General features: G+C 72.3%; 97 protein-coding genes and 1 riboswitch (2 of these 98 only partly in view). Of the genes, 30 read left to right on the forward strand and 67 right to left on the reverse strand.

The window, feature by feature from the left end:
* On the forward strand, window positions 1-621 hold the 3' portion of the coding sequence (locus tag JK359_RS05320; RefSeq protein ID WP_201832118.1) for a hypothetical protein. 285 nt of this gene lie to the left of the window's left edge; 621 of the gene's 906 nt are visible here — the last part of the coding sequence; its start codon lies off the left edge, out of view; it ends in the stop codon at window positions 619-621.
* A gap of 232 nt (window positions 622-853) precedes the next feature.
* Here JK359_RS05320 and JK359_RS05325 read toward each other — a convergent pair whose 3' ends face one another.
* The 4 genes from JK359_RS05325 to purN all read right to left on the reverse strand — a co-directional run bounded on the left by JK359_RS05325 (window position 854) and on the right by purN (window position 5,486).
* A complete protein-coding gene (locus tag JK359_RS05325) occupies window positions 854-1,498 on the reverse strand; it encodes a LuxR C-terminal-related transcriptional regulator (RefSeq protein ID WP_201832120.1) in 645 nt (214 codons plus the stop codon).
* Window positions 1,462-2,856: a sensor histidine kinase gene (locus JK359_RS05330; protein ID WP_236677316.1), complete on the reverse strand. Its 1,395-nt coding sequence runs from the start codon at window positions 2,854-2,856 to the stop codon at window positions 1,462-1,464. The genes JK359_RS05325 and JK359_RS05330 overlap by 37 nt, the downstream gene beginning before the upstream one ends.
* A 378-nt stretch (window positions 2,857-3,234) precedes the next feature.
* A complete protein-coding gene (gene purH / locus JK359_RS05335) occupies window positions 3,235-4,821 on the reverse strand; it encodes a bifunctional phosphoribosylaminoimidazolecarboxamide formyltransferase/IMP cyclohydrolase (protein ID WP_201832122.1) in 1,587 nt (528 codons plus the stop codon).
* On the reverse strand, window positions 4,818-5,486 hold the full coding sequence (purN, locus tag JK359_RS05340) for a phosphoribosylglycinamide formyltransferase (RefSeq protein ID WP_201832124.1): 669 nt from the start codon (window positions 5,484-5,486) through the stop codon (window positions 4,818-4,820). Before purN ends, purH begins: the two co-directional genes overlap by 4 nt.
* Before the next feature lie 458 nt (window positions 5,487-5,944).
* Here purN and JK359_RS05345 point away from each other — a divergent pair, with 458 nt between their 5' ends.
* A complete protein-coding gene (locus tag JK359_RS05345) occupies window positions 5,945-6,976 on the forward strand; it encodes a hypothetical protein (RefSeq protein WP_372445351.1) in 1,032 nt (343 codons plus the stop codon).
* Window positions 6,977-7,073: 97 nt separating this feature from the next.
* Here JK359_RS05345 and JK359_RS40530 read toward each other — a convergent pair whose 3' ends face one another.
* On the reverse strand, window positions 7,074-9,341 hold the full coding sequence (locus tag JK359_RS40530; protein ID WP_443729074.1) for a cell division protein PerM: 2,268 nt from the start codon (window positions 9,339-9,341) through the stop codon (window positions 7,074-7,076).
* 114 nt (window positions 9,342-9,455) lie between these two features.
* On the opposite strand from JK359_RS40530, the gene JK359_RS05355 reads away from it, so the two are divergent.
* The gene (locus JK359_RS05355; RefSeq protein ID WP_201832126.1) at window positions 9,456-10,418 is read left to right on the forward strand and encodes an RNA polymerase sigma factor; all 963 of its coding nucleotides are present in this window, start codon (window positions 9,456-9,458) and stop codon (window positions 10,416-10,418) included.
* Window positions 10,419-10,510: 92 nt separating this feature from the next.
* Here JK359_RS05355 and sucD read toward each other — a convergent pair whose 3' ends face one another.
* From sucD to JK359_RS05380, 5 genes are all read right to left on the reverse strand, one after another.
* Window positions 10,511-11,395 (reverse strand): succinate--CoA ligase subunit alpha, encoded by an 885-nt coding sequence (gene sucD, locus JK359_RS05360; protein ID WP_201832127.1) that lies wholly within the window; start codon window positions 11,393-11,395, stop codon window positions 10,511-10,513.
* Between the two features lie 27 nt (window positions 11,396-11,422).
* Window positions 11,423-12,604 carry an ADP-forming succinate--CoA ligase subunit beta gene (gene sucC, locus JK359_RS05365; RefSeq protein ID WP_201832128.1) on the reverse strand — a complete coding sequence of 394 codons (1,182 nt, stop codon included), beginning with the start codon at window positions 12,602-12,604 and terminating at the stop codon, window positions 11,423-11,425.
* Between the two features lie 762 nt (window positions 12,605-13,366).
* Window positions 13,367-14,554: a VWA domain-containing protein gene (locus JK359_RS05370; protein ID WP_201832135.1), complete on the reverse strand. Its 1,188-nt coding sequence runs from the start codon at window positions 14,552-14,554 to the stop codon at window positions 13,367-13,369.
* Window positions 14,551-17,133: a DUF5682 family protein gene (locus JK359_RS05375; protein WP_201832137.1), complete on the reverse strand. Its 2,583-nt coding sequence runs from the start codon at window positions 17,131-17,133 to the stop codon at window positions 14,551-14,553. Before JK359_RS05375 ends, JK359_RS05370 begins: the two co-directional genes overlap by 4 nt.
* Window positions 17,130-18,260 carry an ATP-binding protein gene (locus JK359_RS05380; RefSeq protein WP_201832140.1) on the reverse strand — a complete coding sequence of 377 codons (1,131 nt, stop codon included), beginning with the start codon at window positions 18,258-18,260 and terminating at the stop codon, window positions 17,130-17,132. The genes JK359_RS05375 and JK359_RS05380 overlap by 4 nt, the downstream gene beginning before the upstream one ends.
* A 132-nt stretch (window positions 18,261-18,392) precedes the next feature.
* On the opposite strand from JK359_RS05380, the gene JK359_RS05385 reads away from it, so the two are divergent.
* Window positions 18,393-19,748 (forward strand): SWIM zinc finger family protein, encoded by a 1,356-nt coding sequence (locus JK359_RS05385; protein WP_201832142.1) that lies wholly within the window; start codon window positions 18,393-18,395, stop codon window positions 19,746-19,748.
* 55 nt (window positions 19,749-19,803) lie between these two features.
* Window positions 19,804-21,453 carry a DUF5691 domain-containing protein gene (locus JK359_RS05390; RefSeq protein WP_201832144.1) on the forward strand — a complete coding sequence of 550 codons (1,650 nt, stop codon included), beginning with the start codon at window positions 19,804-19,806 and terminating at the stop codon, window positions 21,451-21,453.
* Window positions 21,454-21,632: 179 nt separating this feature from the next.
* On the opposite strand, the gene icmB is transcribed toward JK359_RS05390, so the two are convergent.
* Window positions 21,633-22,055, reverse strand: coding sequence for a coenzyme B12-dependent isobutyryl CoA mutase small subunit (gene icmB / locus JK359_RS05395; RefSeq protein WP_201832146.1), 423 nt, complete (start codon window positions 22,053-22,055; stop codon window positions 21,633-21,635).
* Window positions 22,056-22,279: 224 nt separating this feature from the next.
* Here icmB and JK359_RS05400 point away from each other — a divergent pair, with 224 nt between their 5' ends.
* Both JK359_RS05400 and JK359_RS05405 read left to right on the forward strand, forming a co-directional pair.
* Window positions 22,280-23,131 carry an esterase/lipase family protein gene (locus JK359_RS05400; RefSeq protein WP_201832152.1) on the forward strand — a complete coding sequence of 284 codons (852 nt, stop codon included), beginning with the start codon at window positions 22,280-22,282 and terminating at the stop codon, window positions 23,129-23,131.
* 232 nt (window positions 23,132-23,363) lie between these two features.
* Window positions 23,364-24,926, forward strand: coding sequence for a M23 family metallopeptidase (locus JK359_RS05405; RefSeq protein ID WP_307787977.1), 1,563 nt, complete (start codon window positions 23,364-23,366; stop codon window positions 24,924-24,926).
* 134 nt (window positions 24,927-25,060) lie between these two features.
* Here JK359_RS05405 and pcrA read toward each other — a convergent pair whose 3' ends face one another.
* Window positions 25,061-27,541 (reverse strand): DNA helicase PcrA, encoded by a 2,481-nt coding sequence (gene pcrA / locus JK359_RS05410; RefSeq protein ID WP_201832162.1) that lies wholly within the window; start codon window positions 27,539-27,541, stop codon window positions 25,061-25,063.
* A gap of 276 nt (window positions 27,542-27,817) precedes the next feature.
* Window positions 27,818-27,971: riboswitch (cyclic di-AMP (ydaO/yuaA leader) on the forward strand.
* Between the two features lie 8 nt (window positions 27,972-27,979).
* Here pcrA and JK359_RS05415 point away from each other — a divergent pair.
* Window positions 27,980-29,281, forward strand: a complete 1,302-nt coding sequence (locus tag JK359_RS05415; protein ID WP_236677317.1) for a C40 family peptidase — start codon at window positions 27,980-27,982, stop codon at window positions 29,279-29,281.
* A gap of 130 nt (window positions 29,282-29,411) precedes the next feature.
* Here the strand turns inward: JK359_RS05415 and JK359_RS05420 are convergent, their stop codons facing one another.
* Window positions 29,412-29,765 carry a hypothetical protein gene (locus JK359_RS05420; RefSeq protein ID WP_201832164.1) on the reverse strand — a complete coding sequence of 118 codons (354 nt, stop codon included), beginning with the start codon at window positions 29,763-29,765 and terminating at the stop codon, window positions 29,412-29,414.
* A gap of 576 nt (window positions 29,766-30,341) precedes the next feature.
* On the opposite strand from JK359_RS05420, the gene JK359_RS05425 reads away from it, so the two are divergent.
* Window positions 30,342-31,406, forward strand: coding sequence for a C40 family peptidase (locus tag JK359_RS05425; protein ID WP_201832773.1), 1,065 nt, complete (start codon window positions 30,342-30,344; stop codon window positions 31,404-31,406).
* Window positions 31,407-31,482: 76 nt separating this feature from the next.
* On the opposite strand, the gene JK359_RS05430 is transcribed toward JK359_RS05425, so the two are convergent.
* Window positions 31,483-32,229 carry a LuxR C-terminal-related transcriptional regulator gene (locus JK359_RS05430; RefSeq protein WP_201832165.1) on the reverse strand — a complete coding sequence of 249 codons (747 nt, stop codon included), beginning with the start codon at window positions 32,227-32,229 and terminating at the stop codon, window positions 31,483-31,485.
* Window positions 32,226-33,515, reverse strand: a complete 1,290-nt coding sequence (locus JK359_RS05435; protein ID WP_201832167.1) for an ATP-binding protein — start codon at window positions 33,513-33,515, stop codon at window positions 32,226-32,228. The genes JK359_RS05430 and JK359_RS05435 overlap by 4 nt, the downstream gene beginning before the upstream one ends.
* 210 nt (window positions 33,516-33,725) lie before the next feature.
* Between JK359_RS05435 and JK359_RS05440 the strand changes: the two genes are divergently transcribed.
* Both JK359_RS05440 and JK359_RS05445 read left to right on the forward strand, forming a co-directional pair.
* A complete protein-coding gene (locus tag JK359_RS05440) occupies window positions 33,726-35,237 on the forward strand; it encodes a PspC domain-containing protein (protein ID WP_201832169.1) in 1,512 nt (503 codons plus the stop codon).
* Complete coding sequence (locus tag JK359_RS05445) at window positions 35,224-35,433, forward strand: hypothetical protein (RefSeq protein ID WP_201832170.1); 210 nt, start codon at window positions 35,224-35,226, stop codon at window positions 35,431-35,433. The genes JK359_RS05440 and JK359_RS05445 overlap by 14 nt, the downstream gene beginning before the upstream one ends.
* Here the strand turns inward: JK359_RS05445 and JK359_RS05450 are convergent.
* Window positions 35,430-35,957: a DoxX family membrane protein gene (locus JK359_RS05450; protein WP_201832172.1), complete on the reverse strand. Its 528-nt coding sequence runs from the start codon at window positions 35,955-35,957 to the stop codon at window positions 35,430-35,432. The genes JK359_RS05445 and JK359_RS05450 overlap by 4 nt on opposite strands.
* A gap of 222 nt (window positions 35,958-36,179) precedes the next feature.
* Complete coding sequence (locus tag JK359_RS05455; protein WP_201832174.1) at window positions 36,180-37,460, reverse strand: hypothetical protein; 1,281 nt, start codon at window positions 37,458-37,460, stop codon at window positions 36,180-36,182.
* A gap of 185 nt (window positions 37,461-37,645) precedes the next feature.
* On the opposite strand from JK359_RS05455, the gene JK359_RS05460 reads away from it, so the two are divergent.
* Entirely contained in the window at window positions 37,646-38,533 is an 888-nt protein-coding gene (locus JK359_RS05460; RefSeq protein WP_201832176.1) for a DUF4429 domain-containing protein, read from the forward strand.
* On the opposite strand, the gene JK359_RS05465 is transcribed toward JK359_RS05460, so the two are convergent.
* Complete coding sequence (locus tag JK359_RS05465) at window positions 38,526-39,320, reverse strand: class II aldolase/adducin family protein (protein ID WP_201832178.1); 795 nt, start codon at window positions 39,318-39,320, stop codon at window positions 38,526-38,528. The two genes, JK359_RS05460 and JK359_RS05465, sit on opposite strands and share 8 nt — an antisense overlap.
* A 153-nt stretch (window positions 39,321-39,473) precedes the next feature.
* Between JK359_RS05465 and JK359_RS05470 the strand changes: the two genes are divergently transcribed.
* Window positions 39,474-39,941, forward strand: coding sequence for a pyridoxamine 5'-phosphate oxidase family protein (locus JK359_RS05470; RefSeq protein WP_201832179.1), 468 nt, complete (start codon window positions 39,474-39,476; stop codon window positions 39,939-39,941).
* A gap of 6 nt (window positions 39,942-39,947) precedes the next feature.
* Here JK359_RS05470 and guaA read toward each other — a convergent pair whose 3' ends face one another.
* Window positions 39,948-41,528 carry a glutamine-hydrolyzing GMP synthase gene (gene guaA / locus JK359_RS05475; protein ID WP_201832182.1) on the reverse strand — a complete coding sequence of 527 codons (1,581 nt, stop codon included), beginning with the start codon at window positions 41,526-41,528 and terminating at the stop codon, window positions 39,948-39,950.
* Window positions 41,529-41,820: 292 nt separating this feature from the next.
* Between guaA and JK359_RS05480 the strand changes: the two genes are divergently transcribed.
* On the forward strand, window positions 41,821-42,186 hold the full coding sequence (locus JK359_RS05480; RefSeq protein ID WP_201832189.1) for a chorismate mutase: 366 nt from the start codon (window positions 41,821-41,823) through the stop codon (window positions 42,184-42,186).
* 661 nt (window positions 42,187-42,847) lie between these two features.
* Here JK359_RS05480 and JK359_RS05485 read toward each other — a convergent pair.
* The 8 genes from JK359_RS05485 to JK359_RS05520 all read right to left on the reverse strand — a co-directional run bounded on the left by JK359_RS05485 (window position 42,848) and on the right by JK359_RS05520 (window position 57,850).
* A complete protein-coding gene (locus tag JK359_RS05485) occupies window positions 42,848-44,653 on the reverse strand; it encodes a GMC family oxidoreductase N-terminal domain-containing protein (protein WP_201832190.1) in 1,806 nt (601 codons plus the stop codon).
* A gap of 28 nt (window positions 44,654-44,681) precedes the next feature.
* Window positions 44,682-46,295, reverse strand: a complete 1,614-nt coding sequence (locus JK359_RS05490) for a succinic semialdehyde dehydrogenase (RefSeq protein WP_201832191.1) — start codon at window positions 46,293-46,295, stop codon at window positions 44,682-44,684.
* A gap of 126 nt (window positions 46,296-46,421) precedes the next feature.
* Window positions 46,422-47,657 (reverse strand): serine/threonine-protein kinase, encoded by a 1,236-nt coding sequence (locus JK359_RS05495; RefSeq protein WP_236677318.1) that lies wholly within the window; start codon window positions 47,655-47,657, stop codon window positions 46,422-46,424.
* Window positions 47,658-47,708: 51 nt separating this feature from the next.
* The gene (locus tag JK359_RS05500; protein ID WP_201832192.1) at window positions 47,709-49,415 is read right to left on the reverse strand and encodes a serine/threonine-protein kinase; all 1,707 of its coding nucleotides are present in this window, start codon (window positions 49,413-49,415) and stop codon (window positions 47,709-47,711) included.
* 77 nt (window positions 49,416-49,492) lie between these two features.
* Window positions 49,493-51,232: a serine/threonine-protein kinase gene (locus JK359_RS05505; RefSeq protein WP_201832193.1), complete on the reverse strand. Its 1,740-nt coding sequence runs from the start codon at window positions 51,230-51,232 to the stop codon at window positions 49,493-49,495.
* A gap of 56 nt (window positions 51,233-51,288) precedes the next feature.
* Window positions 51,289-52,974 (reverse strand): serine/threonine-protein kinase, encoded by a 1,686-nt coding sequence (locus JK359_RS05510; protein WP_201832194.1) that lies wholly within the window; start codon window positions 52,972-52,974, stop codon window positions 51,289-51,291.
* 162 nt (window positions 52,975-53,136) lie between these two features.
* Window positions 53,137-55,632: a serine/threonine kinase C-terminal domain-containing protein gene (locus tag JK359_RS05515; RefSeq protein ID WP_201832196.1), complete on the reverse strand. Its 2,496-nt coding sequence runs from the start codon at window positions 55,630-55,632 to the stop codon at window positions 53,137-53,139.
* Between the two features lie 163 nt (window positions 55,633-55,795).
* Window positions 55,796-57,850 (reverse strand): serine/threonine-protein kinase, encoded by a 2,055-nt coding sequence (locus JK359_RS05520; protein ID WP_201832198.1) that lies wholly within the window; start codon window positions 57,848-57,850, stop codon window positions 55,796-55,798.
* A gap of 169 nt (window positions 57,851-58,019) precedes the next feature.
* On the opposite strand from JK359_RS05520, the gene JK359_RS05525 reads away from it, so the two are divergent.
* Entirely contained in the window at window positions 58,020-59,117 is a 1,098-nt protein-coding gene (locus JK359_RS05525) for a serine hydrolase domain-containing protein (RefSeq protein ID WP_201832199.1), read from the forward strand.
* 101 nt (window positions 59,118-59,218) lie between these two features.
* Here the strand turns inward: JK359_RS05525 and JK359_RS05530 are convergent, their stop codons facing one another.
* Window positions 59,219-60,925 carry a glycerol-3-phosphate dehydrogenase/oxidase gene (locus JK359_RS05530; protein WP_201832200.1) on the reverse strand — a complete coding sequence of 569 codons (1,707 nt, stop codon included), beginning with the start codon at window positions 60,923-60,925 and terminating at the stop codon, window positions 59,219-59,221.
* Window positions 60,926-61,206: 281 nt separating this feature from the next.
* On the opposite strand from JK359_RS05530, the gene JK359_RS05535 reads away from it, so the two are divergent.
* Together JK359_RS05535 and JK359_RS05540 are read left to right on the forward strand one after the other, a co-directional pair.
* Window positions 61,207-62,415 (forward strand): nucleotide sugar dehydrogenase, encoded by a 1,209-nt coding sequence (locus JK359_RS05535; RefSeq protein WP_201832202.1) that lies wholly within the window; start codon window positions 61,207-61,209, stop codon window positions 62,413-62,415.
* A 267-nt stretch (window positions 62,416-62,682) separates the two neighbouring features.
* Window positions 62,683-63,237 (forward strand): hypothetical protein, encoded by a 555-nt coding sequence (locus tag JK359_RS05540; RefSeq protein WP_201832204.1) that lies wholly within the window; start codon window positions 62,683-62,685, stop codon window positions 63,235-63,237.
* A gap of 66 nt (window positions 63,238-63,303) precedes the next feature.
* Here the strand turns inward: JK359_RS05540 and JK359_RS05545 are convergent, their stop codons facing one another.
* The 4 genes from JK359_RS05545 to JK359_RS05560 form a co-directional block, all read right to left on the reverse strand.
* Window positions 63,304-64,428: a GuaB3 family IMP dehydrogenase-related protein gene (locus tag JK359_RS05545; RefSeq protein ID WP_201832207.1), complete on the reverse strand. Its 1,125-nt coding sequence runs from the start codon at window positions 64,426-64,428 to the stop codon at window positions 63,304-63,306.
* A 116-nt stretch (window positions 64,429-64,544) separates the two neighbouring features.
* Complete coding sequence (guaB, locus tag JK359_RS05550) at window positions 64,545-66,047, reverse strand: IMP dehydrogenase (protein ID WP_201832212.1); 1,503 nt, start codon at window positions 66,045-66,047, stop codon at window positions 64,545-64,547.
* A gap of 163 nt (window positions 66,048-66,210) precedes the next feature.
* Window positions 66,211-66,798, reverse strand: coding sequence for a sigma-70 family RNA polymerase sigma factor (locus JK359_RS05555; RefSeq protein WP_067119558.1), 588 nt, complete (start codon window positions 66,796-66,798; stop codon window positions 66,211-66,213).
* A 755-nt stretch (window positions 66,799-67,553) separates the two neighbouring features.
* Window positions 67,554-68,165, reverse strand: a complete 612-nt coding sequence (locus tag JK359_RS05560; RefSeq protein WP_003948568.1) for a response regulator transcription factor — start codon at window positions 68,163-68,165, stop codon at window positions 67,554-67,556.
* Window positions 68,166-68,546: 381 nt separating this feature from the next.
* Here JK359_RS05560 and JK359_RS05565 point away from each other — a divergent pair, with 381 nt between their 5' ends.
* Window positions 68,547-68,876 (forward strand): WhiB family transcriptional regulator, encoded by a 330-nt coding sequence (locus tag JK359_RS05565; protein WP_201832214.1) that lies wholly within the window; start codon window positions 68,547-68,549, stop codon window positions 68,874-68,876.
* Between the two features lie 264 nt (window positions 68,877-69,140).
* Here the strand turns inward: JK359_RS05565 and JK359_RS05570 are convergent, their stop codons facing one another.
* Window positions 69,141-70,040, reverse strand: a complete 900-nt coding sequence (locus JK359_RS05570; RefSeq protein ID WP_201832216.1) for a LysR family transcriptional regulator — start codon at window positions 70,038-70,040, stop codon at window positions 69,141-69,143.
* Window positions 70,041-70,119: 79 nt separating this feature from the next.
* On the opposite strand from JK359_RS05570, the gene JK359_RS05575 reads away from it, so the two are divergent.
* Together JK359_RS05575 and JK359_RS05580 are read left to right on the forward strand one after the other, a co-directional pair.
* Window positions 70,120-70,788, forward strand: coding sequence for an MOSC domain-containing protein (locus JK359_RS05575; protein ID WP_201832218.1), 669 nt, complete (start codon window positions 70,120-70,122; stop codon window positions 70,786-70,788).
* Window positions 70,789-70,864: 76 nt separating this feature from the next.
* On the forward strand, window positions 70,865-71,638 hold the full coding sequence (locus JK359_RS05580; protein WP_201832219.1) for an SDR family NAD(P)-dependent oxidoreductase: 774 nt from the start codon (window positions 70,865-70,867) through the stop codon (window positions 71,636-71,638).
* Here the strand turns inward: JK359_RS05580 and JK359_RS05585 are convergent.
* Entirely contained in the window at window positions 71,601-75,299 is a 3,699-nt protein-coding gene (locus tag JK359_RS05585) for a hypothetical protein (RefSeq protein WP_201832222.1), read from the reverse strand. The two genes, JK359_RS05580 and JK359_RS05585, sit on opposite strands and share 38 nt — an antisense overlap.
* Between JK359_RS05585 and JK359_RS05590 the strand changes: the two genes are divergently transcribed.
* Both JK359_RS05590 and JK359_RS05595 read left to right on the forward strand, forming a co-directional pair.
* On the forward strand, window positions 75,292-75,441 hold the full coding sequence (locus tag JK359_RS05590) for a hypothetical protein (protein ID WP_201832225.1): 150 nt from the start codon (window positions 75,292-75,294) through the stop codon (window positions 75,439-75,441). The genes JK359_RS05585 and JK359_RS05590 overlap by 8 nt on opposite strands.
* A 58-nt stretch (window positions 75,442-75,499) precedes the next feature.
* Window positions 75,500-76,207: an ester cyclase gene (locus tag JK359_RS05595; protein WP_201832227.1), complete on the forward strand. Its 708-nt coding sequence runs from the start codon at window positions 75,500-75,502 to the stop codon at window positions 76,205-76,207.
* A 57-nt stretch (window positions 76,208-76,264) separates the two neighbouring features.
* Here the strand turns inward: JK359_RS05595 and groL are convergent, their stop codons facing one another.
* The 4 genes from groL to JK359_RS05615 all read right to left on the reverse strand — a co-directional run bounded on the left by groL (window position 76,265) and on the right by JK359_RS05615 (window position 80,479).
* Window positions 76,265-77,893, reverse strand: coding sequence for a chaperonin GroEL (gene groL, locus JK359_RS05600; protein WP_201832229.1), 1,629 nt, complete (start codon window positions 77,891-77,893; stop codon window positions 76,265-76,267).
* A gap of 119 nt (window positions 77,894-78,012) precedes the next feature.
* On the reverse strand, window positions 78,013-78,321 hold the full coding sequence (gene groES, locus JK359_RS05605) for a co-chaperone GroES (RefSeq protein WP_004955293.1): 309 nt from the start codon (window positions 78,319-78,321) through the stop codon (window positions 78,013-78,015).
* 443 nt (window positions 78,322-78,764) lie between these two features.
* Window positions 78,765-79,577: a polysaccharide deacetylase family protein gene (locus JK359_RS05610; protein ID WP_307787978.1), complete on the reverse strand. Its 813-nt coding sequence runs from the start codon at window positions 79,575-79,577 to the stop codon at window positions 78,765-78,767.
* Window positions 79,574-80,479, reverse strand: coding sequence for a polysaccharide deacetylase family protein (locus JK359_RS05615; RefSeq protein ID WP_201832232.1), 906 nt, complete (start codon window positions 80,477-80,479; stop codon window positions 79,574-79,576). The genes JK359_RS05610 and JK359_RS05615 overlap by 4 nt, the downstream gene beginning before the upstream one ends.
* 90 nt (window positions 80,480-80,569) lie before the next feature.
* Between JK359_RS05615 and JK359_RS05620 the strand changes: the two genes are divergently transcribed.
* Window positions 80,570-81,817 carry a THUMP-like domain-containing protein gene (locus tag JK359_RS05620; RefSeq protein ID WP_201832234.1) on the forward strand — a complete coding sequence of 416 codons (1,248 nt, stop codon included), beginning with the start codon at window positions 80,570-80,572 and terminating at the stop codon, window positions 81,815-81,817.
* 85 nt (window positions 81,818-81,902) lie between these two features.
* On the opposite strand, the gene JK359_RS05625 is transcribed toward JK359_RS05620, so the two are convergent.
* Window positions 81,903-83,276 carry an FG-GAP-like repeat-containing protein gene (locus tag JK359_RS05625; RefSeq protein WP_201832239.1) on the reverse strand — a complete coding sequence of 458 codons (1,374 nt, stop codon included), beginning with the start codon at window positions 83,274-83,276 and terminating at the stop codon, window positions 81,903-81,905.
* 144 nt (window positions 83,277-83,420) lie between these two features.
* Between JK359_RS05625 and JK359_RS05630 the strand changes: the two genes are divergently transcribed.
* Window positions 83,421-84,020 (forward strand): hypothetical protein, encoded by a 600-nt coding sequence (locus JK359_RS05630; protein WP_201832243.1) that lies wholly within the window; start codon window positions 83,421-83,423, stop codon window positions 84,018-84,020.
* 377 nt (window positions 84,021-84,397) lie between these two features.
* On the opposite strand, the gene JK359_RS05635 is transcribed toward JK359_RS05630, so the two are convergent.
* Genes JK359_RS05635 through tsaB form a run of 4 tightly spaced genes read right to left on the reverse strand, consistent with a single transcriptional unit; the run spans window position 84,398 to window position 86,928 of the window.
* Complete coding sequence (locus JK359_RS05635; protein WP_201832245.1) at window positions 84,398-84,655, reverse strand: hypothetical protein; 258 nt, start codon at window positions 84,653-84,655, stop codon at window positions 84,398-84,400.
* Entirely contained in the window at window positions 84,652-85,752 is a 1,101-nt protein-coding gene (gene tsaD, locus JK359_RS05640) for a tRNA (adenosine(37)-N6)-threonylcarbamoyltransferase complex transferase subunit TsaD (protein WP_201832249.1), read from the reverse strand. The genes JK359_RS05635 and tsaD overlap by 4 nt, the downstream gene beginning before the upstream one ends.
* Window positions 85,745-86,242, reverse strand: coding sequence for a ribosomal protein S18-alanine N-acetyltransferase (gene rimI / locus JK359_RS05645; protein ID WP_201832789.1), 498 nt, complete (start codon window positions 86,240-86,242; stop codon window positions 85,745-85,747). Before rimI ends, tsaD begins: the two co-directional genes overlap by 8 nt.
* 29 nt (window positions 86,243-86,271) lie before the next feature.
* Complete coding sequence (tsaB, locus tag JK359_RS05650; RefSeq protein ID WP_201832264.1) at window positions 86,272-86,928, reverse strand: tRNA (adenosine(37)-N6)-threonylcarbamoyltransferase complex dimerization subunit type 1 TsaB; 657 nt, start codon at window positions 86,926-86,928, stop codon at window positions 86,272-86,274.
* Window positions 86,929-87,041: 113 nt separating this feature from the next.
* Between tsaB and JK359_RS05655 the strand changes: the two genes are divergently transcribed.
* On the forward strand, window positions 87,042-87,602 hold the full coding sequence (locus tag JK359_RS05655; protein ID WP_201832266.1) for a hypothetical protein: 561 nt from the start codon (window positions 87,042-87,044) through the stop codon (window positions 87,600-87,602).
* A 39-nt stretch (window positions 87,603-87,641) separates the two neighbouring features.
* Here JK359_RS05655 and JK359_RS05660 read toward each other — a convergent pair whose 3' ends face one another.
* The 7 genes from JK359_RS05660 to JK359_RS05690 form a co-directional block, all read right to left on the reverse strand.
* Entirely contained in the window at window positions 87,642-87,809 is a 168-nt protein-coding gene (locus JK359_RS05660; RefSeq protein WP_201832269.1) for a hypothetical protein, read from the reverse strand.
* 144 nt (window positions 87,810-87,953) lie between these two features.
* Window positions 87,954-88,475, reverse strand: a complete 522-nt coding sequence (gene tsaE, locus JK359_RS05665) for a tRNA (adenosine(37)-N6)-threonylcarbamoyltransferase complex ATPase subunit type 1 TsaE (RefSeq protein WP_201832270.1) — start codon at window positions 88,473-88,475, stop codon at window positions 87,954-87,956.
* Window positions 88,432-89,700: an alpha/beta fold hydrolase gene (locus JK359_RS05670; protein ID WP_201832272.1), complete on the reverse strand. Its 1,269-nt coding sequence runs from the start codon at window positions 89,698-89,700 to the stop codon at window positions 88,432-88,434. The genes tsaE and JK359_RS05670 overlap by 44 nt, the downstream gene beginning before the upstream one ends.
* Before the next feature lie 133 nt (window positions 89,701-89,833).
* The gene (gene alr / locus JK359_RS05675) at window positions 89,834-91,003 is read right to left on the reverse strand and encodes an alanine racemase (protein WP_201832274.1); all 1,170 of its coding nucleotides are present in this window, start codon (window positions 91,001-91,003) and stop codon (window positions 89,834-89,836) included.
* A gap of 59 nt (window positions 91,004-91,062) precedes the next feature.
* On the reverse strand, window positions 91,063-91,989 hold the full coding sequence (locus tag JK359_RS05680) for a L,D-transpeptidase (protein ID WP_201832276.1): 927 nt from the start codon (window positions 91,987-91,989) through the stop codon (window positions 91,063-91,065).
* A gap of 382 nt (window positions 91,990-92,371) precedes the next feature.
* A complete protein-coding gene (locus tag JK359_RS05685) occupies window positions 92,372-93,814 on the reverse strand; it encodes an NAD(P)H-hydrate dehydratase (RefSeq protein WP_201832278.1) in 1,443 nt (480 codons plus the stop codon).
* A gap of 54 nt (window positions 93,815-93,868) precedes the next feature.
* Complete coding sequence (locus JK359_RS05690; protein ID WP_201832280.1) at window positions 93,869-94,240, reverse strand: holo-ACP synthase; 372 nt, start codon at window positions 94,238-94,240, stop codon at window positions 93,869-93,871.
* A gap of 64 nt (window positions 94,241-94,304) precedes the next feature.
* On the opposite strand from JK359_RS05690, the gene JK359_RS05695 reads away from it, so the two are divergent.
* Complete coding sequence (locus JK359_RS05695; protein WP_201832282.1) at window positions 94,305-95,087, forward strand: SDR family NAD(P)-dependent oxidoreductase; 783 nt, start codon at window positions 94,305-94,307, stop codon at window positions 95,085-95,087.
* 118 nt (window positions 95,088-95,205) lie between these two features.
* Window positions 95,206-95,556: a hypothetical protein gene (locus tag JK359_RS05700; RefSeq protein WP_201832284.1), complete on the forward strand. Its 351-nt coding sequence runs from the start codon at window positions 95,206-95,208 to the stop codon at window positions 95,554-95,556.
* A gap of 54 nt (window positions 95,557-95,610) precedes the next feature.
* Here JK359_RS05700 and glmS read toward each other — a convergent pair whose 3' ends face one another.
* Complete coding sequence (glmS, locus tag JK359_RS05705) at window positions 95,611-97,458, reverse strand: glutamine--fructose-6-phosphate transaminase (isomerizing) (RefSeq protein WP_201832289.1); 1,848 nt, start codon at window positions 97,456-97,458, stop codon at window positions 95,611-95,613.
* 178 nt (window positions 97,459-97,636) lie between these two features.
* Between glmS and coaA the strand changes: the two genes are divergently transcribed.
* On the forward strand, window positions 97,637-98,605 hold the full coding sequence (gene coaA / locus JK359_RS05710; RefSeq protein WP_201832791.1) for a type I pantothenate kinase: 969 nt from the start codon (window positions 97,637-97,639) through the stop codon (window positions 98,603-98,605).
* A 22-nt stretch (window positions 98,606-98,627) separates the two neighbouring features.
* Entirely contained in the window at window positions 98,628-99,560 is a 933-nt protein-coding gene (locus tag JK359_RS05715; protein ID WP_201832291.1) for a DUF389 domain-containing protein, read from the forward strand.
* A 96-nt stretch (window positions 99,561-99,656) separates the two neighbouring features.
* Here the strand turns inward: JK359_RS05715 and glmM are convergent, their stop codons facing one another.
* The 3 genes from glmM to rplM all read right to left on the reverse strand — a co-directional run bounded on the left by glmM (window position 99,657) and on the right by rplM (window position 102,231).
* Window positions 99,657-101,015 carry a phosphoglucosamine mutase gene (glmM, locus tag JK359_RS05720; RefSeq protein ID WP_201832293.1) on the reverse strand — a complete coding sequence of 453 codons (1,359 nt, stop codon included), beginning with the start codon at window positions 101,013-101,015 and terminating at the stop codon, window positions 99,657-99,659.
* 217 nt (window positions 101,016-101,232) lie between these two features.
* Window positions 101,233-101,745: a 30S ribosomal protein S9 gene (rpsI, locus tag JK359_RS05725; RefSeq protein ID WP_103812805.1), complete on the reverse strand. Its 513-nt coding sequence runs from the start codon at window positions 101,743-101,745 to the stop codon at window positions 101,233-101,235.
* A 42-nt stretch (window positions 101,746-101,787) separates the two neighbouring features.
* Window positions 101,788-102,231 (reverse strand): 50S ribosomal protein L13, encoded by a 444-nt coding sequence (gene rplM, locus JK359_RS05730; protein ID WP_014674395.1) that lies wholly within the window; start codon window positions 102,229-102,231, stop codon window positions 101,788-101,790.
* A 267-nt stretch (window positions 102,232-102,498) separates the two neighbouring features.
* Between rplM and JK359_RS05735 the strand changes: the two genes are divergently transcribed.
* Window positions 102,499-103,377: a hypothetical protein gene (locus JK359_RS05735; RefSeq protein ID WP_201832295.1), complete on the forward strand. Its 879-nt coding sequence runs from the start codon at window positions 102,499-102,501 to the stop codon at window positions 103,375-103,377.
* Window positions 103,378-103,382: 5 nt separating this feature from the next.
* Here the strand turns inward: JK359_RS05735 and JK359_RS05740 are convergent, their stop codons facing one another.
* From JK359_RS05740 to map, 13 genes are all read right to left on the reverse strand, one after another.
* On the reverse strand, window positions 103,383-104,135 hold the full coding sequence (locus JK359_RS05740) for a polyprenol monophosphomannose synthase (protein WP_201832296.1): 753 nt from the start codon (window positions 104,133-104,135) through the stop codon (window positions 103,383-103,385).
* Window positions 104,135-105,439: a UDP-glucose dehydrogenase family protein gene (locus JK359_RS05745; RefSeq protein ID WP_201832297.1), complete on the reverse strand. Its 1,305-nt coding sequence runs from the start codon at window positions 105,437-105,439 to the stop codon at window positions 104,135-104,137. Before JK359_RS05745 ends, JK359_RS05740 begins: the two co-directional genes overlap by 1 nt.
* Before the next feature lie 19 nt (window positions 105,440-105,458).
* On the reverse strand, window positions 105,459-107,312 hold the full coding sequence (locus JK359_RS05750) for a glycosyltransferase family 39 protein (protein ID WP_201832298.1): 1,854 nt from the start codon (window positions 107,310-107,312) through the stop codon (window positions 105,459-105,461).
* Complete coding sequence (locus tag JK359_RS05755; RefSeq protein ID WP_201832299.1) at window positions 107,309-108,334, reverse strand: glycoside hydrolase family 26 protein; 1,026 nt, start codon at window positions 108,332-108,334, stop codon at window positions 107,309-107,311. The genes JK359_RS05750 and JK359_RS05755 overlap by 4 nt, the downstream gene beginning before the upstream one ends.
* The gene (locus tag JK359_RS05760) at window positions 108,334-109,752 is read right to left on the reverse strand and encodes a glycosyltransferase family 2 protein (protein ID WP_201832793.1); all 1,419 of its coding nucleotides are present in this window, start codon (window positions 109,750-109,752) and stop codon (window positions 108,334-108,336) included. Before JK359_RS05760 ends, JK359_RS05755 begins: the two co-directional genes overlap by 1 nt.
* Before the next feature lie 383 nt (window positions 109,753-110,135).
* Entirely contained in the window at window positions 110,136-110,999 is an 864-nt protein-coding gene (gene truA / locus JK359_RS05765) for a tRNA pseudouridine(38-40) synthase TruA (RefSeq protein ID WP_201832304.1), read from the reverse strand.
* A 140-nt stretch (window positions 111,000-111,139) separates the two neighbouring features.
* Complete coding sequence (rplQ, locus tag JK359_RS05770; RefSeq protein WP_201832306.1) at window positions 111,140-111,634, reverse strand: 50S ribosomal protein L17; 495 nt, start codon at window positions 111,632-111,634, stop codon at window positions 111,140-111,142.
* A 163-nt stretch (window positions 111,635-111,797) separates the two neighbouring features.
* A complete protein-coding gene (locus JK359_RS05775) occupies window positions 111,798-112,820 on the reverse strand; it encodes a DNA-directed RNA polymerase subunit alpha (RefSeq protein ID WP_003966937.1) in 1,023 nt (340 codons plus the stop codon).
* Window positions 112,821-113,002: 182 nt separating this feature from the next.
* The gene (rpsK, locus tag JK359_RS05780; protein WP_201832311.1) at window positions 113,003-113,407 is read right to left on the reverse strand and encodes a 30S ribosomal protein S11; all 405 of its coding nucleotides are present in this window, start codon (window positions 113,405-113,407) and stop codon (window positions 113,003-113,005) included.
* Between the two features lie 65 nt (window positions 113,408-113,472).
* On the reverse strand, window positions 113,473-113,853 hold the full coding sequence (rpsM, locus tag JK359_RS05785) for a 30S ribosomal protein S13 (protein WP_009300593.1): 381 nt from the start codon (window positions 113,851-113,853) through the stop codon (window positions 113,473-113,475).
* A 191-nt stretch (window positions 113,854-114,044) separates the two neighbouring features.
* Window positions 114,045-114,158: a 50S ribosomal protein L36 gene (gene rpmJ / locus JK359_RS05790; RefSeq protein ID WP_003998809.1), complete on the reverse strand. Its 114-nt coding sequence runs from the start codon at window positions 114,156-114,158 to the stop codon at window positions 114,045-114,047.
* A gap of 60 nt (window positions 114,159-114,218) precedes the next feature.
* Complete coding sequence (gene infA / locus JK359_RS05795; protein ID WP_003948620.1) at window positions 114,219-114,440, reverse strand: translation initiation factor IF-1; 222 nt, start codon at window positions 114,438-114,440, stop codon at window positions 114,219-114,221.
* A 233-nt stretch (window positions 114,441-114,673) separates the two neighbouring features.
* A protein-coding gene (gene map / locus JK359_RS05800; protein ID WP_201832313.1) for a type I methionyl aminopeptidase crosses the window boundary here: on the reverse strand, window positions 114,674-115,343 show its 3' portion. 167 nt of this gene lie beyond the right edge of the window; 670 of the gene's 837 nt are visible here — the last part of the coding sequence; the start codon falls outside the window, past its right edge — the gene reads right to left on this strand; it ends in the stop codon at window positions 114,674-114,676.

Genomic DNA, 115,343 nt, shown 5'->3' on the forward strand with positions numbered 1-115,343 from the left:
GGCACCGTCGTCTACGCGAACGCGGCCCGGTCGACCGACATCGCGGTGCAGCCGATCGCGGACGGCGGAGCACGCGCCCTCGTCGCGCTCAAGGACAGCACCGCTCCGGGCGAGTACCGCTTCGACCTGGACCTGCCTTCCGGCACCGAACTCATCGCGGACGGCCAGGGCGGGTACCTGATCACCAAGGAGGGGAGCCAGGGCGCGACCGTACTGGGTTCCATAGCCGCGCCCTGGGCGAAGGACGCCGACGGAAAGGCGGTCCCGACCGCCTACCGGATCGAGGGCCGTTCGATCGTGCAGACGGTGACGACCACCGACAGCACGGCCTTCCCCGTGGTCGCCGACCCGACGGTCAGCTACGGCTGGAACATCTACATCAAGTTCAACAAGAACGAGGTCAAGCGCCTCAACAACAAGGTGCAGTACGCCGACTCCGCGGTAGTGCTTTGTGGTCTGCTCATCAACCCGGTGGCCGCTGTCGGCTGCGCCGGGATCAGCGGCGCGGTCATCAAGAGGATCCAGCGCGTGTGGCAGTACGCCGCAGACCACAAGCGCTGCGTGGAACTCTCGATCACGTACACCGGTTTCTTCAACGACATCAAGCACTACAAGTGCTGAGGCCCGCCTCGGCTGCACCGGATCCTTCGCGGCCCGACCCGCACCGCCCACGGTACTGAGCCGGCAACTCACCGTATCTCTCAGGGCCGTGTGCCGTCCGCCCGGACGGGACACGGCCCGGTGTGTTTTCGGGGGCGGATCTGGGTGGGGCGGATCACCGGTCAGGTCACCGGTACTGGCCGGTCACCGGTACTGGTCGGTCACCGGTCGCACCGGTCGCCGCACCCGTCACTCACTGGTCCAAGTACGCCAGCACCGCGAGGACGCGGCGGTTGTCGCCGTCCGTCGGGACGAGGCCCAGCTTGGTGAAGATGTTGCCGATGTGTTTGGCGACGGCCTTCTCGGTGACGAACAGGGCCTGGGCGATACCGGCGTTGGAGCGGCCCTGGGCGACGAGCTCCAGCACCTCGCGTTCGCGTCCGGAGAGACTGCCGACGGACTCGTCGCGCTCCTTGCGGACCAGCAGCCGGGAGACGACCTCAGGGTCCATGACCGTGCCGCCCGCGGCCACCCGCGCGATGGAGTCCAGGAACTGGGCGCCGTCGGTGACGCGGTCCTTGAGCATGTAGCCGACGCCCCGGCCACCGCCGGCGAGCAGCTCACGGGCGTAGAGGGGTTCGACGTACTGGGAGAGCAGGAGGACCGGCAGGTCCGGGTTCTCGCGGCGCGCGGCCAGGACGGCGCGCAGGCCCTCGTCGGTGAAGCCCGGCGGGAGCCGGACGTCGACGACGGCGACGTCCGGCTGTTCCCGGTCCAGCGCTTCACGCAGCCCGGTGCCGTTGTCCACGGCCGCCACCACGTCGTGGCCGTAGGCCCCGAGCAGCCGGATCAGCCCGTCTCTCAGGAGGAAGTGGTCTTCGGCGAGGACAATGCGCACGGGATCTCCATCGTCACCTTCGTGGGTCCGCCCACCGGACTGCTCACGGCCAGCACGCCGTCGAAGGTGGCGAGCCGGCGCTCGATGCCCCGCAGGCCGGTGCCGCGGGAGGCGTCGGCGCCGCCCTGCCCGTCGTCGGTGACGGTGATGCGGAGCGCGCCGCGATCGTAACCAAGGTCGATCCGGGCCCGGTCGGCGCCCGCATGCTTGGCGACGTTGGTGAGGATCTCGGAGACCGCGAAGTAGGCGGCGGACTCGACGGGCATACCGGGCCGGCCCGGCAGGCCGGCCCGGACCTCGGTGCGCACCGGGCAGGTCATGGCCAACGCCCGTACGGCGTCGGCGAGTCCGCGGTCGGCGAGGACCGGCGGGTGGATGCCGCGGACCAGGTCACGCAGTTCCCGCAGGGCGGCGGAGGAGGACTGGCGGGCCTCGATCAGCAGGGCGCGTACGGCCTCGGGGTCGGTCTCCAGCAGGTGCTCGGCCGCGTTCAGGGTCATCCCCATGGCGACCAGGCGGGCCTGTGCGCCGTCGTGCAGGTCCCGCTCGATCCGGCGTATCTCGGCCATCTGCGTGTCCACCGCGTCGGAACGGGTCGCGGCCAGGTGCCGGATCCGGCCGGCCATCAGCTCGCTGTCGCCCGGCGCGAGCATCGCCCTGGTGTACAGGGCGTGCCGGCGCACCAGGCGCGGGGCCGCCCACAGGGCCAGCGGCAGCTGCAGCAGGCCCAGTACACCCGCGAGCACGGCCGTGACCTGCCCCTCGATCGGGATGAACTGATACCACAGGCCGTCCCATTCGGTGGACAGCGCGACCCCGAAGAACGCGAGGAAGACGCCCCAGACACCGCTGAGGACCAGCGCGAGCGGGAGGAAGGCGAGGAGCCCGCCGGCGACCGGGTCCGTCAGCACCCAGACGTACTCCCGCCGGGTCTGCGGGTCGCTCATGATCCAGCGGTACCGGGCGACGGCACCGGAGGCCTTCGCGGGCGCCGGCGGCAGCGGTCCGGGCGGGCCGGGGATCTCCACCCCCGCCCAGCGGCGGGCGAGTTCCCGCTGCCGCGCGGCCAGGCCGCGTACGCCCTCCATGGCCCGCGGCACCATGCCGAGGCCAGGACCGACCAGGCCGATCGCACCGGACACGGCCAGGGAACGGCCGAAGGCCGCCGCCGACATCCCGCACAGCGTCACGGCCCGGCGCAGGCCGGTCAGTCCGGCGGACACCGAGAATCCTCTGATCGCGTCGATCTCGTCGGTCACGTCGATCGCGTCGGTCACGTCGATCGCGTCGATCGCGTCGATCGCGTCGATCGCGTCCGGCGGGCGGATCCCGCCGAGCCCCGTCCCACGGTCGTCCATACGGCTCGTTCCCCCTCCTGGCCCCGCTCCGCCTCGCGCGGCGCCGGCGCCCCACCTCTGCCCGGGCCGATCGGCCCGCCCCTCATTGTGGCTGGTCAGGGGCGGCGAAAGCGGTAGTGAAAACTCCCCTCTTGGACGCGGGGAGCGGGGAACTTCCGGGAGGCGGGGGCGTGTTCGGCCGGGCGGCCGGAGCGGACAGTCGAGAGCCGTACGGATACACGTACTCCCACCCGTCCGCCGAAACGCGTGGCCCCGGCCGTCTCCTGACACACGTGGTCCCGGCCGTCCACACAAGCGCGTGGTCCCGGCCGTCCACACAAGCGCGTGGTCCCGGCCGTCTGTCGACGGGCGGGACCACGGGGGCGGCGGTTCGGCCGGTCAGTGGAAGAAGTGGCGCGTGCCGGTGAAGTACATCGTCACGCCCGCCTTGGTGGCGGCCTCCACGACCTGCTCGTCCCGGATCGAACCGCCCGGCTGGACGATCGCCCGGACACCGGCGGCGATGAGGATCTCGGGTCCGTCGGGGAAGGGGAAGAAGGCGTCCGAGGCCGCGTAGGAGCCACGGGCCCGCTCCTCACCGGCCCGCTCGACGGCGAGCTTGCAGGAGTCGACGCGGTTGACCTGGCCCATGCCGACACCGACCGAGGCGCCGTCCTTGGCGAGCAGGATCGCGTTGGACTTCACCGCCCGGCACGCCTTCCAGGCGAAGGCCAGCTCCCGCAGTTCCTCGGCGGAGAGCGCCTCACCGCTCGCGAGCGTCCAGTTGGCCGGGTCGTCGCCCTCGGCCTGGAGCCGGTCGGCGGCCTGGAGCAGCGCACCGCCGTCGATCGGCTTGACCTCGACCGGGTGGGCCGGGGCGTCGGGGCAGCGCAGCACGCGGATGTTCTTCTTCTTGGTGAGGGCCTCCAGCGCGCCCTCCTCGTAGTCCGGCGCCACGATGACCTCGGTGAAGATCTCCGCGACCTGCTCGGCCATCTCCTTGCTCACCGGCCGGTTCACGGCGATCACACCGCCGTACGCGGAGACCGGGTCGCACGCGTGCGCCTTGCGGTGCGCCTCGGCGACGTCCGCTCCGATCGCGACGCCGCAGGGGTTGGCGTGCTTGATGATCGCGACGCAGGGCTCGTCGTGGTCGTACGCGGCACGGCGGGCGGCGTCCGTGTCCGTGTAGTTGTTGTACGACATCTCCTTGCCGTGCAGCTGCTCCGCCGCCGCGAGCCCGCCCTCGCCCGAGGTGTAGAGGGCGGCGGGCTGGTGCGGGTTCTCGCCGTAGCGCAGGGTGTGCGCGCGCTCCAGGGTGGTGCCGATGAACTCCGGGAACGCGCCCGCGGCGGAGCCGCTGTCGGACGCGGCGTCCGCCGGGGCGTACGCGGACGCGAACCAGGAGGCGACCGCGACGTCGTACTCGGCGGTGTGCCGGAACGCCTCGGCCGCCAGGCGCTTGCGGGCCGCGAGGTCGAAGCCGCCGTCCTTCACCGCGGCGAGGACGTCGGCGTACCGCCCGGGGCTGGTGACCACGGCGACGGACGGGTGGTTCTTGGCGGCGGCGCGGACCATCGAGGGACCGCCGATGTCGATCTGCTCCACGCACTCGTCGGGCGAGGCGCCGGAGGCGACGGTCTCCCGGAACGGGTAGAGGTTGACGACGACCAGGTCGAACGGCTCCACGCCCAGCTCGGTGAGCTGCTCGCGGTGGCTGTCCAGGCGCAGGTCGGCGAGGATGCCGGCGTGCACCCGCGGGTGCAGGGTCTTGACCCGGCCGTCCAGGCACTCGGGGAAGCCGGTCAGCTCCTCGACCTTGGTCACGGGAACCCCGGCGGCGGCGATCCGGCCGGCCGTGGACCCGGTGGAGACCAGCTCCACACCGGCCTCGTGCAGCCCGCGGGCCAGCTCCTCCAGGCCGGTCTTGTCGTAGACGCTGACGAGCGCGCGACGGATGGCCCGCTTGTTGCTCTCGGCGGTCACTGGATAACTACCTTTCGTCCCTCAATGCGATAGCCGTTGCGGGCGAGCCGCCCCACGACCTCGACGAGCAGCCTTCGCTCGACTTCCTTGATGCGCTCGTGCAGCGCGCTCTCGTCGTCCTCGTCCCGGACCTCGACCACGCCCTGAGCGATGATCGGCCCGGTGTCGACACCGTCGTCGACGAAGTGGACGGTGCAGCCGGTGACTCTGGCGCCGTACGCGAGCGCGTCACGGACGCCGTGGGCGCCGGGAAAACTGGGCAGCAGGGCCGGGTGGGTGTTGACGAACCGCCCGCCGAACCGCGCGAGGAACTCCTTGCCCACGATCTTCATGAAACCGGCGGAGACGACGAGGTCGGGCTCGTACCCGGCCACGGCCTCGGCGAGGGCGGCGTCCCACTCCTCGCGGGTGCCGAAGTCCTTCACCTTGCACACGAAGGTCGGCAGCCCGGCCCGCTCGGCACGGGCGAGACCCTCGATGCCGGCTCGGTCGGCCCCGACGGCCACGATGCGGGCGCCGTACGACTCGGCTCCGGTGCGCTCGATCTCGTCCAGGAGCGCCTGCAGGTTGGTGCCGGATCCGGAGACCAGCACGACGAGGCGCTTGACCGCTGGGCCAGGGGTGGTGGCGGCCACGGTGGGGCCCTTTCTCGGGTGGCGATCCATGTACGGCCGGTCCGTGCATCCGTACTGTGCATTCGTACGAATGCTTCGTGCTCCCGGATACGGGGAAGTCTACGAAGCGGGCGACCGCCAGCAACGATACCGGCACTCGGGAAGGGCCCCTCGGGACGGGTCGCGGGGCGGACGGTAGCGTTCGCAAGGAGTCACGAAGGAGCAGCCTCGGGAACGCGGTGGTCGTGCGGTGCGTTCAGAGGGTGGAAGCTCACGTCGACTGCCGTAGTCACCTAGGGGAAGACGCTTTTTTCATGCCCGATCGCAGCCTGCGACTCCTCACGTTCCCGCAGCACCCGGCCCAGGGAGGCGAGCGTGGCTCCGCACTGCTGCGGGAGCGTCCGACCTCACCTCCGGCACAGACTTCGCAGGGCGGCTCGGGCAGTTCGGGAGGCCCAGGCGATTCGGGTGGCTCGGGAGCGGGCGGCGCAGGGCAGGGCGGCCCGGGCGTGCCGGATGGCTCCGGTCGTGACGGGCTCGGTCAGGGTGGGTCCGGGCACGGTGGGTCCGGGCACGGTGGGTCCGGGCACGGTGGGTCCGGGCACGGTGGGTCCGGGCACGGTGGCCCGGGGCAGGACGGTTCCGGCGGCCAGGGTGGTGAGCGGCAGGACGACAATCCGTTCGCGCCGCCGCCGGAGGGCGCTCCGGACCGGCCGTGGCAGCCGCGCCATCCGGGGGGCGCTACCGGTCCCGGGTACGGCGCGGATCCGGGGCAGGGCCACGGTCCCGGTCAGGGCCACGGTCCCGGTTGGGGCCACGGTCCCGGTTGGGGCCAGGGTCCCGGTTGGGGCCAGGGACATGGCCAGGGCCAGGGCCAAGGGCAGGGTCCTCAGGGGCCGGGGCACGGTCCGGGTCCGGTGAACGGCCCCGGTCCGGCGCACGGCCCCGGGCAAGGTCCGGGTACGGATCCGGCGCAGGGGCAAGGTCCGGAGCAGGGCCCGGGTCCGGGTGGCTACTCCCCCTGGGGCAATCAGTGGAGCGACCGGCAGCCCGGCCGCTCCCCCGGCGGCTTCGGTGAGCGGCCCGGCAGCGGGCCCCAGGGCCCCGGCGGCCCGGCCGGCCCCGGCATGCGCTGGGACCCGACGGACCCGGCCCAGCGCCGCGCGCGCTACGCCCTGCTCTCCGGCATGTGGTCCGTCTTCTTCGTCCTGTTCAGCTGGCCGTACGTGGCCTTGCTGCTGGGCGCGCTGGCCCTGTACTGGGGGGTGAGCGCGCTGCGTGCCAAGCCGCGCCCTTCGTCGCCGGACGCCCCGTCAGCGCCCACGGCCCCCACCGGCCGGCCCCAGACCACGGCGGCCGTCGGCGGCCTGATCACGGCCTCCCTGGCCCTGGTCCTGGTGGCCTCGACGTTCACCGTTCAGCTGGTCTACCGCGACTACTACACCTGCGTCGGGGACGCCCTGACGCACGAGGCCAAGCAGTCCTGCGAGACCTTGCTGCCGAAGGAGCTGCGGGGCGTACTGGGCGCGCAGAACAGCTGAGGCCGACCGCGGCGCCGGTTCCACGCGCGGAACGCATTCGCCGGCCGCGCTGGACCGGGTGCCGCACACGCCCTCGCCTGCGCGCCGAAGCGATGTCTCACTCGGGAGCGTCCGGCCGGGGGCGGGGGCGGAGACCTCGTGGGGTCTCGGGCCGTGGGCCCTGCTGCCGCTCCGGGTGGTCCGAAGGGCCAGGTGGGAGGGGCGGCCAGGGGATGGGGTCGACGTCGGCGGGGCCGGGGCCGGCTGCGTGGGCGGGGCCGGGGTCGGCTGCGTGGGCAGGGCCGGGGTCGGCTGGGTCGGTGTCGCCGGGACCGCCGGCCTCCGCGTCGGCGGTGTTCCGGGCCGCGGCGGCCTCCTTCAGGGCGGCCCAGCGGGAGGCGCGGGCGACGTCGTTGTGCCAGTCCGTGGGGTACGGCTCGGTGAAGGGGGTCGGGAACGGGTCCTCGGCGGGGAGGAAGTCGTACAGGTCCTCCTCGCCCGCTTCGGTCGTACGGGGGATGCCCCGCCCCCGCTCGGACGGCTTCGCCCCGCGCGTGCCCTTCGCCCGCCGCGGGCCCTCGGCCCGCTGTGCTCCCTTCCCCCTCTGCGCCCCGTCGGTCCGCACCGCCGGATCGGCCACGGTCGCTTCCGGTGCCGGGACCGCTTCCTCTGCCTTCACCGTCTCCCCCACCGACTCCCCCGCCGTCCCCGCACCCCAACCCCTCACCCCGCCGGTCAGCGCATCGCTCATCGCACCGGTGAGCGCATCGGCCACCGTCCCCGCACCCGACAGGTGCCCGGCATCCGTGCCGCCCGGCTCCACATCCCCGTCCCGCCCAGCGTCCCTGCCAACCGGCTCCACACCCCCCGCCCCGGCAGCCGAACCACCGGTGGCCGCACCCGCCGCCCCGGCAGCCGAACCACCGGTGTCCGAACCACCGGTGGCCGCGCCCACCGCCCGCCCGGCAACCGGACTGCCGTTCACCGCACCCGCCGCCCGCCCGGCGCCCGTACCGCCCGTACCGCCCGTCACCGCCACGGCCCCCGTTTCCCCGCCCTGCGCCGGGATCCCGCCGCCGCGCCGGCGACGGCTGCGGAGTCGCCAGGCCCGCGCCGTGAGCGCGACCGGTGTCGCGAACAGCAGGGTCCAGGCCCCGGCCGCCGCTCCGGTCTGCCACCACACCGGGCCGAAGCGGGCCAGCGCGGCCAAGCCCAGGGGGCCGCCCGACAGTTCGGCGAGCAGGGCGAGGACGGCCGCGCACACCAGTGCCGTCAGCACGACCACTCCGGCGGTCCGGGCGGCCGACCAGCCGGCCGGGGCCGGTTCCCCGGCCGCCGGCCGTCGCACGGCCGACCGCGCCACGAACCAGCCCGCCGTCATCCCGGCCACCGCCGGGACCGCACCCGCCGCCCAGTTCTGCGGCGTCCCGGCGCCCGGGTCCGGCACCGCTGCCAGCAGCGGGAACGGGGGCAACAGCGGGGCGGGGTCGGAGAGGAAGGGGTGGACCAGGTGGCCGGTGCCGAGCAGGAACCCGGGGCCGAGGGCGTAGGACACGGCCCACACCGCCGCGTTGGGGATCAGGGCGACCCCGAGGAGCAGTACCGCGAACCGCCCCGTCCAGCCCTCCGTCAGCTGCAGGAAGGACGCCCGCGCCGCGTCGCCGTGCCAGACGAGCGAGACTCCGACCAGCAGTGCCCCGCCTCCGAAGGACACCGCCGTCGCGGCACCGGCGGCGCGTGCGGCCGCCCCCAGCCGGGCCCGCGCGTCCGTGCCGAACGCCAGCCGCCGCACCGGCCCCGGCAGCACCACGAGCACGCTCAGCACCGGGCCGCGCGGGCAGCCGTACGCCGACCAGACCCCGGCACCCGCGGCGCTCGCCGCGACCAGCGGCAGACACACCGTCACCCAGGTCCACTCGGGGCGCAGTTCCCCACCGGAGCAGTACAGCGTCGCGGCGGCGCCGACGCCCAGATAGCCGAGGACCACCCCGGTCCATGCGGTGTGTGCCGGGACCGGTGGCGGGCCGTCCGGCTCCGCGGACGCGTCGGTGGCGTCCCGCGCCGCCTGGAACAGCCGCCACACCGGCAGCGCGAGCAGCAACAACGGGGTGACACCGACGGGCAGGGGCGCACCGGAGAGCGTGTCCGTGCGGACCAGTTCCACACCGTGCGCCAACAGCCACAGCGCGGCGGCGACGTGCAGTGCGCCGCCCGGTCCGCTGTCGGGGTAGGGCGAGCTGACCCACAGCGCCATCACGAGCACGGCGAAGACACCGAGCCCGAGTCCGGCCGCGACGGCGCCCCCGAGCAGGCTGGCGGCCAGACCGGGCGAGCGGTCGCGCATCCGGGAGAGCAGGGGCGACAACGACGAGCGGCGAGCGGACATCTGGATCACGCACGCCATGCTCCCAACGACACGCGCTTTCCCGTCGTAACAGGCGAACCCCCGAAGTGTCGCTCAATATATGTTTATGTTCTTTATCGCACGAAAGGGTGCACGGTGACGACGCAGAGCCCCGCCAGCCCACTGCCACCGCCGAACGAACGCCGACGCCTGCGCCGCTTCCGGCCGCTGACGCCGGCTCAGCTCGCCACGGCACCGGAGGCTTCCGGAAAAGTGACCCCGCAGAAGAACACCGCATCACCCCGCACGCCCGAGCCCCAGCCCCTGACGCCCGCTCAGACCTTCGACGCGCTGTACGCCTTCTGCTCCCCCGCCCTCGTCCGCCAGACCTATCTGCTCACCGGCCGCCGGGAACTGGCCCGCGAGGCCGTGGAACGCGCCTTCCAGCTGGCCTGGCAGCGCTGGCCCGAGGTGGCCCGGGACCGGGACCCGGCCGGCTGGGTGCGTGCGGTGGCGTACGACTGTGCGCTCTCCCCGTGGCACCGCTTCCGTCCCCGTTACCGGAACCCGGAGCCCCCGCCGGCCGACCCCGCCGACCGCGAGCTGCTGCACGCCCTGCTCCGGCTGCCGCCGACGTACCGGCGCACGCTCGTCCTCTACGACGGTGTCGGCCTCGACCTGCCGGAGACGGCGGCGGAGACGGAGGCGAGCACCCCGGCCGCGGCCAGCAGGCTGACCCACGCCCGCGAGGCGCTGGTCGCCCAGTTGCCCGAACTGGCCGATCCCGCCCGGCTCCACCAGCGGCTGCTCGAACTGGCCTCGACGGAACGCCTGGGCGCGGGCAAGCCGACGGTGGTCCGCACCGGCGGCGAACGCCGGAACGTGTTCTGGACCCGGGCGGCCATCGCCTTCACCGTGACGATCATCGGCGCGACGGCGCTCACGCTGCAGACGGCGCCGACGCGCTACGAGGCGCCCGTGGCCCCGGCCCAGGCGGTGCAAGGAGTCCCCCCGCCGGCGGCCATGGGCCCCCTGTCCCAGGAGGAACAGGCCCTGCGGGCCAAGCTCCGGCGCGCCGAGACGAGCGGCCCGGAGCGACTGTCACCGGAAACGAGGTGAGCACGGCGGCATCCACCGGAAATGGCGAGCACAGACGCCGGTAGGCCCGCCCCGGGCGACGGGACGGGCCTACCGACGTACGGTCAGGAAACTCAGGCGCTCAGGATCTCGCGCGCCAGCTTCGCCGTCTCGGTCGGGGTCTTGCCGACCTTGACGCCCGCGGCCTCGAGGGCCTCCTTCTTCGCCTGGGCGGTGCCGGACGAACCGGAGACGATGGCGCCGGCGTGGCCCATGGTCTTGCCCTCGGGCGCGGTGAAGCCCGCGACGTAGCCGACGACCGGCTTGGTCACGTTCTCCTTGATGAACGCCGCGGCACGCTCCTCGGCGTCGCCGCCGATCTCACCGATCATCACGATCAGGTCGGTGTCGGGGTCGTCCTGGAACGCGGCCAGCGCGTCGATGTGCGTGGTGCCGATGATCGGGTCACCACCGATGCCGACGGCCGTCGAGAAGCCGATGTCCCGCAGCTCGTACATCATCTGGTACGTCAGCGTGCCGGACTTCGAGACCAGGCCGATGCGGCCCGGCTTCGTGATGTCGCCCGGGATGATGCCGACGTTCGACTGGCCCGGGGTGATGATGCCGGGGCAGTTCGGGCCGATGATGCGGGTCTTGTTGCCCTTCTTGCCGGCGTACGACCAGAAGGCGGCCGTGTCGTGCACGGCGATGCCCTCGGTGATCACGACGGCCAGCGGGATCTCGGCGTCGATGGCCTCGACGACCGCGTCCTTGGTGAACTTCTCCGGCACGAAGATGACGGAGACGTTGGCGCCGGTGGCCTCGATGGCCTCCTTGACGGTGCCGAAGACGGGTACCTCGGTGCCGTCGAAGTCCACGGTCTGACCCGCCTTGCGCGGGTTCACGCCGCCCACGACGTTGGTGCCGTCACCGAGCATGAGCTTGGTGTGCTTCATGCCGGTGGCACCGGTCATGCCCTGGACGATGACCTTGCTGTCCTTGTTGAGCCAGATAGCCATGGTGTTTGGTGTCCTCGTCCTGAGTGCTTACTTGGCGGCGTGGGCCAGCTCGGCGGCCTTGTCGGCCGCGCCGTCCATGGTGTCGACGCGCTGCACCAGCGGGTGGTTGGCGTCGGTGAGGATCTGCCGGCCCAGCTCGGCGTTGTTGCCGTCGAGGCGGACGACGAGCGGCTTGGTGACGTTCTCGCCACGGTCCTCGAGGAGCTTCAGGGCCTGCACGATGCCGTTGGCGACCTCGTCACAGGCGGTGATGCCACCGAAGACGTTCACGAACACGGACTTGACGTCCGGGTCGCCCAGGATGATCTCCAGGCCGTTCGCCATGACCTGGGCGGAGGCGCCACCGCCGATGTCCAGGAAGTTGGCGGGCTTGACGTTGCCGTGGTTCTCACCGGCGTACGCGACGACGTCCAGGGTGCTCATGACGAGACCCGCGCCGTTGCCGATGATGCCGACCTCACCGTCGAGCTTGACGTAGTTGAGGTTCTTCTCCTTGGCGGCGGCCTCGAGCGGGTTGGCCGCGGCCTTGTCGTGGAGCTCCTCGTACTCGGGGTGGCGGAACTCGGCGTTGTCGTCGAGCGACACCTTGCCGTCGAGGGCGATGACCTCGCCGGAGGCGACCTTCGCGAGCGGGTTGACCTCGACGAGGAGGGCGTCCGACTTGATGAAGGTGTCCCACAGCTTGACGAGGACGTTCACGACCTTGTCGGCGACCTCGGCCGGGAACTTGGCGGCCTCGACGATCTCGCGGGCCTTGGCCTCGTCCACACCGTCGATCGGGTCGATCGGCGTCTTGGCGACGGCCTCCGGACGGGTGGCCGCCACCTCCTCGATCTCCATGCCGCCCTCGACGGAGGCGATGGAGAGGAAGGTGCGGTTGGCCCGGTCGAGGAGGAAGGAGACGTAGTACTCCTCGAGGATCTCCGGAGCGGTCTCGGCGATCATGACCTTGTGGACCGTGTGGCCCTTGATGTCCATGCCGAGGATGTCCGTCGCGCGGGCGACGGCCTCGTCCGCGGAGGCGGCCAGCTTGACGCCGCCGGCCTTGCCGCGACCACCGACCTTCACCTGAGCCTTGACGACGGACTTGCCGCCCAGCCGCTCGGTGATCTCGCGCGCCGCCTCAGGCGTGTCGATGACTTCACCGGCCAGCACCGGTACATCGTGCTTGGCGAAGAGGTCCCTCGCCTGGTACTCGAACAGGTCCACGCGCTTCCGTCCCTATCAGTGATCTCGCGGTTCGTTGGATGCGTGGGCGTGCCGCGAAGGGCAACGTGACGTCCGCTTGTCACTAGGGGGGCGCACACGGTGTCCGAGCGCGCGGCATGTCCGTCTCGCAGGTTATCGCCGCTTGCGTGGGGTCCCTAAATCGAGGGTCACACCCGAGCGGTGATACCTGTCACATGATGCCGGATTCCATGGCACGCCGTGCCGCCAGTGGGATGCGGACGGGGATGCGGCACGGGCGGCCTGCGAGGCCTCACCGGGCTGGGGTTGACCCGGTGAGGCCCCGGGCGGCCCCGGTCGACCGGGGCCGGAGCGCTTGATCCCCACCCCAATGGGGACCACCCGCCCCCTCCGTGAGGCCCCGCCCGGACGGGCCGACGGCATTCGGCCGCCCGGGTGCGTCACCCCGCGGAGCTGTCGGGAGCTGTCCAGGACACCCACCCCCCCCGGGCGGATGCCCCGCGACACGCCGGGTACGCCATGGACGCGGCCGACACCCCGGGCTCCGGGCCCCTGGCGCCTGGCGCCTGGCGCCTGGCGCAGCCACGGGACGCCGGGCCTCGGGCGCCGCGGGGCGCCGGCACCGGACGCCGGGTCCCGGGCGCAGGGTCCTGGGGCGCAGGTCCTGGGCGCAGGGTCCTGGGCTCAGCAGGGCGCTGATCCTCGCCGCCCGCCGTGAGCTGCGCAAGTCCCCTGTTACCGATTGGTAGGCATGTCCTCTTCCTGTCCCTTTCCGGCCCGGCGTCACGCCGTGTCCGGTATCGGCAGCGGCCGCTTCTCCAGGGCGGCGGCCATCACCTCGGGAAACAGGTCGGGCGTGCAGGCGAAGGCGGGCGCGCCGAGCGCGGCGAGCGCCGCCGCGTGCTCGCGGTCGTACGCGGGCGCTCCTTCGTCCGACAGGGCGAGCAGCGCCACGAACTGCACGCCGGACGCCTTCATCGCGGCGACCCGCTTGAGCATCTCCTCGCGAATGCCGCCCTCGTAGAGATCACTGATCAGGACCACCACGGTCTCGGCCGGCCGGGTGATCCGGGACTGGCAGTGGGCGAGCGCCCGGTTGATGTCCGTACCGCCGCCGAGCTGGGTGCCGAAGAGCACGTCGACCGGGTCGTCCAGCTGGTCGGTGAGGTCCACGACGGCCGTGTCGAAGACGACCAGACGGGTGCTGATCGACCGCATGGAGGCGAGGACCGCCCCGAACACCGACGCGTAGACCACGGACGCCGCCATCGACCCGGACTGGTCGATGCAGAGCACGACCTCCTTCTTCACCGACCGCGCGGCCCGCCCGTGGCCCACGAGCCGTTCCGGTACGACCGTGCGGTGCTCGGGCAGGTAGTGCTTGAGATTGGCCGCGACGGTGCGGTTCCAGTCGATGTCGCGGTGACGTGGGCGGTGGACGCGCGCGCTGCGGTCCAGAGCGCCGGTGAGTGCGGCCCGGGTGTGGGTCGCCAGCCGCTTCTCCAGGTCCTCGACCACCTTGCGCACGACCGCACGGGCCGTCTCCCTGGTCGTCTCCGGCATCGCCGCGTTGAGCGAGAGCAGCGTGCCGACCAGGTGGACGTCGGCCTCCACCGCCTCCAGCATCTCCGGCTCCAGCAGCAGCGAGGCGAGGCCGAGCCGGTCGATGGCGTCGCGCTGCATGACCTGGACGACGGAGGACGGGAAGTAGGTGCGGATGTCCCCGAGCCAGCGGGCCACGGACGGCGCCGAGGCGCCGAGCCCGGCCGAACGGTCCCGTCCGGTCTGCGGTCTGTCGCTCCTGCCGTAGAGCGCGGCCAGCGTGCCGTCCATCGCCGCGTCCCGGCCGGACAGCGCGTGTCCGGTGCCGTCGGCCTGGTCCCCGCCGAGCACCAGCCGCCAGCGCCGCAGCCGCTCCCGCGCCGGGTCGGACGCCTCGCCCGCCGCCGGTCCGTCCGTCCGGTTCGTCATGCCCCCACCCCCGCAAGGCTGTCGTCGTGCGTCGTGTCGCGGCCCGGGTCCAGGCCGAGCAGCAGCCGCAGCACCGGAAGCACGGCGTCTGCGCGCCCCGTGTCCGGTTCGGCCGCGAAGCCGGGGATCACGGCTCCCCGGGCGGCGGTCCCGCCGGGCCGGTCTCCCGGGCCGCGCCGGACCAGTTCGCCGAGCGTTCTGCGCACACCCGGCTCGTACGCCGCGAAGGTGCGGCGCAGCAGCGGCAGTACGTCCGTGAAGGCATCCGCCGGCACCCCGGTCAGCCAGGTGTCCAGCAGGCCGAGCAGCCGCTCGTCGTGCACCAGCAGCAGTCCGCCCCCACCACCGGCGAACCCCTCGATCCAGGCGGCGGCAACGGCAGGGGGCGTGCCCGGTGACAACACGAGCCCCATCAACCGGGCCGCCTCCCCGGCCGGCAGGGCGCCGTCGTCCAGCAACAGCCGCACGGCCCGCCCCCGGATCACACCGGGCGCGGTGTCCCGCAGCGACAACGTCCGCAGCACACCCCGCCAGCGCCCGCGCAGACCGGCTCGGCCCCCGTCGCCGCCCTCACCGTCCGCGCCGCTCGCGTTCCCCACGGCGCCCGCGCCGCCCGCGCCATGCGCCCCTCCCCCGTACCCCGCACCGCCCGCGCCGCTCCCGCACCCGGCGTCGTCCGCGCTTCCCCCATGCCCCGCGCCGTCCGCGCCTCCCCCCTGCCTCGCGGCACCCGCGCCGCTCCCGCACCCGGCGTCGTTCGCGGAAGCCACGGCGTCCAGGGTTTCCGCCAGCAGTCCCACCGCCGTGTGCACGGCGTCCACGTGCCCGCGCATCTCCTCCGCCGCGTCCGCGTCGAGCGCGGCGCACGCCGGTGGCAGGCCGATGAAGATGCGCTCGGCGAGCCCCGCGGCGACCTCCGCCAGCGCGCCGGTGTCGGTGCCGCGCACGTCGCCGTAGCGCAGCGAGCGGACCAGCGCGGGCAGGGCCTGGGCGAGATGGGCGACGTCGGTGTCGAGGGCCGCCCGGTCGGCAAGCACCCGCATGACCACGGGCAGCGCGTCCGACATACCGGCCAGCAGACACTGCTCGGCGAGCGCGGTGACGTCGGCAAGGCCACGCGCGGTCTCCGCCTCGGCCTCGGCCTTGGCCTGTGCGGCGGCCGACACGGTCGTCCCCCATACGCCCGCCTCGGCGACCCGCACGGACAGCTCGGGCTCCCAGCGCAGCCGCCAGGTCTCCCGGAACGTGCCCGTACTCCCCCGGGACCGGGCCGGCTCGCCCCAGTCGACGCCGAGCAGCCGCAGCCGGTGCAGCAGCCTGCTGCGGCCGGCGTCGGTGTCCCCGCGCAGGTCCAGCTCCAGCTCGCGCTCCGACGCCTCCGGTTTGAGCCGGAGCGCACGCTGCTGCCGGGCCAGGTCGCGCTGCAGCGGCACCGCGGGAGCGGATTCGGGGACCTCGCCCAGGACGTCCCCGACGACCAGCCGGTCGTGGACCAGGGCCAGCGGCACGTCCGAGCCGTCGCACATGACGGCGCGGACCGCGTCGGTGGTCTCGCCCAGGCCGGGCAGCGGGCGGCCCCGCATCACCGCCAGGGTCTCCGCGAGGCGTACGGCCTCGATGACGTGCGCGGAGGACACGATCCGGTCCTCCGCGCGCAGCAGCCCCGCCACCTTGGTCAGCCACCGCTCGACCGGCCGGTCGGGCGCGTGGAACAGATGGCCGTACCAGCCGGGCGAGTCGATGCCGGCGCCGTAACCGCCGGCCCGGGCCAGCCTGCGGTGCGTCCAGGGCACCCAGGTCAGGTCCGTCTTGACCTTGGGCAGGCCCCTGAGCAGCGCCCGGTCGGCGGTGACGGTGCTCTTCTCGCGCAACGCGGGCACGTGCCAGGCCCCGCACACCACGGCCACGGCGTCCCCGAACTCCTTGCGCGCCTCGCGCAGCCGCAGCCGCATGTGCGCCTCGCGGACGAGGTCCCGGGGCCGCCCTCCGGCGCCGTACCGCTCGCGCAGCGCGCCCATGGCCTCCGCCACGGCGGCGAACGGCACGAGGGGGTCCTGCTCGCCCGGCCCCCGGTGCTCGACGACGTCCTCCCACCAGCGCTCGGGGTCGTCGTATCCGGCGGCTTCCGCGAGCACGGCGAGGGGGTCGACACGGACTTGGTCGTCTTCAGCGGCGACGACCGGCTCGCCATCGCCCCGGTCTGCGGGCAGCGCCCGGGCCTCTTCCTCCCGGGCCAGCGTGTGCGTCGCCGGCAGGTCGACGAAGCGGGCCGGGACCTCGTGTTCCACGGCCCACCGGACGGCCACCCATTCGGGGCTGAACTCGGCGAACGGCCAGAAGGCCGAGCGTCCGGGCTCGTCGACGGCGTGGGCGAGCAGGGCGACCGGCGGCCGCAGGCCGGGGTCGGCGACGAGTGGGATCAGCGCGTCGGCCTCGGGCGGGCCCTCGATCAGGACGGCGCGGGGCCGGGCGGCGGCCAGCGCGGCCCGCACCGCGCGCGCGGAACCGGGCCCGTGGTGCCGTACGCCGAGCAGCAGCGGCCCGGAGCCGTACGTCTCGCGCCGGCCGGTGCCGGTCATGCGCTCACCTCGCGGCAGGCGCGGTAGAAGTCCGTCCAGCCCTCGCGCTCGCGGACGACCGTCTCCAGGTACTCCCGCCATACGACCCGGTCGGCGGCCGGGTCGCGGACGACGGCACCGAGGATTCCGGCGGCGACGTCGCCGGGACGCAGCACGCCGTCGCCGAAGTGGGCGGCGAGCGCGAGGCCATTGGTGACGACGGAGATCGCCTCCGCGGTGGACAGCGTGCCGCTCGGCGACTTCACCTTCGTGCGGCCGTCGGCGGTGACGCCGTCGCGCAGCTCGCGGAAGACGGTGACGACGCGGCGGATCTCCTCGATGCCGTCCGGTGCGGCCGGCAGGTCGAGGGAGCGGCCGAGCTGCTCGACCCGGCGGGCCACGATGTCGACCTCCGCGTCGGCGCTCTCCGGCAGCGGCAGCACCACGGTGTTGAAGCGGCGGCGCAGGGCGCTGGAGAGGTCGTTGACCCCGCGGTCGCGGTCGTTGGCGGTGGCGATGAGGTTGAAGCCGCGGACCGCCTGCACCTCCTCGCCCAGCTCGGGAACGGGAAGGGTCTTCTCGGACAGGATGGTGATCAGCGTGTCCTGCACGTCGGCGGGGATGCGGGTCAGTTCCTCCACGCGGGCCGTCATGCCGTCGGCCATGGCGCGCATGACGGGGCTGGGCACGAGGGCGTCGCGGCTCGGGCCGTGCGCGAGGAGCTGTGCGTAGTTCCAGCCGTACCGGATCGCCTCTTCCGGGGTGCCGGCCGTGCCCTGCACCAGCAGTGTCGAGTCGCCGCTGACGGCGGCGGCAAGGTGCTCCGACACCCAGGTCTTGGCGGTGCCGGGCACGCCGAGCAGGAGCAGTGCGCGGTCGGTGGCGAGTGTGGTGACGGCGACCTCGACGATGCGGCGCGGCCCCACGTACTTGGGTGTGATCACCGTGCCGTCCGGCAGGGTGCCGCCGAGCAGGTACGTCGCCACCGCCCACGGCGACAGCTTCCAGCGGGCGGGGCGCGGGCGGTCGTCCTGCGCGGCGAGCGCGGCGAGTTCGGCCGCGAAGGCGTGCTCGGCGTGCGGTCGCAGCACCTGCGCGGTCTCGTCGCGGTCGGGTGCGGCGGTCGTCGGTTCCACGGTCACGGACATGGCTGAGGCCCCCTCCAGCTCGGCCGGTTCGGATCTGTCACCAACCGTGCACCACGCCACTGACAATCGCTCTGGCCTGCGTAAACGCGTTCGTCGGGCCGATTGTCAGTGGCAGGACCTACCGTCGGTGGCATGACTGAGCAGGGGGTGCGCCGGACCGCGGAACAGGTGCTGGCACTGGCGCCTGACGCCGCGTCACGTAGGGCGGGGAGCAGGCTCGGCACGGCCGGGCCGTGGTCCGGGGCGGGGTGTGCGGAGGGGGCGGTGTGGGGTCTGTGCAAGGGCAGCGGCAGCGAGCCGTACCGGACGGTGGTGGACCTGACCGACGCGGCCGGGCCGGTCTGCAGGTGCAGCTGCCCGAGCCGTAAGTTCCCCTGCAAGCACGGGCTCGGGTTGCTTCTGCTGTGGGCGGGCGACGAGGGCGCGGTGCCGGCGTCCGCACAGCCGCCGGACTGGGCGGGACAGTGGCTGGCGTCCCGGCGCGGCCGGGCCGAGACCAGGAGGACGCAGACCGAGGCGGGTTCGGCGGCCGGTCCCGCCGATCCGGCGGCGGCCCGGCGGCGGGCCGAGCGCAGGGCGGAGCGGGTCACGGCGGGCGCGACGGAGCTGGAGCAGCGTCTTGCGGACCTGCTGCGCGGCGGTCTGGCCGCGGTCGAGCAGGCGGGGTACGGGCTGTGGGACGAGATGGCCGCCCGCATGGTCGACGCGCAGGCACCCGGTCTGGCCGCGCGGACAAGGGAGTTGGGGGCGATACCGGCATCGGGTGCCGGCTGGCCGGCGCGGCTGCTGGAGGAGTGCGCGCTGCTGCATCTGCTCGACCAGGGCTGGCTGCGCCGCGACCGGCTGCCGGACGCCCTCGCGGTCACCGTCCGTTCCCGGCTGGGCCTGCCCGCCACGCCGGACGGGCCGCCGGTGCGCGACCGCTGGCTGGTCCTCGCCCAGTACGACACCGCGGACGCGAAACTGACGACGCGCCGGATCTGGCTGCACGGCGCCGAGTCGGGTGACACCCGGCTCCTGCTGTCCTACGGTGCCGCGGGCCGGGCACCGGAGCTGTCGCTGCCGGTCGGGCTCGCCCTGGAGGCCGAGCTGTCCGCCTTTCCGGGCGCGGGCCAGCCCAGGGCCGCCCTCGGTGAGCGGTTCGCCCCGCCCGCCCCGGCCGCGTTCCGCCCGCGGGGGGTGGACACGGCAGGAGCGGCGGCCCGGTACGGGGAGGCGCTGCGCGAGGACCCCTGGCTTGAGTCGGTTCCGGTGACCCTGGACCGGGTGATACCGGTCCCGGACGCCGACCGCTGGCAGCTCGCCGACGCCGGCACGGACACGGCCCTGCCGCTGACCCGGACCGCGCGCTCCCGGCCCGGGCTGTGGCGGCTGGTCGCCCTGTCCGGCGGCGCCCCCGTCACGGTCTTCGGCGAGTGCGGCCACCGCGGCTTCACCCCGCTCACCGCCTGGCCGGAGGGCCCGGGCGAGGCGGTGCCGCTGTGCTGACCGGCCGTACCGGACCACACGGGGACACCCCGGCAGACGAAGGGAAGGGAACGTGATGAACGGGACGCCGGCCGGCGGGGACACCACCGCCCCGGCCAGTTCCTGGGAGGACCTGGTCACCACCGCGCTCCTCGGCACCGACCGGCGGGCACCGGCGCACGGCACGCCCGGCCGTCCGGCACCGCTCGCGCTGCTCGACGCGGCGGCCGTGGCGACCGTGCGGCGGCGGGCCGGACTGCGGCCCGCCGCGGCGGGCCCGCGGCCGGACCGGGCACCCTCGGATCCGCGCCCGGCGCTGCCCGCTGCGGCGGCCCGCAGACTCGCCACCCTGCTGGCCGACCGGTCCGCCGGAGCGTCCGGCGGCCGGCGGGGCAGCACCCCGGACCTGATGGAGCTGCTCCCCCAGTGGCTGGCAGCGGCCAACGCACAGGGCTACGCGGCACCACCGCAAGCCCTGCCCGCGCTGCTGGACGCGGCCCGGGGCCGTACGGACCTGCGCCCGGCGGCGCTGGCCTTCGCCGGCCCGCGCGCATTGTGGCTGGCCCGGCTGAACCCGGACTGGCGCTTCGCCCTGCGCGCGGCCCCCGGCGGCGGCGCGGCGCTGCCCGGCCCCGAGGACGCCGAGGCGGTGCACCGGCTGTGGCAGGAGGGGCTGTTCGCCGAGCGGTCGGCGCTGCTGGGCACGCTCCGCGCCCGTACGCCCGCCTCGGCGCGCGAACTGTTGGCATCGACGTGGGCCACGGAGCGGGCCGAGGACCGGCTGATGTTCCTCGACTCGCTGCGCACGGGGCTGTCGGAGGCGGACGAGCCGTTCCTGGAGCGGGCGTTGGGCGACCGCAGCCGTAATGTCCGGGCGACGGCCGCCGAGCTGCTGTCCGCGCTGCCGGATTCGGCGCTCGCCGGGCGCATGGCGGTGCGGGCCGCGGCATGTGTGGCCCCGGAGCGTACGGGGAACGCGCCGGCGATCGCGGTGGAGGCGCCGCACGAGTGCGACTCCGGCATGGAGCGGGACGGCGTGGTGGCCGCACCGCCCGCGGGCAGAGGGGAACGCTCGTGGTGGCTGGGGCAGCTGGTGGAGGCCGCTCCGCTCGGCACCTGGACGGAGCGGTTCGGCGGGCGGACGGCCCAGGAGATCGTCGCGCTGCCGGTGGCGGACGGCTGGCAGGGCGAGCTGCACGCGGCATGGTGCCGGGCGGCGGTGCGGCAGCGGGACGCCAAGTGGTCGCGGGCGCTGCTCGGTTCGCCGTCGGCGCCGGAGGCCGGCGGCCCGGGCGCGGTGTCCCTGGCGGAACGGGCGAAGCTGCTGGCCGCGCTGGAACCGGCGGAGCGGGCGGCGTGGGTGGCCGGCTTCATCGCGGCGCACGGCCTGTCGGAGGCCTTCCAACTGCTCGGAGTGTGCGCGGTCCCGTGGGCTCCCCCGCTCGGCCGGGCGGTCGTGGACGCCCTGAACATCGCACGGGACGCGGGCAGTTACCCGTGGAGCTTCAGCGGCGTGATGGGGCTGGCGGAGCGCTGCCTGGACCCGGCGGAGGTCGTACGACTGGAGGCGCTGCTGGCGATACCCGACGAACGGGAGGACGCCGCACCGGGAGCCGGCGGCTACTGGGCGGAGGCGTTCCAGCGCCTGGTCACCACGCTGCGCCTGCGGGCGGCGATGACCCGGGAGCTGACACCGCCGGACCCGGGCAGCCCGTCCGGCGCCTGAGGAGGGTGCCACTGCCACGGCCTGCCGCGCGACCACCGAAGGCACCCGCTCGCCCGACGCGGGGCACCCGCTCGCCCAACGCAAGGCGCCTGCTCGCGGGACGCAGGGCACCCGCTCGCCCGACGCCGGGCGCCCGCCCGGCTGACGGGGGCGCCCGACCGATCGCCGGGAAGCGTCCCTCAGCCCCCGGACGCGGCCGGCTGGCGCACGTTCTCGCGGACCCAGTCCACGATCGACGTGGTCGTCGCGCCCGGCGTGAAGATCGCGGCCACGCCCTTCTCCTTCAGCGGGGGGATGTCCTCTTCTGGGATGATGCCGCCGCCGAAGACGAGGATGTCCTCGGCGTCCCGCTCCTTGAGCAGCGCGATGACCGCCGCGAACAGCGTGTTGTGGGCGCCCGAGAGGATGGACAGGCCGATCGCGTCGGCGTCCTCCTGGATGGCGGTGTCGACGATCTGTTCCGGCGTCTGGTGGAGGCCGGTGTAGATGACCTCCATGCCGGCGTCGCGCAGGGCCCGCGCGATCACCTTGGCCCCGCGATCGTGGCCGTCGAGCCCCGGCTTGGCGACCACCACGCGGATCGGACCGGCTGCCACACCCATCACTGCCTCCATCAAGCGACCACGGAAGCGATCGCTTCCGTCCGTATCGACAAGTACCGCACTTTTGGCGCGTTCCGCCACCCGTCGCGAAGTGAACGAACGTTATCTCCAGCATCCCGCAACCGGCAGTTTTACGGTGCGCGGCGAGGGGGAAATCACATGGTGGGACATGAGGGCACACGGGGGATCGAGCCGTCCTCCGGCGTGCCGACAGGAGGTCGGCCATGAAGGTCACCGGGGTACTGCCACTCTTTCTCCCGATCTGCCGCCGTCTGTGGCCCGGCAGACTGGCCGGACTGTCGGTCGTGCTGCTCAAGGCGACCGCCCTGGAGGCGGCCATCCTCGCCGGTCACCTCCTGCTGTATCCGACCGGCCTCTTCCAGGAACGCCGCTGCCCGGCCCTGCCGACGGCGGGCGGCGCCGCCCGGCTGCCGGTGCGCCCGGGTATGCCGGTCGTCCTGCTGCACGGCTTCATCGACAACCGCTCGGTGTTCGTCCTGCTGCGCCGCGCTCTCGCCCAGGACGGCCGCCAGCGGGTGGAGTCACTCAACTACTCTCCGCTGACCTGTGACATACGCACCGCAGCGGAACTGCTGGGCCGGCACATCGAGGAGATCTGCGAGCGCACCGGCAGCGACCGGGTCGACATCGTGGGACACAGCCTCGGCGGCCTGATAGCCCGCTACTACGTGCAGTGCCTCGGCGGCGACCTGCGGGTGCGCACGCTCGTCACGCTCGGCACACCCCACTCCGGGACCCGGGTTGCGCCGCTGGCCGACGCGCATCCGATCGTGCGGCAGATGCGGCCCGGCTCGGCGGTGATCGAGGAACTGGCCCGGCCCGCGCCGGGCTGCCGTACCCGGTTCGTGAGCTTCTGGAGCGATCTGGACTCCCTGATGGATCCGTTGGAGACGGCCTGCCTGGAACATCCCGATCTGGAGGCACAGAACATCCGTGTGACCGGCATCGGTCACCTCGCACTGCCCGTGCACCCCGCCGTGGCGGCGGGAATCCGGGATGTGCTCGACGTGCCGCACCCCGGCGACCGGACAGCCGACGGCCTGACGGTGGCCTGAGCCGGCCCCTCTCGGGCGAGGAACAGCCCGCGCACAGCTGACACTCGGTCACTCGGCATCGAACACTCTTCGAACACAAGGCCAAGCTCGCGTCCGTCGTCCCCCGAAACACGGCCGAATGCCCGTTTCCCGTCCACGTGAAACAGGCCGAAGATTGTCGCGCCCAGGTACCGCCGGGTACAGTCGCCGCACTGCTCTGGCAGCCCCTGTTGTCGAGGCGAAAGAGAAGTTGGTGAACGACCGTCACCCGTCGGGGACCATGACCACCCCGGCCTCGGCTTCCGACGCCTCCACCGCGCACTACGCGCCGTACGGGGCACCGGAAGCTCCTTACGGCGACCTCACCACGTACGGCAGCTACGACGCCACCGATTTTGCGGGCGGTTCGGGAAGCACCACCGCCTTCGACACCGATCCGCTCTTCGGCAGCATGCCGGGCAGCGAGCAGACCACCGGCGCGTACGACACCACCCAGTGGCAGACCGGCGCGGGCCAGACCCTGAACTACGACCCGTACGCGGCCCAGCACCACGCCGCCTACGACTCCGGCGTCTACGACAGCACCGCCTGGACGGTCCCCGCGCAGGCCACCGGGAACGACGTCAGCGGTCAGTGGGACGCGGGAGCCTGGCTGCAGCCCGACCAGAACGGCGGCGCCGAGCCCACCCAGCAGTGGGAGTGGGGCGCCCAGAACTTCGACACGGGCGCGTACGACGCCACGCAGTGGAACGCCGCCGGGCAGAGCGTGACGGCCGATCCCGAGCAGACTGCCGAACCGTTCGGTCAACAGGCCACCACGACGTTCGAGGCGGTCGGCGACACCCAGGCCGGCTTCGAGCACGCCGGCTTCGACCACGCCGGGTTCGAGCAGGCCGGTGACCCGCACGCGACCGCGGCCTTCGAGCACGCCTCGTACGAGGACGCCGGCTTCGACGACCAGCACTCGGACGCGGGCGAGCCGGACAGCACCGGCGAACTCCCCGTCGTGACCGACTTGCTGGACGACCAGGAAGAGATCACTCCGGCACCGGCGACCCGCGCGGGCTCGCGCAGCGCCTCCCGCTCCCGGCGCCGTACTCCCGCCAAACGCTCGGCGCTGCTGACCGTCGCCGTTCCCTCGGCCTGTGTGATGGGGGTCGCCGGGATCGCCGCCGCCTCGGTCGGCGCGCTCACCGACGACTCCAAGGACACCACCGCCTCCGCCCCGGACGCCCAGGTGGTCAAGCCGTCGATCGCCAACAGCAAGCTGGACACCCAGCTCAAGACCCTCTCCGCCGGCGCCACCGACTTCGCCGACCGGGCGAGCCGTACGCAGGAACGGATCGACCTCAAGGCGCAGCAGGAGCTGGAGAAGAAGAAGGCCGCCGCGGAGGCCGCGCTCAAGGAGCGGCTGCGTCCCAAGTTCGCGCTGCCGGTCGCGCAGCGCGGGCTCAGCGCCTACTACGGACAGGCGGGCGTCAACTGGATGTCGGTGCACACGGGCATCGACTTCCCGGTCTCCTACGGCACCACGGTCATGGCCGCCACCGACGGCGTCGTCTCCACCAAGTGGAACAGCGCCTACGGCAACATGCTGATCGTGACGGCGAAGGACGGCACGGAGACCTGGTACTGCCACCTGTCCAGCTACCGCGTCGCCTCCGGTACGGCGATCAAGGCCGGCCAGCCGGTCGCCTACTCCGGCAACTCCGGCAACTCCACCGGCCCCCACCTGCATTTCGAGGTGCGGCCGGCGGGCGGGTCGGCCATAGACCCGCTGCCGTGGCTGCGCAGCCACGGTCTCGACCCGACGTAGGACCGATCCGGCATATCAGCCGGCCCCCCGCGGGAGCCGGCTCCGCGTAGAAGCCGGCTGAGTGCAGGGGCGAGGCCCGGTCCCGTCCCGTATCCCGTACAGGAGTGGGGGCTTTGCGCCCCGGACTCCACCGGCTACAGCTTCTCCACCGGTGCGTACCGCAGCAGCAGCCGCTTCGGCTTGGTGTCCCCGAAGTCGATCGTCGCCTCCGCGTTCCCGCCCGTGCCCTTCACCGCGACGACCGTGCCGAGGCCGAACTGGTCATGAGTGACCCGGTCGCCGACAGCCAGCGCGACCACAGGCTTCTCCGCCGTGCGCCGCGTGGCGAAACCGGACGCACCCGACGCCGAGGAACGCGAGCGGGTCGAGGACAGCGAGGCCGCGATCCCGGATGCCGGGCCGGCGGACACCGGCGCCGCCGCTCCCGTCCGCTTCCACTCCACATGGGTGGGCGGAATCTCCTCCAGGAAGCGGGAGGGCGGGTTGTACGACGGCTGGCCCCAGGCGCTGCGCATCGCCGACCGTGTCAGGTACAGCCGCTCCCGCGCACGCGTGATGCCGACGTAGGCCAGGCGGCGCTCCTCCTCCAGCTCCTTGGTCTGGCCGAGCGCGCGCATGTGCGGGAAGACGCCGTCCTCCATGCCGGTCAGGAACACGACCGGGAACTCCAGGCCCTTGGCGGTGTGGAGGGTCATCAGCGTGATGACGCCGTCGCCGTCCTCCTCGTCGGGGATCTGGTCGGAGTCGGCGACCAGGGCGACCTGCTCCAGGAAGTCGGCGAGCGTCGCCTGTTCGCTCTCGCCACGCTCCTGCTCGAACTCCAGGGCGACGGCCGCGAGTTCCTGGAGGTTCTCGATGCGGGTCTCGTCCTGGGGGTCGGTGGAGGCCTGCAGCTCGGCCAGGTAGCCGGTGCGTTCCAGTATGGCTTCCAGGACGGTCGCCGGTCCGGCGCCGGACTCGACGATCGTGCGCAGGTCCTCCATGAGCGTGTTGAACCGCTTGACCGCGTTGGTGGAACGCGCGGCCATGCCGTACGCCTCGTCGACGCGCTTGAGGGCCTGTGGAAAGCTGATCTTCTCGCGCTGGGCGAGGGCGTCGATCATCGCCTCCGCACGCTCGCCGATGCCCCTCTTGGGCACGTTGAGGATGCGGCGCAGCGGCACCGAGTCCTCGGGGTTGGCGAGGACGCGCAGGTAGGCCAGGACGTCCCTGACCTCCTTGCGCTCGTAGAAGCGGACGCCGCCGACGACCTTGTAGGGCAGGCCGACGCGGATGAAGACCTCTTCGAAGACACGGGACTGGGCGTTGGTGCGGTAGAAGACGGCGACATCCCCGGCCCTCGCCTCGCGCGCGTCTGTGAGCCGGTCTATCTCGTCGGCGACGAACTGGGCCTCGTCGTGCTCGGTGTCGGCGACGTACCCGGTGATCCGCGCGCCCTGGCCGGCGTTGGTCCACAGGTTCTTGGGGCGGCGCGACTCGTTGCGCTCGATGACCGCGTTGGCGGCGGACAGGATGGTCTGCGTGGAGCGGTAGTTCTGCTCCAGCAGGATCGTCGTCGCGTCGGGGTAGTCCTCCTCGAACTGGAGGATGTTGCGGATCGTCGCACCCCGGAAGGCGTAGATCGACTGGTCCGCGTCACCCACCACGCAGAGTTCGGCGGGCGGGAGGTCGTACTCGCCGGGCGGTACCTCCTCGGCGTGCTCCCCGGTGCCCACCAGCTCGCGCACCAGCGCGTACTGGGCGTGGTTGGTGTCCTGGTACTCGTCGACCAGGACGTGCCGGAAGCGGCGGCGGTAGTGCTCGGCGACGTCCGGGAAGGCGCGCAGCAGGTTGACCGTCGTCATGATCAGGTCGTCGAAGTCCAGCGCGTTCGCCTCGCGCAGCCGCGACTGGTACAGCGCGTAGGCCTGCGCCAGCGTCTTCTCGAAGCCGTCGGTGGCCTGCGCGGCGAAGTCCTCCTCGTCGATCAGCTCGTTCTTGAGGTTGCTGATCTTGGCGCTGAAGGACTTCGGCGGGAAGCGCTTGGGGTCCAGGTCCAGGTCGCGGCAGACCAGGGCCATCAGGCGCTTGCTGTCGGCGGCGTCGTAGATCGAGAACGACGACGTGAAGCCCAGCTTCTTCGACTCGCGGCGCAGGATCCGCACGCACGCGCTGTGGAAGGTCATCACCCACATCGCGTTCGCGCGCGGGCCGACGAGGTGCTCGACGCGCTCCTTCATCTCGCCCGCGGCCTTGTTGGTGAAGGTGATCGCGAGGATCTGGCCCGGGTGCACGTTCCGCTCGGCGAGCAGGTGGGCGATGCGGTGGGTGAGCACGCGGGTCTTGCCGGAGCCGGCACCGGCGACGATGAGCAGCGGGGAGCCGGCGTGCACGACCGCGGCGCGCTGGTTGTCGTTCAGCCCCTCCAGGAGCGCCGCCGCGTCGATCACGGGGCGCGGGGCACCGTCGCGGTAGTAGGCGTCCCGGTCCGGCGGCAGGTCGAACTTCCCGCCGAACAGATCGTCCGGAAGCGGCTCCGGAGCGTGATCGTCCTCGGGCGGCGGCGGCTGCTCCTCCTCGCGCCCTCGGGGGGGCTGGAGGTCCGCCAGGAAGCTGTCGTCAAAGAGGCTGCTCATCGCTCTACGAGTCTAGGGCGCCCCACCGACAACCGGTCGCAGTCCCCGGAACATGGCTGACCCCACCTTGAGTTGATCTTCGCCCCGGAAGTCCCCGCAGACCGCTCACCCAACGGAAGCGCCTGGTCACGCGGGCGTGAACCAGCCATCAGGTCACGGAAATGTATCGGACAAACCGCGCACCAACCTTCACAGAAGACACACGAGTTGGCTAGGTTGCCGTCAGGCCGCACGACCCCTCTCCGGCGAGCCTCGCCGGGCCGCGCGGCCTCCGCCGAGTCCGGCGCGCCCCCTGCGTGGTGCCCGGAGCCGGGGACCCACCGATCCTGGGGTGAATCGGCCGACTCCCGCCCGGGACGACGCCGTAGGGCAACCCTTCCGTACGCCCGAACCCGACAGCTAACCCGGTAGGCGGCAGCATGGAAGGAGTCGCCTCCCTTGGCGTCGCACCGCAAGCCGCGCCCCGGCGGAACCCCGGGGACGGGCCTCCGCACCCCCGCTCTCGCCACCGCCGCCCTCACGTCCGTGGCCGTTCTCTCCCAGAACGCGCAGGCCGCTGCCGTGACCGGTCACGGCAGGCCGAGTCCGGAGGAGATCGAGCGGAAGATCGACGATCTGTACCGCCGGGCGGAATCGGCGACCGAGCCGGCCGGCACGGCCAGGGACCGGTCCACCGGCACCACCAGGGAACGTGTCACCGGCACGGGCGGGCAACGTTCCGCCGACGCGGGGAGGGAGCGCACCGGCGCGGGCGGGGAGCGTTCCGCCGGCACGGGGCCGGAGCGTTCCGCCGCGGCCGAGGAGCGCCTCTCCGAGGCATCCGGGCGGCGCGGTGACAGCCTTCAGCGGCTCCGGGACGAGGTGGCCCGGCGCGCCGCCCGCGCCCGCGGCATTCCCGCCCAGCGCGGCACGGCCCCAGCCCGGGACACGGCCGCGACGCCACCGGCCCGGGGTGTGGACGCCGTACCGTCTCGGCGTACGGCGACCGTCCCGTCGTCCGTCCAGCGTGCAGCCCGCCCGGCACCCGGCGAGCACACGGCCGCCACCGCGGCGGCGGACGGCGCGCCGGAGGTCGCGGCGAGGGACCCGAAGGTGGCCAAGGCGGCGGTGCAGAGAAAGCTGGCCCACGCGCGCGTGCTGCTCTCGCGCCGGATCGGACAGGAGGCCGCACGGCCCGTCGCGCCGGTCACGTCCCGCGTATCGAGCGGACACGTCGCACCGGTCACGTCCGTCCCGATGGTCACTACCGCCGCCTCGACGGTCACTGCGGTCGCCTCCACAGTCACTGCCGTCGCCCCGACAGTCACTGCCGTCGCCCCGACGGTCACTACCGCCGCATCCGGCGCTGCGCCCGCACCGGTCGCACCCGGCACGGATGCGACGACCAAGGCCCTGAAAGCCCTCGCCTTCGCCCGGGAGCAGCTGGGCAAGCCGTGTGTGTGGGGTGCCGCCGGACCCGGTTCCTACGACTGCTCGGGACTCACCCAGGCCGCCTGGAAGTCCGCCGGTGTCACCCTTCCGCGGACCGCCCGCGACCAGGCCGAAGCCGGTACCACGGTGCCGTACGCCGAGGCCCGCCCCGGCGACCTCGTCTTCTTCCACGACGACGCCGGCCATGTCGGACTCTGCTCGGGCGACGGCATGATGATCCACGCCCCCAGGCCGGGTGCGTACGTGCGCGAGGAGCCGGTCTCCTACGGCGACGGGTCGGCCGTGCGCCGCGTGGTCCGGCCGGGCTGACCCGGCCACCGGGGGATCCATCCCGTCCGGGTCCAGCCCTGCCCCGGGGAGACCACCCGGGGCTTCGGGTCACCTGGCGATTCGGGTCACTCGAGGATTCAGGTCACCCGGGGACCCGGTCACCCGGCGATCAGGTCCACAGGACGGCGATGAAGATGTTCGCCGCGGTCAGCAGGCCGACGAGCCCGAAGAGGCCCTTGTCGACCCGCTCCTCGTCGCGCTTCACGTAGACGAGTCCGAGGATCACGATGAGCAGGGCCAGTTTCACGCCGATCTTGATGTTGTTGACGTGGTGGTCGTCGGCCTGATTGAGGCCGACGAGCACCACGCCGGTGACCAGCATGGTCAGCGCGCCGTGCAGCATCCCGGGCACGAACCGGGCCGTGCCCTGGCCCATCGCCTTCATCTGGGTGAGGAAGCCACCGAGCAGCGCGGCGATACCGACGATGTGCAGGCCGACGAAGAGATGGATGAGTACGTCCATGGGGCCGGAGCCTAATTCGTCGGCAACAGCCCCAGGGAGGGCAGGGTGCCGTTCCGGAGTGCTCGAGCGCCGAGGGCCGTCACGCCTTGTCGGGGCCGGGCCCGCGAAGCGTGGCCGGCTCGGCCGACGCTTCCATGACCCGCACCACGTCCACCGCAGCCTCCTTGCGTCCGCGTGCCGGCGGGGGCGCGGAAACGTTCCGGGGATCTTGCATATATGCGCCCCATAGCACCCGACCGCCCCCACCCGTTCCCACTTTCCGCGGTTCGGTCACCACGCTGCGTGAAGAAGGCGACCCGAACCCGGCAGGGGAATCACATACGGTCACAACACGGCCTCTCGTAACCACTTCCGTACACCGCGTTACCAACCCGTCACCGTGCGGCCTAGCGTCCTCCCCCAGGTGACCGGCTCCCCACCGCCGCCCGACCCAGGGGCGGCAGTCGGCCACCACCGCCGGGAAAGGCCCGGCGGCGGCCCACTCCCCCTGTGCGGGCCGCCGCCGGGCGCCGACCGCTCGGTCGTACGCGGTCGGACTCGGTAGGACGAGTCGTACGGAAGGACGTGACGGTCCAGGTGGCAGCGCACCGCAAGCCCCCGCATCGCTCGCTCAGCGGTCACACGGCCCGGACGGCCGCCACACTCGCCCTGGCGGGCGCGGCCACCGCGGCGGGCTTCGACGGCACGGCACACGCCGAGCCCCAGCTGACACAGGCACAGGTGAAGGCCAAGGTGGACAGCTTGTACCGGGACGCCGAGACCGCCACCGAGAAGTACAACGGGGCGAAGGAAGAAGCGGATGCCACCCAGCGGCGGCTGACCGGGCTGCAGGACGAGACCGCCCGCAAACAGGCGAAGCTCAACTCCGCCCGGGAGGCGCTGGGTTCGCTCGCCGCCGCCCAGTACCGGGACGGGGGCATCGACCCCGCGTGGCAGCTGGCCCTCTCCAGCGATCCCGACCGGTACCTCGACGGCGCCGCATTCGCGGAGCGGGCCGGTGACCGGCAGGCCGCCGCCGTGTCGCGGGTACGCGATCAGCTGCGTGAGATCGAGCGGTTGCGCGGAGCCGCACGCATCGAGCTGAAGTCACTGCGAGCACGGCAGGCCGAGCTGAGCCGGCAGAAGAAGACCGTCACCGGCAAGCTGGACGAGGCCCGTCGGCTGCTGGCACGGCTGACTCCGCGCCAACGCACCGCCGTCACCGGGCCCGGCGGCACGACCGGCCACACCTCCCGCTCGGCCGCCGGCCCCCGGGAGCCCTTGCCGCAGCCCGGGTCAGCCCCTGCCCCCACCGGCCGAGCCGCCGCGGCCGTCGCCTACGCCTACGGCAAGCTCGGCAGCCCGTACGTATGGGGTGCGACCGGCCCGAACGCCTTCGACTGCTCGGGCCTGGTCCAGGCCGCCTACCGCTCCGCCGGCATCTCCCTGCCCCGCACCAGCTACGCCCAGATCAACGCGGGCCACCGAGTCTCCCGCTCCGAACTCCAGCCCGGGGACCTGGTGTTCTTCTACTCCGGGATCAGCCACGTCGGCATCTACGTGGGCAACGGCCAGATGATCCACGCACCCAACCCGTCGGCCCCGGTCCGGGTGGCTCCGATCGACCAGATGCCCTTCGCAGGGGCGACGAGAGTCGCCTGAGGTCCGGATGCGGTCGAGGTGCGGTCGGATGGGGGCCGGTGAGGCCGGGGCGGGCGGCGGGTACGGGCCCGGGCGGTCAGACCAGCCGGCGGGCGGTCGCCCATCTGGTCAGTTCGTGACGGTTGGACAGCTGGAGCTTGCGCAGGACCGCCGAGACATGGGACTCGACCGTCTTCACCGAGATGAACAGCTGCTTGGCGATCTCCTTGTAGGCGTACCCACGGGCGATCAGCCGCAGCACCTCGCGCTCGCGCTGGGTCAGGCGGTCCAGGTCCTCGTCCACCGGCGGGGCGTCGGTGGAGGCGAAGGCGTCCAGGACGAAGCCCGCCAGCCGCGGCGAGAAGACCGCGTCGCCCTCCTGGACACGGAAGATCGAGTCGACCAGGTCGGCGCCGGTGATCGTCTTGGTGACATAGCCGCGGGCGCCACCGCGGATCACCCCGATCACGTCCTCCGCCGCGTCCGACACGGACAGTGCCAGGAAACGGACGGGCCGCTCGGCGTCCGCCATCAACGGAGCGCACCGGCGCAGCACTTCGACGCCGCCGCCGCCCGGCAGATGGACGTCGAGGAGGACCACCTCGGGCCGGGTCGCCGTGATCACCGTGACCGCCTGGTCGACGTCCGCGGCCTCGCCGACCACCTCGACCCCGGTCACGGCGGTCTGGCCGATCTCGGCCTGCACGCCGGTGCGGAACATCCGGTGGTCGTCCACGAGCACCACCCGTACGTGCCGTCCGCCCGCGCCGCCGTCGTCGGGCCGGCCGGCCCCGGCCGCCTCCGCCGCTCCCGCCGTGCCGCTCGCCTCGGTCGCGTCGCTCATGACGTCTTCTCCGCCCTCTCCATCTCCAGCTCGACCTCGGTGCCGCCGCCCGGCACCGCCCGCAGCCGGGCCGTACCGCCGTGGCGCTCCATGCGGCCGATGATCGATTCTCTAACGCCCATGCGGTCGGCGGGTATCGAGTCGAGATCGAAGCCGGGGCCGCGGTCGCGGACGGACACGAAGACCGTTCTTCCCTCGACTTCGGCGTAGACCTGTACGGCACCGCCCTCGCCACCGTACTTGGCCGCGTTCACCATCGCCTCGCGCGCGGCCTGCATCTGCGCACCGGTCCTCTCGTCCAGCGGGCAGTCGCCGACGACGACCACCTCGAGGGGCACGCCGTGCTTGTCCTCCACCTCGGCGGCACTGCGCCGCACCGCCTCGGCGACCGTGTCCGGCTCGTCGGCCTCGTCCTTGCCGGTTCCCTCCGGCTTGTACAGCCAGGTGCGCAGGTCACGCTCCTGGGCGCGGGCGAGGCGGCGCACCTCGCCCGCGTTGTCGGCGTTGCGCTGGATCAGGGTGAGGGTGTGCAGCACGGAGTCGTGGACATGGGCGGCGACCTCGGCGCGCTCCTGGGCGCGGATGCGCATCAGGCGTTCCTCGGAGAGGTCCTGCGTCATGCGGACCAGGTAGGGGCCGGCGAGCAGGGTGATACCGACGAGGACGGCGAGCGCGGCCTGCAGGACCGCGCCGAGGTGGGCGGTCGAGCCCTGCATGACGAAGACGGCCGAGACACCGGCCGTGACGAGCAGGACGCCGCCGGCCGCACGCAGCAGGCTGAGCGTGCGGCGCCGGCGGCCGACCTCGACCCAGCGGGCCCGGCGGGCGTTGTCCGCCTGGCGCCACACGAGCGCGACACCGGCCGCCACGAGCACGGCGGGCAGCAGATAGGCCTTGGCCGCGCTGCCCAGGTTGACGCTGCCCACGAAGACGATGGACACGATGACCATGAGGAGCAGCGCGACGATCTGTCCCCGGTCCGGCTTGCGGGCCACCAGTTTGCGGCGGCCGTCCGGCGAGGTCTCCGTGCCCACCAGCGACGGCTTCTGGCCGCCGACGCCACCGACGCCGAGCGGGACGAAGAACCAGAACGCCGCGTAGAGCAGCGCTCCGAGTCCGTCGGCCATGAGCAGGCCGACGAAGGCGAGCCGCACCCAGATGACGGGCAGCCCGAGATGCCCGGCGAGGCCCCGCGCCACTCCGCCGAGCCAGCGACCGTCGCTGCTGCGGTAGAGCTTGCGCGGCGGCCGCGGGTCGTCGAGGGGCAGGCTTGCGGCTTCCGGCATGCCAACGATGGTCACACGGCGGGCGGGGCGGAGCATCAGGGTCGGCCCCCGAGAGGCCCCTGATCTTCCCCGGGACCGGTCCGGGTGGACGGTTCATCCGGTGATCCGTGCCGGTCGAACGCTTCCCCGCCGCCTCTCAGGGCCGATTTCAGGGTTGGTCCAGGGTCGTCCCGACTGCCACGGCGGCGGCCGGGCCGTCACCATGGACGCATGACGGATCACGAGCACGCCGCGACGGGTCCGGGACCCGGCACCGGCCCGCGCCCGGCCCCGGGCACCGGGCCGACGGGTGCCGCGCCCGCCGCGACGGGAAGGACAGGAGCGGCCGGTCCCGGCACCCAAGACCAGAGCCACCACCGCAACCACGATCACACCGGCGCCGGCACCGGCGCCTCCGCCGACCCCGGCGGCCGGCCCGACGACCGCGAGCAGCGTCAGGACGTCACCGCCGCACCGGACCCGTTCCGGCGCGACCGCCGGTACAAGATGATCGCGGGTGTGTGCGCGGGTCTCGGACGGCAGACCGACATGGATCCGGTGATCTTCCGGATCACGCTGGCCGTGCTGTCCGCGACCGGCGGCCTCGGCCTCATCTTCTACGGCTTCGCCTGGCTCCTCGTGCCGTACGAGGACGAGGAGGAGAACGAACTCCGCAAGCTGTTCACCGGCCGTGTCGACGGCCAGGCACTGGCCGCCGTCCTGTTCGCCCTGGTCGGCTGCGGGATCTTCCTGACGATGCTGCGGAACGGCGGGGTGCTGGCGTTCTCGGTGGTGCTCTCGCTGCTGCTCGCCGGCGCCGGGTACTGGTCGCGGCACCGCGGCGCCCCCGACCCGGACCCCCTGACCGCGCAGGCCGCCGCCGACGCGCCCCCGGAGGCCCAGGCGCCGCCGGTCGTCACCACCTACCCCTCCTGGTGGCGTGACCCGATCGTCAAGGACGGCACCCACGTCGGCGGCACCGGCTATCTGTGGGGACCGGGCGACGCCCGGGACCACGACCTCGTCTCGGTCGTCGACGTCGGCGTACCCGCCCCCTGGACGCACCCCGGGTCCGTGCAGCCCCCGCGCCCCGCGCCCCCGAGACCGCGCGGCCCGCGCTGGATCGGCGGCTGGGTGTTCCTGCTCGCCCTGCTGGCGGGCGGCCTGGGCACGGGGCTCAGCTGGGACACCCATCCGCTGGGCACCAGTCTGCAGACCGGTCTGGCGTGCGCGCTGGCGGTGTTCGGCCTGGGCATCACGCTCAGCGCGTTCCTCGGCCGGACCGGGGCGGGGACGGTGTTCCTGGCGCTCGTCACGGCGGGCCTCCTGGCCGGGGCGGCGGCGCTCCCGAGGGACATCACCGGCCACTGGCGGGAGCTGTCCTGGAAGCCGGCCGCGGTGACCCAGGTGCGGTCCGCGTACGACCTGGGCACCGGGCGGGGCACGCTGGACCTGACCCGGGTGCATCCGGCCAGGGGACAGAGGATCGCCACGGACGCCCGGGTGGGTGCGGGACAGCTGAAGGTGATCGTGCCGGCGGACGTGACCGTGCGCATGAGCATCGACGTGGGGGTGGGCGACATCCGGCTGCCCGGTGACACCAGAAAGGACGTGGACGTGGAGCCCGGCAGGCACAAGGACGTGACGCTGGCCCCTGCCAAGGGCGTCAAGGACCCCGGAACGCTCGACCTGACGCTCGGTGTCGGAGTGGGACAGGTGGAGGTCAGCCGTGCTGCGTCATGAGTTCCAGCCCGGGAAGCTGGTCGCCGGGCTCTTCTTCACGGCCACCGGTGCCCTCTATGCGGGGGACGCGGGCGGCCTGTGGGAGACACCGTGGTTCGCGGTCGTCCCGCTGATCGTGGGCGGTCTCTGCCTGGCCGGTATGACGGTGGCCCTGACCCGGGGGATACGCAGACGGGGCGGCGCCGAGCGCGGCTAGCGGTAGCCGTCGGCCCTCTGCCGCCGGGACCGCCAGGCGGCGTCCAGGGAGAGGTAGGGGGCGCCGGCGAGGACCAAGGGGAGCCAGGCCATCAGGTAGGCGAGGTCGTTGCCGTAGTAGTAGGGGGCGGTCGCCCAGCTCACCGTCAGCCAGAGGCTGAGCGAGATCAGCGCGCCACCGAGCGCGGCCAGCCGGCCCAGCAGACCGAGCAGCGTGCCGATGCCGACGGCCAGCTCACCGAGGGCGACGGCGTAGCCGAAGCCGACCGGGCTCTTCAGGGCGAGGTCGACCAGGGCCGGGATGGCGGCGGAGTCACGGGCCGCGCGCATGGTGTCGCCGATCGAGCCGGCGCCGCCGGACTGCATGAACGCGCTGTCGGTGAGTTTGTCGAGGCCGGCGTAGATGAAGGTGACACCGAGGAAGACGCGCAGCGGAAGCAGGGCGTAGTGGGCCGCGGTGTCCCGCCAGGTGCGGGGACCGTCCAGCCGGCTGGAGTGCACATCCGTTCGCATGCCATGAGTCATCGCTGCCAGCCACCTCTCGCCCGCCGTGCCGCCCTCACTTGACGATACGTATGACGCAGGGGGCCCGTTCAATCCTCTCCGGGCCGATTTTCCGGATTTCGGTCCTCAGGAGAACGAAGGGGGTGAGCGCGACCTTCAGGAGAACGAAGGGGGTGAGTGCGATGAGGTGCAGGGTGTGCGGTCAGGCGTCCGGTGCGAGGGCGCCGTGCTCTCCCCAGCCGGTCACTCCGTCACCTGGACCGTGTACCGGTTGGTCGCCACTCCGGCGGCGGTCACCACCTGGACCTCCACCGCGCCGGGCTCGACGTCGGCCGGTACGGGGACGGTCAGGGTGGTGTTCGTGGGGTTGCGGAAGCCGCCGGTGACGGGGACCAGGGGGACGTGGACGTCGACCGCGCCGATGCGGACGACCATCCGGGAGAGATGGTCGGCGGTCTGGGCGCCGGGCGGGACGAAGGCGGTGCCGCGGATCTCGATGTCGTCACCGGTGCGGATGGGGCCGTCCAGGTCGCCGGGTTCGCGGGCGCGGACCACGGAGAGGATCAGCGGCCGGCCGCCCTCGGCGTACTTGCCCGCCAGGTAGGTCGCGGCGGAGATCAGTGTGACGACGGCCAGCCCCCAGGGCAGGTCGGGCAGCTGGTCGGGGCGGCGGGCAAGCCGTACGGCGGCGAACAGCAGGGCGACGGCGCTGATGGCGACGTACTGGATGTCGGCGAAGGCGCCCCGGCCGGAGTCGTCGGTGAGCAGGTCGGCGGCGCGCGGCCGGTGGGCCGGCACCTTCTGCAGCCGTTGGCCGAGGACGCGCAGGCCCACCACGCGGCGGACCAGCACGGCGATGCCGCACACCACGGCGAGGACGGTCACCACGCCCGCGCCGCGCGCGAAATCGAGGCCCGAGATCAGGGCATCGCGTTCGGCGTGGTCGGAGGCGGCGGCCAGGCGGGCGGCCAGCAGCAGGACGGCGTAACCGACGAACAGCACCCAGCAGGCAGCCACGGTACGGGAGGTGGACATGCGGTTGTCCTCGCCGATCACCGGTGCGAGCGCTCCGCCGCGCGTCCGGTGGAGGACGCAGGCGGCGGTCAGGACGGCGGCGACGGCGAGCGCGGCGAGCAGGGCCGCGGTGCGGGCGCCGGTCCAGCCCGTGCCGATCGCGGTGAGTGCCTCGGCGAGCAGCAGCGCGACGACCATGGCCCACACCGCGCACACCGTCCGCAGCCACAGCCCGGTGAGCCGGGCCGCGCCCTCGGCCCGGCCGCGTTCGGCGACGGTCTCGGCCCGCTGGGTCAGTTCCTCGGAGACCCACTGGCGGGACGCCGAGGCCGAATGGCCCACGGCCGTCGGCAACCCCTGGCCGGCCGCGAACTCGTCACGCCGGCGCAGGAACGCGGCGACGGCCCGCCGGTGTCCTTCACGGGCGCCGTGCGGGCAGTCCCCGCAGGTGCAGCCGCCCTCGTGGACGCCCTCGGCACCCGCGTGCCCTCTCGCCTCCTGCACCGCCACGCCCGCCGCCCGCCTTCCCCACGACCTGCCGATCGGGCCGGCATCCGCAGTGCGTACGACGGCCAGACAACTCCCCGGTGATGACAGCGAATTGTGCCCTACAACAGGGCCTCGGGGGCGAGCCGGTCAGGGCCGTTCGGGTGAAGCGAGGTCCGTCGTGTTGACCCGGCTGCGAGAATTCCCGTATGGCCGAGATCATCCAGCGGGACGGGACCTGGGCCTTCGACGGCAGCACGATCCGGATCACCCCCGGACTGCACCGCTCCGTGCCGCTGTTCCGGCAGACCTACGGGGAGATCGCCGTACCGCTGGAGGCGGTCTCGGGTGTGGTCCACGAGCCGGAGCGCAAGCGGGGCCGGCTGCGGTTGTGGCTGCGCGAGGGCGCCGATCCGCTGCTGCAGGCCACCGGGGGCCGGCTGCCGGACGCGGCCGACCCGTACCGGCTGGCGGTGGACACGGACCGGTCGGGGGTCGCGGAGTACGTCGCCGAGGAGATCCGGCATGCGCTGCTCCTGGACCAGGTGCCCAGGGAGCCGACGGCCGGCTATCTGCTGCCGGGGCCGCCGGTGCCGGTGTCGGTGCGGTCCTCCGACGGCACGGTGTCCTTCGACGGCAGCCGGGTGCGGATCGACTGGGCCGACACCTCCGACCGGGTCAAGCGCGCGACGGGCCCGCGGATCATGGCGCTCGGGGATCTGGTGCAGGTGGAGTGGCTGCCCAACACCGGGTCGGGGGACGGCTCTCTGCGGTTCGTGACGCGGGAGACGATGTTCTCCAAGCTGCCGCCCGAGCGGGACCCCTACACCCTGGACCTGTGGGGCAGTGTGCGGCGCGATCTGCTGACCGCGCTGGTCGCGGCGGCCGTCACCGCCCGGCTGCCGCATCCCTCCACCGGCGAGGGAGGCGCGTGCGACGGCCGGGATGGGAGCGCGCCCCTCGTCCCGGCGCAGGCCCACCACCACGACGTACTGCTGCGCCGGCTGCGGGAGCTGGGAGAGCTGCACCGGGACGGGGTGCTCACGGACGAGGAGTTCGCGAGGACGAAGGCGGTGGTGCTCAGGGGGTTCAGCTGAGGAGGTCCGGTTCGGTGCGGCTGATGTCCTGCCAGAGCGGCTGGTAGTTGATCCAGGCCACCAGGTCCCCGCCGAGCTGTTCGCGGGTGGCGACGGCCTGTTTGTGGTCGATGAGCACCGGCCGGCCCGCCGCCTTCGCCAGCAGCTGCACCTGGCAGGAGCGTTCCAGGGAGAGGAACCACCAGGCCGCCGCGTCGACCGAGTCACCGACGGTGAGGAGCCCGTGGTTGCGCAGCACGAGTGCCTTGCGGGAGCCCAGGGCGGTGGCGATCCGGCGGCCCTCCTCGGCGTCGACGGTGACGCCGCTGTAGGCGTCGTACAGGGCCAGGTCCTCGTAGAAGGCGCAGCTCTCCTGAGTGATCGGGTCGATGAGGTCGCCGAGGGCGGCGAGGGCGCGGCCGTGCACGGAGTGGCAGTGGGCGACGGCGACGACGTCGGGGCGGGCGGCGTGGACCTGGGCGTGCACGGTGAACGCGGCCTGGTTGACGTGGTAGCGGCCCTCGACGACCTGCCCGTCCTTGTTGGCGAGGACGAGGTCGCCGACCGTGACGTGCCGGAACGGCATCCCGAACGGGTTGACCCAGAAGCAGTCGCTGAACTCCGGGTCCCGGGCCGTGATGTGGCCGGACACTCCGTCCTCGAGGCCGGCCCGTCCGAACACCCGCAGGGCGCCTGCGAGCCGCTCCTTGCGGTGCCGGCGTTCGTCCTCGACCGAGTCGTGCATCGGCGGCATGGCGAACTGCAGCTGGTCCGTCGGCAGCGGCAGGGGCGGGGTGGGCCCGTGCATAGGTCCTCCAGCGGGGGAATGGTCGTACGGGCCGGAAGTTACCGCCGGTCAGCGCAAAAGGGCAGAGCTGTTCCGTGAAGATGACGTTCACCGCGGACACGGGCAGCGGATACCCGACAGGGGATGTCGGGTATCCCGGTGAGACTGGCGCGCATGAACTGGGCAGACTTCGCCACCGCCGCACCCGGCCTGGCACAGATCACCGGACAGCGGTTCGGCGCCTTCCGTCACCATGTCCTCGCCACCCTCCGCAGGGACGGCTCCCCGCGCACCTCCGGTCTCGAGGTGCGCATCCTGGACGGCGAGCTGTGGCTCGGCATGATGCCGAGGTCCCTCAAGGCCCTCGACCTGCGCCGTGACCCGCGCTTCACGCTCCAGGCGAACCCCGGCGGGGACACGGCGATGTCCGGCGGGGACGTGCGGGTCGCGGGGCGGGCGTACGAGGCCGGGGACGGGGAGGCCAGGGCCGCGTACGTGAAAGAGGTGGAACCGCCGCAGCCGTTCCACCTCTTCCGCACCGAGCTGACGGAGGTCGTACGGACCTGCGTCGAGGACGACAGGTATCTCGTCGTCCAGGTCTGGAAGCCCGGAGAGCCGGTGCGCACTCTCAGACGGACCTAGGGGGGACTACTCCCACTCGATGGTGCCCGGCGGCTTCGAGGTCACGTCGAGGACGACGCGGTTGACGTCGCGGACCTCGTTGGTGATCCGGGTGGAGATGCGGGCGAGGACGTCGTACGGCAGCCGGGACCAGTCGGCGGTCATGGCGTCCTCGGAGGAGACCGGGCGCAGTACGACCGGGTGGCCGTAGGTGCGGCCGTCGCCCTGGACGCCCACGCTGCGGACGTCGGCGAGCAGCACCACCGGGCACTGCCAGATGTCGCGGTCGAGGCCGGCCGCGGTCAGCTCCTCGCGGGCGATGGCGTCGGCCTCGCGCAGCAGGTCCAGGCGCTCCTTGGTGACCTCGCCGACGATGCGGATGCCGAGACCGGGGCCCGGGAAGGGCTGGCGCTGGACGATCTCCTCCGGCAGGCCCAGCTCCTGGCCGACCATGCGGACCTCGTCCTTGAACAGCTTGCGCAGCGGCTCGATCAGCTTGAACTCGAGGTCCTCGGGCAGGCCGCCGACGTTGTGGTGCGACTTGATGTTGGCGGTTCCGGTGCCGCCGCCGGACTCGACGACGTCCGGGTACAGGGTGCCCTGGACCAGGAACTCCACGGCCGGGCCCTCGTCGGCGATGATCTCGGCCTGCGCCTGCTCGAAGACGCGGATGAACTCGCGGCCGATGATCTTCCGCTTCTCCTCGGGGTCCGAGACGCCCTTGAGGGCGTTCAGGAAGCGCTCCTCGGCGTCGACGACCTTCAGCTGGACGCCGGTGGCCGCGACGAAGTCCTTCTCGACCTGCTCGGTCTCGCCCTTGCGCATCAGGCCGTGGTCGACGTAGACGCAGGTCAGCTGGGAGCCGATGGCCTTCTGGACGAGGGCGGCGGCCACGGCGGAGTCGACGCCGCCGGACAGGCCGCAGATCGCGCGCTTGTCGCCGACCAGCGCGCGGATGGCCTCGACCTGCTCCTCGATGACGTTGCCCGTGGTCCAGTTCGGCTCGAGGCCCGCACCGCGGTACAGGAAGTGCTCCAGCACCTGCTGGCCGTGCGTGGAGTGCATGACCTCGGGGTGGTACTGGACGCCGTAGAGCTTCTTCTCGTCGTTCTCGAACGCGGCGACCGGGACGACGTCCGTGGACGCGGTGACCGTGAAGCCCTCGGGGGCGGCGGAGCAGGCGTCGCCGTGCGACATCCACACGTGCTGCTCGCCCGGGGTGCCCTCGAAGAGGGTGGAGGAGTTCCGGGAGACGTGCAGGTCGGTACGGCCGTACTCGCGGGCGCCGGTGTTGTCGACGGTGCCGCCGAGGGCCTGCGCCATCAGCTGGAAGCCGTAGCACATGCCGAAGACCGGGACGCCGGCCTCGAAGAGTCCGCGGTCGAGGGTGGGGGCACCCGTCTCGTACACGGACGAGGGGCCGCCGGAGAGGATGATCGCCGCGGGGTTCTTGGCGAGCATGTCCTGGACCGGCATGGTGCTCGGCACGATCTCGCTGTAGACCCGCGCCTCGCGGACGCGACGGGCGATGAGCTGGGCGTACTGCGCGCCGAAGTCGACGACCAGGACGGTGTCGGGGGTGTCGGCAGTGGGAGTCGCTGATGACACGGGGTGCCTTCTGGTGGTCGGGCGGGGGTCTGTGCTACCGAGTCTAACGGTGCCGACGGCAGGGCTTCCTCTGAAGTTCGCCGTGGCATACTGGCGCCATGCTCAAGCACTCGACCTTCGTCTTTACCTATGGCACCCGGCCCGCCGGCTGCCATGGTCGTGCTGCTTGAGCGAACGCCAAGCGACTTCCCAGGCGCCCCGGGCCGACAAGGCCCGGGGCGCCTGTCGTTTTCCGGGTTCTGTCGTTCCAGGGCATCCACCTCCGATCAAGCGACCCATCCAGGAGCCCGACGTGACCACCACCGCCACGGAAGCGACCACCACCCCGGAAGCGACCGTCCCGCCGAAGCCGGCCGCCACCGCCGAGCCGACCGGCACTCCGAAGGCGGCCACCTCCCCGAAGGCGGCCACCTCCCCGGAGGCGGCCATCGCCGACGCCCGTGAGCGCATCGACGCGCTGGACGACCGGATCATCGGTCTCATCCAGGAACGGATGGCCGTCTCCGCCGTCGTCCAGCAGACCCGTCTCGCCTCCGGCGGCCGGCGCGTGCACCTGTCCCGCGAGATGGAGATCCTCGGCCGCTACCGTGACGCCCTCGGCAGGCCCGGCACCGGCCTCGCCATGACGCTGCTGGAGCTGTGCCGGGGTCGCATCTGAGTTCGGACCAGCTCTCACCCGTACGGCGCGTGACCGGCCCGCGCACCGCTTCGTTGAGGGGGATGTCCGTGCCAGCCAGGGGCGGGCCCGAAGAACCACGCGTGGCTCGCTGGGGCGATGAGACGTACGGGTCGTGCCGTACGTCGTGGGACCTCGCCCCGGAAAAGTGACCGGACGGCAGGGGACAGCAGCCCGGTCACCCAAGAGAACGGCCGGCTCCGGGGACGCCCGGGGCCGGCCGGCGGAAAACTGCACATGGCCAGGTCGAGACCGCCCACCACAGGGCGCACGAACAAGCGGCGCAACCCCCCGGCGCCGCTCCCTGGCACCGGCGCTGCCCTGACGCCGGTGCTGACCGGAAGAAGGGCCCCGCGGTCTCTCCGTCCCGCGGGGCCCTTCGTCACGCCCATGAGATGACACCCCACCACTCGAGCGTGACCCACGTCACACGAATATCCCGGACATCCGGAGCAACCCTTCTCGCTTTTCGCTGATCAAACCTGCCGGATCAAGAAAAGCGGTGAGAGGGACCTGCCTTCGGAGGGGGATGCAGGTCCCTCGGTACCGTCCCGGTCCCTCACCTCGTCGAGTGCCGTCCCGGTCCCTCACCTCGTCGAGTGCCGTCCCGGTCCCTCACCTCGTCGAGTGCCGTCCCGGTCCCTCACTTCTTCGGCGGTACCGCCGGCATTCCCAGGAACGGCAGCCGCAGCGCGCCGAACGCCTCCGCCGGGACGACCGGCGCCTGCGGTTCCACCGGCTTCAGCCGCTCGTACGCCGCCCCCGGCGCCGGCCGCGGGTCCTCCTCGCCCTTGTTCGGCCAGAACGACATGGCCCGCTCGGCCTGCGCGGTGATCGTCAGCGAGGGATTCACGCCCAGGTTCGCCGAGACCGCCGCACCGTCCACGACCGAGATGCCGGGGTGGCCGTACAGGCGGTGGTACGGGTCGATCACGCCGGTCTCCGGGGAGTCGCCGATGGGGCAGCCGCCGAGGAAGTGCGCGGTGAGCGGGGTGCCCATCAGCTCGCCCACGTTGCTGCCGGCAAAGCCGTTGATCTCGGCGGCCAGCGCGGAGGCCGCTTCGGTGGCGGCCTTGATCTGCTTGGGGTTCGGCGAACCGTGCCCCTGCCGGGCGGTCAGCAGGCCCTTGCCGACGCCCCCGGGCTTCAGAAACGTGGTCAGCGAGTTGTCCAGCGACTGCATGACCAGGCCGATGATGGTCCGCTCCGACCAGCGCCGGTTGGACAGGGAGCGGGCGACCAGCACCGGGTGCCGGGCCGCGTTCGCCAGCCAGGCGAGCGCCCTGGAGGAGCCCTCGGCGTAGGGCACCTGGAGGATGGAGAGGCCGCCCATCGAGTTGGAGCCCTTGCCGTAGCGGACCGGCTCGATGTGGGTGTTCTCGTCGGGGTGGATCGAGGACGTGATCGCGACACCGCGGGTGAAGTCCGCCCGGGGTGCGCCGGTCGCCCTGCGGTAACGGCGGTCATCGGTCTGCGCGCCCACCAGCGCCTCGGAGTTGGTGCGGGTGAGGTCGCCGAGCCGGGCGGACAGGTGGGGCAGCTGGCCGCCGGCCTTCATGCGGTGCAGCAGCGTCTGGGTGCCGTAGGTGCCGGCCGCGATGACGACCCTGCGGGCGGTGAAGATCCGGCCCTTGTCCTTCTTCTTCCGGTCCGTCGGCAGGGTCGCGACCGCGTAGCCGCCCTGCGAGTCGTCCGTGACGGACGCGACCGTGGTCATGGGGTGGACGACCGCACCCGCCTTCTCGGCGAGGTACAGGTAGTTCTCGTTGAGGGTGTTCTTCGCGCCGTGCCGGCAGCCGGTCATGCACTCGCCGCACTCGGTGCAGGCCCTCCGGTCAGGACCGGCACCGCCGAAGTACGGGTCCTCCACCTGCTCACCGGCCCCGGCCTTCGTCTTCCCGTCGGCGTCCTTGCCGTCGCCGAAGAACACGCCCACCGGTGCCAGGTGGAAGGTGTCGCCGACGCCCATCCGCTGGGCCGCGGCCTTCAGGTGCACGTCGGAGGGGGTCATGGTGGGGTTGAGCCGGACGCCGAGCATGCGCTGGGCCTGGTCGTAGTACGGCTTCAACTCCTCCTGCCAGTCGGTGATGTCCCGCCACTGGGGGTCGTCGAAGAAGGCCTTCGGCGGTACGTAGAGGGTGTTGGCGTAGTTGAGCGAGCCGCCGCCGACGCCCGCGCCGGCCAGCACCATGACGTTGCCGAGCAGGTGGATGCGCTGGATGCCGTACATGCCGAGTTTCGGCGCCCACAGGTAGTTCCTGAGGTCCCAGGAGTTCTTCGGCAGGGTGGCGCGGGTGAAGCGGCGGCCGGCCTCCAGGACGCCCACCCGGTACCCCTTCTCGGTCAGGCGCAGGGCCGTGACCGAGCCGCCGAACCCCGATCCGACCACGATGACGTCGTAGTCGTACCCGTCCTCGTCCCGGGTCTGGACAGACTTCTCCTGCGACACGTGCTCTCCTCGTCGAGAACGGGCGTTTCTAGCGGAACCGGAATGCCTTCATGACCCGGAGGCTCGTGCTCATGAACCGGGCGTACTTCTCGTCGTCCATCCCCAGCGAGGGGGCCATCGGCAGCAGCCGCTGCTGGGCCACCGTCTGGGCCTCCGTGTACTTGAGGATGCCCTCGGAGCCGTGGCGGCGGCCCAGTCCGGAGTCCTTCATGCCGCCCATCGGGGACTGGACGCTGCCGTAGGCGGGCGCGTAGCCCTCGTTGACGTTGACCGTGCCGGTGCGCAGGCGGGCGGCGACGTCCCGGCCGCGGCGGGCGTTCTTCGTCCACACGGACGCGTTCAGGCCGTACGGCGTCGCGTTGGCACGCTCGACGGCTTCCTCGTCGGTCTTGAAGCGGTAGATCGACACGACCGGGCCGAAGGTCTCCTCCTCGCACACGGACATGGAGTCCTCGACGCCGTCGAGGATGGTGGGCTCGAAGAAGTACGGGCCTATCTCGGGCCGGGCCACACCGCCCGCGATCACCTTCGCGCCCTTGGTGACGGCCTCCTGCACGTGCCGTTCCACGGTCTTCAGCTGGCGTTCGCCGACCAGCGAGCCCATGTCGGCGCCGTAGGCGAGGGAGTTGCCGAGCCGCATGACCCTGGTGCGGGCGGCGAAGCGCTCCAGGAAGGCGTCGGCGACCGACTCGTGCACGAACAGCCGCTCGATGGAGATGCACAGCTGGCCGGCGGAGGAGAAGCAGGCGCGGACGGCTCCGGCGGCGGCCTTCTCGATGTCGGCGTCCTCGAGCACCAGCATGGCGTTCTTGCCGCCGAGTTCGAGGGAGACTCCGATCAGGCGGGCAGCGGCACCCTGGGCCACCTCGCGGCCGGTGCGGGTGGAGCCGGTGAAGGAGACGTAGTCGGCGTGCTTGACCAGCTCCGGGCCGACGACCGGGCCCTCGCCGAGCACGACCTGGAAGACGCCGTCGGGCAGACCGGCCTCGATGAGCAGGTCGCGCGCCCACAGGGCGGTCAGGCAGGTCTCCGTGTCCGGCTTCATCACCACGGCGTTGCCGGCCACGAAGGCGGGCAGGGCGTCGCCGACGGACAGCTCCAGCGGATAGTTCCAGGGGGCGATCTGGCCCACCACGCCGCGGGGGTGCCGGAGTTCGGTGACCTTCGTCAGGGTCGGCATGGCGCCGGCGTGCCGCTTGGGACGCAGGTAGGCGGCGGCCCGGCGGCCGTAGTGGCGGGCCGCGACGGTGACGGCCTGCACCTCCTCGTGCGCGTGCAGGCGGGCCTTGCCGGTCTCCAGCTGGATGAGGTCGAGGACCTCGGCCTGCCGCTCCAGCACCAGGTCGTGGAAGCGGAGCAGGACGGCGGCCCGCTGCCGTACCGGGGTCTTCGCCCATACGGCCTGGGCGGCGCGGGCCGCCTCGAAGGCCTTCTGGACGTCCTCCGGCGTGGACTCGGGCAGGTCGGCCAGCTTCTCGCCGGTGAACGGGGTGTGGTTGGCGGTCCGGCCGGAGCCGACGACGCCCTTGGTGAGCTGGGCCACCAACTCGGGGGTGACCACGTCGGCGGCGGTGCGGGCGCCTTCGGGGGTGGGCGCGAGCGGGTTGGTACCGGCGGTGTCCGAGGCCTGCGTGTCCGTCATGCGCGCAGGGTATGCCGCAGCGGAGCCTTTGTGTACCCGTCGGTAACGCGGATTCACGGCATGCTCACACGCTGCCAGTGATCACTGGCAGCAAATGTGCTGATCAGGGCGTTGACGGGGTGACGATCAGTCGGTCCCGGGTTTTCTCGCGAGAAGCAGGCCCAAGGCTGCCAGGGGCGTGCGACGGGGCGTGGGCGCCGGGTCCGGGGCGGGTCCGGCGGCCCCGGAGGGCTGGGGGCGGGGTTCCGGTACGGGGGTGAGGCCCAGGTAGTCGCGGAGTGCGGCGGAGACCTCCTCCGCGTGCGGCCGTGCCGCCGGCTCGTCGGCCTGCAGCCGGTCCAGCAGCGCGCCCAGGGGGTCCGGCGGGGCGATGGGCTCCAGGGGGTCCGGTACGCCGGGTGCCGGTGCCGCCGGTACGCCGGGTGCCGCCGGTACACCCGGAGCCGCTGGTACGCCCGGTGCGGCTGGTACCTCCGGTACCCCCGGAGTCGCTGGTACTCCCGGAGCTGCTGGTACGCCCGGTGCGGCCGGCGAGGCGGCGTCCGGGCCCCCGACGGCGGCGCGGAGCAGCGCGCCCAGGGACCACAGGTCGGAGGCCGGGCCCGCGCCGGGCCCCGCCGCACGCTCGGGGGCGACGAACCCCGGGGGCGACTCCTCCGCGTGCCCGGCGCCGATGCCGAAGTCGGTCAGGACGACCCGCCCGGTACCGGATTCCAGCAGCACATTGGCCGGTTTGACGTCCCGGTGCACGATGCCGACGGCGTGGGCGGCGCGCAGCGCCCCGAGCACCGCGAGCCCGATGCGGGCGGCCTCGGCGGGCGGCAGCGGTCCGCGCCGCAGGACCTCGCGCAGGGACTCGCCCTCCACCAGCTCCATGACGATCCAGGGGATTCCGTCCTCGGTGACGACGTCGTGGACCGTCACGGCGGAAGGATGCCGGACCCGCATGGCGGCCCGGGCCTCGTGGTGCAGCCGGTGGGCCATGCGCCGGCTCTCCTCGTCGGCGACAGGATCGCCGGGCAGCAGAGGCTCCTTGACGGCGACCAGGCGCTCCGCGTACTCGGGGCGCTCCGCGTACTCCGGGGGCTCTGCGCGCTCCACGTACTCCGGGCGCTCCACGTACTCCGGGCGCTCCGGGCGCTCCGCGTGGCGTCCGTGGTGTCCGTGGCCCCCGTCGTCCCGGCGGCCTCCGTGATCGCCGCCGTGTCGCGGACGCTCCCGCTCCCCGTGTTCCAGGCCCTCTCGCCGTTCCTCCCGGGCGCGCCACACGGTTCCGCTCGGTCCGGAACCGATGCGTCCGGTCAGCCGGTAGCGGCCGCCGATCAGACGTGCGTCGGGCGGGAGTTCGCCGTCTTCGGTCATGTCCCATGAGTACCGTGCGCACCACACGGTTGTCGAAGCGGGCAGCCGGTATCAGGGCTTGGTGATGTCCAGATTGGCGATCGCCGCCTTGGCCACCTCCCGGCCCCGGGCCGTGAAGTCGCCCTTGGCGGGGTAGGAGACCGCGAGTTCGTACATGTCACCGGACTTGGTGCGGTAGTAGAAGATCCGGAGTTCGCGGGGGCGGACCTCCGAACCGTCGGACGGGTAGGTGACGGTGTTGCCGGCGGCCTGCCGGCCACGGAAGGTGGCGTCGGTGTCCGGGACCGTCCTGGTGGCCTTGCCCATGTGGAGGTCGTAGTCGCCGTCGCTCTTGAACTTCTCGTTGTCGTCGTACATCTGGGCCCGCGCGCTGGACTTGATCCGGTCCGGGGAGTCCTCCGACCTGCGCACCAGTTGCAGCCGGATCCACAGGCTGCCGCTCCAGTCCCCGTACGTCACCCAGTCCCTGTCGCTGTCGTCCTTCTCCGGACGGACGGCCTGGTAGCCGGCGGGGACGGCGAGGGTGACGCCGAGCCTGGTCTCCGGTCGCTTCACCCAGCCGTCGGGCAGCGGGCCCGCGAAGGGATCGGCGAGCACGAAGTACGCCGTGACGGCCGCCGCGACCGCCGCCGCACCGGCACCGAGCCAGGCGATGCGGCGCCGGCGGCGGGAGCGGGCGACGGGCGGGGTGGGGTGCGGCACCGGGGGCGCGGGGAGCGGGGGCGTGGGAGCCGGGGGCGCCGGGGGGTTCGCCGCCTCTTGGAGCAGGGCGCGGACCCGGTCCGCCGTGGGCCGGTGCGCGGGGTCCTTGTGAAGGAGGCCGTTGATCACCTCGGCCAGCGGGCCCGTGGCCGCCGCGGGCGGGGCGGGCGTCGCGTTGAGGACGGACTGGAGGGTGGCCGGCGTGTTGCTGCGGCGGAACGGTGACACGCCCTCGGTGGCCGTGTAGAGCACGACGCCGAGGGACCACAGGTCGCTCGCCGGGCCGGGCCGCTGCCCGAGCACACGCTCCGGCGCGATGTACTCGGGCGAGCCGACGAAGCCGCCGGTGTCGGTCAGCCGAGTGTCGCCCTCGATCCAGGCGATCCCGAAGTCCGTGAGCACCACCCGGTCGTGCCGGCCCAGCAGGATGTTGTCCGGCTTGACGTCCCGGTGCAGGACGCCCGCCGCGTGCGCCGCCTCCAGCGCGCCGAGCACCCGCAGGCCGATCCGGGCCGCCTCGCGCGCGTCCAGCGTGCCGTCGCGCAGCACGCTGCCGAGGGTGGGACCGTGCACCAGCTCCATGACGATCCACGGCCGGTCGTCGACGACCGCGACGTCATGGACGTTCACCACCGCGGGGTGGTCCAGCCGGGCCGCCGCGCGGGCCTCGCGGCGCATCCGCTCGAAGGCGTTGGCCCGTTCACGCTCGGGAAGGTGGTCCGGTATGCGGGGTTCCTTGACGGCGACCTCGCGGTCCACCGCCTCGTCCTTGGCCCGCCATACGGTGCCCATGCCACCGTGCCCCAGCTTGCCGAGCAGCCGGTACCGTCCGGCGACGAGCCGGCCCGCCTCCGGGCCCGGCGTGGTGGAGCCGGGCGGCACCTGATCGCCCACACCGGCCCGCACCGGACCCGTCGCACCGTCCGACACCGGACCCGTCACACCGGCCGGCAGCGGACCTGCCGCACCGTCCGGCGCGGGTCGCGGTCTCGGCGGTTGCAGCACAAAACTCGTCGTGTCGTCGGCCCGGTGGCCGGCTCCCCCGTCACTGCTCATGCGTCATCTCTACCGCGCCCCCGGCGCCCGCAGCCACAGGGACGGCGAACCGGTCACACACCCGTGACGGAGACCGGTCACACACCCGTGACGGAGAACGTGTCCACCGCGACGTCGAAGTACTCCCGGGCCTCCCGCACCTTCCCCACCGGCGCCGACACCCACACGTCGTAGAGCAGGCCGCCCTCCTCCCAGCACAGGTCGAAGGTGTGGCGGGGGCCCTCCGGCGTGCTGAAGCCGTCCCAGGTGAACTCCCAGAGCGCGGCCGGGTGTCCCGCGTGCGTGGTCCGGACGACCCGGCCGTCGCGGTAACCCGGGTTCGTCGTGGCTCCGCCCGCCGCCGACCGGTTCATCACCCCCTCCGGGCCGCCCGGTTGGGGCACGCCGACCTTGATGCCGAGGCGGAAGGTCTCCCCCGGCGAGAGGTAGAAGACCCGCTCGCCCTGCGGACTCCGGGTGAAGTCCTCGGGTACGGCGAGGGAGAAGCCGGCGGGCTCCCGGGCCGTCCGGTAGCCGGAGGGCGCGGTGTGCGATCCGGTGCCGGTGGGGCGCGGTGTGCCGGACGTGGACGTCGGCGCCGGCCGCGTCCCGGTCTTCGCCGGGCCCGGACTCGTACCCTCCGTGCCGCCCTTGCCGCCGGTACCCGTGCGGGTCGCCGGGCTCGTCGCCGTACCGCCGGGGGCGCCGCCCCCGCCGCCGTCCCGGTGCGCCAGCAGGGCCGCGGCCGACACGCCCGCGCCGGCCAGCGCGGCGACGAGCAGCGCCGCGATCAGCACTCCGCGCGGGGACGATCGCACGGGGGAGGACTCCGCCGGACCGGCCGGCAGCAGTCCGCCGCGCGGGATGTCCCGCTGGGTCGGCGTGTAGGGCGCCGGGTTCCTCGGCGCCGGTGCCTTCGGCGCCCGGTTGCCGCCGATCCGGTGGATGCGTCCGCTGCCGTGCCCGCCCGCCGCCGCACCCGGGGCGCCCGGCGCGACCGGTGTCCGGCCGGTCTCGAGGTACGTGCGCAGCATCTGCTCGGCGTCGGCCGCGCCCAGCCGCCGGTCCGGATCGCGCTCCAGCAGCCCGCGGACGACGGGCAGCAGCGGTTCGGCCTCGGCCGGCGGACGGATCTCGTCGGCGACGACCGCGTGCAGGATGCCGCCGAGCGAGTCGCGCCGGAACGGCGACTCACCGCTGAGCGCCGTGCACAACAGCGCGCCCAGCGACCACAGGTCGGACTCCGGCCCGGTGCGCAGCCCGGACATCCGCTCCGGCGCGGTGTACTCGGGCGAGCCGACGAAGGAGCCGGTCTCGGTGAGCGTGGTGGCGCCCGCGACCTGCGCGATGCCGAAGTCGGTGAGCACGACGCGGTCGGTGCCGGACTCGATCAGGACGTTGGCGGGCTTGATGTCCCGGTGCAGCACCCCCGCCTCGTGCGCGGTGTGCAGCGCGCTCAGCAGGGCGATGCCGACCCGTGCGGCCTCGGCGGCGTCGACCGGGCCCTGCCGGGCGATCCGGTCGGCCAGCGAACCGCCGTCGATCAACTCCATGACCAGGTAGGGCCGTTCGTCCTGCTCCACCACGTCGTGCACGACGATGATGTGCGGGTGCCGCAACTGGCACACCGCACGGGCCTCACGGAAGCTGCGGTCACGGCGACGACGCGCGTCCTCGTCCGGGAGCGAATCGTCCGAAAGGAGTTCCTTGACCGCCACCTGACGGCCCAACAGCTGGTCGCTCGCCCGCCACACGACGCCCATGCCGCCGCGCCCGATGCGTTCCTCCAGGCGATAACGGCCCGCGATCAGCCGAATACCGGCTCCCTCGGTCCCCATGCGCCCCATCATGCCCCAGCGGGCGTCCGCGTCCTCGAAATCCGGTCGTCACCCGGCTACTGCGGCTGCCGCCAGCCCCGCAGGACCGAGGCGAACTGCCGGCTGGTCTGCGCCCAGTCCGCCGCGGGCGACGAGATGTAGATCGCGTACTCGATGCCGTCCCGGGAGACGTACGTCTCCTCCATGGCGCGCCGCGGGCCCGGGAACGGCGTGTCCTTCGCCTGCGCGGTCCAGGTGTACTCCCAGACGGAGCCGTCGAGGTCGCGGTAGAGGTTCTTTTCCAGCCGGACCCGGTGGTAGTCGACCAGCCGCCGGCTGAGCTGGTCGTCCAGGTCGAGTTGGTGCTCGTTCGCGTCCGGGAAGTCCGGTGAGCTGTCGAGGGCGATACGGACGAAGTGCTTGCCGCCGTCGGGCGTGTAGTCGACCTGCTTGATCTCGCCGGGCACACCGACGACCTTCCGCGACCAGCCCTCGGGGAGGTAGATGCTGAAGCCCCACTCGTCGTCGTACCGCTTCCACGAAGCGGGCACCATGCCCCCGGAGTTCGGCGAGGCGGTGTCGTCCCCGGCGGGTGACGTCCTGGACGGGTTCGTGTCCCCGCCCGACCCGGTGCTGTGCTCCAGGCCGCCCCACTTCTGGACGGCCACCGCCCCGCCACCGCCGAGCACCGCCGCCGCGGCGACGACGACGGCGAGGGTGCGCAGCCGGCGCCGGGGCCGTGCCCCGGCGCTGCCGCCCGCCGGCCCCGGGGGGACGGGCGTGGGCGCGACGGCCGTCGGCCCGGTCCCGGAACGGCCCGGGCCCGCCGGCGTTCCGTGGGCGGCGTCCCCGGCCGGGTGACCGTGGCGGCCGTAACCGGGGTTGTCCGCCCCGGAGGTGCGCAGGCCCGAACTCTGGGTCGGTACGAAGGCCTGGGCCATGCTCGGCCGACGGCCCTCCGCCGCCTCGGCGAGCATCTGCTCCGCCTCCTCCGCGCCCGGCCGCTGAGCGGGGTCCTTGCGCAGCAACGCGGCGATGACCGGCCCGAGGGGGCCGGCGTGGCGGGGCTCGTCGGCGTCCTCCTCGACGACCGCCTGCATGGTGCTCAGCGGTGAGGTGCGCCGGAAGGGCGAGCGTCCCTCGACGGCCGTGTACAGCGTGGCGCCCAGCGCCCACAGGTCGGACGACGGGCCGGGGTCGTGACCGCGGACCCGCTCGGGGGCGAGGTAGTCGACCGAGCCGACGACCTCTCCGGTGCGGGTGATGGTGGTGTCGCCCTCGATCTGGGCGATGCCGAAGTCGGTGAGGAGCACCCGTCCGTCGGAGCCGAGGAGGACGTTGCCGGGCTTGACGTCCCGGTGCAGCACGCCGGCGGAGTGCGCGGCGCGCAGCGCCCGCAGCACCCACAGCCCGATCCGGGCGGCCTCGGCCGGTTCGACGCGGCCCCGCTCCTTGACCGCGTCGGCGAGCGAACTGCCCTCGACCAGCTCCATCACGATCCACGGACGTCCGTCGTGTTCGAGCACGTCGTGCACGGTGACGACGGCGGAGTGGTTGATGCGGGCGGCGGCCCGCGCCTCGGCCCGGGTACGGGCGAGGAGGACGGCCTGGTCGCTGTCGGAGACGTAGAGCGCTGCGGTCAACTCCTTGATCGCGACCGTCCGGTGCAGCACCTCGTCGTGGGCGCGCCACACCCGGCCCATGCCGCCGCTGCCGATGGAATCGGCGAGTCGGTAGCGGCCCGCTATCAGCAGGCCCTGCATCTGATTCACGTTGCCCCGCAATGCTCTTGACAGGGTCAGCGTAAGGACCGGCCCCGCAACTGGGAACAAGCGGGGTGCCAAGGAAACCGCACTGTGACGATGGTCATTTCCGCGCGAGAACGGGAACCGGGCCGGCCCGGCCCGCCGTGGTGCACACGCTGCTCAACCCGTGTAGCGGTACGTCGCAGTAGCCTGCTCGTACAGCCGGGTGACCTCGTCCCGCTCGGCCTCCGGGCCGCGCACCTGGATGACGTGGTAGCGGCCGTTCAGCAGCAGCGCCATGTTCCGCACGTACAGGTCCCGCCCCTGCCCGTCGGTCCAGGTGAACTGCCCCTCGGCCATGGTGCGTCCACCCACCTCGATGGTCCGCAGGCCGGTGGCCGTGGCCCAGCTGGAGTCACGGTACGGCTGGAGTTCGCGTTCCTTGTCCCGCTGGTAGGCCATCGGGTCGCTGCCGTACCCGGACGCGCCGTCCCGGCCCGGTACGACGATCAGCTCGAACCTGCCGTGCCCGTAGACCACCTGACCTCGGCCGTTCTTCGGGGTGCGGTCCCAGCCCTCGGCGACGGCGACCCGGAAGCCGTCCGGGTCCTTGCGGAGGGTGAACCCGTCGGCGACGGAGGGGTCCCCGCCGGTCTGCGTCTCGGTCGCGGGCGCGGTGGCGGACGGACCGCCGTCCGGTGCGCTCTGCCCGGCGGAAGGCTGCCGGGTGTGCGAGGGCGCGGGGCTCGCCTGCCCGGCGGTGCCGGTACGGCCACTGCCCGCGGCTCCGCTCTCGCCCTGTTTCGGCATGAACAGCATCGCGTACGCGATCGCGCCGGCCAGCAGGAGCAGGATCAGCAGGAGCAGGGTCCGGCCCAGACCGCGCGGGGAGCCGGTGCCCTCCGGGGCCCGCTTGTGCCGGCCGTGCGGATGGGCCGCGGACAGCCCGGCACGCCGTCTGCGCACCAGCTCGCCGCGTCGCCGGACGATGGGCAGCCGGCGCGGGTCGGCGGGCGGCACGGGGATGACATGGGTACCGGCGTCCGGCTCGGGCGCGGAGCGCACCAACGAGCGCAGCCAGCCGCCCAGTTCCTCGAAGTCCAGCCGGTCGGTGGGGTCCTGTCGCAGCAGCGACTCGACGACCGGGCGCAGGGGGCCGCACTCCTCGGCGAAGGCGGGCGGCTCGGCACACACCAGCTGCACCAGCTCGGCCGTGGTCTCCTCCGGGTACGGCGCATGGCCCTGCACCGCCCGGAAGAGCAGCGCACCGAGTGCCCACAGGTCGGTGGCCGGACCGATCGGCGCCGCCAGCTGCCAGTTCTCGTGCACGGGCCCGGCCTGCTCCGGTGCCCATCGCTCGGTCACCGGTCCCACGACGGTCATCCGTACCTGCCGCGCCCGCTCGGCCGCCAGCGCGGTACCGGGCTCCCGCCGTCCGCCTCCCTGCTCGTCCCAACGGGCCGGCACCGGCTCGGGGCCGCCCAGTGCCGGGGTTGTGGCTCCGGGTCCGGTGCGGGGTGCGGCGCCGTGCCACGGGGTGCCGCGCACGCCGTAGGGGTCGGCGATCCGCCCGGGCGGCTGCGCGGCGCCCGCATCGGCGGAGGGGTACTCGGCGGGGAACGGCGCTGCCGTGCCGTGGGCGAGGCCGGTGCCGGTGTCGGTGCCGATTTCGGCCTCCGCGGGCCGGCGGGCTCCGGGGAGGGCGGCCCGGCCGTTCTGCTGGGCCTCGTGCACCCGGGCGGCGGCTCGGGCGCCCGCGCGGTACGCGGCGATGGCCCCGGCCCGCGCGGCCCGGATGTCCGCCCCGCTCTCCAGGGCGCGGGGGCCCGTCTGACCGGACGCCGCGGACCTTCCGTTCGCCGGCGGCGCCGGCAGGCCGCCGGCGGTCCGTGCCTGGATCGCCGCCCGGCGCGCCGCCTCGGGATCGACGTCGTCCGCTGCCGGCCCGCCGGCCCCACCGCCCGGCCGGGTACCGGGACCGGCAGCCCCACCCGAACCCACCGGCCCGCCGGGGACACCTGGGATGCCGGGGTCGGCGCCCGGTGCGCCGCCCTCCGGGGCCGGCACCGGGTCGTACCCGCACAGCGCCTCCTCCGCCGCGCCGACCGCGAGTCCGGTCAGCATCACCCGGCCGTCGTCACAGACGAGAACGGTGCGGGCGGTGATGTTGCGGTGCACCCAGCCGTGGGCGTGCAGCACCCGGAGCGCCATGAGCACATCGGAGGCGACCTCGGCCGCCCGGTACGGCGTCAGCGGCTGCTCGGCGAGCAGCGCGGCCAAGGGACGGGCGGCCACCAGCTCGCTGACGATCCACAGCGACCCGCCCTCGGCGAACACGTCGAAGACCTGGTCCAGGCGCGGGTGGTCGGGGATCCGGGCCGCCGCCTGCGCGGCCTCGACGGCGCGCCGCACCGCCGGATCGGCTGGGTTCCGGGTGGCCGTCCTGGCCTCCGGTGCCCGGCGGGACCCGCGCTCCCGCGCGGTGAACCCCTCGGGCAGCCCCTCCGCGTCGAGCACCTCGGCCTCGACCACCTCCGGCAACGGCACCTGACGGACCAGGACTTCCTGACCGCTGTAGGTGTCGAAGGCGCGGGACTCGGTGAGTTCGTACTCGTCGGACGGCGGCAGTGGCAGGCGGTAGCGGTCGGCGAGCACCCGACCCGCGTAGTCGTCCACTTTGCCTCCCCCGGCCGCCCGGTCGGTCACATCCGTTCGCCTCACGGCCCGTTTCGCACACGCATGCGGCTGCGTACGGTCCGCAACCATTCACGATACGTGCCGCAGGCAACCCGCAATGAGAGGATGACGGATTCTCACGCACCAAACCGGCGTGTGCGGCCTATGACTTGGGTTCGAACGCCTTCGTCAACGTCTTCCAGGTGTCCTTGCGCAGCTCGCTGGTCCAGTCGGCGTCCTTCGCGGTGTACATCAGCGCGTACCCCTGGTGGGCGTTCACCACGAAGCCCCGGTCGATCGTGCGGTACCTGGTGCCGCCGTCGGTATAGGTGAACTCCCAGTCGGCGGTGTTCCAGCCGCGGTAGTCCACCTTCTCGATGTGTATCTTCCGGTACTCGGAGCGGATCATGTAGCGCTCCTGGTTCTTCCAGTCCGCCACCGGGTCGCCCTTGGGCGTGCTGGTCCAGGCGACGAGCAGCTTCTGCCCGCGGGGGCCGGTGTAACGGTCACCGGTCGCCCCGCTCTTCTGGAACTTCCACCCCTCCGGCAGCCCGACCGAGTACCCCTGGCCGCCCTTGCGGGTCGAGACCACGGGCGCGCTCCCGCCGTCCTTGGCGCCCGACGAGCCGGACGAGCCGGACGAGCCGGACGCTTCGGAGTCGTCGGCGGACTCGCTGCCGCCGGCGTCGGCCGCGGAGTCCGAGCCCGGACCGGAGCCGGTGGTCGCCGAACTCTTGCCGTCCGTCCGCTTCCCGGTCTCCTTGCCGCCGTCGGCCGGCTTGTCCCGCTTGGTCGTCGCCCGGGCACTGGCCGCGGACTTGGCCCCGCTGCTCTTGCCGCCCTTATCGTCGTCGCCGCTAAAGGCGAAGGCCAGCACGGTCCCGAGCACCGCGAGCACCACCAGCACGGCGATGATCACCAAGGTGCGCCTGGGCACCACGTCGGTCAGCGGCGCCCTCGGCACCGGCCGCGGCGGCAGGTCCAGGTCCGGCGGCGGCACCACGGGCCACCCGGAACTCGGCTTGGCCGCTGCGGTGTTCGCCGCGCCCGCCGCATCCGTGGCCGGCGCCCCGGACCGCGGAGCCGATCCGGCGCCCGGCCCACTGGAAGAACCGGACCGCGCCGTCTCGGAGGCCGCGCCGCCGGCCCCCAGGGCACCGCCCGCACCCGGCTCCGCCGTCCCACCGCTCTTCGTGCGGACCGCCGCGGCCGTGGCGGCCCCCGCCGCCTTGCGGACCGAACGCAGCGCCCCGCGCAGCTTCTCGCCGGCCTCCTCGCCCCGCTTGCCGCCGGACTCACCCGGCTGCGCCGGCAGCGGCACCACCCGCGTGGCATCCATCGGCTCCGGCTCGGGCGCGCGGAGCACCGCGGCGAGCATCGCCCGGGCCCCGGCGTCGTCGAGCCGCTTGGCCGGATCCTTGGTCAGCAGACCGTAGATGACGTCCCGCAGCGGTCCGGCGTTCTTCGGCTCCTCCAGCGGCTCGGTCATCACCGCGGTGAGCGTGGCGATGGCCGAACCCTTGTCGTAGGGCGGCGCTCCCTCGACTGCCGCGTACAGCAGGCCGCCGAGGGACCACAGGTCGGCCGCCGGCCCCGGCTTGTGCCCACGGGCCCGCTCCGGGGAGATGTACGAGGGGGCGCCGACGAGCATGCCGGTGGAGGTGATGGACGGGTCGCCCTCGACCTGCGCGATACCGAAGTCGGTGAGCACCACCCGGCCGTCCTCGGCGATGAGCACGTTGGACGGCTTCACGTCCCGGTGCAGGATGCCCTCCCGGTGCGCGGAGCGCAGCACGTCGAGGATGGCGAGCCCCACCTCGGCGGCGCGCCTCGGCTCCAGCAGGCCGTCCTCCCGGATGGCCTCGGCCAGGGACTTGCCCTCGACCAACTCCATGACGATCCAGGGCCGGTCGTCCTCGTCGACCACGTCGAAGACCGTCACCGCGCTGTTGTTGCGGATCCGGGCGATCGCCTTGGCCTCACGCAGGGTGCGTGTGATCAGACGCCGCTTCTCCTCCTCGTCGATGTTCGACGGGAACCGCAGCTCCTTGACGGCGACCGTCCGGCCCAGGGTCTCGTCCTCGGCGCGCCAGACCGTGCCCATCCCGCCGCGGCCCAGCACGTCTCCCAGCCGGTACCGCCCGGCGAGGAGACGCCGCTCGTTCTTGTCCCGACGAGTCTCCTGACGGGGTGTGCCCGCCCGCTCCGCCTCCGACATGCGTCCCCTCATACAACCCGCCCTGACAGAGCCTCCATTGTCTCTCACCCGACAAGTGGCCGACGCCCAGGGTGCCCCTGCCCCCCGCCTGCCCTCCGCGGTCCGGACGCCCCCCTGAAGCACATGTTCCGCTTAACGGGATGATGGGTCGCAAGAAGGGAGGGACACAATGCCGACGCTTCGGTCAGTCCTGTCCATACCGGTGTCCCTGGCGCTGCTGCTCGCCCCGGCCGCATCCCAGGACGCCTCACCGGCCGCATCCCGGGCCGCCTCACCGGCCGCATCGGGGGACGCCTCGCGGGCCACGGCCACGGACGCCGTCCTGCCGCGGTTCGTCACCGACGGCAAGGCCCCTGCCGCGGCCCTGCTCGCCCGGGGCGACGCCGGGGACCGCATGCGCTTCTCGGTCGCCGGCCGGGGCATCTCCCGCGCCGACCACTTCCGCGTCGGCAGCATCACCAAGACCTTCGTCGCCACGGTCGTGCTCCAGCTGGCCGCGGAGCACCGGCTCTCCCTGTCCGACACCGTCGAGCAGCACCTGCCAGGGCTGCTCCGCGGGCGCGGCGCAGACGGCCGGCGCATCACCCTGCGGGCCCTGCTCACCCACACCAGCGGACTGGCCGACTTCACCGAAGCCACCCGGGGTGCCGTTCCCTTGACACCGCTTCAGGCCGTACGCATCGCTCTCACCCTCCCTTCGGCCCGTCCGGGCCGCTACTCCTACTCCAGCACCAACTACGTCCTGCTCGGCCTGGTCATCCGTCAGGTCACCGGTCACTCCTACGCGACGGAGGCCGAGCGCCGCATCGTCACTCCGCTGGGCCTGACAGGCACCTCCTTTCCCGGGTCCCGCACGTCACTTCCCTCGCCGCACGGCCGGGCCTACGCCGCCGACGGCTCCGACGTCACCCTGCTCGACCCGCGCGTGGCCGGCGCGGCGGGTGAGCTGGTGAGCACACTGGCCGATCTCGACCGCTTCTACGCGGCCCTGCTCGGCGGCCGGCTGCTGCCCCCGCGCCGGCTGCGCGAGATGCTCGACACCCGTGCCGCACACGGCTCGTACGGCATGGGCCTGTTTCCGGTGAAGCTGGCGTGCGGCACCACGGTGTGGGGGCACAACGGCCGGATCTCCGGGAGCTACGTGCGCAGCGCAGCCACCGCCGACGGCCGCCGTGTCCTCACATTCCGGGTGAACACGGACGCGATCACAGACTCCCGCGCCGAACCGGCCCTGCTCGCCGCCGAGTTCTGCCCTCGCACCCGGTAGAACGGCTGGGCCTCGGACGGAGATCCCGACTGGGGTCACTCCTTCGGGTGAACTCAGGCGAGACACCGCAAAGGAGAAACGGACACCACTCGCGACCGGTGCTACAGCGGCACGATGTCCGGGGCCCCGAGGCGTGCCGCGTCCGCGGTCTGGTCGTCCGGCTGGAGCTGGGACTCGCGTTCGGCCTCCACCCGCTTCTCGTAGTGCTCGACCTCGCGTTCGATCTGGTCCTTGTCCCAGCCGAGCACCGGGGCCATCAGTTCGGCCGCCTCCCGGGCGCTGCGGGTGCCCCGGTCGAAGGTCTCGATGGAGATGCGGGTACGCCGGGTCAGGACGTCGTCGAGGTGCCGGGCGCCCTCGTGCGAGGCGGCGTACACCACCTCGGCGCGCAGATAGTCGTCGGCGGCGTGCAGCGGCTCGCCGAGCGCGGGGTCGGCCGCGATGAGGTCCAGGACCTCCTCGGCCATCGAGCCGTACCGGTTCAGCAGGTGTTCCACCCGGGCCGTGTGGATCCCGGTGCGGGCGGCGATCCGGGCTCGCGCGTTCCACATCGCCCGGTACCCCTCCGCGCCCAGCAGCGGGGTCTCCTCCGTGACGCAGTCGGCGACGCGCGTGTCGAGACCGTGCACGGCCTCGTCGACGGCGTCCTTGGCCATCACGCGGTAGGTGGTGTACTTGCCGCCCGCCACGACCACCAGCCCGGGCGCCGGGTGGGCGACCGTGTGCTCGCGGGACAGCTTGCTGGTGGCGTCGGACTCGCCGGCCAGCAGCGGGCGCAGCCCGGCGTACACCCCCTGGACGTCGTCGCGGCCGAGCGGCACGGCCAGCACCGAGTTGACGTGTTCCAGCAGGTAGTCGATGTCGGCGCTGGAGGCCGCCGGGTGGGCCTTGTCGAGGTCCCAGTCGGTGTCGGTGGTACCGACGATCCAGTGCCGGCCCCAGGGGATGACGAACAGGACGGACTTCTCGGTGCGCAGGATCAGGCCGGTGGTGGAGTGGATGCGGTCCTTGGGCACGACCAGGTGGATGCCCTTGGACGCACGGACGTGGAACTGGCCGCGCTCGCCCACCATGGCCTGCGTGTCGTCGGTCCACACGCCGGTGGCGTTGACGATCTGCTTGGCCCGGATCTCGTACTCGCCGCCGGCCTCGACGTCCTGCACGCGCGCCCCGACGACCCGCTCGCCCTCGCGCAGGAACCCGGTCACGCGCGCGCGGTTGGCGGCCTTCGCGCCGTAGGACGCCGCCGTGCGCACCAGGGTGGCCACGAAGCGGGCGTCGTCCATCTGGGCGTCGTAGTACTGCAGGGCTCCGACGAGGGCGTCCTTGCGCAGGCAGGGGGCCACGCGCAGGGCGTGGCCACGGGACAGGTGACGGTGCAGGGGCAGACCCCGGCCGTGGCCGCGGGCCATCGACATCGCGTCGTACAGCGCGACACCCGAGCCCGCGTACAGCCGCTCCCAGCCCTTGTGCTGCAGCGGGTACAGGAACGGCACCGGTTTGACCAGGTGCGGGGCGAGGCGCTCCAGCAGCAGGCCGCGCTCCTTGAGTGCTTCGCGGACCAGGGCGAAGTCGAGCATCTCCAGATAGCGCAGGCCACCGTGGACCAGCTTGCTGGACCGGCTGGAGGTGCCGGACGCCCAGTCCCGGGCCTCGACCAGACCGGTGGACAGCCCGCGGGTGACCGCGTCCAGTGCGGTGCCCGCACCGACCACTCCGCCACCGACCACCAGCACGTCCAGCTCGCGCTCCGCCATCGCCGCCAGTGCCTCGGCGCGCTGCGCCGGCCCCAGAGTCGCTGTCCTCACCGCTGCCTCCCGCTGTCGCTGTCCGGCTCGCGTCGGCCGCACCCGGTGGGCGAAGCCCGGTTCATCCCCTCCTCATGCCCAAATTCTGACCGGCCTGCCCGACTCCAGCCACTACGGGCCACGAAGCTGTGGGCAACTTGCGCACAACCGCTGGAAGACACACGAACACAATCACACATAACGGTCATATAGGTACCTAGTCTGACAGTGCCCTCGCTCGCCCTGTTCACAGCGGTTGCACACCTGTGCCGCTCCGGCTATTGGGAAGGACGGCCCACGCCATGCCCGCAGACCTCGCCGTCATCGGACTCGGTCCCTACGGCTTGCCGCTCGCCCAGGCCGCCGTCTCCGCCGGCATCCCGACCATCGGTTACGCCACCGGCCCGGAGGCGGGCTCGCTCAGCCCCGCCGAGCTGCGCCGGATGCACGCGGCCGGGTTCCGGCCCGGCACCGACCCGGTCCAGCTCGGCCGCGTCCGTACGGCGGTGATCTGCGCGCCCACCCCGCGCGGTGCCGACGGCGGACTCGACCTCGGCCAGGTGGAGGCCGCCGCCCGGACCCTCGCCGGGCGCCTCCGGCCGCACACCACGGTCATCCTGGAGTCACCGGTGCTGCCCGGGACGACGGAGGAGTTCCTGCGCCCCCTGCTGGAGAAGGGCTCGGGTCTGCGGGCCGGCCGCGACTTCCACCTCGCCTACTCCCCCAGCCGGGTCGACCCCGGCAATCGCGACCACACGCCCGCCGGCACCCCGAAGGTCATCGGCGGCCTCACCTCGGCCTGCACCGAGTCGGCGGCCGCGTTCTACGGCCGGCTCACCGACAAGGTGGTACGCGCGCGTGGCCTGCGCGAGGCGGAGGCCGTGCACCTGCTGGAGACCAACTACCGGCACGTCAACATCGCGCTCGTCAACGAGATGGCCGTCCTCTGCCACGAGTTGGGCGTGGACCTGTGGGACGTCATCCGCTGCGCGGAGACCAAGCCCTTCGGCTTCCAGGCGTTCCGGCCGGGGCCGGGCGTCGGCGGGCACGGGGTGCCGCAGGACCTGACCGGACACGCGACCCGCACCCTGCGCATGGTCGAGCTGGCCCAGCAGGTCAACAGCCGGATGCCCCGGTACGTCGTCCAGCGCGCCGCGACGCTCCTCAACGAACACGGCAAGTCCGCGCGCGGGGCCCGCGTACTGCTCCTCGGCGTCACCTACAAACCCGACCTCGCCGACCAGCAGGCCACCCCGGCCCAGGAGATCGCCGTACGGCTGATGGAGCTGGGCGCGGCCGTGAGCTACCACGACCCGTACGTGCCCGCCTGGAACGTCCTGGACCGCCCGGTCCCCCGCGCGGACTCCCTGTACGAGGCGGCAGCCGAGGCCGACCTCACGATCCTGCTCCAGCAGCACCGGACGTACGACCTGCAAGGCCTGTCGGTGAAGGCCCAGCTGCTGCTGGACACGCGGGGGGCCACACCGACGGGGGCGGCACACCGGCTCTGAGGCGTCACGGGCGGGAGACGGCTTCCGGGGCGCCACGGGCAGGAGACGGCCTCCGGGGCGTCACGGCAGGAGACGACTCCGGGGCGCCACGGGCAGGGAACGGTCACGAACGGGAAACGGTCGCGCGGGAAAAGCGGTCACGGGCGGAAAACAGCCGGGGCGTTGTCGTTCCCGGCTGCTACTGTCCCCCGGACTCACCGCACACACGTGCGGTCGGGTCACCCGTTCCTGTCATCAGCCGTGCTCCACATTCGGGGGATTTCTGTCATGAGCCAGTCAACGCCGCCGCCTCAGCCGCCGCAGTCCGGTCCGTCGGTCGGCAACCCGTACGCCCAGCAGGCCCCGGCCCCCGCCCCCGGTGCGCCGTACCCGCCGCAGCAGGGCGCCTTCGCCGCGCCGGCGGCACCGGCCGGTCCGGTCCGGAACAACCTGGTGCTCGGCCTGGTGGCCGCGCTCGCCGCCGCCGTGGTCGTCGGTTCCCTCTACGGCGTCATCATCGGCGCCACCAAGCACGAGATCGGCTGGGCGGCCGTCGGCGTCGGCTTCGTCGTCGGTCTCGCGGCCGGCAAGGCCGGCGGCCGCAACCCCGCCCTCCCGGTCGTCGGCGCCGTCCTGGCGCTCGGCTCGGTCTACCTCGGTCAGCTGGTCGGCGAGGCGATGCTCATCGCCGATCACTTCCACGTGGGCTTCAACGAGGTCTTCTTCGAGCACCTCGACTCGGTCCAGAAGATCTGGAAGGAAGACGCCGACCCGCTCACCTTCGTCTTCTTCGGCATCGCCGCGTTCGCCGCGTTCTCCGGCGCCAAGAAGGCAGCCGCGTAAGGCTCGCCCACACGCGCAGGGGCCCGGTCACCGTGCGGTGACCGGGCACCTGCGCTTCGTACGGGGTCAGCGGCGGTGCTGGCTGTCCGCCACCGTCACCTCGACCCGCTGGAACTCCTTCAGCTCGCTGTAGCCGGTGGTGGCCATGGCGCGGCGCAGGGCGCCGAAGAAGTTCATCGAACCGTCCGGGGTGTGGGACGGGCCGGTGAGGACCTCCTCGATGGTGCCGACCGTGCCGAGGTCGACCTTCTGGCCGCGGGGCAGCTCCTCGTTGACCGCCTCCATGCCCCAGTGGTGGCCCTTGCCGGGCACGTCCGTGGCGCGGGCGAGCGGGGAGCCCATCATCACCGCGTCGGCGCCGCAGGCGATCGCCTTGGGCAGGTCGCCGGACCAGCCGACACCGCCGTCCGCGATCACGTGCACGTACCGGCCGCCGGACTCGTCCATGTAGTCACGGCGGGCCGCGGCCACGTCGGCGACGGCGGTGGCCATCGGGACCTGGATGCCGAGGACGTTGCGCGTGGTGTGCGCGGCGCCGCCGCCGAAGCCGACCAGGACACCGGCCGCGCCGGTGCGCATCAGGTGCAGGGCGGCGGTGTACGTGGCGCAGCCGCCGACGATCACCGGGACGTCCAGCTCGTAGATGAACTGCTTCAGGTTCAGCGGCTCGTGCGAGGACGACACGTGCTCCGCCGAGACCGTCGTACCGCGGATGACGAAGATGTCCACGCCCGCGTCCACGACCGCCTTGGAGAACTGGGCGGTGCGCTGCGGGGAGAGCGCGGCGGCGGTGACCACGCCCGAGTCGCGCACCTCCTTGATGCGCGCGCCGATCAGCTCCTCCTTGATGGGTGCCGCGTAGATCTCCTGGAGGCGGCGGGTCGCCTGCTCGGCCGGCAGCCCGGCGATCTCGTCCAGTAGCGGCTGCGGGTCCTCGTACCGCGTCCACAGGCCCTCGAGGTTGAGCACGCCGAGGCCGCCCAGCTCACCGATGCGGATCGCGGTGGCCGGGGAGACCACGGAGTCCATCGGGGCGGCCAGGAACGGCAGCTCGAAGCGGTAGGCGTCGATCTGCCAGGCGATCGAGACCTCCTTCGGGTCCCGCGTACGGCGGCTGGGGACGACGGCGATGTCGTCGAAGGCGTACGCCCGGCGGCCGCGCTTGCCGCGCCCGATCTCGATCTCAGTCACGTTGGTGGCCTTTCCCTATGCGTTGCAGCGCCTTCCAGTATCGCCGACGGGTACGACAAGGGCGGCCCCGGATGCTCCGGGGCCGCCCTTGCACCGCCGTCACGCGTGCGCGTGCGTCACTTCCTGCTGTAGTTCGGCGCCTCGACCGTCATCTGGATGTCGTGCGGGTGGCTCTCCTTGAGGCCCGCCGAGGTGATCCGCACGAAGCGGCCCTTGGACTCCATCTCGTCGATGGTGGCGGCTCCCACGTAGCCCATGGTCTGGCGCAGGCCGCCGACGAGTTGGTGCAGCACGTTGGAGAGCGGGCCGCGGTAGGGCACCTGGCCCTCGACGCCCTCGGGCACGAGCTTGTCGTCGGACGCCACCTCGGCCTGGAAGTAGCGGTCCTTCGAGTACGACCTGCCCTGGCCGCGGGACTGCATGGCACCCAGCGAGCCCATGCCGCGGTACGACTTGAACTGCTTGCCGTTGATGAACAGCAGCTCGCCCGGGGACTCCTCACAGCCGGCGAGGAGGCTGCCCAGCATCACCGTGTCGGCGCCGGCGGCCAGCGCCTTGCCGATGTCGCCGGAGTACTGGAGGCCGCCGTCACCGATCAGCGGGATGCCGGCGGGGCGGGCCGCGAGGGAGGCCTCGTAGATGGCGGTGACCTGGGGGACACCGATGCCGGCGACGACGCGGGTGGTGCAGATGGAACCCGGGCCGACACCAACCTTGATGCCGTCCACACCGGCGTCGATCAGCGCCTGGGCGCCGTCGCGCGTGGCGACGTTGCCGCCGATGACGTCGACGTCCACGCTGGACTTGATCTTCGACATCCAGCTGAGCGCGTTGCTGTTGTGGCCGTGCGAGGTGTCCACGACCAGGAAGTCCACACCGGCCTCGGCGAGCGCCTGGGCGCGCTCCAGCGCCTCGGGGCTGGCGCCGACGGCGGCACCGACGAGCAGGCGGCCCTCGGCGTCCTTGGCGGCGTTCGGGTACTTCTCGGCCTTGACGAAGTCCTTGACCGTGATCAGGCCCTTGAGGACGCCCTCGTCGTCGACCAGCGGAAGCTTCTCGATCTTGTGCTTGCGCAGCAGCTCCATGGCCTCGGGCCCGGAGATGCCGACCTTGCCGGTGACCAGCGGCATCGGGGTCATGACCTCGCGCACCTGACGCGTGCGGTCGCTCTCGAAGGCCATGTCGCGGTTGGTCACGATGCCCAGGAGCTTGCCGGCCGGGTCGGTGACCGGGACACCACTGATGCGGAACTTGGCGCACAGGGCGTCCGCCTCGGCGAGCGTGGCCTCCGGGTGCACCGTGATCGGGTCGGTGACCATGCCGGACTCGGACCGCTTCACCAGGTCGACCTGGTTGACCTGGTCCTCGACGGACAGGTTGCGGTGCAGCACGCCGACGCCGCCCAGGCGGGCCATCGCGATCGCCATGCGCGACTCGGTCACCTTGTCCATCGCCGCCGACAGCAGCGGGATGTTGACCCGGACATTGCGGGAGATGCGGGACGAGGTGTCGACCGCGTTGGGGAGCACCTCGGATGCACCCGGCAGCAGCAGCACGTCGTCGTAGGTCAGCCCGAGTGTCGCGAATTTACCGGGCACTCCGTCGACGTTTGCAGTCATGACACCTTCCCCAAATGGCCTTGATCGGTGCGGATGTCCATGCTAACGGGAAGCGTCGCTAGCAAATTCCACGGTACGGGGTCGCTTCAGGCTTCGTATGTTCGTACGGAATCGACGCCGGACCTGTTCAGCGAAGGAGCTACGGCGGCTCCCCGCAGGGCGGTTACTGTTCGGCGAGCGCGCGCAGGCGGCTCAGAGCCCGGTGCTGGGCCACGCGGACCGCCCCGGGTGACATTCCCAACATCTGCCCCGTCTCCTCCGCGGTCAAGCCCACGGCGATCCGCAGCAGGAGCAGCTCGCGCTGGTTCTCGGGGAGGTTGGCCAGCAGTTTCTTGGCCCACTCGGCGTCGCTGCTGAGCAGGGCGCGCTCCTCGGGGCCGAGGGAGTCGTCGGGCCGCTCGGGCATCTCGTCGGACGGCACCGCGGTCGAGCCCGGGTGCCGCATCGCGGCGCGCTGCAGGTCGGCGACCTTGTGGGAAGCGATGGCGAAGACGAAGGCCTCGAAGGGGCGGCCGGTGTCGCGGTAGCGGGGCAGGGCGAGCAGGACCGCCACGCAGACCTCCTGGGCGAGGTCCTCCACGAAGTGGCGCGCGTCGCCGGGGAGCCGGGACAGCCGGGTACGGCAGTAGCGCAGCGCCAGCGGGTGCACGTGCGCGAGCAGATCGTGCGTGGCCTGCTCGTCCCCGTCGACGGCACGGTGCACGAGGGCACCGATCGCCCCCTGGGCCGTGCCCGCCTCGTCGTCGCGCATCGGTCCATGGTGCCCTGCGGCCGTCCGGTCCGTCGCATCGTGTTCGTGGTTGTGCACCGAAGCGTTATGAGCAGGTGCGCCGGCACTCATCCCCTGCGCCCTCCCCTTCCGCTCGACCGACTCGTCCCCGAGAGACTCCACATCTCAAGGATGCGGCATCCGCGCCGAAACGAGCAGCGCACGTCCGGCGGGCCGCCTTGTGCATGTCCCTCCGGGGGCCGGCGGGGTGGTACACACGGGCAGCGCTCGCCGCCCGTGCGGCGCGGCGAGGAGGCCCGCCGGGGCAGCCACTCGCCGGCCCGCTCGGCCGGGACGCGGGCTGGTCCGCCGATGTGTCCGCCGCCGCGTCCGCCCAGGTGACACGTGCGGAACGGTCGCCTTGCGGTATGCCCGGCAGGGCCCCGCGCTCGGGACGCGGTCGCCTGCCGATGGGTACGGCACGGGGGTACGGGTCGGCCGTTCGTCGCGCACACGTGTACGACTTGGACACGGGTCCCGGGACGGTCGCCTACCGCTGGGTGCAGCACGGGCGCACGCCTGGAACGGTCACCCGTCGGCGGGTACGGGCACGGCCCGGCCGAGCCGTGGTCGCACGCCGAGCGGCCGACGGCACGGCGCCCGCGCGCCGCGAGCGACCGAGGCGGCCGGGACGCCGGGGTGCGCAAGCCCACCGCAGGCATCCCCACCGCGGGCATCCCCACCGCAGGCATCCCGACCGTGCCCCGTACGTGCGGCCCCGCGGGGCCGCACGGCCGTCAGCGGACCAGGCCCCAGCGAAAGCCGAGGGCCACCGCGTGGGCCCGGTCCGAGGCGCCCAGCTTCTTGAACAGGCGTCGGGCGTGGGTCTTCACGGTGTCCTCGGAGAGGAACAGCTCGCGGCCGATCTCGGCGTTGGAGCGGCCGTGGCTCATGCCCTCCAGCACCTGGATCTCGCGTGCCGTGAGGGTCGGCGCGGCACCCATCTCGGCCGAGCGCAGACGGCGCGGGGCCAGGCGCCAGGTCGGGTCGGCGAGGGCCTGCGTGACGGTGGCCCGCAGTTCCGCGCGGGACGCGTCCTTGTGCAGGTATCCCCGCGCGCCCGCGGCCACCGCCAGGGCCACGCCGTCGAGGTCCTCGGCGACCGTGAGCATGATGATGCGCGCGCCCGGGTCGGCGGACAGCAGCCGGCGCACGGTCTCGACGCCGCCCAAGCCGGGCATGCGCACGTCCATCAGGATGAGATCGGAGCGGTCGGCGCCCCAGCGGCGGAGGACTTCCTCGCCGTTGGCCGCCGTCGTCACACGCTCGACACCGGGCACGGTCGCGACCGCGCGGCGGAGCGCCTCTCGGGCAAGCGGGGAGTCGTCGCAGACGAGGACGGATGTCATGACCGCCCTCCGCAGCTGATGCGCGTCACCTTGAGCCTCCAGGCTGGTACGGAATCGTCACCTGTGCGGTCGACCGTCTCGGACGCCTGCCCGAGCGCTTGTGTTTTCAACCGCCTCCGCACTCTCAACGACGGTCACTCGAAAGAGTTACGGGGCTGCGTGCCGTCTTCGGCACTCTACGTGAGGGGGTCGACACGGTGCAGACATGCCCGACGGACCCTCAACTTTTCATCACAACCTATGCCCCATTCAGCCCATTTTCTTCCCGTTTTGCAGTGTCCGGGGCTAGATTCGCAATGAGTCATATTTTCATCTCCTTAGACCGGAGATGTACGGTCGTTGGCACCGTATCCGCCCAGAACGGCTACAAGGGGTCACGTAATGGCAGATTTCTCCCGCCTTCCCGGACCGAACGCGGACCTGTGGGACTGGCAGCTGCTGGCTGCCTGCCGCGGGGTGGACAGCTCGCTCTTCTTTCACCCGGAGGGCGAGCGCGGGGCGGCTCGGAGCGCTCGCGAGAACTCGGCCAAGGAGGTCTGCATGAGGTGCCCGGTCCGTGCGGAGTGCGCGGCGCACGCGCTGGCGGTACGCGAGCCGTACGGCGTCTGGGGCGGCCTGACCGAGGACGAGCGTGAGGAGTTGATGGGGCGGGCGCGCAACCGCCTGGTGGCCACCTCCACCACCAGCGGGGACACCGCCTCGAACCACTGAAGGAACGTTTCTGCACCCATCGCCGACCGGGTGCGCACCTTCTTCCCCCTGGGCACGCGCGCGCGTGCCCACGACTCTGCCGCTGCCGTACCCCCGCCCACGCGCGTGCCCACGACTCTGCCGCCGCAGCGTCCCTCAGGCGTGCGGCCCCATGCCTCCGCCGTCGAACCTCTTGTGCGCACCTAGCCCGTCATGCGCATCGCCCCAGGACGATGCAGCCGCGTCGTTATGCGCATGGCACCCGGGACGATGCAGCCGAGCCCGTCATGCGCGGCCGGCCGCCCGGGCCAGTTGTTCCAGCGTCGCCGCCACGGCCGGCACCTGCGCCAGGTCGGGCAGGGTGAGGGCGACGATCTCGCGCCGTACCGTCGGCTCCAGCCGCACCGTACGCGCACCCCTCGGCCGTACCGACTCCACCGCCAGCTGGGGCAGGACGGCGACGCCCAGGCCCGCGCCGACCAGGCCGACCACCGCCGGGTAGTCGTCCGTGGCGAAGTCGATCCGCGGGGTGAAGCCGGCCCCCTCGCAGACCTCGACCAGCTGGCCGCGGCAGCGGGGGCAGCCGGCGATCCACGGCTCCTGGGCCAGTTCGCCGATGGCGACGGTGTCCGCGCGCGCGAGCCGGTGCCGTTCGGGTACCAGGGCGACCAGACGGTCCGTCAGCAGCGGGCGCACCACGAGATCGTCCCAGTCCTCGGCGACCGCCGCCCCCTCGTAGCGGAAGGCGAGGGCCAGATCGCAGTCGCCCTCGCGCAACAGTTCGACGGACCTCGGGGGCTCGGCCTCCACCAGGGAGACCCGGGTGCCGGGGTGGGCGGCGCGCAGGGCGGCCAGGGCGGTGGGGACCAGGGTGGAGCTGCCGCTGGGGAAGGAGACCAGCCGGACGCGGCCCGCGCGCAGTCCGGCGATGGCTGCGACCTCCTCCTCGGCCGCGGTCAGCCCGGCGAGGATGCCGGAGGCGTGCCGGACGAGGGCCTCGCCGGCCTGGGTGAGGCGCATCTCGCGCCCGGTGCGGACCAGCAGCGGGGTGCCGACCGAGGCTTCCAGGGCCTTCATCTGCTGGCTGACGGCGGGCTGGGTGCAGCCGAGCTGGCGGCCCGCCGCCGAGAAGGAACCGGTGGCGGCGACGGCGCGCAGGACGCGGAGATGACGGGCCTCGATCACTCTCCGAGCATAAGGGCAGCTTGGGTGTGCTGCAGAATTCTCACTCGACGCTTTGAGGGCGCTCCCGTACCGTGCCGGCATGAAGCTTCTCTCGGTGAATCTGGGCCGCCCGCAGCCGGTGCCGTACACGGACCAGCCACAGGGCGTGACGGGTATCGACAAGCGCCCCGCCGATGGGCCGGTGCGCGTGGCGGCCCCCGGCCCGGCGGGCACCGGCGGCAGCGGGCTGACCGGTGACACGGTGTGCGACCTGCGTCATCACGGCGGTGACGACCAGGCGGTGTACGCCTACGCGCGCGAGGACCTCGACCTCTGGGAGGGCGAGCTGGGCCGAACGTTGGCCAACGGTTGCTTCGGGGAGAACCTCACGACGAACGGGCTGGACGTGTCGGGCGCCCTGATCGGCGAGCGCTGGCGGATCGGGTCCGGGGTGGTCCTGGAGGTGACCTCGGGGCGCATTCCGTGCCGTACGTTCCAGGGCCATCTGGGCGAGCGCGGCTGGGTCAAGAGGTTCACGCGGAAGGGCGCAACGGGTGCCTACCTCCGGGTGATCGAACCGGGCGAGATACGGGCGGGCGACCCGGTCGAGATCGTGCACCGGCCCGACCACGGGGTGACGGCGGCCTTGGAGTTCCGCGCGACCACCACCGAGCGGGAACTGCTGCCCCGGCTGCTCGCGGCGAGCGACGCGCTGCATGCGCGGACGCTGGCGGCGGCACGCAAGTACGCGGCCGAGCACGGCGCCTGAACGGCCGTCAGCATGACGTGGGATCAGGTTGCCGTGGCCAGCGGAGCCTGTCGGTCCGGGTCACTACCCTTGGGCCATGACAACGGCTCTGATTACGGGATCGACCGCGGGAATCGGTGCCGCGTTCGCGCGGCGGCTGGCGGCTGACGGGCACGACCTCGTCCTGGTGGCCCGGGACACCAAGAGGCTGCGCGAGCAGGCGACGGAACTCCACGACCGGCACGGCATCGAGGTGGAGGTGCTCACCGCCGACCTGTCCGAGGACAAGGGCATCGAGGCGGTGGCCGACCGGCTCGGCGACCGCAAGAACCCGGTCGACCTGCTGATCAACAACGCCGGCTTCGGCAACAAGGGCCGCTATCTGGACGTGGCGATGGCGGACGAGCTGAAGATGCTCAAGGTGCACTGCGAGGCGGTGCTCCGGCTGACGTCGGCGGCGGCCGAGGCGATGCGTGAGCGCGGCCGGGGCGGCGTGGTGAACGTCGCCTCGGTGGCCGCCTTCGTGCCGCGCGGCACGTACGGCGCGTCCAAGGCGTGGGTCGTGCAGTTCACCCAGGGCGCGGCGAAGGACCTCGCGGGCAGCGGGGTCCGGCTGATGGCGCTGTGCCCGGGCTTCGTGCGCACCGAGTTCCACCAGCGGGCCGGTATGGGCACGGACAACATCCCCGGCTGGATGTGGCTCGACGCCGACAAGCTGGTCGCCGCGGCCCTGTCCGACCTCGCACGCGGCAAGTCGCTGTCCATCCCGGACCCCCGCTACAAGGCGCTGATGGGCCTGGTGAAGGTGACACCGCGCGGACTGCTGGGCGGCATCAGCACCCGGACGGGGCGCAAGTACGGGCCGCAGTAGGCGTCACCGGTGCATCGCGGCAGGCGGTCTTCAGCGCGCGCGCCTCGTCGGCCAGGAGCGGCACCGCTTCCGGCAGGCACGCGAGGAGGGCGGGCAGCGCTGAAGCCCATCCGCCGTGCTGCAGGCAGAGAGCCGTCAGTCGCCGGGCGCGGCCGAGTTCCGGCTCGGCGACGGCGATGAGCGCGTAGGCCCGGGCTGCCGTTTCCCGGTCGGTGACCGATGCGGCCAGCTCCTCGGCCCGGTCTGTCTCCCCCCTCTCCACGAGGGTCTCCACCACCGCGAGCTGACACTGTGTGAGGTCGCGGGTGTCCGACGCCCGCACACTGTCCATGGCCTCGTCGAAACGCCCGAGCGCGGCCTGGATCCGGGCCCGTTCTACGGATCTGGACGGCGACATGAGGGAGATCAGCGTCGGGAACGGTGCCGCATCGACCAGGCGCGCTGCCTCGTCGGTGTCTCCCAGCGCCAGACGTGCCTTGACCAGGGCCAGTGTTCCCACGACCTGGTACTCGCCGGCGCCCTGCAGCCGGGAGTGCATCTCGTCGGCCAGCACACGGGCGCGCGGGTGTCCGGCCCCGGCCATCGTCTCGGCCAGCTCCCCGAGGAAGTGCAACTGCAGGCCCTGGTCCAGCGGAGCGGTGCCGGAGCGGATCACCGCCTCCGCCCGGTCGAAGGCGCCTGCGGCGGCCATACCCCGGGCCAGACTGGTCTTCAGACGGGTGAGGAAGATGTCGAGCAGGGTGTCGCGACGTCCCTCTCCAGGGGCCGGGTCCTCCGCAACCGCCGGGTCCTCCCCAGCCGCCGGATCCTCCCCTGCTACCGGATCCTCCCCTGCTACCGGGTCCTCCCCAGCCGGCGGGTCTTCCGCGGCTGCCGGGTCCTCCGCGGCGACCAGGCCCTCCGCCAGTTCGTACTCACCCGCCGCGGCCCAGCCGCGGACGACCGTCTCCAGCATGTGCTCCCGCCGGAGGTCGTCACGGACCGCCCGCGCCAGACGCTCGGCACGGCTCAGCTCCCCCGTGGCCACCAGGGCGTCGACGACCGACTCGAGCGTGCCGTACCCGCGGAGGAAGCCGAGGCCGTCCCTGCTGTACAAGTCCGCCGGTATCAGTTCCTCGACGCCGTCGAGCAGCTCAGCCGCCAGCGCCCGGCGCCCGCCGTCGGCGAAGGCCAAGGCGGCACGTCCCAGCGTCCGTACCGTCTCGGGCACATCCACGACACGTACCTGCGCCTCGACGTCCGTGAGGAGCCCTGTGGCTTCTTCCGGACGCCCGGCGCGGGCGAGGGCGGCGGCGACCTGCGCCAGACTCTCGGCACGGTGGTGCGGGGCGGTGAACCGGGCGCACAGTCGGCGGGCCCGGTCGAACTCGCCGGCGTCGGCCAGCGCACGGACGACGGCTGTCAGGGCCGCCGAACGTTCCGCCTGGCCGTCGATGCGGTAGGCCGTCGACACCGCCCGGTCGTGCGCACCGTCCGCCGCCGACGACTCGGCGACAGCCCGCCGCACGCGGTCGGCCTGGTCCGGGGAGAGGATCCGGCGTGCCACCGTCTCCGCGTCCTCGTGGCGTCCCGCCCGCGCCCAGGCCTCGGCCACCTGCCGGAAGGTCTCGGTGTCCCGGACCTGGTCGATCTCCCCGAGCAGGGACTCCACCCGGTCCAGTTCTCCGGCCCCGGCGAGCAGCCTCACGAGGCCGGCGGCACCGCCGTTGTGCCAGTACTCGTCCCCTCTGGCCCGTGCCAGCGCGGTGGCGCGTTCGGCCTGCCCGGCGGCCACCAGAGTCTCCAGCGCGTCGCTCGTGCGGCGGTCGCTGAGGGCATACGTCTGGGCCTCTGTGTACAAGTCCTCCGCCCGCCGGAGGTCGCCGCTCTCGTGCACGGCGGCGGCGAGGCCCAGCAGGGCGCAGGCCCGGAACTCCGGTGCGACCGCCCGTGCCATGGCCTCGGCGTCGCCGCTTCGCCCGGCCCGCACCAGGGCTCCCACCAGCGTGACCCTCATTCGCTCCCGGCAGTCCTGGTCCGTCTCGTCCCGGATCGCCGTCTCGGCCAGGTCCCGGCGGCCGGCCGACACCCAGACGTCGATCAGACCGATGCAGGGCCACGCCCCCAGGGCCTCCCGGTCGAGCTCCCGCACGACATCGAGGGCCTGCTCGTGCCGCCCCGCCTCGGCCAGCGTCCGCGCGGCCCGCAGGCGGACCAGGTCACCCTGCAGCGGGGGACAGCGGCGAGCCAGCTCCACGGCCTCACCGATCACCTCCACCACAGGCCCCTGCGGGTCGCGTGTGCGCAGCAGTTCGACCGCGACCGCACAGAGGGCGTCGGCCCTGCGGAAGTCGTCCGGCAGGCTGCGTGCCAGGACCAGGGCCCGTTCCGGCTGCCCCGCGACGGCCCAGGCCCAGGGCAGCACGGACGGGGTGCAGGCCCCCCGGCTCCGCAGCCGGTCCGCGTGGATGGCCAGCCGTAAGGAGTCCCAGGGCAGCCGTGTGCCGTGCGCAACGACCAGGCGTTCCGCCGTCCGCACCTCGTTCAGGGCCGCCGCGTCGCCCCCCGTCCGGAGCCGCATCCGGTCGTGACGGCTGCCGTCCGTGGCCAAGGCCACCAGCCGTTCCGCGTCCCCGCTCGCGTGGACCATCCGGAAGTATCCGGCCAGCAGATAGCCGGGGGTGTCGCCGGGCCAGCCCCGTTCCCGCCACCGGCCGGCCCAGGTGTGCAGGCTGCTCCGGCAGCGGGCGAGTTCGTCGGGTCCGAGCATCTCCCGCGCCTGCACGTGCAGTTCCTCGTGGCCCAGCAGCCACGCGCCGGTCCGTTCCTCGAAGGACCGCCCGTCGCGGGTGCGGAGGATGTCCCGCACCCGGTAGGGCACCGCTCCCGTCAGCGCGGCCAGGTCCTCGGCGGTCAGGCCGCCGCCCGCCGCCGTCACCAGGGCGAGCAACTCGCGTTCCAGGCCGCCGGTGTGAAGGAGCCGCTTCAGTTCGCGTTCCGCCTCGGCCCGGACGTCCTGGGCGTACGGGGACGGCGCGAGGGCGCGCACGATCGCGGGGTCACGCAGCGGATGGTTCCGCGGCACGTCGCTCGGCAGCGGCGGGTTGAGCCGGCCCGAGACCACGACCCGCATTCCTCCCTCCGGTCGCGCGGGAAGCAGGCTGGCGATGCTGTGGGCGTCCGGTCCTGTGGTGACGCCACGGTCCTCGTCCAGGCCGTCGACCAGCAGGACGAGGCGTTCGCCGCGCTCGGCGCACGCGTGGGCGGCGGTGTCGTACAGCTGGAGGAGGTGAGCGACGCGCGTCGCCCCGGTGAGGTGGACCGGGAGGGGCTCACCGGCCAGTTCGGCCAGTTGCTCCAGGACGACGTCGGCATACGCCGTCACGTCGTTCTGGGCTCCGTGCCGGGCGGTGACGAAGAACGGAACGATCCTCGTCCCCGGCGGAGGATGCAGTGCGAACCAGGTCAGCAGGGCCGTCTTGCCCGCCCAGGCCTCCGCTCGCCACCAGGTGTACACCGGACCGTGCGTGGCGGTGCAGAACGCGGCCAGTTCCGCCAGCTCCGCTTCCCGGCCGGGCAGTTCGGGAAGGGCGCCCGCCCGCACCTGGGCCCAGTAGGCCGAGCGCACGGCCGGAGCGAACTCGAGCCGGTCGATCCGGTTGTGGTCTCCCGTGATGGCCACGCCGATGCCGCCGCCCGCGGCCACCGACCCCTCGCCCGACGAGCTGACGGCCGTCCCGCCCGGGGCCTGGGCTGCCGGCGCCGCTGCCGTCGGCGCCCTGTCCTCGGCCGACCGCCTCCCCCACCAGCGCATGGCGTCATGATGCCAAAAGAGGAGAATGAAGGTGTTGTACCGGACTCAGGGGGCCGGAAGGCGGTGTCATGACCTTCGTACAGCTCATCGAGTGCAGGACCAGCCGGCTGGACGAGATGAACCGGCTCATCGACGACTGGGTGCGGCAGACCAAGGGGAAGCGGACGGCGACGCACGCGGTGGTCGGCAGGGACCGCTCGGACGCGTCGCACGTCGTCGAGGTGGTGGAGTTCCCGTCGTACGAGGAGGCGGTGCGCAACTCGAACCTCCCGGAGACCGACCGGATCTTCCGGGACATGGTCGCGCTGTGCGACGAGGTGCCGACGTTCACCGATCTGGACGTCGTACGGGACGAGCGGCTGGCCGAGGAGACCGTGCGCAGGTTCTTCGCCGCGCTCGCGACCCCGGGCGAGCTGCCGCCGCTGAACGATCTGCTCGACGAGGACATCCACAGCCGTGATCCGGTGAACCCGCAGGACACCATCGGGCTGGACAGCGTGCGTGCCGAGTTCCGGATGTGGCGCCGTGCCTTCGACTTCGCGTTCTCGGTCGAGGACGTGCTCTGCCAGGACGAGCGGGCCTGCGCGCGGTGGACGTGGAACGCCACGCACCGGGGCGACTTCCTCGGGATCGGGTCCACGGGCAGGCGGGTCACGATGACCGGGATGACACTGTTCCGGTTCGCGGACAACGGCAAGATCGCCGAGCTGTGGTGGCAGCACGACCAGCTGGGACTGATGCAGCAGCTGGGCGCCCTCGACGAGTTGGAGCAGTAGACGGGGCGAAGGCCCGGCCCCCGAAGGGTGCCGGGCCTTCACTCGAAGACGGTCGCCTCAGTGGGCGTGGCCGTGGCTGTGGCCGTGGCCCGCGGCCTCCGGCTCCTCTTCCTTCTTCTCGACGACCAGGGTCTCGGTCGTGAGCAGCAGGGAGGCGATGGAGGCGGCGTTCTCCAGGGCGGAGCGGGTGACCTTGACCGGGTCGATGACGCCGGCCTTGATCAGGTCGCCGTACTCGCCGGTGGCGGCGTTGTAGCCCTGTCCCTTGTCCAGGTCCTTGACCTTGGACACGATGACGTAGCCCTCCTGGCCGGCGTTCTCGCCGATCCAGCGCAGCGGCTCGACCGCGGCGTTGCGGACCACGGAGACACCGGTGGCCTCGTCGCCGGTCTTGTCGAGGTTGCCCTCGAGGATCTTGGAGGCGTGGACCAGGGCGGAGCCACCACCGGAGACGATGCCCTCCTCGACCGCGGCGCGGGTCGCGGAGATGGCGTCCTCCAGACGGTGCTTCTTCTCCTTCAGCTCCACCTCGGTGGCGGCGCCGACCTTGATCACGCACACGCCGCCGGCCAGCTTCGCGAGGCGCTCCTGGAGCTTCTCGCGGTCCCAGTCGGAGTCCGTGTTCTCGATCTCGGCCTTGATCTGCGCGACGCGGCCGTGGACGTCCTCGGACTTGCCGCCGCCGTCGACGATCGTGGTGTCGTCCTTGGTGACGGTGATGCGGCGGGCGGAGCCCAGCACGTCGACGCCGACCTGGTCGAGCTTGAGGCCGACCTCCTCGGAGATGACGGTGGCACCGGTGAGGACGGCCATGTCCTGCAGCATCGCCTTGCGGCGGTCGCCGAAGCCGGGGGCCTTCACCGCGACGGCGTTGAAGGTGCCGCGGATCTTGTTGACGACCAGGGTCGACAGGGCCTCACCGTCGACGTCCTCGGCGATGATCAGCAGCGGCTTGGAGGAGCCGGCCTGGATGACCTTCTCCAGCAGCGGCAGCAGGTCCGCGATGGCGGAGATCTTGCCCTGGTTGATGAGGATGTACGGGTCCTCGAGGACGGCCTCCATGCGCTCCTGGTCCGTCACGAAGTACGGCGACAGGTAGCCCTTGTCGAAGGCCATGCCCTCGGTGAAGTCCAGCTCAAGACCGAAGGTGTTGGACTCCTCGACGGTGATGACACCGTCCTTGCCGACCTTGTCCATGGCCTCGGCGATCAGCTCGCCGACCTGCTGGTCCTGGGCGGACAGCGCGGCGACGGCGGCGATGTCGGACTTCTCGTCGATCGGGCGGGCCGAGGCCAGCAGCTCGTCGGAGACGGCCTTGACCGCGGCGTCGATGCCCTTCTTCAGGGCGGCCGGGGAGGCGCCGGCGGCGACGTTCTTCAGACCCTCGCGGACGAGCGCCTGGGCCAGGACCGTGGCGGTGGTGGTGCCGTCACCAGCGATGTCGTTGGTCTTGGTGGCCACCTCCTTCACCAGCTGGGCGCCGAGGTTCTCGTACGGGTCCTCGATCTCGACCTCGCGGGCGATCGTGACACCGTCGTTGGTGATGGTCGGGGCGCCGAACTTCTTGTCGATGACGACGTTGCGGCCGCGGGGGCCGATCGTCACCTTCACGGTGTCGGCCAGCTTGTTGACGCCGCGCTCAAGGGCGCGACGGGCGTCCTCGTCGAACTTCAGGATCTTCGCCATGGCAGCGGGAGCCCTCTCGGAAATCTGTGGGTGAAAAACGCCGCGCCCCGGGCGCCCGGCTTCTTATCGATCGCGGGGGGCCAGGGGCGCGGCTTCAAGCAGAGAGTCGCTTGAGGTGACTACTTCTCGATGATCGCGAGGACGTCGCGAGCCGAGAGAACGAGGTACTCGTCGCCGTTGTACTTCACCTCGGTGCCGCCGTACTTGCTGTAGAGAACGACGTCACCGACCTTGACGTCGAGCGGCAGACGCTCGCCGTTCTCGAACCGGCCCGGGCCCACGGCGAGGACGGCGCCCTCCTGGGGCTTCTCCTTCGCGGTGTCCGGGATGACCAGGCCAGAGGCCGTGGTCTGCTCGGCGTCCAGCGGCTGGACCACGATGCGGTCCTCGAGCGGCTTGATGGCAACCTTGGAGCTGGCGGTCGTCACGATCCGACCTCCCCCTTCGGAGATCTCACGGGGTTAACTGTCTGAGGTGGCGACCAGGTCGATCCGTCGTCGCGGGTGCCGGACCTGCCCGTCGCGTTTGTTGGCACTCTCACCTGCGGAGTGCCAGAGCCGAGACTATGACCGGGGTTAGCACTCGGTCAAGCGGAGTGCCAATTGCCGTGCGGCGCGTCGGCCGGAAACGGTGCGCGCGGGTGTCCTGGCGGGCGGTGTCGGTCCGCTGTCCCGGGGGCTGCCGCCCCCGGACCCCGCTGTCGGGCCTGACGGCCCTCGTCCTCAGACGCCGGACGGGCTGGATCTCCGCAAACGCCGGACGGGCTGGATCTCTGCGAACGCCGAACGAGCTGGATCTCTGCGAAGGCCGGGCGGGCCGGCTTTCGGCGGGCGGGCCGGCTTTCGGCGGTCGCGCCGGGTTCTCCACGGCTCTACAGGTAGTCCTCGAGCCGACCCACTGTCAGTCCCTGCTCCTGCGTGCGTCTCAGTACCCGCACCGTCCGCTCCCGCAGCGGCGGCCCGGACGGCTCGCCGGGGGCGACCAGGACGATGTCGCCGGGGCGGAGGTGGTGGGGGCCGTGGAGGTAGGTGAGGCCGGCGGGGGTGAGGGCGGCGCGCCAGAGGACGATCGCCGTGATGCCGCAGTCGGCCGCCGCGCGCAGGGTGGTGGGGTCGTACGAGCTGTGGGGCGGGCGGAGGAGGCGGGGGCGGACGCCGAAGCGGGAGCGGAGGCCGTCCCGCTGACCGCAGATCGCGGCGCGCTGTACGGCGTACGGCAGCCCGGCCGGGGCCCGGTGCCCGGTGATGCGGTTCTGGATGCCGGCGCCGAGGGTGCGCAGGCGGGTGAAGTGGTCGCGGCCGGGGCCGGCGACGCCGGCGGTGAGGAAGAGGGTGACGGGGAGCCGGAGTTCACGGACCATGTCGACGAACCGGGGGTCCCGCTCGGCGCCGTCGTCGTAGGTGAGGAAGACGACCCGGTCGCGGGTGGGGACGCGGTCGACCACCGGGGGCAGACCGTGGGCTCCCCGGTGCGCGGCGAGCGGCCGGGCGGGGTGCAACGGGGAGCGGGCGAGCGGTTCGGCCAGGCCCCAGCGGCGGTAGCCGCGGTCGTGGGCGGGGCGTCGCGGGCGCACCCTCTGGGCGGCCTTCTTGCCGAGGCGTTCGATGGGGTCGACGGACTGGGCGCAGCCCATGAGGAGCAGGGCCGAGGCGAGTACCACGGCCGTGCCCCGCACACGCCTCACAGGTAGTCCTCCAGGCGGGCCACGGCGTAGCCCTCGCGCGTGACCTTGTTCAGGAAGCGCCGCATGTCGTCCACCATCGTGCCGTTCCAGTCGTCCCGGCCGCGGAAGTGGGTGAGGACGATGTCGCCGGGGTGCAGGCTGCGGTCCCAGTCGCGGTACTCCCAGTGGTCGACGAAGACCTCTTCGTCCCAGATCGGCGCGTACTTGATGCCGCAGTCCTTGGCGGCGCGGAGGGTGTCGCCGTTGTAGTTGCCGTACGGCGGCCGGAAGACGGTGGGCGCCTTGCCGAACTGCTCCTTCATGACGGCCTGCATGCCGCAGATCTCGTCCCTCTGCTCCTCATAGGACAGGCCGGGCAGGTAGGGGTGGGTGAGGGTGTGGTTGTTCAGGGTCACACCCTGCGCCTGCATCCTGCGGAAGTAGCCGTAGTCCTCCTTGACCAGGTAGTCGCTGAGGAAGGCCGAGTAGGGGATCTTCAGCTCGCTCATCATGCGCAGGAAGGCCGGATCCTTCTCGGCGCCGTCGTCGATGGTGAGGAAGACGACCTTCTTCCTGGTGGGGACGGTGGTGAAGACCGGCGGGAGACCCTCTTCCTCCTGGCCGTCGACCTCGAAGCCGTCCCGGGGGGCGATCGCCGGCTTCTTCGCGGGCGGGGCCGGGGGTGTGAGCGGGACGTCGTCCAGCCCCCAGCGCCGGGCGGCGGCGGCCAGCCGGGCGTGTTCCGCGGCCTGGCGGGCCCGCGGGTCCAGGGGGCGGGCGGGGCCGCCTTGGCCGTGGGCCGGGGCGGGGTCGCCGGAACAGCCGGTGAGCAGGGTGGAGGCGGCCAGTGCAAGGGCTGCGGAGCCCGCGACCGCCGTCGTGATCCGCGCCCGGCTTTTGTCATTTTGTACTACTGCTCGCATGGTGCCGGATCCTCCCAGGCCCCGGCCCGCAACCCGGCCCGACACCGCCGCCGGAGGCGGACCATCCACCGACTGGCCCACAATGACCCGGTGAACGACCTCGCTCTGCTCCTCACCCCTGAAGGCCGTGCCCTCCTCGACGAGGTGCGCGGCACGGCCCCGGCCGACGAACTCACCGTCGCCACCCGGCTGCGCCGTGACCACCCGGCGGAGCTGGTGTCGGCGGCGCTCGGCCAGGCCCGGCTGCGGCAGCGGGCGGCGGCGAAGTTCGGGGACGAGGACGCCGGGCGGATGTTCTTCACGCCGAACGGGGTCGAGCAGTCCACGCGGGCCGGCGTGGCCGCGTACCGGGCGCAGCGGTTCCGGGAGCTGGGCGTGACCTCCGTCGCCGATCTGTGCTGCGGGATCGGCGGGGACGCGATCGCGTTCGCGCGGGCCGGTATCCGGGTGCTGGCCGTGGACCGGGACCCGCTGACCGCGGCGACGGCGACGGCGAACGCGGAGGCGCTGGGGCTGGCCGGTCTGATCGAGGTGCGGGAGGCGGACGTCACGGAGACCGACGTCACCGGCTACGACGCCGTGTTCGTGGATCCGGCGCGCCGGGGCGGACGGTCAGGAGGACCCGCGCGAAGCGCGTCCGCGAGGGGCGGCGGCCGGGCGACGGGCGGGCGCATCTTCGATCCGGAGGCGTACTCGCCGCCGTTGTCCTGGGCGGTCGCGACCGCTCTCGGGGCACCCCGCGCCGCCCTGAAGATCGCCCCGGGCATCCCGCACGAGACGGTCCCGGCCGAGGCCGAGGCCGAGTGGATCTCCGACGGCGGCGACGTGAAGGAGGCGGTGCTGTGGTTCGGGACCGGGACGGCCGGGGCCGTACGGGCGACGCTGCTGCCCGGCCCGCGCACACTGCACGGCCGGGGGCTGCCCGACCCCGGCGTACGGCCGGTGGGGCGGTACCTGTACGAGCCGGACGGTGCCGTCATCCGCGCGCACCTGGTCGCGGAGGTGGCCGAGGAGGTCGGCGGCGGGCTCCTGGACCCGACGATCGCGTACATCACCGCGGACGAGCTGCGGCCCACGCCCTTCGCCACGGCCTACGAGATCACCGACCGGCTCCCGTTCAACGTCAAGAAGCTGAAGGCCCTGCTGCGGCAGCGCGAGGTCGGCACGCTGACCGTGAAGAAGCGCGGGTCGGCGGTGGAGCCGGAGGAGCTGCGCCGCAAGGTCAAGCCACAGGGCCCGAACGCGGCCACCGTGTTCCTCACCCGGGTGGCCGGGGCACCGACGATGCTGGTCGGCGGCCCGGCCCAGGCCCCGCCCGGGGCGTCCGCGCTCCGCTGAGCGGCGGCTGCCGCTCCTCCCCGCTGCGGCCCGGTCCGGGCGCCCGTACCGGCCTCCCGCAGGGGCCCTCGTCGGCGGCCCGCCGCTACTTCAGTTCCAGGCCGAACGACGCCTTCCTGTACGGCGCCTGTACCGCCTTGCCGCCGAAGGTGAGGGCCGCGTCCGTGGTCAGGCCCGAGGGGCGTCCCCGCAGCACCCACACCGCGCCGTCGTAGCCGTCCTCGCCGGGAGCGGCGGCGGCCAGGTCGGCGTGGCCGTTGCCGTTGACGTCGAGCAGCCGGACGACGTACCCGAAGGAGTCGTACTGCTCGGCGGTGCCGGGAACGCCCCCGGTGTTCTGGCCGAACGCCTGGGCGCCCGCGCCGGTCAGCCCGGAGCGGCTGCCGCGCAGCACGTCGACCACGCCCTCGCCGTTCTCGTCGGGCGCGCCGACCGCCAGGTCGTCGATGCCGTCGCCGGTGATGTCCCCGACCGCGACCGACTGGCCGAACTTGTCGGTTCCCTCCCTGCCGCCGGGCACGCCGGGCGTGTCCTGCGTGAACTCCTTCCAGGTGTCCTGGCCGCCCAGCCCGGCGGCGCCGCCGTACATCACCCAGACCGAGTTGTCGTCCTGGAAGCCGGTGACGAGGTCGTCGTAACCGTCGCCGTTCAGGTCGCCGATCGCCGCCGCGCCGTCGCCGCCCGGGTGGTAATCGGTGACGCGGGACAGGCCGGCGGGGCCGCTCAGGTAGAGGACGCTGCAGTCGTTGCCGTCGCCGCAGTAGCCGGTCAGCACGAGGTCGGCGCGTCCGTCACGGTTGATGTCGCCGGTGTCGCCGTCGCGGATGTCGATGTACTGGAGGTGCTCGGGGTCGAACGGGGTCCGGGCGGCCGGGGTGCCGGTGCGCTTGAGCGGGCCCTTCCAGATCGTGGCGGTGGTGCCGGCCGGGTCGTCGCCCGAGCCGAAGCCGGCGGCGAACAGGGCCAGGTCGAGCCGCCCGTCGCCGTCGAAGTCGGCGGTCTGGGTGTCGGTGGCCGGGACCGGCGTACCGCCGGACAGCCCGCGCGGGCCGCCCCATACGACGACCCCGCCGGCCCGCGGCGACGCGCTGCCGACGACGAGGTCCGCGTAGCCGTCGCCGTCCAGGTCGCCCTTCGAGACCTGCAGCCCGAAGCGCTGGCCCTCGGCTGGGGCGCCGGGGATGCCGGCGGTGGCCCGGCTGACGGTCGTGCGGTGGCTCGTGGACAGGCCGTGCGGGCCGCCGTACATCACGGTGACGTAGCCGGCCCGGGCCTGGCCGCCGACCGTGCCGTTCGGCGCCCCGACGGCCAGGTCGGCGTAGCCGTCGCCGTTGAAGTCGTCACGGACCGGGGCGCTCTTGGGCGGGGTGGCGGACGCGGCCGGGGCGGCGAGGCCGAGGGCGGTCAGGCCCAGGGTGAGCGGCAGTGCCCAACGGGCGTGCGAACGTGCGCGGAACAACGGAAAACCCCCTGGTGTACAACTGATCGGTCACCGCCGGAGACCAACGGGTCCCCGGGAAGGTTGCACGGTCGTCCTTTAGCCTTTCTTCAACGGTTTTCTTTTCGGACATGATTCTCATGTATTGAGGGGATTGGGGCGGGTATGTTCGGCAGGGGTGATCGGGAGAACTATTTCTCCGGATACGGATCGCGCGTCCTCGAAATTCCGAAAGAGCTGCGCGGGCGGGCGGTGATTGTCGAGGCGTGGGGCTGGCTCGGCAGTGGTGGTGGTTTTCAGGTCGTCGGCGTGAACCGGCCGGGCGGGCGCTACACGGAGAAGACCGCCGGCGAGTCCGGGGCCATGCGCGAGAAGGCGCACATTCTTCTGGGGCCCGGAGAATGTGACGAGGTGCGGATCATTCGCGGCTGGAAGATGCAGGGACGGTGGAAGGTCCGGTTCGTGGACGCGATGTCCGTGGGTCCGCTGCCCCCGAAAGCCCAGGGGGGCGCCTCGCGGTTCTTCCGGTGCCCGGCACCGGGGGCGCGGATCTCCGCGGAGTTCGGTGATGCCGGGGGACGACTGGGCATCTACGACGAGCGGGGGCGCTGCATTCGCGTGCTCGCCGGGCGTGGCCACCGTTTCGACGACGTCGTCACCGTCCCCGACGTGCAGGGCGTGCTCGCGGTGGAGGGACCGGAGCTCAAGTGGGGTCCGATGACGGCATGGTCGCTGCGCACCGGCCCCGATCCCGCCACAGACTGAGCAACCTCCCCGCCGCGTCGCGTTGCTCCTCGTGTCGTGTCACGGGCGGAACGTAGGACCGAATGACGAAGGGACCGTCAGCGGAGGCCGTGAGGATCGGCTTCCTTCGGAAGTTCTCATCCGGCGGTCCCGTCCGCCGACGCAGAACACCCCGCCTCCGGAGAACCGGAGACGGGGTGTCGAATGGAGCGCCGGGCAGGCCTTGCACCTGCATTTCCCCGCAGGAAGCGGGGCGTCTTTCCTTGGACCACCAACGCACTGCGTCCGGGCCGGTGTTCCGGCCGTTCGCTGTGTGATGATCATAGCGCAGACAGGGGGCGCCTGCGCAAGCCCGGCCCGCCACCGAGCACGGGGCCGGCCCGCCACGGAGCGCGGGCTCAGTGGTCCGCCACCGCCTCGAACCGCCACCGATGGACGGCCCGCGTCACCAACGCCGCGTCGGGCTCGGGCAGTTCGGGCAGCTCGGCGTCGTACGGCGCGTCCCACCACGTGATGACCAGCACCCGGTCCTGCGGCGCCCGGAAGGTCTCGCGCCGCAGCGGTTCGGCGCCGAGCGGCTGCCGGCGGGCCCAGGCCAGCAGGTCCCCGCCCCGGCCCTCGACCGCCCGGGCCTCCCACATCAGGGCGACGGTCACGAGTACAGGTTCTCCTTGCTCACCTCGTGCACGTGGTCGTGGTCGTGCCCGGGGACGTGAGGATCCGTCACCGGCAGGGAGGAGTCGGCGGACAGGTCCCAGCTGGAGGCGGCCCGGTTACGGGCGACCATCTCGGCGCCGAGGGCCGCGACCATCGCGCCGTTGTCCGTGCACAGCTTGGGGCGCGGCACCCGCAGCCGGATGCCGGCGGCCTCGCAGCGCTCCTGCGCCAGGGCACGCAGCCGGGAGTTGGCCGCGACCCCGCCGCCGATCATCAGGTGGTCGACGCCCTCGTCCTTGCAGGCGCGCACGGCCTTGCGGGTGAGCACGTCCACCACGGCCTCCTGGAAGGAGGCGGCCACGTCCCGGACCGGGACCTCCTCGCCGGCCGCGCGCCTGGCCTCGATCCAGCGGGCCACGGCGGTCTTCAGACCGGAGAAGGAGAAGTCGTACGCCGGGTCGCGCGGGCCGGTCAGGCCGCGCGGGAAGGCGATCGCCTGCGGGTCGCCCTCCTTCGCGTACCGGTCGATGACCGGGCCGCCGGGGAAGCCCAGGTTGAGCACGCGGGCGATCTTGTCGAAGGCCTCGCCGGCCGCGTCGTCGATGGTCGCGCCCATCGGACGGACGTCGGAGGTGATGTCCTCCGACAGCAGCAGGGACGAGTGGCCGCCGGAGACCAGCAGGGCCATCGTCGGCTCGGGCAGCGGGCCGTGCTCCAGCTGGTCGACGCAGATGTGGGAGGCGAGGTGGTTGACGCCGTACAGGGGCTTGCCGAGGGCGTAGGCGTACGCCTTGGCGGCCGAGACGCCGACGAGCAGGGCGCCCGCGAGACCGGGACCGGCGGTGACCGCGATGCCGTCCAGGTCCTTGGCGCTGACCCCCGCCTCCTTCAGCGCACGGTCGATGGTCGGGACCATCGCCTCCAGGTGCGCCCGGGACGCCACCTCCGGCACGACACCGCCGAAGCGGGCGTGCTCGTCGACGCTGGAGGCGACGGCGTCCGCCAGCAGGGTGGTGCCGCGGACGATGCCGACGCCGGTCTCGTCGCAGGAGGTCTCGATGCCGAGTACGAGAGGCTCGTCGCGGGAGTCAGTCATTGATCTCGGTTCCTTGTACTGAAGAGGCGCCCGGGGCGGATCCGCTGTCGGATGCGACGGTCAGGCGCATCACCAGGGCGTCCACGTTGCCCGGCTGGTAGTAACCGCGCCTGAACCCGATGGGGGCGAAGCCGAAGCGCTCGTAGAGCTTCTGGGCGCGGACGTTGTCGACCCGGCACTCGAGCATCACCTCGTGACACTCGAACGCGGTGGCGGCGCGCAGCAACTCGGTCAGCAGGCGGGCGCCGAGGCCGGTGCCCTGGTGGTCGCGGGCGACGGCGATCGTCTGCACGTCGGCCAGCTCACCGGAGGAGGCCAGGCCCGCGTAGCCGACGATCCGGCCGTCGGACTCGGCCACCAGGTAGCGCCGGTTGGCCTCGGGACCCCGGGCGTGGGCCAGCTCGGACCAGAACATGCCCCGGGACCAGGCGTCCTCGGGGAACAGGTCCTTCTCCAGCTCCAGGACCGGGTCGATGTCCCACCAGCGCATCTCACGCATTCGGGGGGTTGCCGGCTGTGTCACTTGGGGGTGACCACCTTGTAGTTCTTGGGGACCTGGGCGTCGGGCCGCCGCAGGTACAGCGGCCGGGGCGCCGGGAGTTCCTCGCCCGCGGCCAGTTTCCCGGCCGCGAGGGAGGCGAGGGCGGCGGCGGACACGTGCTCGGGCTCATGAGCGCTCGGGAACGTGTCGGGGTAGAGCAGCGCGCCCGCGCCGACCGCCGGGAGCCCCGCCACCCGCTCGGCGATGTCGGCGGGGCGGTCGACGGCCGGGTCGGTGAGCCGGGTTCGGGAGTCGGCGTACGTCGCCCAGTAGACCTCCTTGCGCCGGGCGTCGGTCGCCACGACGAAGGGGCCCGTCTCGATGTCGGCGGCGTGGGCCAGGCCGTCCAGCGTGCACACGCCGTACACGGGGACGCCCAGCGCGTGGCCGAAGGTGTCGGCCGTCATCAGGCCGACGCGCAGGCCGGTGTAGGGGCCGGGGCCGGTGCCGACGACGACGCCGGTGACCGCCTCCAGCTTCAGGCCTGCCTCGGCGAGGACCCGGTCGACGGCCGGCAGCAGCAGCTCTCCGTGCCGGCGCGCGTCCACCTGGCTCGACGAGGCGATGACGTCGGTGCCGTCGTGCAGGGCGACGGTGACGGCGGGTGTTGCGGTATCCAGAGCGAGCAAGAGCACGCGAACAGCCTACGGCGCCCGCGGCTCGCGCACGGCCGTCCGGGTCGGACGGTCACCGGCTGCTACGGTCTGTACGAAGTACGACATATCCCTCGAGGCAGAGGTGGGCGCAGGTGGCAGGGACCAGCTCGGGCATCGTGGCCGGCCTCACCGTGGCGGCCCTCGGAGGGGTCGGATTCCTCGCCTACCAGGCACAGGCGACCGTCCCGGCCGGTCCGGGCGGCCGGCCCGGGGCGACCCCCTCCTCCTCGGCGTCCGCGAAGAAGGCGCCCCGGGACCGGCGCAATCCGGCCGCGCTGCCGTCGAATTCCGGTACGGGTGAACGGGTCGTGTACTCGGTGGACGACGACCGGGTGTGGCTGGTCTCCGCGGGGAACCGGGTGCAGCGCACCTTCACCGTGCACCCGGGCAGCGTCGACCCGGCGCTGGGCACGTACTGGGTCACCTCCCGGTCGAACGCGGCCACCGGGACCGACGGCATCCCCGTCGAGCACGTGGTGCGGTTCACCAGCATCGAGGGAGTGACGATCGGGTTCAGCGCGGCGGTGGGCGACAGTGCGGGCATGGCGGCCGACCCGAGCGTGAAGACGGGCGGCATCCGGGAGTCCCGCGCGGACGGGAACGCGACGTGGCGGTTCGCGACGATCGGCGTGCCGGTGGTCGTGATCCGCTGAGCACCCCTCGCGGCCGGACGTCGCTCGTGGCCGGTCCGGCTAGGCGTTCTCCTGCGGCCCTCGCGGGGGCTGCCCGTTCGCGGCCTGCGGGGCTCGCGGGGGCCGGGAGACGGCGTCGGCCGCCACGCACGAGGCCAGCAGATCGCGCACCGACACACCGGCGGGCTGGGCGGGCCGGGGCCGGTCCGCGGGGCGGGCTGCGGTCATGGACGCCTCCTGAGGTGCGGGGGCGGGCGTGGTTAGGCATGCCTAACCACGGGCTGGCTACCATGTCACCACGCCCGGGAGGTCCTGCGCAATATGTTGCCGACGGGATGTCGGAAAGAGCCGGGCCACCCGGCCCGCGGGCCCTCAGCCGGCCAGCGTCTCGAGGTCCGCCTCGGACCAGCGCTCGCCGAGGCCGGTCAGGGTCACGTGCCGCACCTCGTCCGTGGTGTCGCCGACGGCGCGGTGGATGACGACCTGGAGCCGCTCCTCGGTCAGCTCCTCGACCTTGCCCTCGCCCCACTCCACGACGATCACCGAGTCGGGCAGCGAGACGTCGAGGTCCAGGTCCTCCATCTCGTCCAGACCGCCGGCGAGCCGGTAGGCGTCCACGTGGACCAGGGGCGGGCCGTCGCCGAGCGAGGGGTGTACCCGGGCGATCACGAAGGTGGGCGAGGTGACCGCGCCGCGCACGCCCAGGCCCTCGCCGAGCCCGCGGGTCAGCGTGGTCTTGCCCGCGCCGAGTTCCCCGCTGAGCATCACCAGGTCGCCCGCGCGCAGCAGCTCGGCCAGCCGGCGGCCCAGCTCGCGCATCTGCTCGGGCGAGGTGATCGTCAGCCGGATGTCAGCGGGGTGGCGCGCTGCTGCGGGTGCTGCTGGTCGTTCCATAGCCACTTACGGTAGCCCCTGCGGGCACCGCACCCGCGCGGGTGAGCAGGTCGGCGAGGCGGTCGGTGACCACTTCCGGGTGTTCCAGCATCACCAGGTGCCCGGCGTCCGGCACGAGCACCAGTTCGGCGTCGGGCAGCAGGTCGGCGATGGCCTCGCTGTGCTCGCTGGGCGTGACCAGGTCCCGCACACCGGCCAGCACGAGCACGGGCATGTCGCGGAAGCAGGCGAGCGCCTCGGTCTTGTCGTGGTCGGTGAAGGCCGGGTAGAACTCGGCGACCACGTCGATCGGCGTGGACTCGATCATCCGCTCGGCGAACCGCTCGACCGCCGGGTCGACGTCCCGTCCCGCGAACGAGTACCGCTTGATGATCCCGGCGAACAGGTCGGCGGTGGCCCGGCGCCCCTTCTCCACCAGCTCCGCCTGCTGCCCGAGCGCCTTCAGCACTCCGGGGAGGATCCGGCGCACCGCGTTGACGCCGGCCACCGGGAGGCCGAAGTTGACCTCGCCGAGCCGCCCGGACGACGTCCCCACGAAGGCGGTGGCGACGACCCGGTCCCGGATCAGCTCGGGGAACTCGGAGGCGAGCGCCATCATGGTCATCCCGCCCATCGAGTGACCCACCAGCACGATCGGCCCGTCCGGTACGGCGGCGTCGAGCACGGCCTTCAGATCGCGGCCGAGCTGGTCGATGGCGAGGGGCACCCGGTCCCGGGTCTGCGCCACGCCCCGCCCGGACCGGCCGTGGCTGCGCTGGTCCCAGTGCACGGTCCGCACCACCCCGCGCAGGGCCGCCCGCTGGAAGTGCCAGGAGTCCTGGCTGAGGCAGTAGCCGTGGCAGAAGACGACGGTCACCGGGGCGGGCGCCTTGCGGCCGAAGAGCCGCCGCCGGCGCGGCGAGAGGTTCGGCCCGGTATCGGGCTCGGCCTCGTCCACCTCGTAGTACAGCTCGGTGCCGTCGTCGGAGTACGCCTTGCCAGGGGTGCCGCGCAGGGTGCCGTACGGCCCGGCCGAGTCCAGCGCCAGGCGGGCCTTGCGGCGCATCCCCCGCCCGACCGTCATCCGCTCGACGGCGACGCCGGCCGCCGCGCCCGCGGCCAGCACGCCTATCGCGGCGCCGGCGATGCCGGTCGCCCTGCGCCAGCTGCCGGCCGCCCCCGCGGCGGAGGCGGCGGCCGCCGAGGCGACGACGTCCGCCACGGCCTCCGCACTGCTCTCGCTCACGTACCGCTCCTCTTCGCCGTACTGCAGTTCGCCTGGTGGGTGAAACGGATGGTTCCGGATGATGTCGCTGTGCTCTTGCGTGACGGGTGTGACCGGTGATCCGGGTAGCCGTTCTCCAACGGGCTATCCGGGGCTATCCGAGTTCTTCCCCGTTCACATAGACGCGAGGAACGCGCGTTCCGATGCGCGTGACGATTTCGTACGCGATCGTGCCGGAGGCCTGGGCCCAGTCCTCGGCGGTGGGCTCACCCCGGTCGCCGGGCCCGAACAGCACCGCCTCGGTGCCCACCGGGGGCTCGTCGCCGCCCAGGTCCACCACGAACTGGTCCATGGCGACCCGCCCGGCGACCGTCCGCCACTTGCCGTCGACCAGCACCGGGCCGGTACCGGAGGCGTGCCGCGGGATGCCGTCCGCGTAGCCGACGGGGATCAGGCCGAGGGTGGTGTCGCCGGGGGTGACGTAGTGGTGGCCGTAGCTGACGCCGTGCCCGGCCGGGACGTGCTTGACCAGGGCCAGCGAGGCCCTGAGCGTCATCACCGGGCGCAGCCCGAAGTCCGCCGGGGTGCCGATCTCCGGGCTGGGCGAGACGCCGTACACGGCGATGCCCGGGCGGACCAGGTCGAAGTGGGTCTCCGGCAGGGTGAGGGTGGCCGGCGAGTTGGCGATGTGCCGCACCTCGGGCCGGACGCCCTGCTCCTCGGCGTACGCCACCATCTCCCGGAACCGGTCGAGCTGGGCGGTGATGGAGGGGTGGCCCGGCTCGTCGGCGCAGGCGAAGTGCGACCACAGCCCGGTGACCTTCAGCAGTCCCCCGGCCTCGGCGCGCAGGGCCTCGCCCACCAGCTCGGCCCAGTCCGCGCCGGGTTGGCAGCCGTTGCGGCCGAGCCCGGTGTCCGCCTTGAGCTGCACGCGGGCGACCCGGCCGGCCTCGCGGGCGGCCGCGGTGACCTCCCGCAGGGCCCACATCCCGCTCAGCGACACGTCGATGCCGGCCTCGATCGCCTGCCGCCAGGGGCCGCCCGGCACCCAGAGCCAGCACAGCATGGGCCCGGGCAGTCCGGCCGCACGCAGTGCGAGGGCCTCGTCGGGCGTGGCCGTACCGAGCCAGCTCGCGCCGGCCTCGAGGGCCGCGCGGGCACAGGGCACCGCCCCGTGGCCGTACGCGTCGGACTTGACGACGGCCATCACGGCGGCGCCCTTCGCGCGGGCGCGCAGGGTCCGCACATTGGCGCGCAGCGCGCCGAGATCGATCTCGGCGCGGGCGCGCAGGGCGGCGGTCGGCACAGCAGCAGTCTCAGTCATCGCGCCCCCAGTCTCTCAGAGGCCGCCGACAGCCCTCCGGCACCGCCCCCTGCAATATCTCAGGTGCCCGGCCGGCGCCCCCATACGTACACCTTGTCGCCTTTCTTCAGCGTGTTCCACAGTTTGCGTGCGTCGCCGAGCTTCAGGTTGACGCAGCCCATGGAGCCGACGGTGGTGTAGATGCTGCCGTAGACGGCGTGGAAGGCCTGGCCGCCGTCGAAGAACTGGGCGTACGGCATGGGCTGGTTGTACAGCGTCGACCAGTGGTTCTTGTGCCGCCAGTAGACGGTGTGCCAGCCCTTCCGGGTGGCGTACCCATTCCGTCCGCTGCGCATCGGCACGGGTCCGGACACCACCTTGCTCCCCTTCTGCACCCAGGTGAGCTGCCGGCTCAGATCGACGCAGGCGACCCGGTACGACTTGACCGGGCACTTCCTGGCCGCGTTCGGGTTCTTCCCGGCGGACAGCAGCATCATGGTCGACCAGGTGACGGGGCCCGCGAAACCGCCGGCGGGCTTGATCTTGTACTTGACCTGGAACGCCCGGATCGCCTTGCAGTCGGAGGCGGACTGCTTCCCGTCCACCTTCAGCTTCAGCCATCCTTCCACCTGGCGCTGGTAAGGGCCGGTCAGCTTGCTGCACGTCACCTTGGCGACGGCGTCGGCCAACGGCACGTACTCGATGAGGTCGTACGTCCCCGGCGGGGCGTCCCTGGGCTCGACGGCGTCCTCCGCCTTGCCGGGTGTGTACACCTTGGGCGGCAGCGCCTGGTCCGGGGTGTCGATCTGCCAGGGCTGGGCCGGGCCGGGGGGCACCCCGGGGACGAGGTCCTCCAGGGGGACGGGGGATGTCTCGAAGGCGGGGGTGCCGGGAGCCGGGTGGGTGGTGGCGGGCGCGGCGGCTCCGGCGACACCGCCCACCGGGAGGACGGTCGCGGCGGCGAGCACCACCGCGAGGCTCCGGCGGGCAACGAGTCTGCTGATCATGTGGTCAGCCAAACGCGGGGGGTGTGCGGAAACGGGGTGGCGCGCGGGTGGGGTCACCCGGGGGGTGCAGGGGTTGGGGCGCCGTGGAATTCAGGGGCGTGGAATTCAGGGCCGTCGGGGGCAGGCCGTCGGGGGCAGGCCGTCGGGGGCAGGGCCGTTGCCCGGGTGCGGGTCCGCTGTGGCCGGTCGCGCAGTTCCCCGCGCCCCTTGGGGGTGCTTCCGTGCGTCGTGCGGGTGCGGGTGCGTGGGGGTGCTCGCGCAGTTCCCCGCGCCCCTGGGGGGTGCTTCCGTGTGTCGTGCAGGTGCGGGTGCGTGGGGGTGCTTGCGCGGTTCCTCGCGCCCCTGGGGGTGCTTGGGGGGCTCGCGTGGTTCCTCGCGTGCCTTATCGGGCCGTTGCTTGTACGTCTCGCCAGGCCTTCGGGATGTGTGAGGCGACGTCATGTGCGCCCGTCGGTGAGCCTGCCGCGGCGAAGCGGCCGGCCAGGCCGTGGAGATAGGCGCCCGCGCTTCCCGCGTCCACCGCACTCAGCCCGGCCGCCAGCAGGGACCCCGCCAGCCCGGACAGCACGTCCCCGCTCCCGGCCGTCGCCAGCCACGGCGTCCCCGTGGCGTTCGCCCGCACCGCCCCGCCCTCGAAGCCGGCGACCAGTGTCGTCGAGCCCTTCAGCAGCACCGTCGCCCGGTACACCGCCGCCAGCTCCCGCACCGCGGCCAGCCGGGCCCCCTCGACCTCCTCGCGGCGCACGCCCAGCAGCGCGGCGGCCTCGCCCGCGTGCGGGGTCATCAGCGTCGGCGCCGCACGGCCCCGTACCGCGTCCCGTTCGGCCAGCCGCAGCCCGTCCGCGTCCAGCAGCACCGGTACGTCCGTTCCGAGCACCTCGGCCACGGTCGCCGCGTCGTCCCCGGCGCCCGGCCCGACCACCCAGGCCTGCACGCGCCCGGCCCTGGCCGGTCCCGCGTCGGAGACGAGGGTCTCCGGGAAGCGCGCGACGACCGCCTGCGCGGCCGGCCCGACGTACCGCACCGCCCCCGCACCGCCCCGCAGCGCCCCGGACACCGCCAGCACGGCGGCCCCCGGATACCGCGCCGACCCGGCGGCGATGCCGACGACGCCCCGCCGGTACTTGTCGCTCTCCGCGACGGGCACCGGCAACAGCCGGGCCACGTCCGCGTGTTGCAGCGCCTCCAGCTCGGCGGCCCCGGCGGCCGGCTCCAGGCCGATGTCGACCAGCCGGACGACCCCGGCGTACTCCCGCGCGGGATCCACCAGGAGCCCCGGCTTGTACGTGCCGAAGGTGACGGTCAGGTCGGCCCGCAGCGCGGCGCCCCGCACCTCACCGGTGTCCGCGTCGACGCCGCTGGGCAGGTCCACGGCCACGACGGCGGCCCGGGATGCCGTCACCGTCCCGGCGAGCCGTTCGGCCTCGGGGCGCAGGCCGCCCTTCCCGCCGATGCCGACGATGCCGTCCACCACCAGGTCGGCCCGCTCGATCAGGGCCTCGGCCGAGTCCGTGGCCACTACCGTGCCGCCTGCCCGGCGCAGCGCCCGCAGGCCCCCGGCATGGGCGCGTTCCGGCGTAAGGAGTACGGCCGTCACACCGGCTCCCCGCCGGGCCAGCCGCGCCCCCGCGTACAGGGCGTCCCCGCCGTTGTCCCCGCTGCCGACCAGCAGCACCACCCGGCTGCCGTACACCCGTCCGAGCAGGTCGGCGCAGGCGGCGGCCAGCCCGGCGGCGGCCCGCTGCATCAGCGCGCCCTCCGGCAGCCGCGCCATCAGTGCCCGCTCGGCCGCCCTCACCGTCTCCACGCTGTACGCAGTACGCATGGCACCGAGTCTGCCCCGCAACCCCCACCGTCCACACCCGGGGGCGCCGTCCGGTCAGCCCTCGGCGATCACCACGGCCGAGGCGACGCCCGCGTCGTGACTCAGCGACACGTGCCAGGACTGCACGCCCAGTTGCGCGGCACGGGCGGCCACGGTCCCCGTCACCCGCAGCCGTGGCTGCCCGGTGTCCTCCACGTACACCTCGGCATCGGTCCAGTGCAGCCCCGGCGGTGCCCCCAGCGCCTTCGCCAGGGCCTCCTTGGCGGCGAACCGGACCGCCAGCGAGGCGATGCCCCGCCGGTCCCCGCTGGGCAGCAGCAGCTCGCTCTCCACGAACAGCCGGTCGGCCAGCCCGGGTGTCCGCTCCAGGGACTCGCGGAACCGGTCGATCTCGGCGACGTCGATGCCCACCCCGATGATGCTCATGCCGAGCACCCTACGACTCCGCCGCGCGGGGACCCGGCGACACCACGTCGCCTACGCTTCCGGCATGTCCTCTTCGCGCGCCTATCTCTCCGGCCTGTTCTCCCTCGACGACCGGGTCGCCCTCGTGACCGGTGGAAGTTCCGGGATCGGGCGGGCCGTTGCGGGCGCGCTGGCGCGGGCCGGGGCCAGGGTCGTGGTCGTCGCGCGGAGGGAGGCGGAACTGGTCGCCACCGTCGGGGAGTTGGTGGCCGCGGGATGCCGGGCGGCCTGGGTGAGCGGGGACCTGAGCAGCCGTGCGGGGGTGCGCGCGGCGGCCGAGGAGGCCACCGCCGTCTTCGGGGAACCCGACATCCTCGTCAACTCCGCCGGGGTCAACCTCCGGCCACCCCTGGGCGAGTTGGGCGAGGACGTGTGGGACACCACCATGGCGGTGAACCTGGAGGCGCCCTTCCTGCTGGGGCAGCGGTTCGGGCCGTGCATGGCCGAGCGGGGTTTCGGGCGGATCATCCACATCACCTCCCAGCAGGCGCACCGGGCGTTCGTGCAGAGCGGCGCATACGGAGTCTCGAAGGGGGCGCTGGAGTCCCTGGCCCGCTCCCAGGCGGAGGCCTGGTCGCCGTACGGCGTCACCTGCAACACCCTGGTGCCGGGTTTCGTGATGACCCCGCTGAACGCGCGGCTGTCGTCCGACCCCGAGCGGGTGGCCGCGCTGGCCGCGCGCACGATGACCGGCCGCAACGGCCTCGCCGAGGACTTCGCGGGCGCGGCGGTGTTCCTGGCGAGCCGCGCCTCCGGCTACGTCACCGGGCAGTCGATCCACGTGGACGGCGGCTTCTCCGTCCACTGAGCGCATTTCGCTGTGGCAACCCCAAGATCGAACCGAAGTCCCGTGCCCAGTAGTCTTCCTGGCGACCGGCGTTCCGTGTCGCAACGGCCGCCATCACACACAACGGGAGGACACAGCTTTGAAGTCGAGGTTCCTGGGTACCGCGCTCGCCACCGCGGCCCTGATCGGTACGGCCCTCACCGGAACCGTCGTCACCGCCGGCACCGCCTCCGCGGCGTCCCTGCCGCGTGACTGCAGCAAGGCGCTCGTCAACGTTCCCGCCAAGGAGACCGTCAACGTCCGCACCTCCCCGAAGACGACCGCCACGGCGGTCGGCATCTGGGGCAAGGGCAAGAAGGGCACGGTCTGCAACGACGGCAAGGCCTACAAGGGCGGCTCGTACAAGGCCTGCGGCAAGAAGAGCAACCTGTGGTACTACGGCGGCGACAAGAAGGTCGGCTGGGTCCCGAAGACCTGCATCAACTGGTGACCGCCTGACCGGCGGCAGAGGGGCGGACGGCAGCCTGCCGTCCGCCCCTTCTTCTCATTCCACCGTCACCGATTTGGCCAGGTTCCGGGGCTGGTCCACCTCGTTGCCCCGGGCCGTCGCCAGCTCGCAGGCGAAGACCTGGAGCGGCACGGTGGCCACCAACGGCTGCAGCAGCGTCGGCGTGGCCGGGATCCGGATCAGGTGGTCGGCGTAGGGGACGACCGTCTCGTCGCCCTCCTCGGCGATCACGATGGTGCGGGCGCCGCGGGCGCGGATCTCCTGGATGTTGGAGACGATCTTGTCGTGCAGGACCGACCGGCCGCGCGGGGACGGTACGACGACGACCACCGGCACGTCGTCCTCGATCAGCGCGATCGGCCCGTGCTTCAGCTCGCCGGCGGCGAAGCCCTCGGCGTGCATGTACGCCAGTTCCTTGAGCTTCAGGGCGCCTTCGAGGGCCACGGGGTAGCCCACGTGCCGGCCGAGGAACAGCACCGTGTCCTTGGCGGCCAGCGTCCGCGCCAGCTCCCGTACCGGCTCCATGGTCTCCAGGACCCGTTCGACCTCGACCGAGATGCGGGACAGGTCCTTGATGACCGCCTGGATCTCGTCGCCCCACTTGGTGCCGCGCACCTGGCCCAGGTACAGGGCGACCAGGTAGCACGCCACCAGCTGGGTCAGGAACGCCTTCGTGGAGGCGACGGCGACCTCGGGGCCGGCGTGCGTGTACAGCACCGCGTCCGACTCACGGGGGATGGTCGAGCCGTTGGTGTTGCAGATCGCCAGCACCTTGGAGCCCTGCTCGCGGGCGTGCCGCAGCGCCATCAGGGTGTCCATGGTCTCGCCGGACTGGGAGATCGCGATCACCAGGGAACGGCCGTCCAGGATCGGGTCCCGGTAGCGGAACTCGCTCGCCAGCTCCACCTCGCACGGGATCCGCGTCCAGTGCTCGATGGCGTACTTGGCGATCAGGCCGGCGTGGAAGGCCGTACCGCAGGCGACGATGACGACCTTGTCGATCTCGCGCAGTTCGGAGGGGCTGATCCGGACCTCGTCCAGGGTCAGCGAACCGGACGGGTCGATGCGCCCGAGGAGGGTGTCGGCGACCGCCTTGGGCTGCTCGGCGATCTCCTTGAGCATGAAGTAGTCGTAACCGCCCTTCTCGGCCGCCGATGCGTCCCAGTCCACGTGGTACGAGCGGACCTCGGCGGGACGGCCGTCGAAACCGGTCACCGTGACGCCGTCGCGCCGCAGTTCCACCACCTGGTCCTGGCCCAGCTCGATCGCCGACCGGGTGTGGGCGATGAACGCGGCGACGTCGGAGGCCAGGAACGCCTCGCCCTCGCCGACTCCCACCACCAGCGGCGAGTTCCGGCGGGCGCCGACCACCACGTCCGGCTCGTCGGCGTGCACCGCGACCAGCGTGAACGCGCCCTCCAGCCGCCGGCACACCAGCCGCATCGCCTCCGCCAGGTCGGCGGTCGCGGAGAACTCCTCCGCCAGCAGATGGGCGACGACCTCGGTGTCCGTCTCGGAGGTCAGCTCGTGGCCCCGCTCGGCCAGTTCGGCGCGCAGCACCGCGAAGTTCTCGATGATGCCGTTGTGGACCACCGCGACCCGGCCCGCGTTGTCCAGGTGCGGGTGCGCGTTGGCGTCCGTGGGGCCGCCGTGCGTGGCCCAGCGGGTGTGGCCGATGCCGGTCGAGCCCGTCGGCAACGGCCGGTCGACCAGCTCCTTCTCGAGGTTGACCAGCTTTCCGGCCTTCTTGGCGGCGGCCAGCCCGCCGTCCGCCGGTACGGCGACACCTGCCGAGTCGTACCCCCGGTACTCCAGCCGCTTCAGCCCGGCCATCACGACATCGAGCGCCGACTGCGACCCTACGTATCCCACGATTCCGCACATGGGCGGCAGCCTACGGGCAGGCACCGGCCGGAAACCGCCTCCGTGTGCCCGAAATCGGAAATTCCCACCGCCGTACGAAGCTCCCCGCGACGGGCCGGTCCTGCGCGCGTGACGGACCCCACCCGCCGCCGCGTTCAAACTCCGTTAACAATGGACTGTGATCTCACCGGTCTCCTCGATGCCCCGGAGCGCCCACCGGCACAGGCCGGAGGCGACTCCCTACGTCGACCTCACCCGCGCCGAGTGGAGTGCGCTGCGGGACAAGACACCGCTGCCGCTCACCGCCGAGGAGGTGGAGAAGCTCCGCGGTCTCGGTGACGTCATCGACCTGGACGAGGTGCGGGACATCTACCTCCCGCTGTCCCGGCTCCTCAACCTCTACGTCGGCGCCACGGACGGCCTGCGGGGTGCGCTGAACACCTTCCTGGGTGAACAGGGCTCCCAGTCCGGCACCCCGTTCGTCATAGGCGTCGCCGGCTCGGTCGCCGTCGGCAAGTCCACGGTCGCCCGCCTCCTGCAGGCCCTGCTCTCGCGCTGGCCCGAACACCCGCGCGTGGAGCTGGTGACGACCGACGGCTTCCTGCTGCCCACCCGGGAGCTGGAGGACCGGGGCCTGATGTCGCGGAAAGGCTTCCCCGAGTCCTACGACCGCCGGGCCCTCACCCGCTTCGTCGCCGACATCAAGGCCGGCAAGGGCGAGGTGACGGCGCCCGTCTACTCCCACCTCATCTACGACATCGTCCCGGACAAGCGGCTCACCGTCCGCCGTCCCGACATCCTGATCGTCGAGGGCCTGAACGTGCTCCAGCCCGCCCTCCCCGGCAAGGACGGCCGCACCCGGGTCGGTCTCGCCGACTACTTCGACTTCAGCGTGTACGTCGACGCGAGCGCCGAGGACATCGAGCGCTGGTACCTCAACCGCTTCAAGAAGCTGCGCCAGACGGCGTTCCAGAAGCCGGACTCGTACTTCCGCAAGTACACCCAGGTCTCCGAGGACGAGGCCCTGGACTACGCCCGCACGCTGTGGCGGACGATCAACAAGCCCAACCTGGTCGAGAACATCGCCCCGACCCGCGGCCGGGCCACGCTCATCCTGCGCAAGGGCCCGGACCACAAGGTGCAGCGGCTCAGGCTCCGCAAGCTGTAGGCCCGCCTGTTAGAAAGGCGTCATGCTGCATCTGCGCCTGATCACACCGGCGGACAGGACCGACGACGTGGTCCACCTGATCGAGAGGACGGTCGGTACGGCCCACCTGGTGGTGCTCCCGGGCGCCGCACGCGACCCCGTCGGGGACGTCGTGATGTGCGACGTGGCGCGCGAGGCGGGGGACGAACTCATCGGTGGACTGCGCCGGGCGGGGCTGGACGAGACCGGCTCGATCGCCGTGGAGGACATCGACCTGTCGCTGTCCCGGCGGGCCGACGAGGCCGAGGAGGAGGCGCCGGGCGAGGGCGCGGACGCGGTGCTGTGGGAGGGGCTCACCGAGGCCACGCACGAGGAGTCGACGCTGACGGTCACCTACCTCGCCTTCATAACGCTGGCCACGATGATCGCCGCCTGCGGCGTCGTCCTGGACAACGCGATCCTGATCGTCGGCGCGATGGCGGTGGGACCGGAGTTCGGCCCGCTGGCCGGCATCTGCACGGCCCTCGTACGGCGCCATCCGCGGCTGGCCTGGCGTTCACTGATCGCGCTGCTGGTGGGCTTCGCGGTGGCGATGGCGGTGACCGTCGGCTTCAGCCTGTTCATGGACGTCATCGGGCTGTTCCACCGGTCCCAGCTGGACGGCGAGCGGCCCAACACGGCGTTCGTGTACGCGCCGGACTGGTTCTCGTTCATCGTGGCCGTACTGGCCGGCATCGCCGGCACCCTGTCCCTGACCTCGGCGAAGTCGGGGGCGCTGGTGGGCGTGGCCATCTCGGTGACGACGGTCCCGGCCGCCGCCAACGCCGCCGTGGCCCTGGCCTACGGGGACCCCTCGCAGACGCTCGGCTCGACGAACCAACTCCTGCTGAACCTCTTGGGCATCGTCCTGGCGGGCACCCTCACCTTGCTGGCCCAGAAATGGTTCTGGACGAAACAGCGGGAGCGGCTGTCCTAGGGCGCCGCAGCCGGCCCGAGGCCGTGGGGAACCGTGCGATCGACCGGCGTACCGCCCGTGGTCCGCGGGACACAGTTCCCCGTCGCCGGAACCGGACTAGCCGAGGGCCGACTTCACCGCGTCGGCCAGGCGGCCGGCGACCGTGCGGGCCTGCTCGATGTCCGCGGCCTCGACCATGACCCGTACCAGCGGCTCGGTGCCGGAAGGCCGCAGCAGCACCCGCCCGGTCTCCCCCAGCTCCCGCTCGGCCTCGGCCACCGCGGCGGCGAGATCGGCCGACGTCTTCACCCGGGACCTGTCCACGTCCGGGACGTTGATCAGGACCTGCGGCAGCCGCTCCATGACGGACGCCAGTTCCCGCAGCGAACGGCCGGTCTGCGCGACCCGCGCCGCCAGCAGCAGGCCGGTCAGCGTGCCGTCACCGGTGGTCGCGTGGTCGAGGACGATGACGTGCCCGGACTGCTCGCCGCCGAGGGCGAACCCGTGCTCCTTCATCTCCTCCAGCACGTACCGGTCACCGACGGCGGTCTGCACCAGCCGGATGCCCTCGCGCTGCATGGCCAGCTTGAAGCCGAGGTTGGACATCACCGTGGCGACCACGGTGTCGGAGCGCAGCTCGGAGCGCTCCCGCATGGCCAGCGCGAGCACGGCGAGGATCTGGTCGCCGTCGACCTCCTCGCCGGTGTGGTCCACGGCCAGGCAGCGGTCGGCGTCACCGTCGTGCGCGATGCCCAGGGCGGCGCCGTGCTCGACGACCGCGGCCTTCAGCTTGTCCAGGTGGGTCGAGCCGCAGCCGTCGTTGATGTTGAGGCCGTCCGGCTGGGCACCGATCGTGACGACCTCGGCACCCGCCCGCGAGAACGCCTCCGGCGAGACCCCCGAGGCCGCGCCGTGCGCTTCGTCCAGGACGACCTTCAGGCCGTCGAGCCGGTTGGGGAGCACCGACAGCAGATGGCCGATGTACTGCTCGAAGCCCTCGTCGTACGAGCGCACGCGCCCGACGCCGGCACCCGTCGGCCGCTCCCACGGCTCGCCGTGCCGGTGCGACTCGTAGACCGCCTCGATCTTGTCCTCCAGCTCGTCGGCGAGTTTGTGGCCGCCGCGGGCGAAGAACTTGATGCCGTTGTCCGGCATGGCGTTGTGGCTGGCGGAGAGCATCACGCCCAGGTCAGCGCCGAGTGCGCCGGTGAGGTACGCCACCGCGGGCGTCGGCAGCACGCCGACCCGCAGGACGTCGACGCCCGCGCTGGCCAGACCCGCCACCATCGCCGCCTCCAGGAACTCCCCGGACGCGCGCGGGTCCCGTCCGACCACAGCCGTCGGCTTGTGGCCCTCGAAGGTGCCCGCCTCGGCCAGCACGTGCGCCGCGGCGACGGAGAGGCCCAGCGCCATCTCTGCCGTGAGATCCGCGTTGGCGACACCGCGCACGCCGTCCGTGCCGAAGAGTCGTCCCACTTGTCCTCCTGAGGAAGCGTCGATGCCGGAAGCGGAGGGCGCCGTGTCGGGTGTCAGGCGCTCCGGTATCCGATCACACAAGCCTTTGAGCGTCTTGTGTCGTTATACGCCCTTGGCTGGGATAAGCGAACGCCCCGGAGGCACATGTGGCGTGCCGCCGGGGCGTTCGGAGTACGTGGGGCCGAAGCCCGTACCACGTACGAGCAGGCAGCGAAGCTTAGCGCTTGCTGTACTGCGGAGCCTTGCGGGCCTTCTTCAGACCGGCCTTCTTGCGCTCGACCGCACGGTCGTCGCGCTTGAGGAAGCCGGCCTTCTTCAGCGGGCCGCGGTTGTTGTCGACGTCAGCCTCGTTCAGCGCACGGGCGACACCGAGACGGAGCGCACCGGCCTGACCGGAGACACCGCCACCCGCGATGCGGGCGATGACGTCGTAACGGCCCTCGAGCTCGAGCACCTTGAAGGGCTCGTTGACTTCCTGCTGGTGCACCTTGTTCGGGAAGTAGTCCTCGAGGGTGCGACCGTTGATCTTCCACTTGCCGGTGCCCGGAACGATCCGGACGCGGGCGATGGCGTTCTTGCGGCGGCCCAGGCCGGCGGCCGGCTGGGGCTCGCCGAAGCGGGAGGCCAGGGACTCCGAGGTGTACTCGCCCTCGACGGGGACCTCGGACTCGGTGGTGTAGCTGTCGATGTCAAGCTCTTCGAGCGGCTGCTCGGCAGTGGTCTCGGCCACGGTTCTCCTCAGATTCTCTTCAGTCTTAGGGGGTGGCCGGACTTACTGCGCGACCTGGGTGATCTCGAAAGGCACCGGCTGCTGGGCAGCGTGCGGGTGCTGGTCACCCTTGTAGACCTTCAGCTTCGAGAGCATCTGACGGCCCAGGGAGTTCTTGGGGAGCATGCCCTTGACGGCCTTCTCGATGGCCTTCTCGGGGTTCTTGTCCAGCAGCTCGTCGTAGCGGACGGAGCGCAGACCACCCGGGTAGCCGGAGTGGCGGTACGCCATCTTCTGGGTCCGCTTGTTGCCGGACAGGTGCACCTTGTCGGCGTTGATGATGATGACGAAGTCACCAGCGTCGACGTGCGGCGCGTAGATCGGCTTGTGCTTGCCCCGGAGGAGGGTCGCTGCAGTGGTGGCGAGACGACCCAGGACGACGTCCTGAGCGTCGATGACGTGCCACTGGCGCGTCACATCGCCGGGCTTGGGGCTGTACGTACGCACGGTTCGTAGCCTTCGCTTCGAGTGAATGGTCCTGAACAGGTCACCGAAACGATCACGACAGCCTTGACCCACGGCGGCGACGCATACCGCGTACGTGGGGTCGCTGGTCATCGGCCCGGTGGACCGGTGTAAGGGCCCGTCCCGTGAGAATGAGCAAGCCAATACACAACGAAGAAGTAGGTTACCGGGCGGCCCCCGACCGGGTCAAAACGAGGCGGGCCGACACACGGACCCCGCACCACCGGCCCCCCGTCTAAGATGCGCCCCATGAGTTACGGGCAGGGGGGACCCCAGTCTCAGTGGGATCCCTGGAAACCGCATTCCCAGCAGCCGTGGAACGACACGTCCGACGACGGGACCCCTGACTGGGCCGCGCTCGCCGAGGCCTCGGAGTCACGGAACAAGCGCCGCAGACTGCTGTACATAGCCGGCGGCGTGCTCGCCACGATCGGGATAGGCACCGCGGTCGCCATGGCGGTCGTGTCCGCGGACGGCGGCGACCCCCAGGCGGGCCCCAGCAACCTGCCCGCCAGCGCCTCGCTGCCCGGCTCCGGCACCGCGACGCCGTCCTTCGCGCCGACCAGCGCCCCGCCGCCGCTGGACCCCAAGGACTTCATCTCCAGCGCCGAGAAGGACACCGCGCCGCTGAGCCCCGCCACCTTGTTCCCGGGCACGCAGCTGACCATGGGCGGGACGGTGTACAAGAAGGGCGCCACGGCCGACACCAAGAGCTGTGCCGGCGCCGCCGGCGGCAGCCTGCCGAAGGTCCTCACCGCCAACGGCTGCACCCGCCTGCTGCGCGCCACGTACACCAAGGGCGACGGCATCGCCGTCACCGTCGGCATCGCGGTCTTCGACACCGCGGCCCAGGCCACGAAGGCCAAGGCACAGACCGACGACCGGAGCATCGTGCGCTCGCTGGCCGGCAAGGGCGTGAAGTCCTTCTGTGACGGGGCGTTCTGCCGCTCGACCCGGAACGCCTACGGCCGCTACGCGTACTTCACGGTCGCCGGTTTCACCAACGGCAAGGACGTCACGGACAAGGACACCCCGGTCTTCCGCGTCGGCAACGACCTGGCCCAGTTCGCCGTCAACCAGATCCACCGCCGCGGCCAGGCCCAGGCATCGGCCGCCGCGAACCGCTAGCCGGGTCAGCGCCGCTTCAGCCGCAGCCGCACCGGTACCACGGCCGACTCCAGCTGGGTGCGCAGCGTCATCTTCGAGACACCCTCCGTCCGCTCGGCGAAGCGGATCGGGATCTCGGCGGCCCGGTGTCCGGCCTGTACGGCCCTGTACTTCAGCTCCACCTGGAAGCTGTAGCCCGCGCTGTCCAGGGACGACAGGTCCACGTCCCGCAGGGTCGCCGCCGACCACAGGTTGAAGCCGGCGGTGATGTCGTGGATGTCGGTGCCGAGGATGGTGCGCGCGTACCGGTTGGCGAACCGGGAGAGCAGGACGCGGTGCGCGCCCCAGTCCTCGGCCAGCGAACCGCCCTCGACGTACCGGCTGCCGACCACCAGGCCCGCACCGGAGGACAGGGCCGTCTCCAGCATGCGGGGCACCGCCTCCACGGGGTGACTGCCGTCGGCGTCCATCTGGACGACGTACGCGGCGCCCTCCTCCAGCGCGGCGGACATCCCCGCGGTGTACGCCCGTCCCAGGCCGTCCTTCCCGGTGCGGTGCAGCACGCTCATCCGGCGCCGGCCTCCGGCGCCGTCGGCGTTGTACTTCTCGGCCAGCTCCTCGGCGATCCGTCCGGTGCCGTCGGGGCTGGAGTCGTCGACGATCTTCAGATGCAGTGCGTCGAGCGGCAGGCCGAGCACGGCCTCGGCCATCCCGGGCAGGTTCGCCGCCTCGTTGTAGGTCGGCATCACCACGGTGACCGGCACGCCCTCGTACGCCATCACTGCCCCTCCTCCTCCGGCGCCGGCCTGCCCAGCGCCCGGAACCGCCAGCCCGCCGCGGTCCAGCGGTCCGCGTCGAGCACCCCGCGCCCGTCCACGATCCGCGGCCGGGCCACCAGCATGGCGGCCCGCTCCGGGTCGATCGCCCGGAACTGCGGCCACTCGGTCAGATGCAACACCAGTCCGGCCCCGCGCAGCGCGTCCTCCGCGGTCAGCGCGTACCCGAGCAGCGGGAACGCCTTGCGGGCGTTGTCCATGGCCTCGGGGTCGTGGACGGTGACGTCGGCGCCCTCGAGCCGCAGCCGGGCGGCCACGGCCAGTGCGGGCGAGTCGCGGATGTCGTCGGAGCCGGGCTTGAAGGCCGCGCCGAGCACCGCGACCCGGACCCCGAGCACGTCCCCTCCGCACAGCTCGCGGGCCAGCTGCGCCACCCGGTCCCGGCGGCGCATGTTGATCGCGTCCACCTCGCGCAGGAAGGACAGCGGGGTGCCCAGCTCGTCGGCGCGGTGCGCGAAGGCGCGGATGTCCTTGGGCAGACAGCCGCCGCCGAAGCCGACCCCGGCGCTCAGGAACTTCGGGCCGATCCGGTCGTCGTGGCCCAGCGCCTCGGCGAGGGTGCGCACGTCACCGCCCGCGGCCTCGCAGACCTCGGCCATCGCGTTGATGAAGGAGATCTTGGTGGCGAGGAAGGCGTTGGCGGCCGTCTTGACCAGTTCGGCGGTCGGGAAGTCCGCGGTGACGAGGGGGGTGCCGGCGGCGAGGACCGGCGCGTACACGGCACGCAGGATCGTTTCGGCCCGTGCCGACTCCACCCCGAACACCAGCCGGTCCGGGCGCAGCGTGTCCTCGACCGCGAAGCCCTCGCGCAGGAACTCCGGGTTCCAGGCGACCTCCGGGTCGCAGGTGCGCGCCAGCCGGCCCGCCGTCCCGACCGGCACGGTCGACTTGCCCACCAGGAGCGCGTCCGGCGCCGCGTGTGCGGCGAGGGCCGCGAAGGCGGCGTCGACGTAGGTCAGGTCGGCGGCGTCGGAGTCCCTTCGCTGCGGGGTGCCGACGCACACGAAGTGCACCTCGCCGAATGCGCCGGCCTCCGCGTAGGAGGTGGTGAAGCGCAGCCGGCCGCTCGCGGTGTGCTTGGCGATCAGCTCGGGCAGCCCCGGCTCGTGGAAGGGCACCTTCCCCGCGCTCAGCGCGGCGATCTTCTCCGGGTCGACGTCGACGCCGAGCACCTCGTGGCCCAGCTCCGCCATGCAGGCGGCGTGGGTGGCACCGAGGTATCCGGTGCCGATGACGGTGAGCCGCATGGGAACGGCCTTTCTCGCTTCAGGAGGCCTTGGTCCAGATGCGGTAGTGACCGGTACCGCTGGAATTGCGGAAGGGCAGGTCGGCGAGGAGCCGGTAGTGCGGATTGCCCGTGACGGCGTCCGCGACGACCGCGTCCACCCGCGGGTTGGTGAGCCCGTCGAGGACGATCAGGTCGTACTCCCCGTCGCGCACGGCCGCGCGGTAACCGGCGTCACCGGAGTGGTGCCTGCCCTTCTTGTCCGTGTACTCCATGGCGAAGGCGCCCTGCCACTGCCGTTGGCTCGTCTTCTCGCGCAGGTAGTAGACGGGCACCTCGGGCGTCGAGGCGAGGTAGTGGCCCTCGCGGTTCACGTGGGAGTCGATGACCTGGATCATCCGGGAGGAGTCGGGCCAGACGCCGAAGCGCCAGTCCGCCTGCGAGATGCCGAGGCAGAGCGTCGCCGTCCACAGCATGATGCCGAGCTGGGGGTAGCGGAAATGGGCCCCGATCAGCCGGGTCACGCCCACGCCGGCCATCGGCGCGGCGAAGAGCAGACCGAAGCCGACGTGCTTGAACAGCGAGACCACGGTCCCCAGGTGCACCTGGTAGGCGGGCGCGAGCAGGGCGGTGCCGCACAGCACCAGGCCCAGCAGCGCCCGCCAGCGCCATCCCGGGTTGCCCAGCCGCTGGGCGAGCGGCGACTCGTTCATACGGCTGCGCCGCACGTAGGAGATCGCGCCGCCGGCCGCGGCGAGGAACATCAGCCCGCCCCACTCGGCCGACCGCTGCAGCAGGAAGGCGGCACCGTCGGAGCCGTGGTCCCGGTCGGTCGTGGTCTGCCGCACACCGGCGAGCAGGTCGGTGGCGTACATGCCGGCCGCGAGCAGGGCGCCGATGCCGAGCGCGAGGAGCAGCATCCGCCAGAACGCCCTGCCGCCCTTGTGCGGCCAGCCGGTGAGCAGCGCCAGCACCACGATGGTGGGCAGGTACAGGCCGGCCGCGTACTTCACGCCGACGGCGAGGACCGCGACCGGCGCGGCGAGCAGTACGGCGCCCACCGGCGCCCGGTCGGTGCGGACGACGATCCAGGTGGCCAGGGCCAGCAGGAACACCGCGGCGGCGTCGTACGTGGCGAAGTACCCCATGACGACGGTCGACTGCACCACGGCGAAGAGCGCGGCACCGGCCAGCGCGGCCCGCTCGTTGAACAGCCGCCGGGTGAACGAGTACAGCAGCGTCGTGGTGCCCAGCATGAAGGCCAGGCTCAGCAGGCGTGCACCGGTGAGCCCGAAGCGGCCGTCGATGACGGCGGCGAGCACCGGGTACAGCTGGGGCGAGCCGGAGAAGTACGCCGCGTAGTCCACCGGCAGTGGAGTGCCGTGCAGCAGGTGCTGCAGCTCGGCGTGCCCCGCCGCCAGGTACAGGGCCTCGTCCTGGAATGCCGTGTTGGACAGGCGCAGCGAGAGCACCGCCTGGACGGCCAGGACGAACAGCAGCACGGCCCGGCTGACCCAGGCGCGCCGCCGGCTGGCCGCCATGTCCCAGCCGACCTCGGGCGTGTCGGGCACGTGGTACCCGGGCTCTGCCGGTTCGGCCGGCTGCGTCACGGTGCGCAGGGCGAAGGTCGGCTGGTCGTCCAGCTGCTGGTACGGGTAGGTCCGCGGGTCGTAGTCGTACCCCTCGGGGACGTCGTAGACCTGCGGCTGACGGGGGACGTACCCCTCGTGGGCGTCGTAGGCCTGCGGCTGACGGGGGACGTACCCCTCGTGGGCGTCGTGGGCCTGGGGCCGGCGCGGGACGTAGCCCTCGGAGTTGAACCAGCCGCCCTGGGGCTCGTCCTCGGCGTACGGGTCGTACGGCTGCGGTGTGTAGTACTCGGGTCGGGAGGTCATGACGGCTTCCGTACGTCGAAGCCGAAACGGTCGTCGGCGGCCAGGCGCTTGAACTCCTTCAGCGCCAGCGGGCTCGCCTCCAGCCGCCAGTCGGCGCGCTTCTTGTGGTCGAACCAGACGAAGCCGAGCATGTCGTCGTCGGCCTCGACGCCCGCGAACAGGTTGCGGATGTCGGCGCGCCGCCGCTCGCCGGGCATGGCGGCGGTCTCCAGCAGCAGGACGGGCTTCTTGGTGAAGGTGCGGATCTGGTCGCGGGTCGGACCGAACACGCTGTCGAAGGCGTTGTCCTCACCGGCGGTGAAGTAGCCGATCAGGCCGACCCAGTCGACGTACGCGTCGCCCGGGTAGTACGGCTCGAGCCGCACGTTCCTGACCGGGTTGACGATGTTGGGCGACCAGGCCCAGATGACGTTGGTGGCGCCGGCGTCGACGAAGGTCCGGTGGATGTGCCGCCAGGCGGCCACGTACTGGGCCGGGGTCACGTGGTTCGTGCCCCACTTCTCCCAGTGCCCGTTGAACTCGTCCGCGAAGTCGATCACGACGGGCAGGTTGAGCCTCCGGACCGCGGTCGCGTACTCCTCGATGTACTCGTCGGACCTGCCCGCCGCGATGTCGGCGACCGGGGTGTCGAAGGGCTCCCAGGACATCAGTGTCAGGGCGCCCTCGGCCCAGGCGTTGCGCACACCGGTGGCGTCGAAGCCGTCGCCCCAGCCGGCGTAGTACTCGACGAGGTTGGGCTGCTTGCCGACCGTCTTCGTGTACACGTCGACGTTCTTCATGGAGTTCGGGGCACCCGGCACGGCCGCGCCGAAGTACTTCTTCTCCGGCTTCAGCAGCGGTGTGACGTCGTAGGGGATCGCCGGATCGGCGCTCGCCCCGGAGTGCGGGGCCGCGCCGGCGCCGGAGCGCGCCGGGCCGCCGGAGTCGTCGCCGAGCAGCGAGCAGCCACCGAGCGCGAGGACGCCGGCCAGGCAGCAGACCAGGGCGGCACACCCCGCACGGAAACGTTTCTTCAGTTGCATCAGACGGCCTCCGTCCCCGAACGCGGCTGCACCAGGACCCGGCCGACGACCAGCGCGTAGAACAGTCCCGAGGACAGGACCAGGGCGAAGTCCGGGGCGTTCATGGTGAACGTCCGGTACACCGCCGCGGTGACCCAGACCAGCGCCGTACCGCCGCTCCAGGCCCACATGCCGATCCAGAAGCGCCGGGTCTTGTTCTTCTTCGCGCCGGAGGAACCGGTCGGCTGCCAGCCCATGCGGTTCTTGCGCAGGATGTCCCAGATGGCGAAGACGTGCGCCCAGCCGTACATCATGCGGGCCGCCCAGGCCTCCAGCCGGTACGGCGCCTTGTGCCACATCGGGAAGACGATCGTCGTGTACACGATGCTCGGCAGCACCAGGAGCAGGTGCTCGACCTTGAGCTTCTCCGGCATCATCAGCAGCAGCACGATCGGGATGACCGGCGCCGCGAAGGTGAACAGCGCGGTGTGGATGTAGTAGAAGAAGCCGGACATGTAGCACAGGCGGCTGGAGAGCTTGATCTTGCGCTGCCAGAACTTGCGGCTGCCGAGCAGGCTCATCGAGCCCGAGCACCAGCGGTACTGCTGGTTGAAGAAGGCGCCCGCACTGTCCGGGCACACCCCGGTGGACACCGCGATCGGGACGTACCGCAGGTCCCAGCCGAGCCCGCGCAGGTCGAAGCCGGTGTGCACGTCCTCGGAGTGCTCGATCAGCGTGGTGCCGCCGTTGGTCTCCAGGGCCGCCCGCCGGTAGATCGCACAGGAGCCGACGCAGATCGCGCCGTCGCTGCCCTGCCGGGACACCTGCACGGAACGGTAGAACAGCTCCTGCACCGCGCCCGCCCCGCGCTCGATCCAGTTCTGCGAGTCGAGAACGCGGAAGTACTGCGGCGACTGGACGATGCCGGTCCGCGGATCGGCGGCCAGGTACGGGAGCAGTTCCTCCAGCAGGTCGGCGCGCGGGGTGAAGTCGGCGTCCAGGATGAGGATGAACTCGCCGTCGGACCGGCCGAAGCCGAAGTGCAGGTTGCCGGCCTTCTTGAACCAGCCCCGGTTCTCCCGGGTGCCGTAGCGGAACCCGAAGTCCCGGGCCATCGCCTCCAGCTCCGGGCTCGCGCCGTCGTCCAGGACGAACGGCACACAGACCCCGGGGTACCGGTCGGCCATCATCCGCACGTGCCGCCAGGTGTTGTGCAGCACCTCGATGGGCTCGCCGCACACCGGCAGGAACACGTCGACGGTCGGGTAGACCTCGGGCCGCCAGTTCTGCACCAGCCGCCGGTGGTGCGCGATGTCGAAGTCCCGGGTGAAGCCGTTCACCCGCAACGACACCAGGTAGTAGACGACCGTGAACACCAGCAGCGGCGTGTAGATCCACAGCACCGGCGTGGACTGCGCCAGCTTGAACTGGCTCACCACCAGGCAGCAGAAGCTGATCAGCGAGCTGATCGTCAGGATCCACAGGTGCCTGCGCGCGTAGGAGTACTTCTCCCTGTCCGTCGGCGGCAGCGGCAGCAGACCCAGCGCGGCACTGCCGCCGCGCCCGGCCCGTCGCCGGCCACCGGTCTGGCGCACGGCACGACGCCCCCCGGTCCGCACGGGACCCACTGAACTCATTACGTTGTCCAACCCCGGGTCATTGCGACCCGTCGACCCCCCAGCCAAGCCCAGCCGCCCCTGTCGAACTTCTGGCCGAGCGGCGCAACCATAACCGAGAGGTATGAACCGCGTAAGGGTTGGTAAGACGGATTACGCCCGGTAAGTACAGACATGGGGCATAAGCGTCGCGAAATGCAACGTAACTAACAGGTTTCGCAGCCCGCCGCCCCGGGAAGCGACCGCTTGCGCCGCGCCTCCTTGTTCCGGGCCGCCAGCAGCTCGTCGGCCGGGTAGCCGACCTCCTCCAGCGTCAGCCCGTGCGGCCGTACGACATGCACGGCCGAGTCCCGTACGCCCGCGGCCAGCACCTTCCCCGGCCACTCGGGGCCGCGGTGGCCGTCGCCGACGAACAGCAGCGCGCCGATCAGGGAGCGCACCATGTTGTGGCAGAAGGCGTCCGCTCGCACCGTGGCGGTGATGATCCCGTCCTCGCCGCGCACCAGGCTCAGCTCCTGGAGGGTCCGGATCGTCGTGGCCCCCTCGCGCTTCTTGCAGTAGGCGGCGAAGTCGTGCTCCCCGAGGAGCGCCCCGGCGGCCTGGTTCATCGCGTCCACGTCGAGCGGCCAGTCGTGCCACAGGACGTGGTTGCGGAGGATGGGGTCGACACCGCCGGGGTTGTCGGTGACCCGGTAGGCGTAGCGGCGCCAGACCGCGGAGAACCGGGCGTTGAAACCGTGCGGTGCCGGCCTCAGGGCCCAGACCCGGACGTCCTTGGGCAACCGCCCGGCGAGCCGCTTCAGCAGCTTCTGGTTGTGCTCGCGCCACACCGCTTCGGGCAGGTCGACGTGCGCCACCTGACCGCGCGCGTGCACCCCGGCATCGGTCCGCCCGGCCACGGTCAGCTCGTACGTCTCCCGGGACCGCGTCACCGTGCGCAGCGCGTCCTCGATCTCCCCCTGCACGGTCCGCTTGCCGCCGGCCTGCTTGGCCCAGCCGTGGAAGTCGGTGCCGTCATAGGAGACGTCGAGGCGGACACGGACGAACCCGGGTGCTGCTTCATCACTCACAGGGAGATCCTCTCAGGTACACGAAAGCGGGCCCGCTCCTGCGAAAGGAACGGGCCCGCAACGCCCTCAAGGGGCGGGGAGAACTGCGCGGACGACCACGGCTCGCCGCGGCCGCCGGCGCACAGCCCCCGGCAGAACGCTTACGCGTCCTTCGACTCCTCGGCAGCGGCCTCCTCGGCCGGAGCCTCGGTGGTCTCCGCAGCCTTGGCCTCGTCGGCCTCCTTGACCGCACGCTTGGTGGCGGCCTCGGCCTCACCGACGGCCTTCTGCTGCACCGTCAGCGCCTCGACCAGCTCGATGACAGCCATGGGCGCGTTGTCGCCACGGCGGTTACCGATCTTGGTGATGCGGGTGTAGCCACCCGGACGGTTCTCGTAACGCGGGCCGATCTCGGTGAAGAGCGTGTGGACGATGCTCTTGTCCGTGATGACCTGAAGCACCTGACGGCGGTTGTGAAGGTCACCCTTCTTCGCCTTGGTGATCAGACGCTCGGCGTACGGGCGCAGGCGGCGGGCCTTCGCCTCGGTGGTGGTGATACGGCCGTGCTCGAACAGCGACTTCGCGAGGTTCGCGAGGAGCAGCTTCTCGTGCGCGGCGCTGCCGCCCAGACGGGCACCCTTGGTGGGCTTCGGCATGGTTCTTCTCCTGTGTGTCTGCCCCGGCCGTGTCAGGTACCGAAGTCAGTATCCGAGCAGGCGGTTGCCTGTCGGAGACCCCGCGCCCCGAAGGGGCGCGGGGAAACTGCGCGACCAGCCACAGCGGGCCGGCAGCCGAAAACGGACCAGTGGGCCCGAGCTACTAGTACTGCTCGGTCTCCACGAAACCCGCGTCCGCGTCGTCGTCGGCACCGAAGGCGTCGGCGGCGGCGGTCGGGTCGAATCCGGGCGGGCTGTCCTTGAGGGCCAGGCCCATGCCGGCCAGCTTCGCCTTGACCTCGTCGATGGACTTCGCACCGAAGTTGCGGATGTCCAGGAGGTCGGCCTCGGAGCGCGCGACGAGTTCACCCACGGAGTGGATGCCCTCACGCTTGAGGCAGTTGTAGGAGCGGACCGTGAGCTCCAGCTCCTCGATCGGCAGCGCGAGGTCGGCGGCCAGGGCGGCGTCCGTCGGGGACGGGCCCATGTCGATGCCCTCGGCGTCGATGTTCAGCTCGCGGGCGAGACCGAACAGCTCGACCAGGGTCTTACCGGCCGACGCCATGGCGTCGCGGGGACGCATGGCCTGCTTCGTCTCGACGTCGACGATCAGCTTGTCGAAGTCGGTCCGCTGCTCGACACGCGTGGCCTCGACCTTGTACGTGACCTTCAGCACCGGCGAGTAGATGGAGTCGACCGGGATACGGCCGATCTCCTGGCCCACCTGCTTGTTCTGCACGGCGGAGACGTAGCCGCGACCGCGCTCGACGGTCAGCTCCATCTCCAGCTTGCCCTTGCCGTTGAGCGTGGCGAGGACCAGGTCGGGGTTGTGCACCTCGACACCGGCCGGGGGCGCGATGTCGGCGGCGGTGACCAGACCCGGGCCCTGCTTGCGCAGGTACATCACGACCGGCTCGTCGTGCTCCGAGGAGACGACCAGCTGCTTGATGTTGAGGATCAGGTCGGTGACGTCCTCCTTGACGCCCGGCACGGTGGTGAACTCGTGCAGCACGCCGTCGATCCGAATGCTGGTGACAGCAGCGCCGGGGATCGAGGACAGGAGGGTACGGCGGAGGGAGTTGCCGAGGGTGTAGCCGAAGCCCGGCTCCAGCGGCTCGATCACGAACCGGGAGCGGAACTCGTCGACGACCTCTTCGGTCAACGAGGGACGCTGAGCGATCAGCATGTGTGGATCAGATCCTTCATTCGTGGACGCCCGCTATTTGACGTCCGACGGAAACCGCACCTGTGAGAAGTGCGGGTACTGCAAGGGTACGGGCGGCACGACCCGAAGGAGCCGTACCGCCCGACGCTCTGTGCGGGGGAATCCCCCACACCCCTTGTACTGCTCGGTGAAGCAGCCGTGCGTCAGACGCGGCGGCGCTTCGGCGGGCGGCAGCCGTTGTGCGGGGTCGGGGTGACGTCCTGGATGGAGCCGACCTCGAGGCCCGTGGCCTGCAGGGAGCGGATCGCGGTCTCACGACCGGCACCCGGGCCCTTGACGAACACGTCGACGCGGCGCATGCCGTGCTCCTGGGCACGACGGGCGGCCGACTCGGCGGCCATCTGCGCGGCGAACGGCGTCGACTTCCGGGAACCCTTGAAGCCGACGTGGCCGGCGGAGGCCCAGGAGATCACGTTGCCGGACGGGTCCGTGATCGAGACGATCGTGTTGTTGAACGTGCTCTTGATGTAGGCGTGGCCGTGAGCGACGTTCTTCTTTTCCTTGCGGCGCACCTTCTTGACGGCGCCCTGACGTCCCTTGGGGGGCATCTACTAACTCCTACGGGAGGTGGTCGGTCCTACAGCGAAGACCGTGGACAGATGTCCGCTGCGGACTACTTCTTGCCCGGCTTCTTCTTGCCGGCGATGGCGCGACGCGGGCCCTTGCGGGTGCGGGCGTTGGTGCTGGTGCGCTGACCGCGGACGGGCAGACCGCGACGGTGACGGAGACCCTGGTAGCAGCCGATCTCGACCTTGCGGCGGATGTCGGCCTGGATCTCGCGACGGAGGTCACCCTCGGTCTTGATGTTGTTGTCGACGTACTCACGAATCGCGACGAGCTGCTCCTCGGAGAGGTCGCGAACGCGGGTGTTCGGGTCGACGCCGGTCGCAGCCAGCGTCTCCTTCGAGAGGGTCCGGCCGATGCCGAACACGTAGGTCAGGGCGACCTCCACGCGCTTTTCGCGCGGGATGTCAACACCGGAAACGCGTGCCATTCAATGGCTCCTGGTGATCTTCGGAGGTCTTCCGCAGAACCGGCTCCCGGCCGCCGTACTAGGTACGAACCGGGTCCCCGGCCTCCGAACCGGGGGTGTCGAGCTGGTGGGCTCGGGCTCTGCGTATGAACATATTCAGCTCGCGTCGCGCGAATCTCTGCGATAGCGGTGCAGAGGGTGATGGTCGTGCGTCAGCCCTGGCGCTGCTTGTGGCGCGGGTTCTCGCAAATGACCATGACCCGGCCGTGACGGCGGATCACCCTGCACTTGTCGCAGATCTTCTTGACGCTCGGCTTGACCTTCATGGGATTGAGGTTCTCCGGGTCAGTGCCACCACCCCGCCGTCAGCGGGATGCGGGCAAGATCTACTTGTACCGGTAGACGATCCGGCCACGCGTCAGGTCGTACGGAGACAGCTCCACCACGACCCGGTCGTCAGGGAGGATGCGGATGTAGTGCATACGCATCTTGCCGCTGATGTGTGCCAGGACCTGGTGGCCGTTCTGGAGCTCGACCTTGAACATGGCGTTCGGAAGAGACTCGACGACAGTGCCCTCGATCTCGATGGCACCTTGCTTCTTGGCCACGCTTCGCCCTTCGAATCGACTACCTTGATCGACTCTCTTGCCTGCCCCGGGGGGCAGGTGCGAGCGCATGCAGACATGCGGGTGCACGAGAGCCGACGAGTCAGTCTACGTCGGCGCACCCGGAAAGGCGAATCGAGGAAGTCTGCCCCATGCGCGCAATGGTCATGCCAGGAGGTCCCGGGAAGGCGTCGCCGGGGGGCGCGTCAAGGGTCTGCGGGAGGGTCGTGCGACGGTCAGGCCAGGGGGTCGGGCGCGGCCGTGACGCCGTACTCGGCCAGCTTCGCCCTGCCGCCGTCCGGTGCCGTCAGCACCAGGGGGCCCTGCTCGGTCAGGGCGACCGAGTGCTCCCAGTGGGAGGACCAGGTGCCGTCCGTGGTGATGACGGTCCAGTCGTCTTCCAGGACCTCGGTGCGGGGGGTGCCGAGCGAGACCATCGGCTCGATCGCCAGGCAGAAACCGGGGACCAGCTTGGGGCCCTTGCCGCGGCGGCGGTCGACGTAGTTCAGCAGGTGCGGGTCCATGTGCATCTCGGTCCCGATGCCGTGGCCGCCGTAGTCCTCGATGATGCCGTACCGGCCGCCGCCCGGCTTGGGCTGGCGGCGGATGTACGTCTCGATGGCCCGCGAGACGTCGACCAGCCGGTTGCCCTGCTTCATGGCGGCGATGCCGGCCCACATCGACTCTTCCGTCACCCGTGACAGCTCGACCAGCTCCGGGGCGTGACCGGATCCCACGAAGGCGGTGTAGGCCGCGTCACCGTGCCAGCCGTCGATGACGGCGCCGCAGTCGATGGAGATCATGTCGCCGTCCTTGAGGACGACCTCGTCGGAGGGGATGCCGTGGACGACCACGTCGTTCACGGAGGTGCAGATGGTGGCGGGGAAGCCGCCGTACCCCAGGAAG

Source organism: Streptomyces actinomycinicus (assembly GCF_016741775.1).
GTDB classification, from domain to species: domain Bacteria; phylum Actinomycetota; class Actinomycetes; order Streptomycetales; family Streptomycetaceae; genus Streptomyces; species Streptomyces actinomycinicus.

Bases quoted from the DNA above. Each gene is read 5' to 3' on its own strand.
- purN (WP_201832124.1), bottom strand. From the start codon at position 5,486: ATGGATCGCCACCCGAGAAAGGGCCCCACCGTGGCCGCCACCACCCCT.
- JK359_RS40530 (WP_443729074.1), bottom strand. From the start codon at position 9,341: ATGTCCGCTCGCCGCTCGTCGTTGTCGCCCCTGCTCTCCCGGATGCGC.
- JK359_RS05580 (WP_201832219.1), top strand. From the start codon at position 70,865: ATGACAACGGCTCTGATTACGGGATCGACCGCGGGAATCGGTGCCGCG.
- JK359_RS05460 (WP_201832176.1), top strand. From the start codon at position 37,646: ATGGCCGAGATCATCCAGCGGGACGGGACCTGGGCCTTCGACGGCAGC.
- tsaE (WP_201832270.1), bottom strand. From the start codon at position 88,475: ATGGAACGACCAGCAGCACCCGCAGCAGCGCGCCACCCCGCTGACATC.
- JK359_RS05520 (WP_201832198.1), bottom strand. From the start codon at position 57,850: ATGTCGGAGGCGGAGCGGGCGGGCACACCCCGTCAGGAGACTCGTCGG.
- JK359_RS05685 (WP_201832278.1), bottom strand. From the start codon at position 93,814: ATGCGTACTGCGTACAGCGTGGAGACGGTGAGGGCGGCCGAGCGGGCA.
- JK359_RS05565 (WP_201832214.1), top strand. From the start codon at position 68,547: ATGGCAGATTTCTCCCGCCTTCCCGGACCGAACGCGGACCTGTGGGAC.
- JK359_RS05375 (WP_201832137.1), bottom strand. From the start codon at position 17,133: ATGACCGGCACCGGCCGGCGCGAGACGTACGGCTCCGGGCCGCTGCTG.
- JK359_RS05440 (WP_201832169.1), top strand. From the start codon at position 33,726: ATGACGGATCACGAGCACGCCGCGACGGGTCCGGGACCCGGCACCGGC.
- JK359_RS05715 (WP_201832291.1), top strand. From the start codon at position 98,628: ATGCTGCATCTGCGCCTGATCACACCGGCGGACAGGACCGACGACGTG.
- guaB (WP_201832212.1), bottom strand. From the start codon at position 66,047: ATGACTGCAAACGTCGACGGAGTGCCCGGTAAATTCGCGACACTCGGG.
- pcrA (WP_201832162.1), bottom strand. From the start codon at position 27,541: ATGAGCAGCCTCTTTGACGACAGCTTCCTGGCGGACCTCCAGCCCCCC.
- JK359_RS05430 (WP_201832165.1), bottom strand. From the start codon at position 32,229: ATGAGCGACGCGACCGAGGCGAGCGGCACGGCGGGAGCGGCGGAGGCG.
- JK359_RS05540 (WP_201832204.1), top strand. From the start codon at position 62,683: ATGAGCCAGTCAACGCCGCCGCCTCAGCCGCCGCAGTCCGGTCCGTCG.
- rpsK (WP_201832311.1), bottom strand. From the start codon at position 113,407: ATGCCCCCCAAGGGACGTCAGGGCGCCGTCAAGAAGGTGCGCCGCAAG.
- JK359_RS05500 (WP_201832192.1), bottom strand. From the start codon at position 49,415: ATGAGCAGTGACGGGGGAGCCGGCCACCGGGCCGACGACACGACGAGT.
- coaA (WP_201832791.1), top strand. From the start codon at position 97,637: ATGCCCCGGAGCGCCCACCGGCACAGGCCGGAGGCGACTCCCTACGTC.
- JK359_RS05690 (WP_201832280.1), bottom strand. From the start codon at position 94,240: ATGAGCATCATCGGGGTGGGCATCGACGTCGCCGAGATCGACCGGTTC.
- JK359_RS05555 (WP_067119558.1), bottom strand. From the start codon at position 66,798: ATGCGCGACGACGAGGCGGGCACGGCCCAGGGGGCGATCGGTGCCCTC.
- JK359_RS05420 (WP_201832164.1), bottom strand. From the start codon at position 29,765: ATGGACGTACTCATCCATCTCTTCGTCGGCCTGCACATCGTCGGTATC.
- JK359_RS05505 (WP_201832193.1), bottom strand. From the start codon at position 51,232: ATGGGGACCGAGGGAGCCGGTATTCGGCTGATCGCGGGCCGTTATCGC.
- rpmJ (WP_003998809.1), bottom strand. From the start codon at position 114,158: ATGAAGGTCAAGCCGAGCGTCAAGAAGATCTGCGACAAGTGCAGGGTG.
- JK359_RS05680 (WP_201832276.1), bottom strand. From the start codon at position 91,989: ATGATCAGCAGACTCGTTGCCCGCCGGAGCCTCGCGGTGGTGCTCGCC.
- JK359_RS05575 (WP_201832218.1), top strand. From the start codon at position 70,120: ATGAAGCTTCTCTCGGTGAATCTGGGCCGCCCGCAGCCGGTGCCGTAC.
- glmS (WP_201832289.1), bottom strand. From the start codon at position 97,458: ATGTGCGGAATCGTGGGATACGTAGGGTCGCAGTCGGCGCTCGATGTC.
- JK359_RS05380 (WP_201832140.1), bottom strand. From the start codon at position 18,260: ATGTCCGTGACCGTGGAACCGACGACCGCCGCACCCGACCGCGACGAG.
- JK359_RS05660 (WP_201832269.1), bottom strand. From the start codon at position 87,809: ATGACCGCAGCCCGCCCCGCGGACCGGCCCCGGCCCGCCCAGCCCGCC.
- rpsM (WP_009300593.1), bottom strand. From the start codon at position 113,853: ATGGCACGCGTTTCCGGTGTTGACATCCCGCGCGAAAAGCGCGTGGAG.
- JK359_RS05745 (WP_201832297.1), bottom strand. From the start codon at position 105,439: ATGCGGCTCACCGTCATCGGCACCGGATACCTCGGTGCCACCCACGCC.
- JK359_RS05750 (WP_201832298.1), bottom strand. From the start codon at position 107,312: ATGACCTCCCGACCCGAGTACTACACACCGCAGCCGTACGACCCGTAC.
- JK359_RS05740 (WP_201832296.1), bottom strand. From the start codon at position 104,135: ATGGCGTACGAGGGCGTGCCGGTCACCGTGGTGATGCCGACCTACAAC.
- JK359_RS05735 (WP_201832295.1), top strand. From the start codon at position 102,499: ATGAGTTACGGGCAGGGGGGACCCCAGTCTCAGTGGGATCCCTGGAAA.
- JK359_RS05385 (WP_201832142.1), top strand. From the start codon at position 18,393: ATGACTGAGCAGGGGGTGCGCCGGACCGCGGAACAGGTGCTGGCACTG.
- rimI (WP_201832789.1), bottom strand. From the start codon at position 86,242: ATGCGCTGGTGGGACATCGACCCGGTCCTGGAGCTGGAGAAGGACCTG.
- JK359_RS05450 (WP_201832172.1), bottom strand. From the start codon at position 35,957: ATGACTCATGGCATGCGAACGGATGTGCACTCCAGCCGGCTGGACGGT.
- JK359_RS05435 (WP_201832167.1), bottom strand. From the start codon at position 33,515: ATGCCGGAAGCCGCAAGCCTGCCCCTCGACGACCCGCGGCCGCCGCGC.
- JK359_RS05560 (WP_003948568.1), bottom strand. From the start codon at position 68,165: ATGACATCCGTCCTCGTCTGCGACGACTCCCCGCTTGCCCGAGAGGCG.
- JK359_RS05370 (WP_201832135.1), bottom strand. From the start codon at position 14,554: ATGACGAACCGGACGGACGGACCGGCGGCGGGCGAGGCGTCCGACCCG.
- JK359_RS05495 (WP_236677318.1), bottom strand. From the start codon at position 47,657: ATGACCGAAGACGGCGAACTCCCGCCCGACGCACGTCTGATCGGCGGC.
- JK359_RS05400 (WP_201832152.1), top strand. From the start codon at position 22,280: ATGAAGGTCACCGGGGTACTGCCACTCTTTCTCCCGATCTGCCGCCGT.
- JK359_RS05695 (WP_201832282.1), top strand. From the start codon at position 94,305: ATGTCCTCTTCGCGCGCCTATCTCTCCGGCCTGTTCTCCCTCGACGAC.
- icmB (WP_201832146.1), bottom strand. From the start codon at position 22,055: ATGGGTGTGGCAGCCGGTCCGATCCGCGTGGTGGTCGCCAAGCCGGGG.
- JK359_RS05465 (WP_201832178.1), bottom strand. From the start codon at position 39,320: ATGCACGGGCCCACCCCGCCCCTGCCGCTGCCGACGGACCAGCTGCAG.
- JK359_RS05390 (WP_201832144.1), top strand. From the start codon at position 19,804: ATGAACGGGACGCCGGCCGGCGGGGACACCACCGCCCCGGCCAGTTCC.
- JK359_RS05525 (WP_201832199.1), top strand. From the start codon at position 58,020: ATGCCGACGCTTCGGTCAGTCCTGTCCATACCGGTGTCCCTGGCGCTG.
- JK359_RS05615 (WP_201832232.1), bottom strand. From the start codon at position 80,479: ATGCGAGCAGTAGTACAAAATGACAAAAGCCGGGCGCGGATCACGACG.
- rplQ (WP_201832306.1), bottom strand. From the start codon at position 111,634: ATGCCGAAGCCCACCAAGGGTGCCCGTCTGGGCGGCAGCGCCGCGCAC.
- alr (WP_201832274.1), bottom strand. From the start codon at position 91,003: ATGACTGAGACTGCTGCTGTGCCGACCGCCGCCCTGCGCGCCCGCGCC.
- JK359_RS05630 (WP_201832243.1), top strand. From the start codon at position 83,421: ATGTTCGGCAGGGGTGATCGGGAGAACTATTTCTCCGGATACGGATCG.
- JK359_RS05490 (WP_201832191.1), bottom strand. From the start codon at position 46,295: ATGACGGACACGCAGGCCTCGGACACCGCCGGTACCAACCCGCTCGCG.
- JK359_RS05595 (WP_201832227.1), top strand. From the start codon at position 75,500: ATGACCTTCGTACAGCTCATCGAGTGCAGGACCAGCCGGCTGGACGAG.
- JK359_RS05330 (WP_236677316.1), bottom strand. From the start codon at position 2,856: ATGGACGACCGTGGGACGGGGCTCGGCGGGATCCGCCCGCCGGACGCG.
- JK359_RS05470 (WP_201832179.1), top strand. From the start codon at position 39,474: ATGAACTGGGCAGACTTCGCCACCGCCGCACCCGGCCTGGCACAGATC.
- JK359_RS05510 (WP_201832194.1), bottom strand. From the start codon at position 52,974: ATGCAGGGCCTGCTGATAGCGGGCCGCTACCGACTCGCCGATTCCATC.
- tsaD (WP_201832249.1), bottom strand. From the start codon at position 85,752: ATGACTGACTCCCGCGACGAGCCTCTCGTACTCGGCATCGAGACCTCC.
- sucD (WP_201832127.1), bottom strand. From the start codon at position 11,395: ATGGCTATCTGGCTCAACAAGGACAGCAAGGTCATCGTCCAGGGCATG.
- JK359_RS05535 (WP_201832202.1), top strand. From the start codon at position 61,207: ATGCCCGCAGACCTCGCCGTCATCGGACTCGGTCCCTACGGCTTGCCG.
- groL (WP_201832229.1), bottom strand. From the start codon at position 77,893: ATGGCGAAGATCCTGAAGTTCGACGAGGACGCCCGTCGCGCCCTTGAG.
- JK359_RS05755 (WP_201832299.1), bottom strand. From the start codon at position 108,334: ATGCAACTGAAGAAACGTTTCCGTGCGGGGTGTGCCGCCCTGGTCTGC.
- JK359_RS05775 (WP_003966937.1), bottom strand. From the start codon at position 112,820: ATGCTGATCGCTCAGCGTCCCTCGTTGACCGAAGAGGTCGTCGACGAG.
- JK359_RS05590 (WP_201832225.1), top strand. From the start codon at position 75,292: ATGGCCACGCCGATGCCGCCGCCCGCGGCCACCGACCCCTCGCCCGAC.